Genomic DNA, 112,745 nt, shown 5'->3' on the forward strand with positions numbered 1-112,745 from the left:
GCCGAGGATGGTTCAATCCTCCTGCGCAAGCGGAAAGGTGAGGGCCTGCTCGCCGGGATGACCGAGGTTCCGGGCAGCTACTGGACCGCACGCATCGACGGAGACGCGACTGTCACCGCTGCGCCGTTCCAGTCGCAATGGATTGCGTCCGGTTCGATCACTCATGTTTTCACACATTTCGAACTGCGGCTCTCGGTGTATCACTCGGTAAATGTCAGCAAGGCCTCGGCCAAAGATGGCTGGTGGTCGCAACCGGACGAGCTTGCGGACGAGGCACTGCCGACTGTCATGAAAAAGGCGATCACCGCCGCCATACCAGACGCTTTCAAACCGGGGAGGAGAAACCGTTGAGCAGTCCCGTCAAGCACGTCGTCTTCGATATTGGCAGAGTTCTCATCCATTATGATCCTGAACTTGCCTATCTCGATACCATTCCCGATGCCTCCGAACGTCGTTGGTTTCTGGAGAATATCTGCACCAGCGCATGGAATATCGAACAGGATCGCGGTCGCACCTGGCAGGAGGCAGAAGCGCTTCTGATCGATACTTACCCCGAAAGAAGCAATCACATCCGTGCTTTCCGGCAAAACTGGAACCGCATGGTGCCGCATGCCTACGAGGACAGCGTTGAAGTTCTGCGCAGCCTGATCGGCCACGGCAACGATGTTACCATGCTGACAAATTTCGCTTCAGACACTTTCCGCGAAGCGCAAGCACGCTTTCCATTTCTGACCGAAAGCCGAGGCATCACCGTGTCGGGTGATATTCATATGCTGAAACCCGACCGCGAAATCTACGATCATCACGTTGCATCGTTTGACCTCGATCCTGCGGCAACGCTTTTCATCGATGATACGATGCACAATGTGGATGGCGCCAGACAGGCTGGTTGGCAAGCGGTGCACTTTACGGATGCGGGCAAGCTGAGCGCCGATTTGAAAGCCCTGGGTCTCACCTTCTAGAGCATGTCTTTCTCCCGAAAACAGGAAATGCTCAATGCCTAAAATAGCGAAGGCGCCCGAAGCCGATGCTTCGAGCGCCTCACTATCAGACTATGCTGGAGGCCGTCCGATAACTTGTGGTTTGCGCATCTTATCCGAAAACCGCTTCGCACTTTTCGGGATGCGCTTTAAGCGCCAGCGACTGCCATCTGGTCGCGAATAACCTTACGCAAGGCATCAATTGGCTTCAGCGCGCCGTTTTCCTCGTAGTGCCAGAAAGTCCATCCATTGCAGGCATCAAAGCCCTGGACCTTTGCACCCATACGATGGATCGAACCCGCTTCACCGTTGGCAGCGAGCGTACCATCGGCGCGAACAATGGCAGCAAAACGGCGACGTTCATCACAAAGTACCGTGCCGGGACGCAGAAGGCCCGCTTCGAGGACGCTGGTGAATGCAACACGCGGTTCAGCCCGCTTGCCGGTCATCACCGTCAGTTCGGCCTTGCCGAGCGGCTCGACAGCGTCGATGCGTACCGTTGCCGCATCGATATAGCTCTGTTCGCGCTCAATGCCGACGAAGTGACGCCCTAGGCGCTTTGCAACCGCACCCGTCGTCCCGGAACCGAAGAAGGGGTCGAGGATGACATCGCCGGGCTTGCTGGATGCCATCATGATACGGGCAAGCAGCGCTTCCGGCTTCTGGGTCGGATGAACCTTGTCGCCGTTTTCGTCCTTCAGACGTTCGGAACCGGTGCAGATCGGGAACAGCCAGTCCGAGCGCATCTGTACGTCGTCATTGGCAGCCTTCATCGCTTCATAGTTGAAGGTGTAGCCTTTGCTCTTCTGATCCCGCGAAGCCCATATCAGCGTTTCATGGGCATTCTGGAAGCGACGACCGCGGAAATTCGGCATCGGGTTTGTCTTGCGCCAGATGACGTCGTTCAGGAGCCAGAAACCGAGATCCTGTAGCTGGGAGCCGACCCGGAAAATATTGTGGTAGGAACCGATCACCCAGATGGTACCGTTCGGCTTCAGAACCCGACGGCAGGCCATAAGCCAGGCACGCGTGAACGCATCATAGGCCTGGAAACTCTCGAACTGGTCCCAATGATCGTCAACCGCGCTGACCATTGATTGGTCGGGACGATGCAGATCGCCGCCAAGCTGGAGGTTATAGGGAGGATCGGCAAAAATGACGTCCACGGAATGATCCGGCAGGCGTTCCAGAGCTGCGACGCAATCACCTTTGATGATGGAGTCAAGCCAGGCGGTACGCGGAGCCTCGATGGGCAACTCATGTGCAAGACGTACAAGAGACATGGGATACTCGATTACCTGTGGACGCAAAAAACTTGTCCTTATGGTTACCGGGTAGGGTAAATATGCAGTTAACGCCAAGTGATTGAAATCGTAAATCTTTTCTTAATCGACAGCGAAAGTCCGCAGTTCCGGGCTTTTCGCGGTCAAACGAACCTCGACATTTTGCCGCCTGTCATCTTAACGCCGCGATCGCTATGCAATGCTGGTTTTAACGTTTTGCCATTGATAAGGCTTGGTTATTCCTTTTTGCCTATAATTGGCTCTCAATTTCTGAATTTGCGTGGCAGGCAGGCGAGCCGCACGCTCGGCCGGTGTATTTTATGATGAATATCGCTGAACTGCGGCATAACCGGTATTTGCGGGTTTTCTTCGTACCCTTTCGCATGCGTGCACTGGTTCGAGGCAGTGAAATAGGTCTCGTCATAGCTGGTGTCCTTATCGGCATCATTTCGGGATTGATGGTCGCTGCCGTTGGCGGTATTTCACAATGGATGCATCAGGCAATATTCGCCCTGGAACCCGGCGAAAAATTGAGTTCGGCTGCATCGCTACAGCCGAGCGCTTATATTGCTCCGCTTGCGGGCGGCATCTTGATGGGGATCGTGATCTGGGTTCTCGCGCGCTGGCGCAAACGACCCATCGTCGACCCTATCGAAGCCAATGCACTTCATGGCGGGCGTCTTTCGCTCACGGATAGCTTTATCCTTGTCGGCCAGAACCTGATTTCCAACGGTTTCGGTGCATCGGTCGGACTTGAAGCTGCCTATACACAGCTCGCGAGCGGTTTCGCGTCTCGCATCGGTCGAGCACTTAAACTTCGCCGCGCGGATCTGCGAACACTGGTCGGCTGCGGTGCTGCAGCAGCTATCGCCAGCGCCTTCAATGCGCCCCTCACCGGGGCATTTTACGCATTCGAACTTATCATCGGCGTCTATTCGATTGCCACGCTGGCGCCCGTCGTCGTGGCGGCGATAGTCGGCGCACTGGTGACGCAGGCAATCGGCGGTGCGCCTTTCATCATCGACATCGGCCAGATCAACGACATCACACCACGCGATTATGTCCCCGCACTGGTTCTGGGTTTCTTTTCAGCAGGTATCGCCATTCTCATCATGCGCGGCGTGACCTTTGTTGAAAAAGCCGCCCGCAGCAGCATCGTGCCCAATGTGATGGCACCTGCAATCGGTGGCGCCATCGTTGGAATAATCGCATTCTTTTCACCGCAGGTTCTGGCTTCCGGCCATGGAGCGCTGCATCTCGATCTGAATGCGAACATCACCATTCCGGTACTGCTGCTCTTGATCCTCACCAAATCGCTCGCGTCTGCGGTTTCCATTGGGGCAGGTTTTCGCGGTGGTCTGTTCTTTGCATCGCTTTTTCTCGGTGCCCTGACGGGCAAGCTCTTTGCAGCAGTGGCGGGGGCGGTTCTGCCCGCAGGTCTGGCGCTTGCGCCTGAAGTTTATGCCGTCATCGGCATGAGCTCACTCGCTGTTGCAGTCGTCGGTGGCCCGATGACCATGACGTTCCTCGCACTGGAACTCACCGGCGATTTTCCGATTTCAATGCTCGTGCTGGGCGCAGTGGTTTCATCGTCTTTGATGGTGCGAAAGACCTTCGGTTACTCCTTCGCGACATGGCGCTTCCATCTGCGTGGCGAAGCCATCCGGTCCGCCCACGATATCGGGTGGATACGTAACCTGACCGTCACCCGGATGATGCGTCACGATGTACGGACGGTGGCAATCGATACCGACATCGAAACCTTCCGGCATGATTTTCCGCTCGGATCCACCCAGCGCGTGATTGCGGTGGATGCCGATGGACGTTATGTCGGCATGATCCCGGTGCCAGAGGTTTACGCCGACAGTTTCGATACATCTGACGGCGAACACAGCATCAGCGAGCTTCTCAAGTATCAGGATGAATTTCTGTTGCCCCAGATGAACGCCAAGGAAGCTGTGGCTCGTTTCGACCGGGCGGAAAGCGAAGCTCTGGCCGTGGTGAACAATGCCCAGGAACGCAAAGTGCTTGGCCTCCTGAGTGAAGCGCACACCCTGCGTCGCTACAGCGAAGAACTGGATCGGCGTCGGCGCGAAGTTTCCGGCGAGGTGTGAGATCGGACGCCGCCCAGAGCGGTTCCAGTTAAAAACGGAATCGTGGGGCCGCTCCGGATATTTGTTTCGTCGCATTTTCCGACGCAAAACCGCTTCACACTTTTGCTGGAAATGCTCTAGTTTGACGGCTCTGCCATAAAGGTGTAGCTCAACCTCGGTATTTCCGGCTGCTGCCGGAGACCACTCCTCCCAGCGGAGCGCGGTTCGATCTGAATAAAGCAGATCGGCGCTCTAAGTTCTTCTATTTGAAGCATAATCTTATCGATCCTTGTTTCACTCCGGTCGAATTATGCTCTAAAAGGCTATGATCATGGCGGCACCGTCCCTCATCATTTTCGATTGCGATGGCGTTTTGGTGGATTCCGAAATCATCGCGGCGGAAGTCGAATCCGCTCTTCTCACCGAAGCCGGTTATCAGATCGCCGCTGATGAAATGGCTGAACGTTTCGCCGGTCTGACGTGGCAGAATATTCTTCTCACCGTAGAGCGCGAAGCAGGGATTCCACTTTCGGCATCGCTTCTCGACAAATCCGAAAAGATTCTGGACGAAAAGCTCAAGAACGAAGTTCAGGCGGTTGAAGATATCGTGGAAGTGGTATCGGCGTTGAAGCTGTCGAAGTGCATCTGCTCCAATTCGACTGGCCGTCGTTTGGAAAGCATGCTGAAGCGTGTCGACCTTTACGAGCTGTTTGCACCGAACATCTTTTCGGCCAAGGAAGTTGGCACCAAAAAGACCAAGCCAGCACCGGATGTGTTCCTTTATGCGGCCAAGCATTTCGGGGTTGACCCGAAAGACATCATAGTGATTGAAGATTCCGCGCATGGCATTCAGGGCGCCCGTGCCGCTGGTATGCGGGTGATCGGCTTTACGGGTGGCGCCCACACCTATCCGGGACATGCCGACAAGCTGACCGATGCCGGTGCAGAAACCGTCATCCATCGCCACAAGGATCTGCCGAGCGTTATCGAAGCTCTGTCCATCTGGACTGATGCCTGAATGAAATAATCCGACGCCTGGCTTTTGTCAGGCGGCGGATTGTTTGTTGCGCCCCTTGGGTGGAGCATTGAGAATTGCCAAGAGCTCTTCGGCTTCGTCTTCCGAGAGGCCGATCAGCAAGCGGGTTCCCATGATGACGGGCTCGCCAGTGGACGTATCGAAGATCGCCCAGGTATCCGTCGGTTCAAGAATGCGTTCGTATTTCTGTTTCATGAGAACACACTAGCGTAAATCTGTTGCCATTCATTTCACGCTGGCAGTTGTATTTAATTCGAATTTTATCGATCTGCGTTTTTCCACAGAACCAGTCTATCAGACACTTCCAGAGACCGTTCTAACGCGCTTTTGCCTGGCCTTGGGCGCATTAGTCATCACCAGCGCCGCAGCATCGTCGGCACGCAGAGGCTTACCATAAAACCAGCCCTGCGCGGTCATCGGAGTTTTCATCTTGCGGAAATAATCAGCCTGAGCTTCTGTCTCGATCCCTTCGATGACAATGTCGAGATTGTGCTGTCGAGCCATGGAGACGATCTGCGGCACGATCGATACTGTCTCGCCATCGGTACAGACAGTCCGTGTGAAAGCCTTGTCAATCTTGATGGCATCTATCTGCAACTCGCCCAGATAGGCAAGACTTGAATAGCCTGTACCAAAGTCATCAATATAGACCCTGTGCCCTTGTTCACGAAGTTGTCTGATGCCTTCCGACGCCTTCGAGAAATCCACTGCTGTACGTTCCGTAAGCTCAAGACCGATCTGACGGGGATCAATGCCTGCATCAGCCAGTTTCGCCTGGATATTGTTTTGAAAAGCGGGCGCTTGGACGTCACTTGCAGTTATATTGATATTGATCTGAATGTTCCGGTTGCGGCGCAACACATCTCCCATTTCGTCGATAACTCGATCGACAACATAGGCTGTTACCCGACCTGCCATACCCTTCTCTTCCGCTTCGGCAATAAAGACATCCGGCGGGATCAGGTCGCCGGTTTGCAACTGCCAGCGCAAGAGAGCTTCAAAACCGGTAATATTGGCATCCGCCACGTTGACCACCGGCTGATAGACGACCTCAAGCTGACGGGCGCTCAGCGCTTTGTTGAGCATGGAAGCCAACGGACGTTCGCGATTGCGATAGGCGAACCAGCTCAAACCAAGCGTTGCACCGACGAGCAGACCGAGGCTGATTGCAATAAAGGATTTCCATCGGGCGGAAGCGCTGGAATTGTCCAGTCGTGCCTCGAGAGCAATGCACATGCTGGTATTGTCGTCGCAACGATACTCTCTGATGGCGTTGCTCAACACATCGTATTTCCGTCCGAGCGCGCTGAAATCCGGGTTGGGTGCATTCTCTGACGGATAACCGTAGAGGCGTGCGAAATGCTTCTGGTCTGCATCGCGCATATAGATCGAAAAACCGAACTGCGGCGTGTGGAGCAGATCGAAGGCGACCGAACTCAAAATAACATTAGACCCGTCTTTACCGATGACCGATCCATGACTGCCCGGCGTAATCAGCAATCTGTCACCATAAACATAGGTGCCATCGCTCAGATGAACATCGGCAGGCGAGCGGCTCGGCTGCTCGGGAATATCGCTCAAAAGCGTCGAGCAGATAAGACGATCTCCACGAAACCGGCCTATATCCTTGATATGATATGCGGAGAAAACCAGCTTGCGCAGATAGGTCATTTCTTCCGAGGAACACAGTTCATAGGGCGAACGGTTGGCTGCTTCGATTGTTTCGTGGGCTGAGACGGCCAGACGATTGGCATGAGCAAGCAAAGCGGCCATGTAAATATTCATGTGCCGTTCTTCATCGACAATTCGAAACCTGTTGCCTACCCACTGCCCGAATGCTGCACCAAGAAACAACATAAAAAGCAAAATGAGCGAAACAGGATTCAGAAATTTACTGCGATCAAATCGCATATGAACCTTGCCCTTAAATATATCACAGTATGCGCAGGGATTGATCGCGCCAACTATTGCTGCGGTTCGATTATGACGCGATAAAACCTCAACACAAAAAGATCATAGCACAAAACAAAAAGATGCATGATTACTATTGAAATTTTCATTAATGCCGAATTAAAATAAAAACCCGTAAATAAATTCGCCACATTACGCAACTATTCAAAATATAAGTCTTATATATAATATTATCTATAAATTTATATTATTTTATATTTATTATTCGCTAAATTAAACGATGCGCAGAGGACATTTCCGCGCATCACTCAACAGAACGATTTTATCAACCGACGAATGACGATAAATCTTTACTTTGTTTCATACGGACCTTCGTCGAAACCAACGAAAATCTGCATATTGTTCTTGTCTGTCATCGGCACCGTGATCGCCTTGTCATTGAAGACGAACTGCGTTGCGGTGTCCGCGTTGGCTATCGTAACCGCCTGCTTATGCAGCTTTGAATAGATGACCTGATCGCCCTGACGAACAGCCACACGGATAGGCATGGTTATGGTGCCACTCTTGTACTTTGGACCAGGAACGACCTTACCGGCAGCAGCAACATCGATTGTCATGGTTCCGGCGCCATACTGGCAGGCGCGGGTCGTATCGGTCAGAGCGGCCTGATAGATCACACGCGCCGGGTCCTTGTCGCCACCCTTTTCGTATGTATTGAAAAAGGCGGTGCCTTCGCGGAGCGACACCGAAGGGCAAAAGGCGCGCAGTTCGGATTCCTTGATCCGCTGATCGCCGGAAGCGGCGGGCGTGGTTAGCGAGGAACCGGGGGCTCCGTCGGTGGCCTTATCAGTGCCACTGGTTGTGCAGCCTGCGAGAGCTGCGAGCAAAACCGTTGCAAACACTGGAAACAACGGTGAACGATTCTGTGGTGCTGTTTGCATAAACCGGGCTTCCCTGCACTGATCGACCTGTCTTCTACATCACGCATGTGTGTAGCGCGTTGACGTTTTCCCGTTTTTTGCTCCTGAGAGCAACCCCCATCCACGTCAACATGCTTTAAAACCTTGCGGCTTTTTTAGGGACGCTCTATTGCATTACCCGGCTCAAAACCGCGCCGATCTGAAATGAAGGCCCAAGAAATGAAATATGTAAGCACGCGTGGGGAAGCACCGGTCCTGGGGTTCAGCGATGCATTGCTCGCTGGTCTCGCCCGGGACGGCGGTCTCTATCTGCCGCAGGATTATCCCCAGTTTTCGCCAGAACAGATCCGCGACCTGCGCGGAAAATCCTATGTGGATATCGCGCTGGCCGTGCTCACTCCATTTATCGATGGCGAAATTCCGCATTCGGATTTCCGCCGCATGGTGCATGAAGCCTACGGAACTTTCCGCCATGACGCGGTTTGCCCGCTGGTTCAGACCGGTGCGAATGAATTCGTGCTTGAGCTTTTCCATGGTCCGACGCTGGCCTTCAAAGACGTCGCCATGCAGCTTCTCGCCCGCATGATGGACTATGTTCTGGCACAGCGTGGCGAACGTGCAACCATTGTCGGCGCCACCTCAGGCGATACGGGCGGCGCGGCAATTGAAGCCTTCGGTGGCCGCGACAACACGGACATCTTCATCCTGTTTCCGAACGGTCGCGTGTCGCCGGTGCAGCAGCGCCAGATGACATCGTCCGGCTTCTCCAACGTTCATGCCCTTTCCGTCGAAGGTAACTTCGATGATTGCCAGAACCTTGTAAAAGGCATGTTCAACGACCTTCAATTCCGTGATGCACTGTCGCTTTCGGGAGTGAACTCGATCAACTGGGCACGCATCATGCCGCAGGTCGTCTATTACTTTACGGCGGCATTGAGCCTCGGCGCGCCGGATCGCTCTGTGTCCTTCACCGTACCGACTGGCAATTTCGGCGATATTTTCGCTGGCTTCGTGGCCAAGCGGATGGGACTGCCTATCGATCGGTTGATCATTGCCACCAACGATAACGACATTCTCTCGCGCACGCTCGAAAGCGGTGCGTATGAGATGCGCGGTGTCGCGCAAACTACCTCACCGTCGATGGATATTCAGATTTCCTCGAATTTCGAACGCCTTCTGTTCGAAGCCCATGGACGCGATGCGGCCGCGTTGCGCGGTCTGATGGCAAGCCTGAAGCAGTCGGGTGGCTTCTCGATCGCTGAACAACCCCTTTCGGCGATCCGCAACGAATTCTCTGCTGGCCGTTCAAATGTCGACGAAACCGCGAAAACGATCAAATCCGTGCTTGAAGCGGACGGTTATCTGCTTGATCCGCATTCGGCGATCGGCGTGAAGGTCGCTCGCGAAAATGTGTCCGACGCGTCGCCGATGGTTGTTCTTGCGACAGCACACCCAGCCAAATTTCCCGATGCCGTAAGGGTTGCCAGTGGCGTCGAACCGGAGCTTCCGGCATGGCTTTCGGACTTGATGCAACGAAAAGAAAGCTTCACAGTTCTTCACAACGACCTGAAAATCGTGGAAGAATACGTTCGCCGCCATTCGAGAGCTTAAAAAGACCAGCTCCGAGACGAGAACCAGAGCGGGAATGCAGGGAGCAGTTTGCTTATGGGTGTTGAAGTAACGCGTCTTTCCAACGGATTGACGATAGCCACCGATACGATGCCCCACGTGGAAAGCGTGGCGCTTGGAATATGGGTTAAGGCCGGCGCGCGAAACGAAGCTGCCGACCGGCATGGTATTGCTCATCTTCTTGAGCACATGGCATTCAAGGGAACCGAAAACCGCACTGCGTGGCAAATTGCGTCGGATATCGAAAATGTCGGCGGCGAAATCAACGCCGCCACCAGCGTCGAGACCACATCCTACTATGCGCGTGTCCTGCGCAATGATGTGCCGCTCGCCATCGACATTCTCTCCGATATCCTGACCGCTTCCAAGTTTGACGAAGCTGAACTGGAACGCGAGAAGCAGGTCATCATGCAGGAAATCGGCGCGGCGCACGACACGCCCGACGATATTGTTTTCGACCGTTTCACCGAAACAGCCTATCGCCACCAGCCGATCGGACGCGCTATTCTCGGCGAGCCGGAAACTGTGACGTCCTTCACCTCTGCCGATCTACGCCAATATATGGACGAGCAATACAGCGCCGACCGCATGGTCGTGACCGCTGCGGGCGGCGTGGATCACGAATCCTTCGTCAAGGAAGTGGAAAAACGTCTCGGCGGTTTCCGCGCTCACAATACGGCACCCACACTCGACCTTGCCCACTATGTCGGTGGTGATTTCCGTGAAAATCGCGACCTGATGGATGCGCAAGTTCTGATCGGCTTTGAGGGGCGCGCCTATCATGTGCGGGACTTTTATGCCTCGCAACTCCTGTCCATGGTACTGGGCGGCGGCATGTCCTCACGTCTCTTCCAGGAAGTGCGCGAGAAGCGCGGCCTCTGCTATTCCGTGTATGCCTTCCATTGGGGCTTTTCGGACACCGGTTTGTTCGGCATTCATGCCGCAACGGGTCGCGACGAACTTGTCGAACTCGTCCCTGTTCTGATCGATGAACTGCACAAGGTGGCCGATTCCATCAGTCTGGAAGAGGTGGATCGTGCCCGCGCGCAATATCGCGCAAGCCTTCTTATGTCGCAGGAAAGCGCCGCGAGCCGCGCTGGGCAGATGGCACGTCAGTTCCTGCTTTATGGTCGCACTGTCGAAAACAGCGAGCTGATGGACCGCCTCTCATTGATTACGCCTGAACGGCTGACCGATCTGGCCGGACGCCTTTTCCTTGACAGCAAGCCTACCATTGCCGGCGTCGGCCCGGTCGGGCGCCTGATGAGCTTTGACGGGCTGTCGGATGCCCTTTCGACCAGCGCGCATGCGAGGAAAATCGCTGTTTGATTAAGGCAATAGGGCACTAGGGGAGTAGGGCAGTATGTTTAGCTCGGTGAATACGTCCACCCTTCCCTATTGCCTTACTGACTTACTGCCATATTGCCTTATCTCGTCATGATCGGCCTGCCCTTCCGTAGAAACAACCCGACCGTCCTGCGTGGGCAGCGTATCTATCTGCGCGAGCCGATGATGAGTGATTTTGCAAGCTGGGCCAGCCTGCGGGAACAAAGCCGCGCCTTTCTTGCGCCGTGGGAGCCGACCTGGCCCGAAGACGACCTCACCAAGAGCTCCTTTCGCCATCGGATACGCCGTTTCCAGGACGAAATATCTGCCGGGACCGGCTATCCATTTTTTGTATTCCGCAACAGCGATAACAAACTTGTCGGCGGCATCACGCTCGGCAATATCCGGCGCGGCGTCGGCCAGAACGGTATGATCGGTTATTGGAGTGGCGCGCCTTATGCCGGCAACGGCTATATGACCGAAGCGTTGTCGCTGGTTATCCCCTTCGCATTCGATCAACTGCGGTTGCACCGGATTGAAGCAGCCTGTATCCCTCATAATGTGCGTTCGATACGGCTTCTCGAAAAAGCCGGATTTGAGAGAGAAGGACTGCTGCGTTCCTATCTCAAGATAAACGGTTTCTGGCAGGACCACCTGCTTTTTGCCCTTTTAGAAAGCGACAAACGTATGACGGATAGCCGCATGATCAATGGCAAGGTTGGACGCTCGTGACGGGTTTTGCGGATAAGTGGTTTGTTGCTGGCGCTCGGTTTCTCGCGCTCGTGGTCTTTCTGACCGTTTCGGTCGTCCAGGCATCGGCCATCGAACCGATCAAGATTTCCAAGGAAGATACCGCCCTCGACCTGTCCCGCGCTGTCGAACTTCTGCGCAACAAGGGCGAAAGCGTGCAGGTATCGACCGCACCGGGTCCCGACGGCATTGTGCGCCGCATTGAGGTGCAAGCCGATCAGAACAGCAAGGCTTCCGGCGACTGGGCCGCTTTCTCTATTGCAAACCCTACCGACGAACAGATCGACCGCCTGATTGTGGCTCCGCATTTTCGTCTCGTCGGCTCCGGCGTCATCTGGCCCGACCTTGGATCTCCGCGCATTGCATCGATCACACCGAGCGAGGGCTTTGCGCTCGACCGCCAGCCGAGTGCCGATGCAGACATTTTCCGCATCACGCTCAATCCTGGCAGCGTCGTCACCTTCGTGGCTGAACTATCTTCGCATAACCTGCCTCAGCTTTATCTGTGGGAGCCCGAAGCCTACAAGGATGCGGTCAATTCCTACACGCTCTATCGCGGTATCCTGCTCGGCATCTCCGGCTTGCTGGCGCTGTTTCTGACCATCCTTTTCGTCGTCAAGGGCACTTCCCTGTTTCCCGCCACCGCCGCACTTGCATGGGCCGTTCTGGCCTATATCTGCGTCGATTTCGGCTTCTGGAACAAGCTGATGGAGATAACGCCGGGCAATGAGCAGATTTGGCGAGCAGGTACTGAAGTGGCGCTTGCCGCCTCTCTTGTGATTTTCTTGTTCACCTATCTCAATCTCAACCGCTGGCACGATCATTTCAGCTATGGTGCGGTGACCTGGGTGCTAGGCCTGCTGGCACTTGCAGGGGTTGCCGTTTTCGATCCGCCCGTGGCTTCCGGTATTGCGCGCATTTCGCTCACACTGACTGTTCTGTCCGGTGTTGCCATCATCGGGTATCTGGCGGTCAAGGGATATGATCGCGCCGTCATGCTGATACCGGCCTGGCTCCTGACCCTCATATGGTTGCTGGGTGCCTGGATGACGGTTTCGGGCAGGCTCGATAATGACATTGTGCAGCCCGCACTTGGTGGCGGTCTTGTCCTGATCGTCCTTCTGATCGGCTTTACCGTCATGCAGCATGCCTTCGCCGGCGGGGCGCTGCAACAGGGCCTTCTGTCCGATATGGAGCGACAGGCGCTTGCCGTCATCGGCGCTGGAGACATCGTATGGGATTGGGATGTGCCACGTGATCGCGTGGTGACGACGCCCGACATCGCCAATTATCTCGGCAATACCGCCAACAGCCTGCAAGGTCCGGCACGCAACTGGCTTCCCGTCATGCATGCCGACGACCGCGACCGGTTCCGGTCCACACTTGATGCCATTCTGGAGAACCGGCGCGGACGTATCGGTCAGATTTTCCGGCTGCGTGCCAATGATGGTCACTATCACTGGTATGCGCTTCGGGCACGCCCGGTCATCGGCTCCGATGGCGAAGTGGTGCGCTGCGTCGGCACGCTAGTAAATGTAACGGAGCAGAAAAAGGCCGAAGAGCGCCTGTTGCACGATGCCGTGCACGACAACCTGACCGGTCTTCCAAACCGCGAGCTGTTCCTCGATCGTCTCAGCAATGTCATGAACATGGCGCGCGGCGAAAGCAATCTACACCCGACAGTGTTCATCATCGATATAGATCGCTTCAAACAGGTCAACGACAGCCTCGGCATGTCGGCGGGCGATACGATCCTTCTGACCGTTTCGCGTCGTCTGGCACGCCTCATGAAGCCACAGGATACGCTCTCGCGCCTGTCCTCAGACCAGTTCGGCTTGCTGCTCGCCTCTGAAAGCGATCCGGGCCGCATCGCCTCCTTTGCTGAGGCTCTGCGTCAGGCCGTGCGTGCACCAATTGCCTATGCAAAGCGCGAAATCGTCCTGACCTCATCCGTCGGCCTGATTACATGGACGAAGACGGCAACGTCCGCCGAAGATTTCGTGAAGGACGCGGAACTTGCCATGTATCAGGCAAAGCGCTTCGGCGGTGACCGCATCGAGCCGTTCCGTCCCGCATTCAGAGCCATCGGCAGCGACAAGCTCCAGCTTGAATCCGATCTGCGTCGTGCGCTTGAACGCGACGAGATCAGTCTCGTCTATCAGCCCATCGTCAAGCTTGATGAAGGTACGATTGCCGGTTTCGAAGCCCTTATGCGCTGGGAACATCCTCGACGCGGCGCCATTTCACCGTCGGAATTCATTCCGATTGCCGAAAATTCCGGCCTTATAATCCAGCTTGGCCTGTTTGCGATGCAGCGGGCTGCGGAAGACCTTTTCGCGTGGCAGGAACAATTCCCGAAGCTCGACCTCTTCGTTTCGGTCAATCTTTCATCCACACAGCTTATCCGTCAGGACCTCATCAACGATGTCCGTTCAGTGCTTTCCCGCATCCATCTCAATCCGGGCAGCCTCAAGCTTGAGTTGACAGAGTCCGTCCTCATGGAAAACCCGGAACAGTCCACGCATGTCCTGGCCCGGCTTAAAGCCATGGGCATAGGCCTGTCGCTCGATGATTTCGGGACGGGTTATTCCTCGCTGGCTTATCTCACGCGTTTCCCGTTCGACATCATCAAGATCGATCGCTCCTTCGTGAAAGGCGATCAGCCCCAGAAAGCTACCCTGCTACGCTCGATTATAAGCATGGCACATGATCTCGGCCTCGCCGTCGTAACCGAAGGTGTGGAAAGCGAAAGCGATGCGCTCCAGCTTCGCCAGATGGGGTGCGAGTATGTGCAGAGCTTCATGTTCGGCCAGCCGACGAGCCGTGACGAAGCAACTCGTATGATCCGCGAACAGTTGGACGCGGCGGCGGCTTGATAAGGGCAGTAGGGCAGTAGGGCAGTAGGGCAGTAGGGCAGTAGGGCAGTAGGAGAATATGGTCGTTTCGGCCATACGCAATTCAAACATATTGCCTTATTCCCCTCCTCACGCATGTCCCGCGTCGGAAACAAGCCGGGACATATCGATGCCCATATGAAGCATCAGGCGCGAATACTTGCCCTCTATATCGCTATCGAACAGCATGTCGAGCGGCGCGTCGCAGGTTAGCCAACCGTTCTCGGCAAGTTCTGCCTCGATCTGGCCCGGCGCCCAGCCGGAATAGCCAAGCGCCATCAGGGCTTGTGACGGTCCCCTGCCCCCGTAAATGGCACGCAAGATATCTACGGTTGCCGTTAGACAGACATCTTCAGAAACCGGCATGGTGGAATCGACCATATAGTCATCCGAATGCAAGACGAAGCCACGTGTCCGATCCACCGGTCCTCCATTACGCACCATCATATGCTGCGCGCGATCCGGCAGAATAATCAGCTCATCCTCGTCTATGATCCCAATCTGGCGCAGAAGGTCAGGAAATTCCACGGGCTGAAGCTGATTAATGATGAACCCCATCGCACCTTCATCGGAATGCGCACAGATATAGACCACAGACCGGGCAAAACGCTCGTCGCTCATTCCGGGCATGGCAAGCAGGAACTGCCCGTTCAGAAAACCCTGCTCCTTGTTCGGCGCTTTAAGAATGGTCATCTATATGAAGGTAGCAAGACTGAGCAAAATAACAATGGTCATTTATTTCGACTGCGGACTTTGAAGCGTAATCCGACCTTGAAGATAGATGACGAGGTTGCCGGCTACCACACTAGCCATCAACGCGCAGCAAGCTCGCCACAATTGGACTTGAAGCGAGCATCTTTTCATTCCATCTTTCGTCCATGAACATCCGAACTTTTGTCCTCGCACCATTTCTGCTGGCCTCACTGGTGTTTCCAGCCATGGCTTCCACCTCCGACTGGACCGAGACGCCCGGCGGGCGCGTTCGCGTCATCATTGAAGACAACGGCGCTGACAATGCGGCCAGTCATGAACGGCGCGGTGCATTGCAGATCGAGCTGCAACCAGGCTGGAAGACCTATTGGCGCAATCCGGGCGACGCAGGTGTCCCGCCTCAGATCACGATCGAGGGTGATGCGAAAGCGCGGATTGATTTCCCTACACCTGTGCGGTTTGGTGGAGACGATGAAGGTGGCATTGGATATAAGCAGCCGGTTTCCCTGCCGATAGTCTTTCAACTGACCTCCGCCGATACACGACTGAAGGGTCATGTTTTCCTCGGAGTCTGCGAGAAAATCTGCGTTCCCGTGCAGGCAACATTCGAGTTTCCGCTCAATGACGAAGGACAACAAGCTTCGCCGCAGGCGATTGCCAACCGCACGATTATTGAGACGGCTTTCGACCGACTGCCGATACCCGCGTCTTCGGCATTCGGCATCAGTGATGTGAAGCGGGAAGGAGACAAAGCCGTCTTCGATCTTACCGTCCCCGATCCCGCAGCCCCTGCGGAGCTGTTCATTGCCAGCGACAAAATCGGGCTTTCCGACGCCGTTGCAGTTCAGGACGGGCATTCCGGCCACCGCTTTGCTGCCCAGGTGCGTGGGAAAGCAGATAACGCCATTATCGACTATACCATTGTCCAGAATGGAAAAGCCGTCTCCGGTCAGGTGACACTGGATTAGACTCCCTTCCGGCGCTTGATGCTCTTATCTGGATGTTGAAATTGCTCGGCGACCTGCTATCGGTTTAACTGTGCCGCCCGCACTTTGCGGTGTGGATTGGAGCGCATCCCGAAAAATGTGAAACGGTTTTCGGATAAGATGTGCGTCAAAACAAACAGTTGAGACGCGCCGATCTGATTCAATCAGATCGAAACGCGTTCTAGAATCTGACAACAGGCAGTGGAACAGACGGCCCCTGCCCCGAGGAGAAATTAAATGACGATCAAAGTTGGCGACAAGCTGCCTGCAGCGACTTTCAAGGTAAAGACCGCAGATGGTGTCAAGGAGATGACGACCGACGAAATCTTCAAGGGCAAGAAGGTCGTTCTCTTTGCCGTTCCGGGTGCTTTCACGCCGACCTGCAGCCTCAATCACCTGCCAGGCTATCTCGAGAACCGCGATGCGATCCTCGCCAAGGGCGTCGATCAGATCGCCGTTGTTGCGGTGAACGACGCCTTCGTTATGGGTGCATGGGCGCAGAGCACGGGTGGCGAAGGCAAAATTCTCTATCTGGCCGATGGTTCGGCAACGTTCACGAAAGCTGCGGGCCTTGAGCTCGACGCGACTGCTGGCGGCCTTGGCATTCGTTCCAAGCGTTATTCGGCAATCGTGGAAGATGGGGTCGTCAAGACGCTCAATATCGAAGAACAGGCCGGACAGGCGGTCACGTCAGCCGCATCGGCTATTCTCGAACAGCTTTAATCAAACAAAAAGGGCGGCATTTGCCGCCCTTTTCGCCTATAACTATCATTGCACCTTCAATGATTTACGGCCGCCATATTTGAATGGCTCCATGCCCTCCCGGGCAAGTTCGTCAGCGCGTTCATTTTCCGGATGCCCTGCATGGCCCTTGACCCAGTGCCAGTTGACCTTATGCGGCTTGCGCGCTTCGTCGAGCGCCTGCCACAATTCGGCATTCTTGACCGGTTTCTTCGCAGCCGTCTTCCAGCCATTGCGTTTCCAGCCTTCGATCCAACTGGAGATGCCGTCGCGCACATAGACCGAGTCCGTATAGAGATCGACTTCGCACGGTTCCTTCAATGCTGAAAGTGCCGAGATAGCCGCCATCAACTCCATGCGGTTGTTGGTCGTGTCGGCTTCACCGCCCTTCAGTTCCTTGACATTGCCATTCCAGCGCAAAATTGCGCCCCAGCCGCCAGGACCGGGATTACCCGAGCAGGCACCATCCGTAAAAGCCTCTATCTGCTTCACGCAGCCGCTCCCTGCTGCTCAAGACCATATTCGGCAGCGGTTTCGATCTGGCGATGAAAGCGCATCTTGCGCACATATTCCATGGGATCTTTCTTGACCACGAAACTGCCTTCCGGAACATTCAGCCAGTCGTAAAGCCGGGTCAGCATGAAACGAATGGCGGCCCCCCGCGCCAGAACCGGCAGTGCATCGGCCTCCGCCGTAGAAAGCGGGCGAATGGAGGTGTAGCCGCGCAGAAACGCTGCTCCCTTGGTGCGGTTATAGGAAAAGTCCTTTTCAAAGCACCATGCATTGAGGCAGACGGCAACATCGTAAGCCAGAATGTCCGTGCAGGCGAAGTAGAAATCGATAAAGCCCGAGAGCTTGTCGTTAAGGAAGAAAACATTGTCCGGGAAAAGATCCGCATGGATCACGCCCAGCGGCAGGACGGAGGGCCAGTTCTTTTCCAGAAAAGCGAGATCGGCCTCCGCCTCGCCAACGAGACCGGGTTCCACCGTATTCGCGCGTTCACGCGACAGGTTCCACAAAGGGCGCCAGTCGGAAAGTGTCAAACCGTTGCGACGGCGCAGCGAAAAATCAGCGCCCGCCAGATGCATATGGGCTAACCCTTCGCCAACGGCCTCACAGTGCTCGACAGTCGGGCGGCGCATCCACATACCTTCCAGGAAGGTGACGATTGCCGCAGGGCGTCCCGCAAGTTCGCCGATTGTCGTACCGTCACGACGGACCACTGGCTGCGGGCATTCGAGGTTGCGGCTTGCCAGATGCTGCATCAGGCCAAGAAAGAACGGCAGATCTTCACGATTGGTGCGCTTTTCGTAAAGCGTCAGGATGAACGACCCCGAAGTAGTGTGCAGAAGATAGTTGGAGTTCTCCACCCCTTCCGCAATGCCTTTGTAAGACGTCAGTGTGCCGATATCGTATTGCTGCAGGAAAGCGCCAAGTTCGATTTCATTGATATCCGTATAGACGGCCATGCCGCTTATTTCCCTTGTATGATCTTGGGCATCAGTTTCGGAATGCCTACCACCCGGTGTTCCCCGTTGACGAATGCCATGTCCTGCACCGTCAGTTCCACATCGCGAATCTCGCGATTCACGAGGAAGTTTTCGGTTTCAACCGTGGTTTCAGCCAGTTCGATCAACACATTGAAGCGCGCCTTGAAGGCATCGATGATTTCATCGACGATGATTTCAGGAGCCGAAGCACCCGCCGACAACCCCACAACCGATATACCGCCGATCCGATCCCATTCGATATCGGCAGCGCGTTGAACCAGCATCGACATCCGCGCACCTGCCTTCTCCGCAACTTCAACCAGACGCCTGGAGTTGGAGGAGTTTGGCGCACCGACGATCAGAAACAGATCGCACCCCGGAGCAGCTGAACGCACTGCGTCCTGCCTGTTGGTGGTGGCATAGCAGATCGATTCCGCTGCCGGAGCCGAAAGGTTCGGAAAACGTGCCTCCAGTTCCTCGATAATCCCTGCCGTATCATCCACCGAAAGCGTCGTCTGCGTCACGAAGCCGAGATTGTTCTCATCATCGAAATGGCAGTCGCGCGCATCTTCAACCGTCTCGATCAGCGTCACTGCACCATCCGGCAATTGGCCCATGGTGCCGATCACTTCTGGATGCCCGGAATGGCCGATCAAAATGACATGACGGCCAAGACGCTGATGGCGCATGGCCTGTTTGTGCACTTTGGAAACCAGGGGGCAGGTTGCATCGAGATAAAACAGGTTCTTGGCTTGCGCGTCGGCAGGCACCGACTTCGGCACGCCATGAGCCGAAAATACCACTGGCTGCTCGCGGTGTTCCGCGGGGATCTCGTCCAGTTCCTCGACAAAGATCGCACCACGTGACTGTAAGCCCTCGACCACGTAACGGTTGTGAACGATCTCATGGCGAACATAGACAGGCGCGCCGTATTTCTTCAGCGCCAGCACGACGATCTGGATCGCCCGGTCCACCCCGGCACAAAAGCCGCGCGGACCGCAAAGGCGGATTTCCAGTGGTGGTCGTTGATCAGTCATGAAGCGTGCTCACAAAGTTCGGCGTGGTTTGAAACCTGAAGCAAGTTATCCTTCAGGTGTATTATTTTGCACATGCCTCTATCCATAAACCGGTGCCCTCTTTTGGGAGACATGCTTTAGTCTGGGAGTTGGGCTGCAACGAGGCCGTTGTCAACCCCTCAACCCTCTTCGTCTTTATTCTCGCTGTCTCGGACGGAAAACCGGTCTCCACTTTTCCTGAGACAGCGATAGCGCCACAACCACGTCCCGACAACCCCTATCAAAGCCAGAGCAAGGCCATACCATGTAGCGGCATATTGCAGATGGTTATTGGGAAAGTCGATGATCGTCACGCCACCGATTGGCAGGCCACCCGGATTGGGCTTGCTGCCGGCATCAATGAAGAACGGCACAACCTCATCGAGGTTTGGCAGATCAGCGCTTTCCGCCATCGCCGTCCAGTCCTTCCAGTAAAAAATATTCTTGGCGATATCATTGTCGGGGAGGAAGTAACCGGGCTTTGCCGAAAGCGGATCACGCGCCAGGCCGGTCACGCTGACCGGACCGTCAACCTGGCCTTCGGCTCGCGTTGCAGGGTCTTTCTTTTCGTATGGAACGAAGCCGCGATTAACGAGCACGAAGCGCCCATCCTCCAGCATCAGAGGCGTGTAGACATAATAACCTGCCGCTCCGTTATGCGTGGCCAGAAAATGCCGTTCGCCCTGATGCATGAAAGTGCCCGAGACCGTCACCGGACGATATTCGACGGACCCTTCCTGCTTGTAGATCTGTTCCATTTCGGACAGTGGAAGGGGTGGCTCGTGGATGCGCTGCTCGGTGGACGCAATCAGCGCCTCCTTCCACTGCAGACGTTCCACCTGCCAGGTGCCGAGCGCCAGCAGAATGACAAGCGCAACTGTGGATGCGATCACGACACCCCAGGGAAATCGCCGCGACTGCTGAGCTGTCGTCATTTGCCATCATCCTGTCGGCTGTCTATACGACCGGGCGCTGCCTTGTTGCGATACTGCATATTGATGAGGATACCCTTGGCCCACCGCATGGCCACGAGACTGAGAATGATGGCGAGCGGCACCCACAGGATAAAATGCACCCAAAGCGGCGGTCCGACATTCACTTCCATCCAGAGTGCAAGACCGACGACGATAAAACCGATGATGAGAATGACAAACGCCGCCGGACCGTCGCCGGAATCGGCAAAAGAATAATCCAGTCCGCAAGCAGTGCAGCGCGGAGCCACTTTCAGGAAGCCTTCAAACAGTTTCCCCTCACCGCAACGCGGACAATGTCCGGCAATGCCACTCTTTATGGGATCGACGGGAGGATAATGATTGTGATCCGGCATTGCGCTTCCCTTCTCCTCAAGAGCCGCGCGTCCTCTCGGACGCACAAAGCACGATTCTGTAGTTTCTTCGCAAACAAAAGGCGGCCATGTTGCCAGGGCCGCCTCGGAACTTTTGACCGCTAGAGCATTTCCTGTTTTGGTTGAATCAAGGAAATGCTCTGTCTGTTTGTTTTTACGCATGTCTTTATCCCGAAACCGGTTCCCACTTTCAGGAGACATGCTCTAGCGATCAGCCGGCATGCATAGGCGCACCCCAGCCACCCCATACATAGATGGCGAAGAAGAGGAACAGCCAGACGACGTCAACGAAGTGCCAGTACCAGGCAGCGGCTTCAAAACCGAAATGCTGTTTTGGCGTGAAGTCGCCGCCGATGGCGCGGAAGAGGCAGACCAGAAGGAAGATCGTACCGATGATAACGTGGAAACCGTGGAAACCGGTCGCCATGAAGAAGGTCGCGCCGTAGATCGAGTCCTTGAACGCAAACGGTGCGTGGATGTACTCGTAGGCCTGCACAAATGAGAACAGGACACCCAGAGCCACAGTGATCGCGAGACCCGTGATCATGCCCTTGCGGTCATTGTGCAGCAGCGCATGGTGCGCCCAGGTCAGCGTGGTGCCCGACAGAAGCAGGATCACGGTGTTGTAGAGCGGCAGGTGCAGCGGATCGAGAACCTCGATACCCTTTGGAGGCCAGACGCCGCCTGTGAACGCAGCGCGCGCCACCTGATGCACTTCGTTCGGGAAGAGGCTGGCATCGAAGAACGCCCAGAACCACGCCACGAAGAACATGACTTCCGAGGCAATGAACATGATCATGCCGTAACGAAGATGCAGTGATACGACACGGGTATGGTGGCCCTCATGTCCTTCCTTGATCGTATCGGACCACCAGCCATACATGCAGTAGAGCACGATCGCGAGACCGATGAAGAAAATCCAGGGCGTCACCACATTGAGGCCGAAGAACGGCAGCTCACCGGCATTGATGTAACGCATCCAGGCAATACCGCCGACGGCAAGCACGAATGCACCCATCGAGCTCAGGAACGGCCAAGGGCTCGGCGCGATGATATGATAGTCGTGATTTTTCTGATGAACGTCGGCCATGTCTCTCCCCGTAAATCCCCTTAGGGACTCCTCTCTCGTACTTTCCTGCTTAAACCCCTAATGCGATTCCAAGCAAGTCTGTCTGTAACAAGCGGTATCTCTTATAAGAATAAAACCGCTTCATTGTTTTGTCTTTGCGGCATTATGCGCCGCACTTATCAGCGTCAGCTTCCGTTGGTGGAGGCCGCGACGCCGGCATTTGCCACCGGCTTCGGCTTTTCAATCGGAAAGAATGTATAGGATAGTGTGATCGTCTTGACGTCCTTCAGATCGGGATCGTTGACGATCTCCGGATCAACAAAGAACACCACCGGCATTTCCATATCTTCGCCCGGCTTCAAGGTCGTATCCGTGAAGCAGAAGCATTCGACTTTGTTGAAATAGGCCCCTGCCCGGCCTGGCGCGACGTTGAAGCTTGCGCGACCATAGGTCGGCGCATCAAACAGGTTACGCGCTTCATACTTGATCATCGTCGTCTCGCCGATGCGAACCGTCACCTCACGCTGCACGGGTTGGAAATCCCATGGCAGTCCATTGGCCGTGTTCGCGTCAAAACGTACTTTGATCGTCTTGTCCAGAATCGTATCGGAGTATTGTTCGACGCGCTGTGTCGTGCCGCCATAACCCGTTACCTGGCAGAAAATGCGGTAAAGTGGCACGGAGGCATAGGCCGCGCCGATCATGCAGACAAAGAAAGACAGGCAAGCAACAGCAATCGTTGCGTTGGAACGTTGCTGCTTCCTCAGCTTTTGATCTTTTTCCTGCTGATCCGCCATATTCTCCTCCCAGATGAAGCTCTAAAGCGTGTCGCGTTTTCTCATATTCATATGACGCGCATTAAACTTTTGTTTTCAAGCATGTCTTCATCCCAAAACCGGTCCCACTTTCGGAAAACATGCTTTAGAGCGGTCGTACTAGAATGTTGGTACCCAGTTTCGCAATCGTGCCGACGTAGACAAGCAGCACGAACAGCGCCAGAGCGATTGCCAACCCCCAGGAACGATTGCGCTGGGCTTTCTTTTGCTGTTCCGTCGGAACAATCAGCTCCATTTCGCTGTCCATCGGCTTCTGTTCGGTTTTATTCATTAGAACACTCCAAAGGCGGAGAACGCCTTCATTACCAGCGCTTCGGCAAGCAGCACCGCAAATAGTCCTGACAAGTAGAGCAGCGAGAAGCGAAACAGCTTACGCGCCGCTGCCAGCATTGCCGGCTGCGATCCGGCAGCCCAAAGGCGCCAGGCGTAATAAACGAAAGCCAATCCAAGCAACGTCGAAATCGCGCCATAGACAGGGCCAGCGAAGCCAAGCACCCAGGGCAGAACGCCAACCGGCGCCATAATGATCGAATAGAAGAGCGCCTGACGCCGGGTCGAAAGTTCACCCTTGACGTTGGGCATCATCGGAATACGCGCCGCTTCATAATCATTGGATGAAAAAAGTGACAGTGCCCAGAAATGCGGCGGTGTCCACAAGAAGATAATCATGAACAGGACGACGCTGTCCCAGGTGACCTCACCTGTCGCAGCCGCCCAGCCTATCATTGGAGGGAATGCGCCTGCGGCACCGCCGATGACAATGTTCTGCGGCGTCGAGCGCTTCAGCCACATCGTATAGACCACGGCGTAAAAGAAAATCGTAAAGGCGAGCAGTGCTGCCGACAGCCAATTGACCATCAGGCCGAGTGTAACGACCGAAAAGGCTGACAAGGTCAGGCCGAAAGCCAGAACCTGATTGGGAGCAATCACGCCGGCCGGAATAGGCCGGTTGCGCGTACGCTTCATCACCGCATCGATATCGGCATCGTACCACATATTCAGCGCGCCGGACGCACCCGCGCCGACCGCGATGCACAAAATGCTGATGGCAGCGAGTACCGGATTCATATGTCCCGGGGCGACCACGAGACCGACCAGCCCGGTGAAGACCACAAGGGACATCACCCGAGGCTTCAAAAGAACAAGGTAATCCCGCGCGGTCGCTTCAGAGAGAACGAGCGCATCATCGGTACCTGCGTTTTTTTCCACCAGAGACATTTTAACTTCAAAAACCTCAAATTCACCGGTCCGAACACCGAGCCCCTACAGCACGGATCGGCACCATCACAACCATGTCCTCCCGGAAACCACTCTGTTCCCGCCGGAAAGCGCCGTGCTTAGTGGCCGACTTTTCGTCTACCGGCGACGGGCGGAACAGAATGCCGCCCGCCATAGCACATTTTGTAAGGAAGGGCGAAGTCTTTTCCGGACTCCGCCCATCGCACAATTACTTGATGCGCGGCAACTGTTCCCACTGGTGGAACGGCGGCGGCGATGAGAGCTGCCATTCCAGCGTGGTTGCGCCTTCACCCCATGGGTTTGCGCCTGCTTCACGCTTCTTCGCGAATGCCTCGAAGACATTGTAGAGGAAGATCAGGACGGCGAAGCCCGAAATGTAGGAACCGTAGGACGATACCATATTCCAGCCCGCATAGGCATCCGGATAGTCGATGTAGCGGCGCGGCATGCCAGCAAGACCAAGGAAGTGCTGCGGGAAGAAGACCAGGTTCACGCCAACGAAGGTTACCCAGAAGTGCAGCTTCGCCGTGAACTCATTGTACATGTAGCCGCTCATCTTCGGGAACCAGTAATACCAGCCTGCGAAGATCGCAAACACCGCACCCAGCGACAGAACGTAGTGGAAGTGCGCCACAACGTAATAGGTGTCATGCAGCGCACGGTCGAGACCGGCATTAGCGAGCTGGACGCCCGTCACACCGCCGACCGTGAACAGGAAGATGAAACCGATTGCCCACAGCATCGGCGCACGGAAGGTCAGCGAACCGCCCCACATAGTCGCGATCCACGAGAATATCTTGATACCCGTCGGAACCGCGATGACCATCGTCGCGAAAACAAAGTAACGCTGCGTGTCGAGCGACAAGCCGACCGTGTACATGTGGTGGGCCCAGACGACGAAGCCGACGACGCCAATGGCGACCATGGCGTAAGCCATGCCGAGGTAACCGAAGATCGGCTTGCGCGAGAAGGTCGAAATGATGTGGCTGACGATGCCGAAGCCCGGCAGGATCAGAATGTACACTTCAGGATGACCGAAGAACCAGAACAGGTGCTGGTAAAGGATCGGGTCACCACCGCCGTCCGGTGTGAAGAAGGTCGTTCCGAAGTTGCGATCAGTCAGCAGCATGGTGATGCCGCCTGCCAGAACAGGCAGAGAAAGCAGAAGCAGGAACGCCGTCACTAGCACGGCCCAGGCAAAGAGCGGCATCTTGTGCAGCGTCATGCCCGGTGCGCGCATGTTGAGGATCGTGGTGATGAAGTTGATCGCGCCGAGGATCGACGAGGCACCCGAGATGTGGATTGCAAGGATAGCGAAGTCCACAGCCGGTCCGGGCTGACCGGAGGTCGAAAGCGGCGGATAAAGCGTCCAACCACCACCGGGACCCCAGCCGCCAGGTGCCGAAGGCATGAACAGCGAGATCATTAGCAGCAACAGCGCAGGCGGCAGAAGCCAGAACGAAATGTTGTTCATGCGCGGAAAAGCCATGTCCGGCGCGCCGATCATCAGCGGCACCATCCAGTTGGCGAAGCCGCCGATCAACGCAGGCATGACCATGAAGAAAATCATGACCAGGGCGTGCGCCGAGGTGAACACGTTGAACATCTGCTTGCCAGCATCAAGCGCGGCGTCGCCCTCGACGCCGTAGACCATGGACGCCAGACCATGGAAAATCTGGATACCCGGCTCCTGGAGTTCGGCGCGCATCGCAATGGACAGAGCGCCGCCGATGATACCGGCGATGATTGCAAAAATCAGGTACAGGGTACCGATGTCTTTATGATTAGTCGAGTATACCCAACGAACCCAGCCATGCGGCTTGTGGTCGTCGTGGGCACCATGCTCGTGAGCTGCTGTGCCAGCCATGGAATTCGCTCCCGTTTTTCAACAGTCTTGGCGATCGGGATCAGAGACCCGCCGCAGCCACTTTATCGTTTGCGCCACCTTCAACAGCGGCCTGAAGCGCCTTGTTCGCGCCGTTCAAATCCGATCCCGCAGCAGCGAGCCAGGTCTGATACTGCTCTTTCGAGACAACGCGCACCGCGATCGGCATGAAGCCATGATCCTTGCCGCAAAGCTCCGAGCACTGACCGTAGTAGAGGCCTTCTTTGTCTGCTTTGAACCAGGCTTCGTTGATGCGGCCCGGAACAGCGTCCATCTTCACGCCGAAAGCCGGGATCGTCCACGAATGGATCACGTCGGCAGCGGTGACGAGGAGACGAACCGTTTCGCCGATCGGAACCACGACTTCGTTGTCGACGGCGAGAAGACGCGGATAACGCGCACGATCCTCTTTTCCAGCGGCAGCGCGATCGGCATCCTTCAGCAGAAGGGCATCGAAACTGACTGGATTATCGACCTGATATTCGTAACCCCAGTACCACTGGTATCCCGTCGCCTTGACCGTCAGCGTCGGATCCTCAGGCGAATATTGCGCCGTCAGAAGCTGGAAGGACGGAACCGCCAGGAACAGAAGAATGATCACAGGTCCGATGGTCCAGATCACTTCAATAGCGGTATTGTGGCTGGTCTTGGATGGCTCCGGGTTTGCACTCGCGCGAAAGCGCAGCGCTACCCAGACCAACAAAAACAGAACCAGCAGGGTAATTGGTATAATGAACCAGAGCGTATAACGCTCAAACCAATGAATCTGTTCGGCAATCCCAGTCGCAGCGTCCTGAAATCTCCATTCCCAGGGACGAGGCTGATCCGCAAAAGCGGCACCAGTCGTCCACAGCACTGCAAGAGCGCCGCCGAAGGCGCCCTTCGTTGTGGCAACAATCTTATCCACCAGAACTCTCTCCCTTTTCGCCCTTTCGAGCTGGACGCCGGACGTTAAAGACGGCCGCATCCCCCGTCGGCGTTCAAATCACACCTTAGCGCACACCGCAAGGAAGGCGAATATGTTCCTGTGCGGCATTTTTGCGCGCAGCCCACATGAGAAAGAACGAATGTCTGAGTTTATTCAATGCCGCAGAGCGGTTCATTTTCGCCATGAAAACTTGGGAAAATCGCACGAAACCCATAATGAAGCCATGATTTGACAAGACGTTTCCTTTAACGTGCCGCGTGACAATCGACGCAACAGACGGTATCACCGTTGCTATGATGGCCAGGACTGATAAACGCCTGTCACGGCGCTTTCCATGGCCAATGCAGCGCGTTAACGTCCCGGTGATTCGATCTGGAGATTTCATGACTTTTCGCATGCTCGCCCGCCGCACGATCAGCCAGCGCCTCGCAACCCTTGCAACAGGTGCCGGTATGGCGCTCGCCGTTGCAACGCTTCCTTCGGTTGCTCAGGACACCCCGGCGCAGTTACAAACCCCACAAGAAGCCCCTGCGGCCCAGTCGCAGGCAGCCCCGACCAGCCCGCAGCAGAGCGGCAAGCTCAAGTCGCAGCATGGCGCCTGGTCCGTTCTCTGTGACACGCCTGCTGGCGCCAAGACAGAGCAGTGCGCACTGATCCAGAACGTGGTCGCCGCAAAGCGCCCTGAACTGGGCCTTTCGGTCGTGGTTCTCAAGACGGCGGACAACAAGGCCCGCATTCTTCGTGTTCTGGCACCGCTGGGCGTTCTGTTGCCCAACGGCCTTGGCCTCAACGTCGATGGCAAGGATATCGGTCGCGCCTATTTCGTCCGCTGCTTCGAAGACGGCTGCTATGCCGAGGTGATCCTTGAGGACGATCTCCTCAAGACGCTGCGCTCCGGCAAGGCTGCCACCTTCATCGTCTTCCAGACGCCGGAAGAGGGCGTTGGCATTCCGGTGGATCTTAAAGGGTTTGGTGAAGGCTTCGACGCCCTGCCGTGATTCACGCTATCGTGGCCTGCAATGGCGTTTTTCTGCGCTTCCGGTGCTCACATACCTTTAAGTATGCTGCGCTCCGGTTCTTGAAACCCACCATTTTCGGCTCACTATAGCCTGAATCATCTGCCTCATACTTACACGTGGTTGTTCTCAACCGATTTAAGGCTTACATCCTGCAGCAAACACATGCTGCAGGATTTATTTTTATGAAAAGCCTGATCGACAGTTTCGACGTCAGCCGCGACGATATCGAGCGCCTGGTCGCCCAAAGCCTGAAAGGCAGCGACGACGGCGAGCTCTTTGTGGAATACCGCGAGGCGGAGGCGCTTGTTTTCGACAATGGCCGCCTCAAGACTGGCTCCTTCAATCAGGATCAGGGATTCGGCCTGCGATCGGTTGCGGGTGAAGCCATCGGCTATGCCCATGCTGGCGATCTTTCGCTTGCCGCCCTGAAGCGCGCTTCTGATGCCGTATCGGCTACATTGAAGGGCTACGGCGGAAGTTATTCAGCAGCACCTGCGGGCACCAACCGTCATCTTTACACGGATGAAAACCCCATCGGCTCGCCGACATTCGACACCAAGGTACAGCTTTTGCAGCAGATCGATGCCTATCTGCGCGGCAAAAACCCTAAAGTCCGTCAGGTTTCCGTTTCGCTTGCGGGGTCATGGCAGCAGGTCGAAATTCTGCGCGCCGACGGTCACTTCGTGCGCGATATACGCCCCATGGTGCGGTTGAGCGTTTCGGTGGTAGCTGGCGATGGCGACCGTCAGGAATCGGGTTCGCATACGGTTGGCGGACGCAAGGGCTTTGGCGAATTCATCACCGTCGAAAGCTGGCAGCACGCCGCTGATGAGGCATTGCGGCAGGCACTTGTCAATCTGGAAGCCATCCCTGCCCCGGCAGGCACATTCGACATTGTTCTGGCCAATGGCTGGCCGGGCGTCATGCTGCATGAAGCCGTAGGGCATGGGTTGGAAGGTGACTTCAACCGCAAGAAAACATCGGCCTTTGCGGGCCTGCTCGGCCAGCAGGTTGCCTCAAAGGGCGTAACGGTCGTCGACGACGGCACAATCGCCGAACGGCGTGGTTCTCTCACGATTGACGATGAAGGCACGCCAACCAATCGCACCGTGTTGATCGAAGACGGCAAACTGGTCAATTACATGCAGGATCGCCAGAATGCGCGCCTGATGGGCATGGAAGCGACCGGCAACGGCCGCCGTGAATCCTATGCCCACGCACCGATGCCACGCATGACCAACACCTATATGCTGTCAGGCGATAAGACCCCGGAGGAAATCATCGCCTCTATGAAAAAGGGGATTTACGCTGTCTCTTTCGGTGGCGGCCAGGTGGATATCACATCCGGAAAGTTCGTGTTCGGCTGCACCGAAGCCTACATGATCGAGAATGGCAAGATCGGGGTGCCAATCAAAGGTGCAATGCTGATCGGCAACGGCCCGGATGCCATGCAGCGGGTTTCGATGATCGGCAACGACATGAAGCTCGATACCGGCAGCGGCAATTGCGGCAAGGGCGGCCAGTGGGTTCCCGTCGGGGTTGGCCAGCCGCATCTTCGCATGGACCAGGTAACGGTGGGCGGCACGGCTGTATAACCGCCTGTCATCTTGAACGCGGCTTAGGCAGATGCGAACTTATCAACATCATCCATCTTGCAGATATTGACGGTAAAGTGCAGGCTACGGGGAAAGCGATCCTGCACGGTAATTTTCAATGCCGCGCCGATCTGGAGAGAGGAATGCCTGAATCGCCTTATGACTGGACGGGCAAGCGAACGGAAAAGCGCGACCGGCAAAAGCATATGCTGATCGTGACGGCCATAACAATGGGTGCGCTCATTCTTGTCCTCGGCATGGTGGACGGCCTGCTGATCCTGCTAGACTGACATGCTGCCCATCTACGAAATCGATTGCGCTGGCATTGAGAGTCCCTATGAACTTTGGCGGCGCTATCTTTCAGCCGTCCCGGCCCAAGATCACGAATCCTTCGGTTACACGCTCGACGCATTCTGGGACGCCGTGCAATGGCAAGGCCCCGGTTGGCCCGGTGAATGCGAGTTGGTGTTCAAGAATGTTGAAGCTTTGAACAACCTGCAAACACGCGGCGGCAAACCTTTTCTCGATGCCTTTCGGCAATTGGTAGCCGACACAGATCGCGTGACAATCAGACTGGCGTGAACGGGTTTATTCTGCCGCTCCGGTATTTTTGTCATAGTGAGCAGAAGCTGTCACAAGCGCATCGATATCATCTGTGCAAAGATACGCTCTCATAGCGTCAAATTTCTTTTCGTCCCATCTGTAGATTCTGAGGTCCAGAAGAGTATCGACAGTCGTTGCTGGAAAACGGGACCGAATAGGCGCTGCAGGATTACCGGCCACGATGGTATAAGCTGCAACATCTTTTGTGACGATTGCGCCAGAAGCGACGATTGCGCCTTCTCCAATAGTAATTCCGGGCATGATCATGGCACGCATTCCAAGCCATGCCCCATCCCCTATAATCGTGTCACCCTTTCCCTTGTAGGCATCGAGAATGACATCGGGAAATGGATAGAGACTGAACCAGTCCGTACGATGCGTGTGGTTGCCGCCCATCAAGATGACAGCCTCTGCACCGATACAGACGTAATCACCAATATAGAGCTGATCCACGGCCCATTGGGACTCCCAGGCCTGCAGACTGTATTCGTCGCCATAAAGATAGCGAACGACACTCTCTTCGAACGAGCCTGTCCATGCATTGCTGTAATAGCTGTGCCTGCCGCGCACATGAATGTTCGGGTTCTTGACCGTCTCGTGAAGGAGTTCCACGATGGACCAGTGCTTGGTTTCTGTACCTGCAGACGACACGGCGAAGGGAACTTTCCAGAAATTTAAATGCCCGGTTCTTCTTCCAGCAAACCTGTCACGAAATCGAACAGACCCGGTCGGCGGTCGCGACGAAGACGTTCAGCCTCAATGATCGATTTGATCGCCGTGAAGGAACGGTCGAGATCCTCGTTGATGACGATATAATCGTATTTCACCCATTTTTGGATTTCAAAACGAGCGTTCTGCAAGCGGGTCTCGATGACCTCAGCCGTATCCTCAGCGCGGCGGTTCAGACGCTGTTGCAGTTCGCGCATGGTGGGTGGCAGAATGAAAATCGACACCACATCGGCTGGCATCTTGGCTTGCAATTGGTCTGCGCCCTGCCAGTCGATGTCAAACAGCATGTCCTGACCGTCGGCCAGCGCGATTTCAGCCGTTTCCCGCAGCGTACCATAGAAATTGCCGTGAACCTCGGCCCATTCGATCAACTCGTCATTGTCACGCAGGCGTTCGAATTCACGGATCGTCTTGAAATGGTAGTGGATCCCTTCGATTTCACTGGGACGGCGCGGGCGCGTCGTCACGCTGATCGACAGCGAGAGGTTCATCTTCTTGTCTTCCAGCAAAAGCCGGGCAATCGTGGATTTACCGGCCCCGGATGGCGACGAAATCACCACCATCAAGCCCCTGCGTGCGACGCCATTTTCAACCGAAGAGATGGCCATGATACCTGTTACTCCAGATTTTGTACTTGTTCGCGAAACTGATCCACGACCGCCTTCAATTCCAGACCGATGGCTGTGATCGACGCTGCATTCGATTTAGAACACAGTGTATTAGTCTCCCGATTAAATTCCTGTGAAAGAAAATCGAGCTTGCGTCCGACAGGGCCGCCATCGGCCAGAAGCTTGCGGGCGGATGCCACATGGGTATCCAGCCGGTCAAGCTCCTCCTGAATATCGGCCTTGGTCGCAAGAAATGCCGCTTCCTGATAGAGCCGTGCTTCATCAAGTTCGCGTGCGGAATCCATCAACAGGGCCACTTGTCCGGAAAGACGGGCCTTGATCGCATCGGTGCCGCGCGACGGGTCACGGCGGGCGCTCCCGGTCAAGCGCTCGATGCTGTCGACATGAGCGGAAAGAATGGTGAAAAGGGCTTTGCCCTCCTGCCTGCGCGCATCGGCGATTGCCTTGAGCGTTTCCTCAAAGCCTGAGACGATAGCAGCTTCCAGCCCGCCGCGTTCATCTTCGTCATCAACCATCTGCGCCTGATCAATAATACCGCGCAGCGAAAGGATACCGTCTACGCTGGCAGGTGCCAATCCGTGCTTCGCCTGCAAATCGGCACCTAGCTTCAGGACCTCGGCGAGCATGGCCTGATTGATGCTGAAACCGGCCTGAGCTTCGCTACGTTCAACGCTGAGACTTGCCTGAAAATTACCGCGCGAGAAATGACGCGCGAGCATCGAACGGACCGGATGTTCGGTCGCTTCAAGCCCTTGCGGCAGACGCAGCCGAAGATCGAGCCCCTTGCCATTGACGGAACGCACTTCCCAGACGATGCGCGCTTCTCCGCCTTCCATGGCGTGTTGCACGGCATGGCGTGCAAATCCGGTCATGCTTTGGAGCGCCATGCGTTCCGTCCCCTCAACTCACGCCCGCGAAGGTGCGAACTTACTCTAAAAGCCAAGCCGAAGCCGACGATACCACCGACTTCGGTCACATATTTTCAAGCCTGCCAAAAATCGTAGCGGTGCCGCTACTGGCCAGAATTCTGGCTTGTATTATTGCCGTTATTGTTCTGTTGTTCGATATTCTTCTGCTGTTCCACGGAGCGCCATTTACGGACATTGGCGTTGTGTTCCTGCAGCGTCTTTGAGAACACGTGACCGCCCGTACCGTCGGCAACGAAGTAAAGGTCTTCCGTATCCAGCGGATTGGCGACCGCTTCAAGCGCCGCCTTGCCGGGATTGGCAATCGGCGTCGGCGGAAGACCATTGATCACATAGGTGTTGTAAGGGGTCGGCTTTTCGATGTCCGACTTGAAAATCGGTCGATCGGAAGGTTTGCCGGCACCGCCGAACAGACCATAAATGATGGTCGGATCGGACTGGATACGCATACCCTTCTTCAAGCGGTTGACGAAGACCGAGGCCACATGCGGGCGTTCAGAAGCGATACCGGTTTCTTTTTCCACGATGGAAGCCAGTGTCACGAACTCATTCTTGTCCTTGATCGGCAAGTCTGGACCGCGTTTTGCCCAGGCATCATCGACGAGCTTCTTCTGCGAGGCTACCATACGATCGATGATCTCTGAGCGCGTCGTGCCACGCGTGAAATTCAGCGTATCGGTGAAGAGCGCACCTTCCGGCGGCATATCCTTCGGCATGTCGCCGACCAGTGTCGGATCGGTCGAGATCCGGTCGAAAATCTGCTTGACCGTGAGACCTTCCGGAATGGTCAGCGGATACATGATGGATTTGCCGCTGATGAGAATATTCATCACATCGCGCATCGAGGCGCTGGCTGGAATGGCGTATTCGCCAGCCTTCAGATCATTTTCATGCCCGAGCGTCCGCATACCATAGCGGAAGATGCGCGCATCGCTGACGATCTCGCGATTTTCCAGACTGTTGGAAACTTCGGCGATACCGGCGCCGCGCTTGACGAGAAAAGTCGTTTCGGCAGTGAGCGGGCCCTTGGCGTCAAACTGCATCTTGCCGAAATAGAACAAGGCAGACGCACCGAGCAGAACCAGCACGACCAGCGACAGCATGAAATTCATGAAAACGACGATCTGGCTGCGTGCATGGCGCGAGCGCTTGCGCGGCGGCGGTGTTCCAGGCTCGGGGCGCAAGGCTTCGGACGCGGATTTCGGCACGAACGGCTTGGAAGTCGCGTTCGTTTCCTGCGTCGCGCCGTTGGGCTGCTCGTCTGCAGGGGTCGTTCCGGATTGCGCCTCTGAACTCACTCAATCACCTCGGTCCAGAGCATTTCGTATAGTTAACCAAACTATCAGAAAGACTCTATCTATCTATTTTGGCGAACGTTCCGCCACATTGTGCCTAATGCCCGCCTGGAACGGCTTTTGTACCTGTTTTCCGTCAGAGCGAATAAAACCCTTCGGAGTCGTAACCACACTAACCGCTGTTCACGATTTTAAACATCGCATCCGGTTATATTTTGGCAAAAACGCGGAGAAATCCCCGCGTTTTTTAAATTCGATATTTTATTTTCAGCGAAACAGATCAGGAGTATCGGCGCAGGACCAACGAAGCATTGGTTCCGCCAAATCCGAAGGAGTTCGACAGAGCAATGTCGATCTTGCGCTCACGCGCCTTGTGCGGAACCAGATCGATCTTGGTCGTAACAGCCGGGTTGTCGAGATTAAGCGTCGCAGGCGCAACATTGTCACGGATGGCAAGCGTCGAGAAAATTGCTTCAGCGGCACCGGCAGCACCCAGCAGATGACCAATGGACGACTTGGTCGAGGACATGGAAATCTTCGAAGCCGCATCGCCAACCACGCGCTCGACAGCACCCAGTTCGATGGTGTCGGCCATAGTCGATGTGCCATGGGCGTTGATGTAGTCGATCTGGTCCGGCGTGATTTCAGCGCGCTTGAGAGCCGCAACCATGCAGCGCTCGGCACCTTCGCCGCTCTCGGTCGGAGCCGTGATGTGATAAGCGTCACCCGACAAACCGTATCCGATCACTTCCGCATAGATTTTCGCACCACGCGCCAGGGCGTGTTCCAGTTCTTCCAGAACCACAACGCCAGCGCCTTCACCCATCACGAAGCCGTCGCGGTCTTCATCATACGGACGGGAAGCTGCGGTCGGGTCATCGTTACGTTTGGTGGACAGCGCCTTGCAGGCGGCAAAACCAGCCAGCGAAATCCGGCTGACCGGCGATTCCGTTCCACCGGCAACCATGACATCTGCATCGCCGAACGAGATCAGACGGGCAGCGTCGCCAATGGCGTGTGTGCCGGTCGCGCAAGCTGTCACGACCGAATGGTTCGGGCCGCGTAGCTTGTGCTTGATCGACACATGACCGGAAGCCAGATTGATCAGACGACCAGGAATAAAGAACGGCGAAATACGGCGTGGACCCTTGTCGCGCAGCGTGTAGCCTGCCTCGACAATACCCTCGATACCGCCAATGCCGGAACCGATGAGAACACCGGTGCGGATCTGATCTTCGTCGCTTTCAGGATGCCAATCGGCATCGTCCAGCGCCTGATCGGCAGCGCCGACGGCATAGACGATGAACGGATCGACCTTGCGCTGTTCCTTGGGCTCCATATGGAGGTCGGGATTGAAGGTGCCATTGGTTCCATCACCAAGAGGGATGCGGCAAGCGATCTGGCAAGCCAGATCATCGACTTCAAATTCCGTGACGCGGCGAGCACCGCTTTCACCGGCAATAAGACGCTTCCAGGTCTCTTCGACACCGCTCGCAAGCGGCGACACCAGACCAAGACCGGTGATGACGACACGCCTCATATCCACCCCTTAAAACTCTGTTACGTCACGAACACCGCCCCGCAGGCTTTAACCGGCAGAACATATGTCCGGGCCTGACTTTAGAGGGATGGTGCCCCAATTGTTAAAACCGGAGCCTGCCAGGTCGAACACGATCTCCAATCAGTGTTCTGGCAGATTCACAATCAGGCCGCCGGGCGACCTTCTTGCTTGCTCGCCCCTCTCCGTTGAACGAGAAGAGACGATCAAAGACAAGCAGGGCCGGGATTCGCGAGAACCCCAGCCCAATGCCCAAGTTCAGATTAGGCAGAAGCCTTGTCGATGAACTTCACAGCGTCGCCGACCGTAAGGATCGTTTCGGCAGCGTCGTCAGGAATTTCAACGCCGAATTCTTCTTCGAAAGCCATGACCAGCTCGACCGTGTCGAGGCTGTCTGCGCCGAGGTCATCGATGAAGCTTGCGCCTTCCGTGACCTTGTCGGCATCTACGCCCAGATGTTCAACAACGATTTTCTTGACGCGCTCTGCGGTATCGCTCATGTCGGAACCTCGACCTGTGTGTTTGTTGCTCTGCCTTGGTTAGCGGCATGCAGGATTGTAATCAAGTTATAAGATGTCTGCCAAGTTTCGAGCGAAGCCGCTCGGACAGTCATCCTGTGGATATTCCTTTCGGAACAGGATCGCGGCACTTCTACTCAGAATGCCGCAATTCTCGATGGGCGCATTACCACGCTTCTTGAGCAAGGCAAAGCGCCTTTTCCTTCTCCAAGCCCGGTATTAAGGCATTTTATACCATAATTCAGGGAAGAAGGAGGTTTAGATCATAGCCATACCACCATTCACGTGCAGGGTCTGACCCGTCACGTAGCCTGCCTGATCGCTGGCAAGATAAACCACGGCAGCAGCAATATCGGCACCAATGCCCATACGCTTCATGGGGATATTGCTCATGATCGCTTCCTTCTGCTTTTCATTCAGCTTGTCGGTCATGGCCGATTCGATGAAGCCTGGAGCGATGCAGTTGACCGTCACGTTGCGGCTGGCGATTTCCTGCGCCAGCGACTTGGAAAAGCCAATGAGGCCTGCCTTCGACGCACAGTAATTCGCCTGACCGGGATTGCCGGTCACACCGACGATGGACGTGATGTTGATGATGCGGCCATTGCGGCGACGCATCATCGGATGGGTCAGCTCGCGCGTCAGATTGAAGACCGAGGTCAAATTGACGTTGAGAACGGCATCCCAGTCCTCGTCGCTCATGCGTACGAACAGACCATCACGGGTGATACCGGCATTGTTGACCAGAATGTCGACGCCGCCCATTTCCTCTTCCGCCTTCTGGCCGAGAGCCTTGACAGCCTCACGGTCGGAAAGATTGGCCGGAAAAATGAAGGTGCGGTCGCCAAGTTCTGCAGCAAGCTCTTTAAGTTTTTCTTCGCGCGTACCGTGCAGGCCGACGATTGCGCCCTGTGCATGAAGTGCGCGGGCAATCGCTTCGCCAAGACCACCGGTTGCGCCGGTTACCAGAGCCTTGCGGCCAGTCAGATCAAACATGTCGGATCCTTTTAGCTTCTCAATTTTTATCGCATGATCTTATCCGAAAAGTCTGCAACTTTTCGGAATCAAGCGCCAAGAGCAGCAAGCGCTGCATCGATTTCGTCAGCCGAACCGACAGCAGCACCCGCGACATCCTTGGAGATGCGGCGCGCCAGACCAGTCAGAACCTTGCCCGAACCTACTTCATAAAGCGTGGTGACGCCATTGGCCGCAAACCATTCGACCGTTTCGCGCCAGCGCACCTGACCAGTAACCTGTTCGACGAGAAGATCGGCAATCTCGTTGGCATCCGTGACCGGCGCTGCGCGCACATTTGCGATCAGCGGGACGACCGGATTGTGCTTTTCGACCGAAGCAAGCGCCTCGCGCATGGCGTCAGCAGCGGGGGCCATCAAAGTTGAATGGAAGGGGGCGGATACCGGCAGCATGATGGCGCGCTTTGCCCCTTTTTCAGAGGCAAGCTTCGCGGCCAGTTCAATGGCAGCCTTGGACCCGGAAATGACGAGTTGCCCGCCACCATTGTCATTGGCGATTTGGACAGATCCGGACGCCTTTGCTTCAGCGCAGACGGCTTCTACGTCGCCATGCTCCAGACCGATGATCGCAGCCATCGCGCCTTCACCGACGGGTACAGCTTTCTGCATCGCATTGCCACGGATGCGCAGGAGGCGCGCGGTGTCAGCAAGCGAGAACGTGCCCGCCGCACAGAGCGCCGAATATTCACCCAGCGAATGACCGGCCACGTAGGAAACCTTGTCCTTCAAAGAGAAACCGCGCGTTTCCATGACGCGCAACACGGCCATCGAAACGGCCATCAGCGCAGGCTGGGCATTCGCGGTCAGCGTCAATACGTCTTCCGGTCCTTCGAACATGGTGGCGGAAAGCTTTTCGCCCAATGCCGCATCCACTTCGTCGAAGACGGCGCGTGCTTCCGCGAACTGTTCGGCCAAGGCCTTGCCCATCCCTACCGCCTGACTGCCCTGTCCTGGAAAGGTAAATGCTACCGCCATTGATGCCTCATTCTGGTTTTATGCATATCATCGCGCCGAAACTCGTATGAGTTACCGGCGACTGCCTTGCAATTAAATGCACAATTTGGCGCGATGTGCCTTAGCCTTGAGCGAAAAGTCAAGCATTTGTCGGTTTTTCGGGGATATCACGCTTGCAAACAAGGGGAAAAACACGTAATAGCCGCCCGTTCATTGCTCGGCACCAGCTGGGGGCTGAACGGAGGGCCGTGGTTCTGACTGATTATTTAGTTAGAAATACGTTGGAAGTCACAAGCGCTTCTGCCTCCCGTGTCTCCGCTCTCGACCGTCTCAAATACGCGTCCTTTCTTCACCGGCTTTCCGGCAAAAGAGAAGTCGCAGGGGCTTAGCCGCTGGTGTCGGCGTGATAAAACGAAGAAAGGCAAAGCCAATGGCTCTTTATGAACATGTGCTTCTTGCCCGCCAGGACATTTCCCAGCAGCAGGTCGACGCTCTCGTCGAACAGTACAAGGGTGTCCTCGAAGCTAACGGCGGCAAGGTCGGTAAGGTCGAAAACTGGGGTCTGCGTCCCCTCACCTACCGCATCAAGAAGAATCGCAAGGCGTATTACACGCTCGTAAACATTGACGCTCCGGCTGCAGCCGTTGCTGAAATGGAACGCCAGATGCGCATCAACGAAGACGTTCTTCGCTTCCTCACCGTTCGCGTTGAAGAACACGAAGAAGGCCAGTCGGCCATGCTCACTCGCCGCGACGATCGTCGCGATCGCGATGGTGATGATCGTCCGCGCCGTCGTGAAGGCGGTTTCGACCGTGGCGATCGCGGTGATCGTGGCGATCGCGGCCCACGTCGCCCGCGCGACAACGAAGCTGGTGAAGGAGCATAATCATGGTTGATATCAATCAGATCCCGACCCGTCGTCCTTTCCATCGCCGTCGCAAGACGTGCCCGTTCTCCGGCGCAAACGCACCGAAGATCGACTACAAGGACATCAAGCTTCTGCAGCGTTATATTTCTGAACGCGGCAAGATCGTTCCTTCCCGTATTACGGCTGTCAGCCAGAAGAAGCAGCGCGAACTCGCCAAGGCGATCAAGCGCGCCCGTTTCCTCGGCCTGCTGCCTTACGTTGTGAAATAAGAACAAGATTCTGGGAGGCGTTCTCGCAGAGATTGCCTCCCACCCCTTTCCTTCATTGCGATGGGCGCAATGAAGCGTAATAAAAACCCAAGTTGGGGCAGCGGCCTCTAACTGCACGAACCGGCAAGACCGGAGCAGGACAGCGAAACTGATGAAATTCAACGGAACCATTATCGGTATCGGCATATTGGCGGGGCTTGCCTCGGCCTTGATGTCGTCCGGCGTCATCGCCCAGGGTGGCGCTATGGCGGCCATGGCGATGGTTCTCTATTTCCTGACGCCGCTTCCCATCTTCGTTGTCGCCCTTGGCTGGGGTTCGAGCGCCGGTATCGTTGCCGCCGCCACAGCTACGGTTGCCGTCGGCATTGTCGCGGTTCCGATGGCCGCATTGTTGATGGCATTGACCAGCTTCATTCCTGCCGCGACGGGTGCCTATCTTTGCGGTCTTGCACGGCCAGCCGAAGAACTCGGCGGACCGAAGGACGTTCTGGTCTGGTATCCGCTGTCGGATATCGTGTTCCGGCTTGCCTTGATGGTAGCGCTCAGCTTCATCGTTATCGGCGCAATCCTGGGCTTTGGCCCGGACATGGCACGCGAACTCGCGAATACGCTTATCGACCGGGTTGCCGAAGCTGATCCTCAGTTTACGGCCAGCGATGACATTCGCAACAATGTAACGTCGTTGCTGATGGTCGCCCTGCCTGCGATCCAGCCGGCAACCTGCCTTGCGATTCTCGTTGGCAATCTTTATCTGGCGCAGCGCCTGATCTCCATGTCGGGTCGCCTGCGCCGTCCGCGTGACGACTGGCCCGCAACGCTTCGTATGCCGCGTCCGGCCCTGCTCGTCTTCGCGGTCGCTCTTGCGGTTGCATTTCTTCCCGGCGGCGCCGGATTGATCGCAACCGTCGTAGCCGGTGCGCTCAGCGCCGGTTTCATGATGTCAGGCCTTGCCATCATGCATTTTCGCACACGCGGCAAGGTGTGGCGCCCTGTGGCGCTGTGGCTGGCCTACTTTGCGATCATACTCTTCGCATTCCTGCTTTTCATCTTCATGGTTCTCGGACTTTTCGACACTTCGCGCGGCGCGCCAGTCTCGAAAATGCCGGGCACTGACAGTCAGTAACCGAATCAGAAACTCGAAAGGAAACTCCAATGGACGTTATTCTTCTGGAACGTATCGGCCGCCTCGGCCAGATGGGCGAAACCGTCAAGGTCAAGGACGGCTACGCCCGTAACTTCCTGCTCCCGCAGGGCAAGGCTCTTCGTGCCAACGAAGCCAACAAGAAGAAGTTCGAAGGCCAGCGCGCTCAGCTCGAAGCCCAGAACCTGGAACGCAAGAACGAAGCCGAAGCAATTGCAACCAAGCTCAACGGCGAATCGTTCATCGTTGTGCGTTCGGCTGGTGAAACCGGTCAGCTCTATGGTTCGGTTTCGACCCGTGACATCGCCGACATCATCACGGCGAACGGCTTCACCCTGCACCGCAACCAGGTTGAACTGAACCATCCGATCAAGACGATCGGCCTGCACGAAGTCTCGATTTCGCTGCACCCGGAAGTTCAGGTTCAGGTTTCGGTCAATATCGCTCGTTCGACCGAAGAAGCCGAACGTCAGGCAAAGGGCGAAGACCTGACATCGATCGAAGCCATCTATGGCATCGAAGAAGCACCACTTTCGGAAGAAGTCTTCGACGAAGACGAAGAAGCTGAAGATCAGGCTTAATTAGCCGCCTTTTATCCCTGCGAAAGCCCGCTCTGTCAGCAGGCATTCCCATCGTGGTAAACTTTAAATGATCGTGCCCGGCGGCCTCCGTCGGGCATTTTCTCTTTTCAGATCGGTAAAACTCCTTATTCTGCATATTAGTATTGGATTGCAGAGGGTGCTGACGGAAACGTCTGCGTTGCTTGGGCATTACTCCCGAGGCCGCTTGACCAAGGGGATATTGCCTGAAAATCTGATGACAGAGCGGCTTTGATACTTATGCACTGCCGCCTGCCATGCAAACGCATGGACGTGCGCCTGCTTCGATCCTGAAGAGGAGATGGGGCCGATGTATGGAATGATGCGTACTGTTCTTTCGCATATGATTAAAACTGGCGACCTGACGGTCACCGATTCGAGTGGTGCGCGTTCGCAGTATGGCGACAGGACCGGTGTGCCGGTTCATATACACTTCAAGACAAAGCACGCCGAGCGAGCCGTAGCGCTCGACCCGGAACTGAAACTCGCTGAATGTTTCATGGACGGCGAGATCGACTTTCTGGAAGGCGATATTTACACGCTGCTCCAGATCGTGTTTGAAAATACCGGGCCGACCGTGGCGATAGAGCCATGGATGAAGGCGCTGGCAAAGTTGCGCATTCTGTTCCGCCGCTTCCAGCAGATGAACACGATCGCGCGTTCGTCCGACAATATCAAAAGACATTACGACCTTTCCGGCGAGCTTTACGATCTGTTTCTCGATCCGGACAAGCAATATTCCTGCGCCTATTTCGATCCGCCAAATGCGACGCTAGCCGAAGCGCAACTTGCCAAAAAACGCCATATCGCGGCGAAATTGCTGGTGAAGGAAGGCGACAAGGTGCTCGATATCGGCTGCGGCTGGGGCGGCATGGGCCTTTATCTTGCCCGCCACCTCAAGGCCAATGTGACCGGTGTGACCTTATCGGAAGAACAACACGGCATCGCCAATCAGCGCGCTGCGGATGAAGGACTTTCGGATCGGGCCAAATTCGAGCTGACCGACTATCGCAATATCGATGACAAGTTCGACCGACTGGTTTCGGTCGGCATGTTCGAGCATGTTGGTGTCGGCCATTTTGCGGAATATTTCCAGCATGTGGCGCGGCTGATGAAGCCGGATGGCGTGTTCCTGCTGCATGCCATCGGCAGAGCCGATGGGCCGGGTGCGACCAATCCGTTCATTCGCAAATATATTTTCCCGGGCGGCTATATCCCTGCCTTGTCGGAAGTGCTGCCGCATATCGAAAAGGCGGGGCTTTATGTCACCGACATCGAAATCCTGCGGCTGCATTATGCGGAAACGCTCAAGGCCTGGCGTGAGGCTTTCATGGCCAATCGCGAACAGGCCAAGGCGCTTTATGACGAACGCTTCTGCCGTATGTGGGAATTCTATCTTGCCGCTTCCGAAAGCGCTTTCCGCTGGCAGAACATGATGGTGTTCCACATCCAGATTGCGCACAGGCAGGAATCCGTTCCACTGACCCGCAACTATATCGAGGCTGAGGAAAAGCGTCTCAAGCGGCTCGACAGTGCACCGAAAGGGGCCAATAGCGAAGCCCGCGCTGTCAAGAAAAGTATGAATGCCTGAGGAAGAGCGGGCTGTTCCGATGGAACAGCCCGCTCTTCTTGTCTTATTCCGACTTTGGCACACCAGATTCCCATTTGTCCCAATGGGTGACGATGTCGTTCACGACCGGAGCGCCGACGAGATAAATGTTCTCGACTGTTTCAGCGAACCCGCCCGCTGTTTCGCCCGGTGCCGGATCCAGGTGCTGCAGCGTGGTTTCTTTCGGATTTCCTTGATCAAAATTCACCGAACCCCGCAAGCTGAGGATACGGTCTGTACCGTGCTGCCGCTTGATAACGAGCGCGAGCGCTGCAGCTTCCATCTCGGTGGCAAGATAATCGTCGGCACCATAGAGCTTGGCGATATATTGTGCCTCTTTTGACAGTCCGGGACCATGGAAGAATGTATCTCCGGTCATATGCGTGCCCGTCTTCAAGACTGGTTTCGCCTGCGCGGCCTCGTCGGGATAGCGCATGCGATAAGCCTGTGCCTCGGCTGAATCGCGAAGCTCGACATCGGAGCCCAAGCGAACCGCTGCCGCGACCAGTTCAGGATTGAGCTTGAAAACGCGGTATTCCTCGTAGCCCTTCCGCGGCATGAAAACCGGCTCACCCTGTTTGCCTTCTTCCGGCGCCCAGCGATGACCGAGATCGTAATCGACAAGCCAGGTTGCCCAGCTCACATCGCCGATCGTGCCGCGTGAAGGCGGCGTTCCGGCCACGCCGGACAGGATGTAGTAGGTTTTGGAAAAATCAAAAGCCGGGTCGAGCATGATTGCCTGCATGCTGGCCGAAGAATTCACCTTGCCCATGCCGAGAACGGAGCCGCATACGCCATCATCGTTGCAATAGACCGGCTTCAGCGCGCCTTTCACTTCGATCGGCTTGGCATCTCTCCAGTAATGCTCATACCACCGTTGAAACTCTCCGGCGCGATCACCGCTGTTCTGACCGATCTCGAACATGGCGGCGATAAACACTTTTACCTTGATCGGTTCTGATGCAGCCGATGAAGCCACCGGTGAAGAGAGGAGAGCCAGCGCCGTCAGAAGCCAGGCTGCAATGGTGCGGTGTCGCATGAGTATTCCTCGTGAAAGAGAGCCGGTCTTTGCGTCGAATGCACACATAGATCATCGTACTCCAGATGAATGAGAGAAGATTAATATTACCGGTAGCTCCCCGCAATCTCCGTCAATAGGAGGTGCATAAAGGAGATGCCTGATCTGTGGATCAGTGTGAATCATGGTATAGGTTTTTCCTTCCAGCAGGAATCATCCGAAGCCGCGTTGCGTTTGGCATCGCTTGAGGGCTAGCTGGTTGCATCAGGGACAGGATTGAGAATCATGGCGGAAGCGGCGGTACGCAAACTCGACGATGCACGGGAGCAAAAAGACACGCTCTATCGGGAAGCACCCCATAATATTGAAGCGGAACAGGCGCTGCTCGGCGCGATCCTGATCAACAACGATGCCTTCTATCGGGTATCGGACTTCCTCAAGCCAACCCATTTCTTCGAGCCGCTGCACCGTCGCATCTATGAGATCACGACCGATCTCATCCGGGTGGGCAAGATGGCCAATCCCGTGACGATGAAGACCTTCCTGCCGACGGAAGGCAAGGTGGGCGATCTCACGATCTTTCAATATGTGACCCGTCTCGCGACCGAAGCCGTCACGATCATCAATGCCGAAGATTACGGCCGTGCTATTTACGATCTGGCGACACGCCGCGCCCTGATCGGCATTGGCGAAGACATGGTGAACGTTGCCTATGACGCGCCGGTCGACAATGCGCCACAGGAACAGATCGAAGACGCCGAGCGCCGCCTGTTCGAGCTTGCTGAAACCGGTCGATATGACGGTGGATTTCAGGCTTTCAAGGATGCGGTCACCACCGCAGTGGATATGGCCAACGCCGCTTTTATGCGCGATGGTCATCTATCGGGTGTCTCCACAGGCATTCACACGCTCGATGGCAAGATGGGGGGCTTGCAGCCTTCCGACTTGATCATCCTTGCGGGTCGTCCGGGTATGGGTAAGACCTCGCTCGCAACCAACATCGCTTTCAACATCGCCAATGCCTATGAAGCCGAACAGCAGGCGGATGGCACAATGAAAGCCATCAATGGCGGCGTCGTCGGTTTCTTCTCGCTCGAAATGTCGGCTGAACAGCTAGCGACCCGTATCATTTCCGAGCAGACCGAAGTTTCCTCCTCGAAAATCCGCCGCGGCGACATTACCGAAACCGATTTCGAAAAGCTGGTTGCGTGTTCGCAGGTGATGCAGAAAATCCCGCTTTATATCGACCAGACCGGTGGTATCTCGATTGCCCAGCTTGCAGCACGTGCGCGCCGCCTGAAGCGCCAGCGCGGCCTTGATGTTCTGGTCATCGACTACGTGCAGCTTATGACCGGCTCATCGAAGGCCTCGGCGCAGAACCGTGTGCAGGAAATCACTGAAATCACCACCGGTCTCAAGGCGCTCGGCAAGGAACTGAACATACCGATCATCGCGCTCTCACAGCTCTCGCGTCAGGTGGAAAGCCGCGACGACAAGCGCCCGCAGCTCTCCGATCTTCGTGAATCGGGTTCCATCGAGCAGGACGCCGACGTGGTTCTCTTCGTGTTTCGCGAGGAATATTACGTCAAGAACCTTGAACCGCGCGACGAATTCGATCCGAAATATGAAGAGTGGAAGCAGCACTTTGAAAAAGTGCGTGGCACCGCCGACGTGATCGTCGCCAAGCAGCGTCACGGACCGACCGGAACGGTCAAGCTTGCCTTCCAGGCCGAGTTCACCCGATTTGCAGATCTGGCCGAGGGTTCCTATGTGCCGGAGCAGTATGAATAATCAGATTACGATCAAGACGGAGCGCGTCTGATGGCCAAGGCGCGCATTCAGTTCATCTGCCAGAATTGCGGCACAGTGCATACGCGCTGGGCGGGCAAGTGCGATTCCTGCGGCGAGTGGAACACGCTCGTCGAGGAAGGCACCAATAGCGGTATCGGGTCCGGTCCCGGCGCCATGCTGTCCAAGCGCAAGGGCCGTGCCGTGGCACTGACCTCGCTTTCGGGCGACATTGAAGACGCGCCGCGTATCATTTCCGGCATCAGCGAGCTTGACCGCGTGACCGGCGGCGGTTTCGTGCGCGGTTCAGCCCTTCTGATCGGCGGCGATCCCGGCATCGGCAAATCCACGCTGCTGACACAGGCGGCAGCAGCCCTTGCCAATCGCGGCCATCGCATCGTTTATGTTTCAGGCGAAGAAGCGGTCGCGCAGATACGTCTGCGTGCGCAGCGTCTTGGTGTGGCGTCGTCGGCAGTGGAACTCGCTGCCGAAACCAATGTCGAAGACATCATCGCCACTATTTCGGACGCCAAACGGCCCGACCTCGTTATCATCGATTCGATCCAGACGCTTTGGACCGATATGGCGGATTCGGCGCCCGGAACGGTGACGCAGGTGCGCTCCTCGGCGCAAGCCATGATCCGCTATGCCAAGCAGACAGGTGCTGCGGTGGTGCTTGTCGGCCATGTTACCAAGGACGGCCAGATTGCCGGTCCCCGCGTGGTTGAGCACATGGTGGACGGCGTTCTCTATTTCGAAGGTGAAGGTGGACATCACTATCGCATCCTGCGCACGGTGAAGAACCGCTTCGGCCCAACCGACGAAATTGGCGTCTTCGAGATGTCCGATGGCGGGCTGCGCGAGGTTTCCAACCCGTCCGAGCTTTTCCTGGGTGAGCGCAATGCCAAAGCTCCGGGTGCGGCGGTCTTCGCCGGCATGGAAGGTACGCGCCCGGTTCTGGTGGAAATTCAGGCGCTCGTCGCCCCCTCCTCGCTCGGCACGCCGCGCCGCGCCGTTGTGGGTTGGGACGGCGGCCGTCTCGCCATGATTCTCGCCGTGCTGGAATCGCATTGCGGTGTCCGTTTCGGCCAGCACGACGTCTATCTGAATGTCGCGGGCGGCTATCGGATCAGCGAACCGGCAGCCGATATTGCCGTTGCCTCGGCACTCGTTTCCTCCATGGCCGGTATTGCCCTTCCGCCAGATTGTGTTTATTTCGGCGAAATCAGCCTTTCCGGTGCTGTTCGTGCGGTAACGCATGCAGTACAGAGGCTCAAGGAAGCCGAAAAGCTCGGTTTCCGGCAGGCAGAGGTGCCCGGTGGCAGCGGCGAACTGTGGAAAGATCGCAACTTCCGTCTCATGGAAACTTCGGCTTTGCCCGACCTTGTGGCACGCATCGCGGCTTCAGGCACCGGAAAGAAGCAATAAATCTGGAAACTTGCGACTGGAAGGTTCTGTCAACCTTCCGGTGATAAGCTCCAGCATCTTTGACTGCCCTGCGCACTGAAACGATTGCGCAAATAACTGAGGACAGGCCAGAATGCCGATAACCATACTTGATGGAATTCTACTCGGGATAACGCTGGTTTCAGCCGTTCTGGCGATGGTGCGCGGTTTTTCCCGCGAGGTGTTGTCTCTGGTATCCTGGGCGGCAGCGGCCGCTGCAGCTTATCTTTTCTACCAGCCGGTTCTGCCTTTCGTGCAGCCCTATATCAACAACGAAACCATCGCGAAGATTGCCGCCGCTGGCGCGGTCTTCCTCGTGGTGCTGATCGTCGTTTCGCTGATCACCATGAAGATCGCCGACTTCATCATCGATAGTCGTATCGGCGCGCTCGATCGCACGCTCGGCTTTCTGTTCGGCGGCGTGCGTGGTGTGCTTCTCGTGGTCGTTGCCATGCTGTTCTTCAACTGGCTCGTTCCGACGAACCAGCCAGCCTGGGTGACCAACGCGAAATCAAAGCCAATGCTCGATTCTTTCGGCCAGCAACTGATCGATCTTCTGCCGGCCAACCCCGACCAGATGATCGATAAGTTCAAGCCGCAGCACAATGCTCCGGCTTCTGGTGAGCAGGAAGAAGCACCGGTTCCAGACGACGCGCCTGCGCAGCAGTAACCGGTTGTGAAATGTCGAAAAGCCGTCAGCCCCGCTGGCGGCTTTTTCAATTTTGGAAGCAAAAGCCCGCTGATATGAAATAGCCAAAATGACACTCAGACATTGTCATTTCGGTCCCGCGACCATATTTCAGGCGGGAATTTGCGAGATTATTCGTGGACATCGTGCGATACTAGAGCGCGTTTCGATCTGATTAAATCAGATCGGCGCTCTAACTGTTTGTTTTAACGCGCATCTTGTTCCGAAAAACGTTTCACACTTTTCGGGATGCGCTCTAATGTTCGTGAGACTATATCGACGCAGCGGTGAACTCTTCGCTTTTAACAAAAAGCCATCTTGTGATAGAGAGGCGCTTTAGTTGCCTCTGCAATCGAAAGGCCTTGCGGCAATGACCAGCCATTCTTCTGAAAATGCCTCCTTCATGCTGGACGAAGACACCTTGCATGAAGAGTGCGGCGTATTTGGCATACTTGGCCATGAAGACGCAGCCGCACTGACAGCATTGGGCCTGCATGCCCTCCAGCATCGCGGGCAGGAAGCCGCCGGTATCGTTTCCTATCACAATCGCCGTTTTCATTCCGAGCGCCATATGGGCCTCGTCGGCGATCATTTCACCGATGCAGCGACGCTGAACCGCCTGCCGGGCGACCGCGCCATCGGCCATGTGCGCTATTCCACCACCGGCGAGACGATCCTGCGCAATGTGCAGCCATTGTTTGCGGAACTGGAAGTCGGCGGCATTGCCATTGCCCATAACGGCAACTTCACCAATGGCATTACACTGCGCAAGCAACTAATTGCTTCCGGGGCGATTTTCCAGGCGACATCCGATACGGAAGTCGTGCTGCATATGATTGCCCGGTCACGCCATTCTTCCTCATCCGACCGTTTCGTCGATGCCATCCGGCAGGTCGAGGGCGGCTACGCCATGCTGGCGCTGACCCGCACCAAGCTGATTGCCGCGCGTGATCCCATCGGCATCCGACCGCTCGTTATGGGCGAACTCGACGGCAAGCCTATCTTCTGCTCGGAAACCTGCGCCCTCGACATTATCGGTGCGAAGTACATTCGTGATGTCGAGAACGGCGAAGTGGTCATTTGCGAGATCCAGAAGGACGGCTCCATCACCACCGAATCCATCAAGGCTGAAAACCCGCAGCCGGAACGCCTCTGCCTGTTCGAGTATGTCTATTTCGCCCGTCCCGACTCCGTCGTCGGCGGTCGCAGCGTTTATGTCGCGCGCAAGAATATGGGCATGGAGCTTGCCAAGGAAGCTGGCATCGAAGCTGATGTGGTCGTGCCGGTGCCAGATGGCGGCACGCCTGCCGCTCTCGGTTTTGCGCAGGCAAGCGGCATTCCGTTCGAATATGGCATCATCCGCAATCATTATGTGGGCCGCACCTTCATCGAGCCGACGCAGCAAATTCGCGCGCTTGGCGTCAAGCTGAAACATTCGGCCAATCGCGCCATGATCGAAGGCAAGCGCGTCGTGCTGGTGGATGATTCCATCGTGCGCGGCACCACCTCCGTCAAGATCGTCCAGATGATCCGCGACGCAGGTGCAAAGGAAGTGCATATCCGCGTGGCAAGTCCAATGATTTACCATCCGGATTTCTACGGTATCGACACCCCCCATGCCGATAAGCTGCTGGCCAACCAGCACAAAGACCTGGAATCCATGTGTCGTTATATCGGTGCGGATTCCCTGGCGTTTCTGTCCATCGACGGGCTCTACACGGCCGTTGGTGGAAAGCCACGTGATCCTAAAGCACCCGCTTTCACCGATCACTATTTCACGGGCGAATATCCGACCCGCCTACTCGATCAGGAAGGCGAGAGCAACGTGCACACGCTGTCGCTGCTCGCCAGCAACGGCTGATCGCCCAATTCTTCACGCAGGCGGCCCAAAAGGCCGCCTGTTTCTTGTATTTGCACGAAATATGGGGACTAGATGAGCATCGACCTTACGGGCCGCATCGCACTGGTAACAGGCGCATCGCGCGGTATTGGCTATTTTCTTTCACTCGAACTGGCAAAACGTGGCGCGCATGTCATCGCGGTTGCTCGCACAGTCGGCGGGCTTGAAGAGCTGGACGACGAGATTCGCAAGCTTGGAGGCAGCGCAACACTGGTGCCTCTCGATATTACCGATATGGAGGCGATTGATCGCCTCGGCGGCACCATTCATGAGCGCTGGGGCAAGCTCGATATCATGGTTGCGAATGCCGGTGTCCTCGGCACGATCTCGCCGATTGGCCATGTCGAGGCCAAGACCTTCGAGAAGGTCATGAACATCAATGTCACCAGCGTCTGGCGCCTCATCCGGTCCACCGATCCGCTGCTGCGCGCTTCCGACGCCGGACGCGCCATTCTGCTTTCCTCCGGCGTGGTGCATACCTGCCGCGCCTTCTGGGGGCCTTACGCTGCTTCTAAAGCTGCTGTCGAAGTCATGGCACGTAGCTGGGCTGAAGAAACAAAGCAGATGAAGCTTAAGATCAACTCCGTCAATCCGGGTGCCACCCGTACGGCAATGCGTGCGCAGGCGATGCCCGGTGAAGACCCTGAAACGCTGCCAACACCGCAGTCGGTCGCTGAAAAGATCGTCAAGCTCGCCGATCCGAATCTTGAAGTTAGCGGCAAGCTTTTCGACGTGCGACAGGATCGGTTCCTCGACTATCACCTGCCGAGCTGATTTCTTTCTTCCGGCCTTGCCTATATGCAAGGCCGGTTCTATTTGCTTGTTTATTGACGTTTCCCGCCTAGCCGCCTGATGGCTCCTTTTTCAGCGGGCATTTCCCCCACTCTCAGATCCCTTCGTCGTGCACCGACCGTTTTGGCGCGCGTTCCCTTTGCTATTGGAGGACCTATGACCAAAGATCACCAGTGTTTCATCATCATCAGCGGCGGGCCTGGATCAGGCAAAAGCACACTGATTGATGCACTCGAAAGGCAGGGCTTTTCCCGCACTGTGGAAGCCGGACGCGCTATTATTCAGGACCAGGTCGCTATCGGCGGCAAAGCGCTGCCCTGGAGTGATCGCGCACTTTTTGCAGAGCTAATGCTTTCATGGGAAATGCGCTCGCACGCAATGGCAGAACAACAGCGCGGTACGGTCTTTTTTGACCGCGGTGTTCCCGACGTGATCGGCTATCTGACACTGTGCAACCTGCCCATTCCACAGCATATGGAAGAGGCCGCACGACAGAACCGATATAACCGGACAGTTTTCCTGACGCCGCCATGGGCGGAAATCTTCGGTCAGGATGCCGAGCGGAAGCAGGACTTCGAGGAAGCTGTGCGCACCTTCGAAGCGATGGACAAAACCTATAGGCGGTTCGGATATGAAATCGCGCTCCTGCCGAAATCATCGGTCGAGGAGCGCGTCAGTTTCATCAAGCAGGCGTTGCCTTCAGTTTTCCTCTGACGGCGTATCCTCTTCGGAGCCGGTATCTTTCTCTGCTTTTCGGTCGGCGGCTTCACGCCGGTTCCAGGCCGCCAGGCTGAATGGAAGAAAAGCAAGATAGGCAAGCGCCGTGAGGCTAAGGGTTTGCCATGTGAAGCTCATCAGGAACGCGACGTAAACGACCACGAACAGGATGAGCGGCATGACGATATCGCGCCGGACAAGACTTCCGGCAGATTTGCCGTTATAGACCGGCAGACGGCTTACGAGCAGGAATGCTATTGCTACGGTATAGACCGCCACGCCGAAAGCGAGCCCACGCGTTGGGGTCAATCCGAGAAAACCGAGATAGACCGGCAGCAGGACAAGCATGGCACCTGCCGGTGCCGGCACGCCGATGAAGTAGTTGCTTTGCCATGCCGGGCGGTTCGGATCTTCCAGCATGACATTGAAACGTGCAAGTCGCAGGCAGCAGGCAATGGCATAAAGGAGTGCGGCGATCCAGCCGAATGAGCGCGCCTGATCGAGCATGAAGGCATAAAGCACCAAGGCCGGCGCCACACCGAAATTGACGATATCGGCAAGCGAATCCATCTGGGCGCCGAATTTCGACGATCCCTTCATCATGCGGGCCACGCGCCCATCAATGCCGTCCAGAAAGGCAGCCACGAGCACCATGACGACGGCAAGCTCGAAGCGGTTCTCGAAGGCAAGACGAATGCCGGTAAGACCGGCACAAATGGCAAGAACCGTTATGACGTTGGGAACGACAATACGCAGAGGTATCTGCGACAGCTTCGGGCCGCGCGATGAATCCACGCGGCCATTGGGCTCAAAAGGCGGAAAAGGTGTTTCCATCGGCTCAGCCGATCCGCACCACAGGCTCGCCGCGCACGCTGCCATAATCGGCCAGCACGGTTTCACCGGCGATTGCCGTTTGGCCAATAGCGACACGAACGGTCGCATCTGCCGGAAGATAGACATCGACGCGCGATCCGAAGCGAATCAGGCCAAACCGCTCGCCCACAGACAGATCATCATCCTCGTTTGACCAGCAGACGATACGACGGGCAACCAGACCAGCAATCTGAACAACGCCGATCTTGCCGTGCGGGCTTTCAATCAGGACGCTGTTGCGTTCGTTCTCCGTGCTGGCCTTGTCCAGTTCTGCATTAAGGAACTTGCCCGGGCGATGCACGACCTTCTCGATCTTGCCACGCACCGGAGAACGGTTGATGTGAACCGAGAACACATTCATGAAAACTGATACGCGCATGCGTGGCTCGGCACCGAGATCGAGCTCGGCTGGCGGCACTGCCGGACCGACGAAGGAAATTTTGCCGTCAGCGGGGCTGATGACCAGATCGTCGTCCATTGGCGTGACGCGTTCGGGATCGCGATAGAAATAGATGCACCAGACGGTCAGCACCATCCCGATCCAGAACAGCGGGTTCCACAGCCAGCCCAGAATGAGCGAAACTACGAAAAAGCCCGCGATAAACGGATAGCCTTCCCGATGGATCGGCACGAAAGTATTGCGGATGGTGTCAGTAAGGCTCATCGCTCTTCCTTTGAGTTTGGCCGTTATTTACCTCATCCTGTTCAGAATCGAAATCCATTTCGCAAATTATTCACGGCTGTTAGGGCACGTGATCGCGCCCTAATATAAGTAACTGCCGACAAACGAGCTATTCCGCCGCCGGAACGCCGCGTTTGACGACACCCAGCTCGTCGCTTTCCCGAACCTGGCGCAGACGCTCTTCTGCCTCGTCGGCCTCGCGCTGGCGAGCCCACATGGACGCATAAAGCCCCTTATGCTTGAGAAGCATGCGATGCGTGCCGCGCTCGGCGATCAGACCGTCCTTCAGGACGATGATCTCATCGGCGCCGATCACGGTCGACAGGCGGTGCGCGATGACAAGCGTGGTCCGGCCTCGGCTGACAATGTCGAGCGCAGACTGGATTTCCTGCTCCGTTGCCGTATCGAGCGCGGAAGTCGCCTCATCGAGTATCAGGATTGGGGGGGCCTTCAGGATCGTACGCGCAATGGCTACACGCTGCTTCTCACCGCCCGAAAGCTTGAGGCCGCGTTCGCCGACCATGGCTTGATAGCCTTCCGGCAGGTGCTTGATGAAGCCGGAAATCTGCGCGAGTTCTGCCGCCTTTTCCACCTCTTCAACTGTGGCATCAGGACGGCCATAGCGAATGTTGTAAGCAATCGTATCGTTGAACAGAACAGTGTCCTGCGGCACCATGCCGATGACCTTGCGCAGGCTTTCCTGCGTAACGTCGCGGACGTCCTGCCCGTCGACGGAAACCGATCCGGACTGCACATCATAGAAGCGAAACAGCAGTCGCGAGATCGTGGATTTACCCGCGCCCGAAGGTCCGACAATCGCTACTGTCTTTCCTGCCGGAACTTCAAAACTGATGCCCTTGAGGATCGGGCGGTTCGCATCATAAGCGAAATGCACATCATCAAAACGGATCGCACCGTGATCGATTTTCAATGCTGGTGCATTGGGCTTATCGACAACTTCCTGCTTCACATCGAGGAGATCGAACATCTGCTCGATATCGGTCAAACCCTGACGGATTTCGCGATAGATGAAACCGATGAAATTGAGCGGAATGGAAAGCTGCATCAGCATGGCATTGATGAAAACGAAATCGCCGATGGATTGCGTCCCGGCCCGAACTTCCAGCGCCGACATTACCATGACCACCGCCATGCCAACGCCAAAGATGACGGCCTGACCGAAGTTCAGCCAGCCGAGCGACGTCCAGGTCTGGGTTGCGGCCTTTTCATAGCGCGCCATCGAGGCATCGAAACGCTTGGCTTCCATGTTCTCGTTGCCGAAATATTTGACAGTTTCAAAATTGAGCAGCGAGTCGATTGCCTTGGTGTTGGCGTCCGTATCGGAGTCGTTCATTTCGCGGCGAATATTGATGCGCCAGTCGCTCGCCTTGATCGTAAACCAGGTATAGAGCCAGACCGTTGCAGCGACGACGAGAAGATAGGAGATGCCGTAGGCGAAGGCGAAGATCACCGCCGTCAGCGCAAATTCAAGAATGGTGGGCAGCGTGTTGAGGATCGTGAAACGGACAATCGTTTCGATGCCCTTGGTGCCACGCTCAATGACCCGCGAAAGCCCGCCCGTACGCCGTTCCAGATGGAACCGCAGCGAAAGCTGGTGTATGTGCACGAAGGTCCTGTAGGCCAACTGACGCACCGCATATTGGCCAACGCTCGCAAACAATGCATCGCGAAGCTGGTTGAGACCGGCCTGCACGATCTTGGCACCGTTATAAGCGAGCACCAGCATCACCGCGCCGACCAGAAACAACGGGATGTAATCCGGTGGGTTCAACTGACCGGTTAAGGCATTCGTCACCCATTTGAAGAAATAGGGTACGAGGATGAGTACGATCTTGGAAATCACCAGATAGAACGTGGCCCAGACCACGCGCATACGCAGGTCAGGCCTGTCAGACGGCCACATATAGGGCCAGAGATTTCGCAGTGTCTTGAACGTCTCGCCGGAGTCGGCGGAAACCGTTTTGGGGGAACTCATGGTGCGTTCTTTCAAGTCGGTGGGCTCAAGCGATTTCGTACGAGATGAAACTCCGTTACCGCTTTATTTGTTTGTATTGACGCATCGTTTCCGAAAGCCACTTCAGGTTTTTCGGGCTGCGCCATCTTTTGTTTTACGCGCATCTCTATCCGAAAACCGGTTCCCACTTTCGGGAGACATACTCTAGCCGCAGCATCTGCTTTTGAAGGAAGCAAAATGCGTGCGGACAGCGTTGAGTTGTGGCCAGTTGACGCTGTAACGCGAGGACTGGCGATCAGGCCGATAATCGATAAGGCCAGCCTGCACGAGGACCTTGAGGTGTTGGGAAACCGTCGATTGAGCGAGGTCAAGCTTGCCGACAATATCCTTGCAGCAGCAGGCTTCTTCCATCATCAACTGACGGATGATGTTGATGCGGACAGGATGACCCAGCGCTGCGCAAATGCGCGCCGCCGCTTCATCGTCAATGCCGAGCTGCGCCAGATCGGGGGCTGCTTCAGTTGAATTTTTGTCGAGAATTATTTTCATCGTATATCGACGATATACGATTATGCTCCAAAGTTCAAGATTTGGGGACATTTATTCCAGAAATAACCGCCAAAACGGAAGCACACTATCGTGACTGACACTCATTACTGAAACACGCCATCCATTACCGGAAAGCGCGGTTCTGTTTTGAAATGCGCTCCGTCAGTTATTGCGATCTTCCAACTGGCGCTTGACCTCATCCTCACCCAAAGGTTCCTTTGGCATATTGAATACCTGACCCGGCCAGATCAGGTCGGGATTACGGATCTGTTCGCGATTGGCGAGATAGATCGTCGTATATCGCGTGCCTTTGCCATAGGTGCGCTTGGATATCGTCCAGAGATTGTCCCCGCGCCGAATGATGACGGAACCTTCGACTTTCTGCAGCGGGGTCGCCGACGAAGCAGCTTCACCACCATTGGCTTCCGACGGAGCTGTCGTCTGACCGTCCGTGTCGGAAGCAACAGCCGAGAGATTCTCGCCAGCTTCACGACGGAACGGAACGCGGGCTGTCGCCAAGACCTGATTGGCATTGTCGAGCAAATCGGCGCGAATGATATAATCGCCGACGCTCAGCGGCTGCTTGCTCTGCACGAGGAAACGGCCATCTGGCGAAATGAGACTTGCACCGAGCAATGTATCATTGGCGTGGACGATCACACGATTACCGCCCTTGGCTTTACCCGCCACGAAGACTGACTGGCCTTCAATTTCCACCGCTTCAATTGCAATCGGCAAATCCTGAGCAGGCTTGGTTTCCGGCTTGTCAGTCTTGGCCGCAACTTCGGAGGTAGTTTCCGTACTTTCCGGCAGTGCAGGAGCCGTCTCCGGCTTGGTGATCAGGCGGCTCGCCTGTCCCGGCTCCTCAACGAGTGCCAGCACTTGTCCCGACTTGGTTTCAGGCACCGATACGATGGCCGTCTGCGCGGAAGTGGCAACATTGTTATCCGCACCAGTTGAACGCAAGACGAGCTGATGATCTCCGGCTTTCAAAGGTTCATCCAGAACAATGGCGAAATCGCCATTGGCTCCAGCCTTGGCCTTGCCCACAACCGTTGCACCTGCAACAACCTCGACATCTGCATTGGGAAGCGCCTTGCCTGCGATCACGACCGAACCGTCAGGCTCAACGCGAAGGAGATCGAAAACCGGCGTCTTGCTGGCCTGCTCTGCGGGCGCAGCATCAGCCTGCTTGGCCGGTTCTTCGGATTGAGTGCCCTGTGGCTTCGCATCGTTTACAGCAGTTTCGTCCGCAGGCGTGGTCGTCTCCGGCGCTTTGGTCTCGGACGGCGTTTTTGCATTGTTCGACGCTGGCGCGGCGACATCGGATTGCGGTGCCTCAACGCGGGATCGTGTTGCATTCCAATAAAGACCGAGCCCGGCAACGATTGCGACGAGCCCGATACCGAGCAATCCTAAACTGTTCTTTTGCATTTCGTTTCGAAATCCACGCCAGAGACTATAATAGCGGGTTTATAGCTTTTGGCTTCCCCCCACAAGAAATCTGCACCGAAACAGCAAAAGGTACGAGGCTTTTTATTAGCAAGGTTACTGTTCTACACAGTTTGTCGGCTTTGATTGGTCCGGATCGTCCATAAGGTTATAAAGATCGGCCGTATCGCCCTTGGTCCACCAGATATAGACACCGCCAGCATATTTGGCGCCAGACCCTGAAATGACATTGGAAGCAACGACAGTTTCGTCTTCGAGCTCCAGTTCGGCAAGCGAAATATCACCGGCATTGTAGTAGGTTACCGAGACATTTTTTTCACCGCACTTATACAGAACGGCGTTGGTCGTAACTTCAGTGTCGTCCGGCAGCTTGATGTTTATTTCGCCAGCCGATGCGGATGATGCGGCAAAGGTGAGCCCGAGAAACACAACCCAATTCTTCATATCCAATCCACTTCTCAATCTGGAGTACATATCGATTGAGATATAACAATCGCTGCGAATGTCCACCCGGAACCTGGCTTGCACGTCGCCCTGGCGGCGATCTTCACCGCAAAATGAAAGCACAGACGCTTGACGCTGAAAGGTCAAAAGCGCACAAGAAATCATGTCTGAGATTCGATCCATCTGTGTTTATTGCGGCTCGTCTACGGGCCTGAATCCCATCTATCGTGAAGCGGGCGTTACGCTTGGCCGGTCCATTGCCGAACACGGCCTACGCCTTGTCTATGGTGGCGGCACGCGCGGCATCATGGGCGCGGTTGCGCAAGGCGTCATGGAAGTTGGCGGCGAAGTCACCGGCATCATCCCGACCTTCCTGCTCGACAAGGAAGCAAGCCTTGAAAAAGCCGAGCAGCTAACCGAACTCATCGTCGTCGGCGACATGCATGAGCGAAAGCATCTCATGTTCCAGAAGTCGGATGCGTTCGTCACGCTCCCCGGCGGTATTGGCACGGTTGAGGAAATCGTGGAAATGATGACCTGGGCGCAGCTCGGCAAGCATCGCAAGCCGATGGTGTTCGCTAACATCAATAATTTCTGGCAGCCGATGCTCTCGCTTCTTGAGCACATGACGGCGGAAGGTTTTATCCACACCGCGCATCAGGTAAAGCCACTGGTCATAGACAAGGCGGAGGACATCGTTCCCGCCATTATCGCTGCCAACGGCAAGGCGCATGAAGGCGACCGGAAAATCATCGAAAAGATGTGAGTTTAGGGCAGTAGGGCAGCAGGGCAGCAGGGCAGCAGGGCAGCAGGAAGTTACAGCCGTCGCGGCCATCTACAACCCAAACATACTGCCTTATTTCCTTACTGCCCTACTGCCTTACCTCTTTACAAGCATCGCCACCGCTTCCACATGCGGCGACCAGAGGAACTGGTCGATGGGCGTAACGCGCGTGACGCGATAACCACCCTTCACCAGAATGGCGAGGTCGCGGGCGAGCGTCACCGGATTGCACGAAACCGCGACAACCTTCTCCACCTTGGATTTTGCCAGTTCAAGCGCTTGTTCTTCGGCACCCGCACGCGGCGGATCGAAAACAACGGCGTTATAAGGCAGCAACTCCTTCGGCATTAGCGGACGGCGGAACAGATCGCGCCGTTCGACCGAGACAGGCTTCAAGCCCTGTACATGGCGCACGCCGCGATCGAGAGCCGCCAAGGCCAGCGCGTCGTTTTCAACGGCATGGACCGCGCTCTTTTCCGCAATACGCAGCGCAAATGTGCCGACACCGCAGAACAGGTCCGCGACACGCTTGGCCTTGCCGACATGATCCAGCACCAGCCGCACCATTGCCTCCTCGGCATCAACCGTTGCCTGCAAGAAGCAACCGGGCGGAACCGGAACCGGAACCTTGCCGAAATGAATGAGCGGCTTCTTCGGCTCGACAATGATTTCGCCTTCATGTGAAAGGCGCGCAAAGCCCTTCTTCATGACAAGCGCCGTCAGTGCGCGCCGTTGCTCATCGCTCAGCTTGCCGCAACCGCTTGCCGCGAGATCGAGACCGGATTCCGTTTGTGTTGCTGCCAGCTTGAACGGCTTTGAACCAGGCGCAATCAAGGCCCCGACTTCACGCAGATCATCAAGTCGCGCAATGATCTCCGGAACGGTTACCGCACATTCGACGATATCAATGATTTCATGGCTGAGGTGACGGTTGAAGCCGAGCAACACGCCCTTCTCCGTCTTGCGTGCCGCAAAAACAGCACGGCGGCGCGTGCGCGGCTGGCAAGCAACCAGAGGTGCAACCTCCACCTCAATCCCCCTGCCCTTGAGCGCGGAGACAACCAGTTCGCGCTTCCACAGACGGTAGGGTTCATCCTGCCAGTGCTGAAGCGCGCAGCCACCGCAATCCTCGAAATGCTGGCAGGCAGGCGCCTGCCGCTCGGGCGATGTTTCGAGGAGCGCCATGACCGTCGCGCGGTTCTTGTCGCGCGCAACATTGGCCACTTCGCCCGGCAGCGTGAAAGGCACATAAATCTGGCCATCAGGAAGGTTGGCGACGCCATCGCCGCCCGCACCAATCGAGCGGATTGTAATCTGGGTCGTCATCGATCTTTCTTTCCTGCCAGGAGATATTCGCGATTGCCATCGCCGCCTTCAATGGGCGACGGGCAAAGACCGAGCGCGCGCCAGCCAGCTTGCGTCTCCAGCCATGATCTCAGTTCTTCTGCTATGCGTTCGCCATCTTTCGGGTCGCGCAGAATGCCACCCTTGCCGATAGCCTCGCGACCCGCTTCAAATTGCGGTTTTACGAGAAGCGCGCAGATAGCACCTTTTTGCGCAAAGGCCAATGCCGGCGGCAAGGCGAGTTTCAGCGAAATGAAACTCACATCCGAAACCACGCAATCGATTTCGCGTCCATCCAGATGGTTAAGCTCCAACGCTCGAGCGTTGATCCCTTCCTTATTCGTGACGCGAGGATCAGGACGCAGGGTCTCGTGCAACTGGCCGTGGCCGACATCAATGGCAAGAACGTGGTTCGCGCCACGCTCCAGCAGAACTTGCGTAAAACCGCCAGTCGAAGCGCCAATGTCGAGCGCCGTACGCCCTTTCACATCAAGGTCGAAATGGTCAAGCGCCGCGATAAGCTTCAGGGCAGCACGGGAAACATAGGCGCTTGCCGGATCATCCACGGCGATCTTAGCGGTGCGCAGAACCGTCTGGCCGGGCTTGGTGACAGGCTTGCCATCCACATTGACCGTACCACGCTGGATCGCATCGCGCGCCCGCGAGCGCGTTGCAAACAGTCCAAGCTCCACCAGTAGCTGATCGAGCCGCAGGCCCTTGTCGCTCGTTTCCTCACCCATCGGTCAGGCGCTGAATGGCGCTGCAACCGCCTCGCGGCCAAGAGCGGCAAATACTGCATGCACGATACCTGTCCGGTCAAGACCGGCCTCGGCATACATGGCGTCCGGCTTGCCGTGATCCTGATAGCTATCGGGCAAGGTCAAGGCCCGCACCTTGAGCCCACGATCAAGAAGGCCGTCAGTGGCGAGGAATTGCAGCACATGGGAAGCAAAACCGCCGACAGCGCCCTCTTCAACCATCACCAGCACTTCATGCTCGCGCGCCAGACGGCGGATCAGGTCATGATCCAAAGGCTTGGCAAAGCGCGCATCGGCAACTGTGGTCGAAAGACCGGCAGCACCCAGCTCATCGGCTGCCGCAAGGCATTCCTGCAAACGCGTTCCGAAGGATAGCAGCGCGACCTTCGCACCTTCGCGCACGATGCGGCCCTTGCCGATTTCGAGCAATTGCCCGCGTTCCGGCAGGTCCACACCCACACCGTCGCCACGCGGATAGCGGAAAGAGATCGGGCCGTCATCATATTCAGCAGCCGTGCGTACCATATGGCGCAGTTCGGCTTCATCCGATGCAGCCATCACCACGAAACCAGGGAGAGCTGCGAGGAAACCCGTGTCGAAGGATCCTGCATGGGTCGGGCCGTCGGCACCAACCAGTCCGGCGCGATCGATGGGGAAGCGCACCGGCAGATTCTGGATCGATACATCATGCACGACCTGATCGTATCCACGCTGCAGGAAGGTCGAATAAATGGCGCAGAACGGCTTGAAACCCTCACTGGCAAGACCGGCGGCGAAGGTTACCGCATGTTGCTCGGCAATACCAACATCGAATGTGCGGTGCGGAAACACTTCACCAAAAAGATCAAGCCCCGTTCCCGATGGCATGGCGGCGGTGATCGCCACGATCTTGTCGTCATGGCGTGCTTCCTCGATCAGGCTTGTGCCGAAAATCTTAGTGTAGCTTGGCGCATTTGCAGGCGGCTTCGACTGTTTGCCCGTAATGACGTCGAATTTGTTGACGCCGTGATATTTGTCGGCAGCGGCTTCGGCAGGCGCATAGCCCTTGCCCTTCTGCGTCACCACATGAATGAGCACAGGGCCTTCCTGCGTATCACGCACATTTTTCAGGATCGGCAGCAGATGATCCAGATTATGTCCGTCGATGGGACCGACATAATAGAAGCCCAGCTCCTCGAACAGGGTGCCACCGGTGAAGAAGGCGCGCGCATATTCTTCCGATTTGCGGGCTTTGTCCTGCAGGAACTTTGGCAGTTTCTTGGCGACCTGTTTGGCGGCCTCGCGAACGCTGCGATAGGTCTTGCCGGAGACGAGACGCGCCAGATAGGCACTCATAGCGCCGGTCGGCGGCGCAATCGACATGTCGTTATCGTTCAGGATGACGACAAGGCGCGCGTCGAGCGCACCGGCATTGTTCATCGCCTCATAGGCCATGCCTGCCGACATCGACCCATCGCCGATGACGGCAATCACATTGCGCTTTTCGCCCGAAAGATCGGAAGCGACCGCCATGCCGAGACCGGCGGAAATCGATGTCGATGAATGCGCCGCGCCGAAAGGATCATATTCACTTTCATTGCGTTTGGTGAAACCCGACAGGCCACCGGTCTGGCGCAATGTGCGGATACGGTCGCGGCGCCCGGTCAGTATCTTGTGCGGATAGGCCTGATGGCCAACGTCCCAGATGATGCGGTCATGCGGCGTGTCGAAGACGTGGTGCAATGCCACTGTCAGTTCCACCACACCCAGTCCCGCGCCCAGATGCCCGCCGGTGGTCGAAACCACGTCAATCAACTCTGCACGCAATTCCTGCGCAAGTTGTGGCAAGTCGGATTCCGGCAATGCACGCAGGGCTTCCGGGGTCGGCGCCTTGTCAAGCAATGGGGTCATAGGTCGGGACATTAAAACAACCTGTTTCTGGTTAGGCTTTGTTGTCGGTATAACAGCAACGCGACGGGATCAAGCAGGGCGGGACATCGTGTCCTATGGCCCAGCTTGTTATCTTCATTCAGGCAAAGGTATGAAATCCTTCTCGTCACCGGGCACGATATCAAAACGCCCGGTGCGCCATTCTTCCTTGGCCTGCTCTATCCTCTCTCGCGAAGAGGATACGAAATTCCACCATACATAGCGCTTCGAACCAAGCGCCGCACCGCCAAAAAGCATGATATGTGCCCCTTCCGGCCCGGCCTGCACGATAATATCGTCACCGGGGCGAAACGCCAGCAAGCGATCCGGTGGAAACACTTCGCCGCCAATGCCGACATTTCCCTGCAGCGTATAGATAGCGCGTTCTTCAGCCACGGGCGGGATCGGAAAGCGCCCGTTCGGCGCTATGCGAATATCCGCATAAAGCGTATCGGCGTGCTGAATCACGGGAGACTTCACACCAAGCATGGAACCCATGATCAGCCGACCGGAGAATTCACGGTCCTCCATCACCGGCAGATCCGGCGCATTGGTGTGAAAAAACTCAGGGCTGATTTCTTCCAGCGCATCGGGGAGTGCGAGCCAGGTCTGGATACCGGAAATTGATAATGGTCCGTTGCGTTCCTCTTCCGGAGACCGCTCGGAATGCACAATGCCTCGGCCTGCGGTCATCAGGTTCACGTCACCGGGACGGATAACCATTTCAGTGCCAAGGCTGTCTCTGTGACGAATATGCCCGTCAAACAGATAGGTCACCGTCGAAAGACCGATATGCGGATGCGGGCGCACATCCAGTGCATCACCATCCCGCAGAACAGCCGGCCCCATGCGATCGAAGAAGATGAACGGCCCCACCAGTCTGCGGCGCACGGTCGGCAAGGCTCGCCGCACTTCCAGCCCGCCAATGTCGCTTGTGCGCGGAATGACCAGCGTTTCAATGCTGTCTACCGAAGTCTTGTCGCCAAGAACCGGATCAGGACACGGAAAGAAACTCATGAAACGCAACTCCAGCCGTTGATCTACGGTGCTTATATAAGCGGTGGTTTCACTTTATCGAAATTATCCCCAAAACAAAACCGCACCGACGAGCGGTGCGGTTCAATCATGATGTAAATCTCGTCAGCGTCCCTGCAACAGCTTCGAAAGCGTGCTGGCATCGGGAACTTGCCCGTTTGCGGTCAGCTTGTCTACCAGTCCCGGCAGAACCTGCGAAAGCTGGTTGAGAAGTTCCTGCTGGTCGATACCGGCATGCTGGGCGATTTCGCTCAGCGTTTTCTGGCCAAGCGCATCGCCGAGCTGACCCGGCTCGATCTGGTGATTATCGCCCTGACCGACCCAGGAATCCACCTTGTCGCCAAGGCCAGCCTGTTTCAGTTGATCAAGGAGACCACCAAGTCCTCCGCCAAGAGAGCCCGGAGCGGAGGGAGCCGCAGAGGCATTGCCAGCAGCCGCGCCGCCAAGCAGACCACCGAGCCCGCCAAGGATACCGCCGAGCAGGCCACCGCCTGCCTGTGACTGATCCGGCACTGGCACGGGCTGTGCCTGTGTGGCCGCCGTATCATCACTGCCACCCTTCAGCATCTTGCCGATCAGCAGGGCGCCGAGCGCAATCAGAACCGGTTTCGCGAGGCTTCCGCCGGGAATCGGCGAATTGCCCGAGTTGTCGTCATAGCTTCCCATCACACGATACTCCCTGTTACCCGATGCCAACTGTGCATTCGGTAAGTTAAAGTTAAATGGGTTTCCCAATTTGACAAGCATTATACCTTGCAAATTTTGTAGCAGTGTGAAAATTTCCTAAGTGCGTGATGCAAAAGTGTATTTACGCATCGGGAGATATTAGATGTCTGTTATAAGCTGGATAATACTAGGCTTGATTGCCGGCTTCATCGGCAGCAAGATTGTCAATAAAAGTGGCCAGGGCATGTTTCTGGATATTGCTCTCGGCATTGTCGGCGCCATCATCGGCGGCGTCATTTTTACTTTCTTCGGCGCACAGGGCGTCACCGGCCTCAACATATACAGCCTGATCGTTTCCGTCATCGGCGCTGTCGTCGTATTGTGGATCTACCATGCCATCTCAGGCAAACGTTCCATCGGCTGATATCATATCATGAAATTCAGGCTCCGGCTGGTCCGGAGCCTTTTTAATTCTGTTGTCGAAAGACCGCTAATGAGAGCGCATCCTGAAAAGTGTGAACGGTTTTCGGATAAGATGCGCGTGAAAACAAATAGATAGAGTATTTCCAATGATTCATGAAAAACAGGAAATGCTCTAATGAGTTTTCTGGAACCCTATATCGCCGCCTATGGCGCGCTGGCGCTTTTCTTCATCGTGTATTTTGAGTCTTTCGGCGCACCGCTACCGGGTGAAAGCGCCCTGATAGCAAGCTCGTTGCTTGCCCTGCATGGAACACTGAACATCGAAGCCGTGCTTCTGGCGGTCTTTGTTGGCGCGGTGCTTGGCGATTGTACGGGATATCTGATCGGCCGTTTTGGCGGGCGTCGCCTGATTCTCAGATATGGGCATCTCGTGAAGCTCACGCCGGAACGGCTGGAGCAGTTCGAGAATCTCTTCGACAGCAAGGGAATTTACGTCGTGGCGACTGCGCGTTTCGTCGTGCTTTTGCGGCAGCTCAATGGCATCGTCGCGGGTTCAATGAAAATGAACCCGCTGCATTTTCTGGCAGCCAATATGATCGGCGCCGCAGGGTGGACGCTGGTCTGGGGCCTTGGCCCCTACATGCTGAGCGGCGTTCTGGCGCCTTATGTCACGCAGCTCAAATCATTAATTTAATTGATTTTATTCGGGATCAAGCGGTTCGGTTCCGACCGGCTGGCCGTCGCGGCCAATGCGAATCTTCTCCACCTTGTCCTCGGCCGATTTCAAAAGCGTATCGCAATGCTTCTTCAGGGCTTCGCCGCGTTCATAGATGCGGATGGATTCTTCCAGCGGCACATCGCCCCGCTCCAGATCGTCGACGATCTTCTCGAGCTGCTTCAACGCATCCTCGAAGCTCATCACTGCAATATCGGGGTTGGACGGTTCGGTCACCATGATTCATCCTTTCAACAGCCGCGTAATATGCGTAGACGCGGACTGCGACAAGCCCTCTAGATCATATCCACCTTCAAGCACACTCACTAGCCGGTGATCGCAGAACCTTTCCGCCCGTTCCATGAGTTTGCCTGTCGCCCAGTCAAAATCCGCTTCGTCGAGATTGAGCTCGGCCAGCGGGTCGCGAAAATGAGCATCGAAGCCCGCCGAAATAAGGATCAAATCTGGCCGGAAATTGTCCAAAGCGGGCAATACACGACTATTAAATGCCTCGCGGAATTCACGGCTCCCCGTATCGGGGGAAAGCGGCGCATTGAAAATGTTGCCGACGCCGGTTTCATCCTTCGCCCCTGTGCCGGGATAAAGGGGAAATTGATGCGTCGAACAGAACAGGACGCTTGGATCGTCCTTGAAAATATCCTGCGTCCCGTTGCCGTGATGGACATCCCAATCCACGATTGCAACGCGTTCAGCGCCATGATGGCGCTGCGCATGGCGGGCTGCAATCGCAATATTGTTGAACAGGCAAAAGCCCATCGCGGTGGAACGCTCGGCATGATGTCCAGGCGGACGGGCAGCAACGAACACATTGTTCGCAGCGCCGGAAAATACATCGTCAACCGCCGCCGTCGCAGCACCGATGGCCGTCAGTGCGGCATCCATGCTTTTCGGACTGACATAGGTGTCGCCGTCGAGCTTCACCACGAGCGGCGGAGCTTCCTCGTCCGAAGCAGGCTCCGGTATGCCGGCGCGTATGGCTTCAAGATGTTTTTCAGGATGCGCAAGAAGCACGGCTGCCTCGTCGGCGCGCGGGGCCTCTACCCGGTCGAGCCGATAGAAATCGGGCCCCTCCAGTTCACTCATCAACGCCCGGATACGATCCGGGCGCTCGGGATGGCCGGGCGGGGTCAGGTGTTCAAGATAGATCGGATGCCAGTAAAGCCGTGTCGTCATAGATTCACTATAGCATCTCACCGGCACATGGCCATGACGACCATGCGCCAGCTCCGTCTGAATTGAGATTAGATGATTTCCGTTCGCGCGATGTGGATGCCGAAGCCTTCAAGGCCGACATAGTGACGCTCGCGCGACGCCAGAAGCACAATCGACGTAATGCCGAGATCCTTCAATATCTGTGCTCCGAGGCCGATCTGACGCCACTCTTCCTCGCGGGCAACCGCTTCGGCATGACTTTCATGGTCGCTCTGGATCACATCGCGCGCGCGAGTGTCGTGGTGATCCGCGCGTACGCCGACAGAGCCTTCGCGTAGATAAACCAGCACGCCCCGGCCTTCCTTGCCCATCTTATCCATGATGGCATCAAGATTGCTGCCACCCTTGCCGAAAACATCGTTCAGCACGTCTTCGCGATGCAGACGGACCGGCACTTCCTCGCCGTCACGGATATCGCCGAACACGACTGCCACGTGCTGCATGGGTTCCCATGGCAGTTCGTAGGTGTAGGCATGGGCCGCACCTGCACAGGTCTTGACCGGCGCGTCGCCAACGCGCTTGACCAAAGTTTCCTTACGCTGGCGATAGGCGATGAGGTCGGCAACCGTGACCCGATGCAGCGTGTGCTTTTCGGCAAAGGCCTTCACGTCCGGGCCACGCATGACGGAACCGTCATCATTGACCAGCTCGCAGATGACGCCGATGGGCGGCAGGTTTGCGAGCTTGCAGAGATCGACAGCAGCTTCCGTATGGCCGGAACGCATCAAGACGCCACCCTCGCGGGCAACCAGCGGGAAAATATGGCCGGGACGCACAAAGTCCGAAGCGCCAGCATTGGGGTTCGCCAGATTGCGCACGGTCAATGTGCGATCTTCCGCCGAAATGCCGGTCGTCGTGCCATGACGGTAATCGACCGTTACAGTGAACGCTGTCGTGTGGGCAGATTCATTTTCGGCAACCATCGGTGCGAGGTTGAGGCGCTTGGCTTCATCGCGGGTCATCGGGGTGCAGACGATGCCGGATGTGTGGCGTACGATGAAGGCCATCTTTTCCGGCGTACAATGCACGGCGGCAACGATCAGGTCGCCTTCATTCTCGCGCCCGTCATCATCCATGACCACAACGATTTCGCCGCGTTCAAAAGCGCGAAGCGCATCAACGACCTGTTTCTGATTATAGCTCATTTCGACCTCTATATGTCAGGCAACCAACGGCCCTATCGTCGGTCAGATATGGCCAATCCGGCCTAATTCAATCAAACGCGGCCAGTTTGGCCCCAAGTTAGTCAGACGCGGCCGGTCTGGCCGCGGTGACGCAGATAATGATCGGCAATCGCGCAAGCCACCATCGCCTCACCGATCGGAACGGCGCGAATACCCACACATGGATCGTGACGGCCCTTGGTCATCACATCCACTTCCTTGCCGTCCTTGTCGATGGAGCGACGCGGGGTCAGGATCGATGAGGTCGGCTTGACCGCAAAGCGCGCCACCACCGGCGCGCCGGTCGCAATGCCTCCGAGAATGCCGCCGGCATGATTGGACAGGAACAACGGCTTGCCATCATTACCCATGCGCATTTCGTCGGCGTTCTCCTCGCCGGTGAGACGGGCAGCCCCGAAACCGTTGCCGATTTCCACACCTTTCACGGCATTGATCGACATCAGCAGGCTGGCAATATCCTGATCGAGCTTGCCGTAGATCGGCGCTCCGATACCAGCAGGCACGCCTTCGGCAACGATCTCGATGACCGCGCCAACCGACGATCCGCTCTTGCGAATGCCATCGAGATAATCCGCAAACAGCTCGACCGACCCTGCATCCGGCGAGAAGAAAGGATTGTTGTCCACTTCGGACCAGTTCCAGCGGCGGCGGTCGATACCGTGCACGCCCATGGCGACCAGCGCGCCCTTGACTTCCAGCCCCGGCACGACCTTGCGCGCGATGGCACCGGCTGCAACACGGGCCGCCGTTTCGCGCGCCGACGAACGCCCGCCGCCGCGATAGTCGCGAATGCCGTATTTGACGTCATAAGTATAGTCGGCATGGCCTGGACGATACTGGCGGGCAATCTCGCCATAATCCTTCGAGCGCTGATCGGTGTTCTCGATCATCATCGAGATCGGCGTACCGGTCGTCGTCATGGTGACGCCGTCGTCGCCCAGAAGAACACCGGAAAGCACGCGTACCTGATCGGGTTCGCGGCGCTGCGTCGTATATTTGGACTGGCCGGGCTTGCGCTTGTCGAGATAAGCCTGAATTTCAGCTTCCGTGAACGTGATACCGGGCGGGCAGCCGTCAACAACGCAACCGAGCGCCAGACCGTGGCTTTCGCCCCAGGTGGTTACGCGGAACAGATGACCGAAACTATTGTGAGACATGCGCGACGCCTGAATAAATTGTCCTTGTCCGGAGCAGGTCAAGGAGAGAGCAGCTACTTTACGGCCCGGTTTTATTGAGCTTTTTGACGCCGGTCAAATCAAGCTCCCCCGTGACGTAAAATTTCCTTCTGAAGATCGATATCCGGCATTTTTTTTGACACATTCCGCACGCTACATTGTGGGATATAGGGCACAAGGCACTGAAACACCTAGTAGCGACAATCGTGTCGAATCGGTCAGGCGACAACCCAACCCGAGGCACAACCAAAGGAACGGAAAGTCATGCATTATCTGGTCGGATTAATTCTCATCGTAGCGTCGCTCTTCTCGACAGTGGCGATGGCAGACGATGCCGAAGGCAAGATCACCGGCATCAACAAGGACAGCGAAACCATAACGCTGGATGATGGCCAGACATACAAGCTGCCCGGCGAGTTCGATTACAGCGCGATCAACAAGGGCATGAAAGTCCTCATCATCTACGATATGGTCGACAGCACGCGCTTCATTACCGACATTCAGGAAGCGCCGTAAGCTCAGAGCCTTATCCCGGAAGAAGAAAGAGCGGCACTTGAGCCGCTCAGTTCATGTCCGCATTCAAACCCACTCAAGCTTGCCGTTTTCGAACTTCAGAATCTTGTCCTGCGGAATGGAAAGATTGGCAGCGGCATGGCCATCCATATCGCCATAAAGGTAAAACAGCGTGCGGATGCAGCCGCCATGCGTTACGCAGACGGTCGGCCATTCCACGGCTTCCACCCAGCGCCCGATACGGCGCGAAAGGCCCATATAGCTTTCGGCGGTTGTACCCGGCGGCACGAAATTCCACTTGTCGCGGGCGCGTGCTTCCAGAAGGTCTTCGCGCTCCTTGGCAATGTCTTCCATCATGAAACCCTGCCAGTCACCGAAATTGACTTCCATGAGCTGCGGGTCGGTGCGGTATTCGTACGGGTCGAGCCCCATGCGCAGACGAATGCGCTCCATCGTCTCGCGGGTGCGGCGTAGCGGACTTGCAACGAAGTCAAAGCCTGCGCCGTCACCGATCAGCGATTTCAGCATGTCGCCGTTGCGATCGGCCTGGCTGCGCCCATTATCGTTGATATCGATATCGAGCTGTCCCTGAATGCGCTGCGAAACATTCCAGTCCGTCTCACCGTGACGCGAAAAGTAGATGATCTCCCGAGCCACAGCCCTACCTCTATCTGTCGTCAATGAATAATCTGGATAACTTTCCCGCATCGGAAAAGACAAAGAAAAATCCCGAAAAGCCGGTCAACTTTTCGGGATTTTGTATTCGCTGCTTCAGTCTTTCACGACCGAAATATCCGGAGCGTCAACCGCCTTCATGCCGATGACATGATAGCCGCTATCCGCGTGATGGACTTCGCCGGTCACCGAGCGAGACAGATCGGAAAGGAAATAAAGGCCGACATCGCCCACTTCCTCGATGGTGACGGTACGGCGCAACGGCGCATTGTATTCGTTCCACTTCAGGATGTAGCGGAAGTCGCCGATGCCCGAAGCGGCAAGCGTCTTGATCGGGCCAGCCGAGATTGCGTTGACACGAATGTTCTGCGGGCCAAGATCGACAGCCAGATATTTCACGCTTGCTTCGAGAGCGGCCTTAGCCACGCCCATGACGTTGTAATTCGGCATGACCTTCTCGGCGCCGTAATAGGTCAGCGTCAGGATCGATCCGCCATCCGCCATCAGCTTTTCCGCCCGGCGAGAAATCGCTGTCAGCGAATAGACCGAGATCAGCATCGTATTGGTGAAATTGGCTTCCGACGTATCGACATAACGGCCTGTCAGCTCATCCTTGTCGGAAAAGCCGATGGCGTGCACGACGAAGTCAAGCTTGCCCCACTTCTTTTCAAGCGTTTCGAAAACAGCATCAATGCTGGCAGCATCAGCCACATCGCAATGTCCGGCAACGAATGCGCCAAGTTCTTCAGCCAGCGGTTCGACCCGCTTCTTCAATGCATCGCCCTGATAGGTGAATGCGAGCTCTGCGCCTGCATCGCGAGCGGCCTTGGCAATACCCCATGCAATGGAGCGGTTGTTGGCGACGCCCAGAATCAATCCACGCTTGCCCTGCAACAAACCTGACTGTGCGGTCATTAGGGGTCCTCATTGAAACAATTAACTTCTTGCCCTATCGCACAGGCTCGGCTCTCCTTCAAGCAATTGCAGTGAAAAAGCCGGGCATTGTCACTTTACTGCCGCAAAGAGACAACACCCGGCTTGAACCGATTGAATATGAAGTTAAGCAACTTTGCGCTTTTGCAGGAATTCCTCCAGTTCCTTGTCGCCGCCTTCCGGCAGCATGATCCGCACATGCACGTACAGGTCACCGCGTCCGCCAGCTTTCAGCGGAAGGCCTTTTTCTTTCAGGCGCAGCACACGATCAGAACTCGACCAGGCCGGTATTTTCACTGCAATCCGTCCATCGAGTGTTTCGACTTCCTGCTTGCCACCAAGAACGGCGTCGGCAAGTTCAACCGGCAGATCTATATGAACGTCGCGTCCTTCCAGTCGAAACCGCGGATGCGCCTTGAAGTGAATCGTAACGAGCGCATCACCCGCTGTCCCGCCCATCGACGGTTCGCCCTGCCCTTTCAGGCGGATGGTCTGCCCGTCTTCGATGAATTTCGGCAGTTTGATCTTCAGATGCTTGCCGTTCGGAAAGATCGCCTCGACCTTTTCCGCACCGACCGCCTGTTCCAGCGTAATATCGATTGATGCCGAAAGGTCGGCTCCCTTGGCCGGGCCACGCTGACGCGCACCGCCAGCGCGGGCGCCTCCACCAAAAGCGCCGCCGAAAAGATCGTTCAGAATATCTTCCGCGCCGCCAAAGCCGCCTTGCTGAGAGCCACCGGGCCCTGAACGAAATTCGAAATGGCCATTGCCGCCGCCACCTTGCCTGAAACCGGCAAACGGGTCGCCGTGACTGCCGCCGAAACCTTGCCCGCCGGTGAAACCCTGAAACGCGGGCTTGCCTTCGGCATCGATTTCGCCACGGTCGAATTGTCCACGCTTGTCCTTGTCACCCAGAATTTCATAGGCCTGGTTCAGTTCTGCAAAGTGCTCCTGCGCCTTCGGATCGTCCTTGTTCTGATCCGGATGGTGCTTTTTGGCCAGTTTGCGAAAAGCCGATTTTATTTCTTCGGGCTTCGCCGTTTTGGCGACGCCCAGCACGGTATAGGGATCGCGCATATAGTTCCTCTTTCAGGAAAATACTGTGAGATACATAGGATTCGTTGCCCATAATATGCGCATCCGGCCGGAAAAGTTCCAGTCAGACCGAGCTTTTCTTTTCCGTGCCCAGATCAAAAAGCGGCAGGAGGACAGGCGGTTTTGGATCTGACACTCAGATCGGAGCGAAAGAAGTCACCGTCCATTGACCGCCACGCTGCATGCAAGTCTCGCCGCGATAAATGGAAACACCGTCAAAAGCTTCACGCGAGGTTTCGAACTCGCGGCAAAGCTGATTGTTCTTGCTGTTCTCGGCAATCGTCGTGATCGTGCCCTGGCTGCCCGTTTCGGGGTTGGCCCATGGTACAGGCTTTTTGCCCCATTCCATGAAATTGAGTGCGGAAACAACGTTCTTTATAGCGGATTGATCGGAAAGCTTGCCGGTATCGGTTTCCACCGGTTGCGGCTGCGTTACTGATCCGGTGATCGTGGAAGAATCGGGAGCAGCTTTTTCGATGCTCACACCACCCATGGCGCAACCGGCAAGCGAGAGCACGCATATGCCAATCGCCACCTTGCGCAGCGCATTGGTGCCACAACTCAGGTTCCAGTGATTGTCTTTGTGGCGAAGCGTCTCGACAGCCAACGCTATTCCCTTATTTCTACACGCTAAAGATGCAGGGATTATGGATGAACTTGAGTTAACAAGCAGTGTGCCGGGAAGGTAAACAAATCGGAATCAGAGCACAACGCCCAACTCCCTACTTTATTCAGCCGTCAAACGATGTTCCCGGTTTTCTGTGGCCACCGGCTGTCTTCCGCGAGAAAGAGAAAGGGGCGCATTCACTGTTGTTGTGCGGGTGGCGTAGCCGTTTCGGCCCGCCTGCTTGACCTTGTAAAGCGCAAGATCGGCCCGGGCGAAAACGTCGAGGTCACTCGTCTCGTTGCCAGCTTCCTCGCCTGCTATGCCGATGCTGACGGTCATGGCGAGCTTCTGACCGTTGAATACAAGCGGTGCGTCGTTGATTGCGGCAACGATTTCGCGCGCGATCCCGGTCGCTTCCCGCTCGAGCATCTTGGGAAGCAGAACCGAAAATTCGTCGCCCCCAATGCGCGCCAGTACGCCACGTCGATCCAGTATGTCGGCTGCAACATCGGCAAAATGTGCAAGTGCCTGATCGCCCAGCGCATGGCCGTATGTGTCGTTCCATTGCTTGAAATTATCGATATCGATCAGCAGGACGCTATAGGCTGTGCCATCTTCGCTGAAGGCCAGTTCGGCCCTCGTCAGCCTTTTCATGAAATGACGGCGGTTCGGAAGTCCGGTCAGTTCGTCGGTTTCGGCGACCTTGGCCATATCGCCATGCAGACGGTTCATTGCCATGACGATGAAGCCAAAGTTCCATATCACGCCGCTATAGATCACACAGACAAGCGCATAGCTTTCGATGGTAAAGTAGAGCGACTGATCGAACTCCCCCAGCCATGCGGCAATGTTCAGAGAGGTTTCGATGGCGTGCCCGATAATGCCGAGCAAGAACGCCATGATCGCAATCTGGCCGCCCAGACCGATGCTCTTCTGCCGCGCCAAGTAAACAACAGTCATCACCATAGGCACTGACTGTCCGACCGCATAGGCGATATTGCGTCCCTGCCAGCTCGAATGAAATGCAGCCATCACGGCGAAACTTGCCAGCGATATGCCCAGCGCCATCCGCCAGCCGCCTTTTTCGCCGTAAAAATAACGCGTTCCGACAAAGGCAAGGCAGAAGCCGTAGATGATGATCGTATTGCCGATGACCGCAGGCCAGAACGCGCCTTCATTTCCTTGCAGTGACAGAACGAAGCCTCCGACCAGCATTAGCGCGGTTGAGAGAAGCCAGATCCTTGCAGGCCGGAATTTACGATAAGATAAAGCGATGGCGGTCCAGATTATGCAAACCGTCAGCGAATTTAAGAAGATTACAATATAAAGCGTCAGGAAATCGAGTTCTGGCATGGCCCCTACCTTGATCGGCGCCCTACAAGAAGTTGCCCTCTAAGTAAAGCTGGATTGGCTCCTGCGACGACGCATCCCGGTAAAGTCATGGACAAAATGCCGGTTATCGAAGAAGCTCCGTCCCGACACGCCCCATTGGGGTTTCTTTGGCGGGGATTCCTTTGCGGGATGAGCCGCGATTTTCCGACAGGCTGTTGAATTACCCAAAATGACAAACGCAAGCGACGACTTCACCGAATCCTCCCAACCATTCAAACTCTTTGCCGATTGGCTGGTCGACGCCAAAGAAAGCGAACCGAACGATCCCAACGCGGTCGCACTGGCAACCGTCGATCCCGATGGCTTGCCCAATGTGCGCATGGTGCTGCTGAAGGATTTCGACGAACAGGGGTTCGTTTTCTACACCAATTATGAAAGCACCAAAGGCAAGGAAATTCTGTCGGCGGAAAAAGCCGCGATGTGCTTCCATTGGAAGACGCTGCGCCGTCAGGTGCGCGTGCGCGGCGCGGTGGAGAAAGTCAGCGATGCCGAGGCCGATGCCTATTACGCTTCCCGCCCGCGTGGCAGCCGCATCGGTGCCTGGGCGTCCAAGCAATCACGCCCGCTGGAAAGCCGCTTCGCACTGGAAAAGGCCGTTGCGGAATATACTGCGAAATATGCCATCGGCGACATTCCACGCCCGTCCTACTGGTCGGGCTTCCGCATTCGCCCCGTTTCGATTGAATTCTGGCATGACAGAGCCTTCCGCCTGCATGACCGGGTGCTGTTTACACGCCCGACACCGGAGGGCGACTGGAACAAGGAACGGCTCTATCCGTAACCCACCAACAAAAAGGCCACCGGAAACGGTGGCCTTCTTCTTTATACCAGCGGCTTGACCGCCACCCAGGGGCTTCCGAGAACAAGCCCGAGGAAAATCAGCCAGCCCACAATGTTGTTGGATTTGAACAGTTTCAGGCACTGATCGGGATTGTCTATATCGAGCACAATGATCTGGCGGTAGAGATGCACGCCTGCCGCAAGCAATCCGGCAAGTGCTGGCATCGGCACCTGCGCCACGGCGAAAGCCGCTGCGAAGAAGCCGATAGCACCACCATAAAGGATCATCAGCGCCGTCTTGGTGTGCTTGCCGAACAGGCGCGCCGTGGAACGCACGCCCACCAGCGCATCGTCTTCCTTGTCCTGATGCGCATAGATCGTATCATAGCCGATCGTCCAGAGGATCGCGCCGATATAGAGCAGCACCGGTGCGAGGCTGAGCGAGCCTTCCACCGCAGCCCAGCCCATGAGTGCGCCCCATGAGAAAGCAAGGCCAAGCACGAATTGCGGCCAGTTGGTAATGCGCTTCATGAAAGGATAGGCAGCAACGATCAGAAGCGAGAAAATGCCAAGCCCGATGGAAAACCAGTTGAACTGCAGCACCACTACGAGACCGACCAGCGCCTGCAAGACCAGAAAAAGCTTGGCCTGACCGCGCGTCACCTGCCCCGAAGGCAGCGGTCTTGAGCGCGTGCGGTCCACCTTGTCGTCAATATCCTGATCGACAAGATCGTTATAGGTGCAGCCGGAGCCGCGCATGGCAATGGCGCCGACCAGAAACAAAACGAGATGCCAAATCGAAGGCATGACGGCCCAGGCCCCATCGCCCGGCTTGGCGCCTGCACCTGCCACGAGAGCAGCCGACCACCAGCACGGCCACAACAGAAGCTGCCAGCCAATCGGACGATCCCAGCGCGCGAGCTGCGCATAGGGCCACAGCCAATGCGGCAAGACACGATAAACCCAATGGCCGGATGGAGCGTCCTTCACCCGCCCGCGCGCATCGCGGGACTGGATGCCAGAGTTGACCTGCGGGTTGGCCTCTGGATTGACCTGTGGTTGCTGCATCATCGTCTGCTTTCTCGAAACTGAACGACTCTGCCCGCTTTTTCTGCAAAAAACGCGAGCCTGCCCTTGCCCGCGTGTGCGATGGGCAATAGAGAGCCGATGTAAGTAAGTGTTTACTTATCTCAAGAGCAGGGAGCAAGGCATGAAAGTTCTGTTGATCGGTTCCGGTGGACGCGAGCACGCCTTGGCATGGAAACTTGCCGCGTCTCCCCTGCTCGAAAAGCTCTATTGCGCGCCCGGCAATCCGGGCATTGCGACGATCGCGGAACTGGTGGACATCAGCGTCGATGATCATCAGGCTTTGATCGCCTTCGCCAAGGACAAGAAGATCGATCTCGTGGTGGTTGGGCCCGAAGCGCCGCTCGTGGCTGGCCTCTCAGACGAAATGCGCGCCGAAGGTATCCGTGTGTTCGGCCCCTCCAAGGCTGCGGCACAGCTTGAGGGATCGAAGGGCTTTACGAAAGATCTTTGCGCACGCTTCGATATTCCAACCGGTGCATATGGCCGTTTCAACAATGCGCCCAAGGCCAAGGCCTATATCCGTCAGCAGGGTGCGCCCATCGTCGTCAAGGCCGACGGGCTTGCCGCAGGCAAGGGCGTGGTTGTTGCAATGACGCTCGATGAAGCGCTCGACGCCGTGGATGCCTGTTTCGAAGGCGCGTTCGGTTCCGCCGGTGCCGAAGTGGTGGTCGAAGAGTTTCTGGACGGCGAAGAAGCAAGCTTCTTCTGCATCTGCGACGGCAAGACCGCCTTGCCGCTCGGCTCGGCGCAGGACCACAAGCGTGTCGGCGACGGCGACACCGGTCCGAATACCGGCGGCATGGGTGCTTATGCCCCGGCTCCGGTCATGACGCCTGAAATCGTCGAACGCACCATGCGCAAACTGATCGAACCCACAATGCGCGGCATGGCCGAAATCGGCGCACCGTTCTCTGGCATCCTGTTCCTCGGCCTGATGATCGGCAAGGACGGCCCGAAGCTCATCGAATACAACACCCGTTTCGGTGACCCGGAATGCCAGGTACTGATGATGCGCCTCAACAGCGACCTGCTCGCGCTCATCAATGCCGCCGTGGATGGCAAGCTGGATCAGGTTTCGCTCGATTGGAAAGACCAGCCTGTGCTGACGGTGGTGATGGCTGCGGAAGGCTATCCGTCCAATGTGAAGAAGGGCAGCGTCATCCGCGATCTCGACAAGCTTGAAGGCATTGATGGCGTCAAGCTCTTCCACGCGGGAACGGCGGAGAAGGACGGCAGCATCGTTGCCAACGGAGGCCGCGTGCTCAACATCACCGCCATTGCCGACACGGTCGCCGAAGCACAGGCGCGCGCTTATGAAGCCGTGAAGCTCATCGACTGGCCGGAAGGTTTTTACCGCTCCGATATCGGTTGGCGTGCCGTGGAACGGGAAAACCAAGCCGACAAAAAATAGCCTCGACAGCAATCTGCAACGGCCAAGTTTCGGTCCTCACAGGCGGATAATGCCTAGTTTGTCCATCTCCATACAAATGGCTGTGAAGCCGCTGCATAATATTGACGTTTACGTAATAAGCCGATAGCTCTTGTATTGAACAGCCAAATTGGCTCCAGCCGGATTGCATGAAGCACCGGCGCAGGGCGGGCTTCCGAGGAGAAGTCCGCGAAACATATTCGGAGGAAAGATGTATCGCGCGCCGGTTTCTGAAATTTCCCATACGCTGATGAAGGTTGCGGGGCTGGAGAAAGCCCTCGACGACAACCGCTTCCCTGAATTTTCCGCCGATCTTGCCGCCGCCATTCTGGAAGAAGCCGGCAAGTTTGCCTCAGAGCGCGTCGAGCCTCTGCGCATCACCGGCGACAAGCACGGCGCGACCGTCAAGGACGGCGTTGTCACCACCGCGCCGGGCTGGAAAGAGCTATATCGCGACTGGATCGAAGGCGGCTGGAACTCGCTGACCGGCACGCCGGAATATGGCGGTCAGGGCCTGCCCACGATGATGTCGGTGGCAGTAAGCGAAATGTGGAATTCCGGCACGCTGGCTTTCGCCATCGCTCCGACGCTGACCATGGGTGCCGTCGAAGCAGTCGAGAAACACGCCTCCAAGGAATTGAAGGACATCTATCTCGAAAAGCTCATCAGCGGCGAGTGGATGGGCACCATGAACCTGACCGAACCACACGCCGGCTCCGATCTTGGTGTCCTTCGCACCCGTGCGGAACGCGCCGATGACGGCAGCTACCGCATCTTCGGAAGCAAGATTTTCATCACCTATGGCGAGCATGACCTGACCGACAATATCGTGCATCTGGTACTGGCCCGCCTGCCCGATGCACCTGCCGGGACAAAGGGTATTTCGCTTTTCCTTGTACCGAAGTTCCTCGTGAACGATGACGGTTCGCTCGGTCGCCGCAACGATCTCTTCTGCTCGGGCCTTGAGCACAAGATGGGCATCCACGCCTCGCCGACTTGCACCATGATCTATGGCGATGGTTTCGTGAAAGGTGAGGAACAGGGGGCAGTCGGCTACCTGATCGGCGAGGAAAACCGTGGGTTAGCCTGCATGTTCACGATGATGAACAATGCCCGCCTGCTCGTCGGCATTCAGGGTGTCGGCGTTGCCGAAGCTGCCTATCAGCAGGCCCTTGCCTATGCCAAGGAACGCAAGCAGGGCCGCGCCATTGGTGCAAACCCGAAAGACGGCATGAGCCCGATCATCGAACACCCCGACGTGCAACGCATGTTGCTGACGATGAAGGCGCTGACGCAGGTTGCCCGTTCGATCACCTATTCCTGCGCTCATGCCATCGACATGAGCCATGCGACGGACGGTGCGGACCAGCAGTTCTGGTCGGATCGTGCCGGTTTGCTGACACCGCTTGCCAAGAGCTTCGCGACCGATGCAGGTGTGGACGTCGCTTCGCTGGGCATCCAGATTCATGGTGGCATGGGCTTCATCGAAGAGACGGGCGCTGCACAATTGCTGCGCGATGCCCGCATCACCCCGATCTACGAAGGCACCAACGGCATTCAGGCCATCGACCTCGTGGCGCGCAAGCTGCCGCTTGGGAACGGTGAACATATCAAGGGTTTCCTTGCAGAATTGCAGGAAGACGCCGACAAAGCCACCGCTTCCAATCGTCCGGAACTCGGCGAAACCGGCGTACGCCTTTCCAAGACTATCAGCGAAGCTCGCGAAGCCACGGACTGGCTGCAAAGGGCGATTGCGGAAGGACAGATCGAGGCAGCCCTTGCCGGAGCCACGCCTTATCAGCGGCTTTTGTCGCTCGTTTCCGGCGGCGCCTATCTCGCGCGCGCAGCGCTTGCAGGCGACGATAGCGGGCGCGCAGTGCTGAGCCGCTTCTTCGCTGAAAACATGCTCGCCGAAGTATCGTCCCTGAAGGACACCGTCATCACCGGCGCGGCAAGCCTTGCCGCCGCCAAATCCGCGCTGGAGGCGTGAGCATGAGCGAACATATCCTGATCGAACGCAAAGGCGCGATCCAGATCATCCGCTTCAACCGTGCCGACAAGAAGAACGCCATCACCCGCGCCATGTATGCGACCATGGCAAAGGCGCTCGCGGACGGCGATGCCGATGACGCGGTGCGTGTGCATGTGTTTCTTGGGAGTCCGGGTGCATTCTCATCCGGCAATGACATGCAGGATTTCATGGCTGCTGCGTCGGGCGGCGATCTCGGCAACGACATTCTGGATTTTCTGGGCGCTCTTTCCAGCGCGAAGAAACCTATCGTTTCCGGCGTCGACGGCCTTGCCATCGGCATCGGCACGACCATCCACCTGCATTGCGATCTGACATTTGCAACGTCGCGCGCCTTGTTCCGCACGCCGTTCGTCGATCTCGGCCTCGTGCCGGAAGCAGCTTCCAGCCTGCTGGCACCACCGTTGATGGGACACCAGAAGGCATTTGCGCTCTTGGCGCTCGGTCATGGATTTACCGCGGAAGCCGCAAAGGAAGCCGGGATCGTCTATCAGATTGTTGCTGACGATGCGCTGGAAACTGAAGTGTTGAAGGCAGCGGAGGAAATCGCTGCCAAGCCGCCGCAGGCCATGCAGATCGCCCGCGCCCTGATGCGCATGCCGGCTGAAAAAGTTTCCGAACGTATTGCACGTGAGGCCAAACATTTCGCTGAACGGCTTACCTCGGATGAAGCCCGCGAGGCCGTCATGGCATTTCTCAGCCGAAAAAAATAAACCCGAACGTCTTCTTTTCCGGGCGCACCTTTTCCGAAAACCGGTTTCCACTTTTCGGGATGCGCCCCAAGACGTTCGGGGGCTTTTTGGAGGTCAGCCAAGGTCTTTTTGAAGGGATCGCCTTTTATCGGGCGAGCCTTTCTGATTCAATTACGAGCGATGATTTCCTTGCCGGAGATCACCAGACGGACGCCAAGCGTGCCGGTCTTGCGGCGAGCGAGAAAACGCGGACGGCGACGACGCGGCTCTTGTCCCTGACGACGAGCCTGCGGCTGGCTGGTGCGGACCGCACCTGTGCTTTCGTAAAGCGGTCGAGCGACACCGTCTTCCTCGACCAGCATCATCGGCAGATTGAAGCTTGCAGCCCAGGCGCGCCAGTCGGCGGCAACGTCGGTCAGATCATGTGCGACAAGCAGAGGAACGGAAAGCTGCGGGTCTTCATGCATCAGCTCCAGCGTCACCGTGATTTCGCCGAACTCATCTTCCACCGCACGAGCGGCAACGCCGACAAATGCGTTGGCCGGGAGAGCGATCGACATGGGCAGGCCGCTTGAAGGCAGAACCTGCCGGATCACCGCGCCGCGCTCGTTGATGGTGAAGGTAACGTCGCTGCTCCCGTCGTGGGTCGCATAGCTCACAACCTGCGGAAAGTGAAACGGATCAAGCCGCAATTCCCGTCCTGCCCAATCGGGCTTCAGTCCCTTGCTCATCATTTTCGACGCCTCTGTCTCTCTGTCTTTTTATTTTTGAGAGCCGGTTATTCCGACTTCCCTTTGTCGAGCTTTTTGCTCTTCGTTGAGATGGAGAATAGGCGCGGTTTATTACCGATGGGCTTAATGAGTTGGGTTAACTTTTTCCTGCCTTTTCCTTTGGTTAGCAGATTGCAACCAGGTGTAAGAATTCGGAAATTCTTCTGAAGAAGTGTTTACTAAAACAAACGGGCGGTTAATACCGCCCCGCCTTGCTCGATTAAATAGCGATACTTCTACAGAACCTTGCCGGGGTTCATGATGCCTGCCGGATCGAAGGCGGACTTGATGCGGCGCATCAGGTCGAGCGCGACATCCTGCTTGAAGAAAGCCAGTTCTTCCCGCTTCAATTGACCAATGCCATGTTCAGCCGAAATCGAACCCGTATAGCTCGCGACGATCGTGTGAATACGGTGGTTCAGTTCGTGCCAGCGCGCAAGGAATGCTTCCTTGTCGGCACCGACCGGCTGCGAAACGTTGTAGTGCAGGTTGCCGTCGCCGATATGGCCGAAGCAGACGATGCGCGCACCGGGAATTATTTCCAGCGTCGCTGCATTGGCTTCGTGAATGAAGGCGGGGATGGAAGCAACCGGCACGGAAATATCGTGCTTGATCGAGCCGCCCTCCGGCTTCTGTGCCCAGGACATTTCTTCACGCATTTTCCAGAAGGACTGTGCCTGTGCCACGCTTTCGGCGATGGCCGCATCCTGAATAATATCGCTCTCGAAGGCTTCGGTCAGGATCGTTTCCAGCGTCGTGCGCGCATCTTCTTCCGAACGGGTAGAGGAAATATCGACCAACACATACCAGTCATGCGGGCTTTCGAGCGGATCGCGCACGCCATCGACGTGACGCACGGTGAATTCCACTCCGACGCGCGGCATCAACTCGAAGCCGGTCAGCGATGGGCCTGCATGTTCCGTTGCAAGCTGAAACAGGCGCAGCACGTCTTCCGGATTGCGCAGGCCCGCATAGGCCACGCCTTTGCCCTTCGGCTGCGGGAAGATTTTCAGTACTGCAGCCGTGATGACGCCGAGCGTGCCTTCCGAGCCAACAAAAAGGTCTTTCAGGTCGTAGCCGGTATTGTCCTTCTTCACATAGCGCAGATCGTTGAGAATCTCGCCCGTTGGCAGCACGACTTCGAGGCCAAGGCAAAGCTCGCGCATATTGCCATAGGCAAGCACTGCCGTACCACCAGCGTTGGAACCAAGATTGCCGCCGATCTGGCACGAGCCTTCGGCACCCAGTGACAACGGAAACAGGCGACCAGCTTTTTCAGCAGCTTCCTGAAGGTTCTTCAGGATCACACCGGCTTCAAGCGTTACCAGATTGCCGACTGTGTCGAGATTGCGGATGCGGTTCATGCGGCCCAGCGAAAGAATGATGGCCGCGCCGCTTTCATCGGGCTGCTGCCCGCCGACAAGCCCCGTATTGCCACCCTGCGGCACCACAGGCGTTTTCGTCTCGCTGGCAAGTTTCATGATGGCCGCGACTTCTTCCGTCGAACCCGGACGAAGAACAAGCGGCGTGCGACCGTGATAGAGATCGCGCTGCTCGACGAGATAAGCGGCGAGATCTTCCGGCGCGGTGAGCGCATTCTTTTCGCCCACGATGGCGGAGAAACGTTCGATCAGAGCGGTGTCCAGCATAGTCTGTCTCTTACATAGGAGGATGTTAACGCGGGGCCGCCGCGCGTTTCAAACGGTCGTTGATGGCTTCGCCAAGACCTTCAAAGGGAATCGGTTCGACGGCGATGGTGGTGGCACCTGTCGCGTCCAGCCTTCGCATGAAATCGAATAGATTGGCCGCTGCTTCGCGCAAATTGCCACCGACACTCAGGTTCATGATCGTTGCGGCGCTTTCTGCACCAGCCACGCGCTGCGGGCCAAAGGCAAGCAGGGCTTCACCCGGCAGCACCGAGCCGGCATCGAGCCGCATCGTCGCATCGGGCGCATAATGCGACGCCATCATGCCCGGTGCCTGAATTGCCGACGTGTGGTCCGTTCGCACAAGCTTCTCGCCGATGACGGCTTCGATTTCTTCCGCAGCCAATCCACCCGGACGAAGCAGATGCACTTTATCGCCCTCAACCTTGACGATTGTGGATTCAACCCCGACGCCGCAAGGTCCGGCATCGAGGATCAGGTCAAGCTTGTTGCCAAGATCGTCAGCAACCGCATGAGCGCTTGTTGGGCTGATGCGTCCCGACGTGTTGGCGCTCGGTGCTGCCACCGGACTATCAAGCCCAATGATGATATCGCGCACACGGCCAAGCGGCATACGAATAGCAAGGGTCGAAAGTCCAGCGGTCACAAGAGGATGAATTGGACGATCCGTATCCTGCTGCGCCTTGAGTGGCAGAACGATGGTCAGCGGGCCGGGCCAGAACATTTCCGCCAGCTTACGCGACAAAGCGTCGAAGGTGACATAGCGCTCGGCCATGGCGATGCCACTCACATGCGCAATCAGCGGGTTGAACTGAGGGCGCCCCTTGGCCGCAAAGATACCCGCCACGCCCTCGCCGTTGGAAGCGTCGGCGGCAAGGCCATAAACGGTTTCGGTCGGAATGGCGACGAGGCCACCGCGCCGCAGCACTTCTACTGCGTGCTGCACTGCCTCATCATCGAATTTGATACTATCGGACACTGGTTTTCCGCCTCTCGGGCGTCCCAAGTTAAGCCCGTTCTGCCTACACAAGCTCAGGCTCCGGTGCAAGCAAGCTTGGACCATATCCGGGCACAATCGCGGCAAGTCGATCATGATTGCGCATGAAAAATTGCGTTTTGTTAGGTTTTTCAGGGCAAGATGATATTATTCATGCGTGAGGTGAATAATGTTATCGCGATTTATCGCTATTTCGCTGACGGCCATCGGACTGCCCGCAATTGCTTCCGCAAACGGAGGTGAGCGCGCGCCATCAACCTATCAGGTCGGCTCCATCGATTATATCGGCTATGACAAGATCGGCGCCAACGGCCTGCCGGTCTGCGGTCCTTGCGCGCAAAAGCAGGCAGCCGAACTAGACGTCCAGAAGGAAATTGAGGCCCGCCGCAAGCGCGCCCGTGCCTATATGGCGCGCATGCAGGGCCAGCCCGTTCCGGACGATCTGCTTGAGCCAGCCGCCGCGCCAGCAGAAGACTTTGACCCCACAAAGCCGGTGCGCGTCGTTGGCGATGCCTGGGCCGGAGCATCCGACGAAATCGACCTCAGTTCGCTCGAACTCAGACCCAGTTTGAAATAAACAAAAATGGCGCCCGAAGGCGCCATTTTCTTATCATACCGCGAATAGTCAGCCTGCGATTTTCGAGAAATCCGCCACCTTGCCGGTTGCCCCACGAATCTGGTCGAGCAATGCCAGACGATTGGCGCGGACATTCTCGTCCTCGTCGTTGACCAGCACTTTTTCGAAGAACGTATCGACGGGACCGCGCAGCTTGGCGAGTGCCAGCATCGCGCCGTTGAAATCTTCACGGGCAATGGCAGCCTCGGCATCTTGCGAAGCCAGAGTGACGGCTTCGAACAGCGCCTTTTCTTCCGCTTCGCGAAGAAGAGACGCGCTCACGCTGTCTGCAACCTTGGTGCCCTTCTTTTCCTCGGCAGCGAGAATGTTGGCGGCGCGCTTGGTGCCAGCCAGAAGGTTCTTGCCGTCTTCCTCATTGATGAAAACGATCAGCGCTTCCAGACGACGCGCGACCAAAAGCAGATTGTCGGCTTCCGGCGACAGCACGGCGTCGATAGCGTCGTAGCGTGCGCCTTCTTCCTTCAGATGCACCTTGAAACGGTCATGAAGGAAGGACAGGAGATCAGAAACGATGAGCTTACGGGGCTTCCAGTCCAGACGATTACGTCCGAAGGTATCCTCTCTATCAATAATTGCAAACTCACCTTTCGCCAATGCTTCTTTGATCATCGCACGATCAAAGCGGAACGCTGAGTGTTCTTCCGCGAGATGTCTATCCCTAGACCTCGAAATAGTTATGCTCCCATCCGCACTTTTCTTCGCAATTGCGGCAGCACCATTATCCGCCAACTGATTAGCAAGGTGTTCGACATGACTATCAATCACCCGCTGTAGCTCAACACGAATATCGTTTTCCATCAGGAGACGGATCATTCCAAGCGCTGCGCGACGCAGTGCAAACGGGTCTTTCGAACCTGTCGGCTTTTCGTCGATCGCCCAAAATCCGACCAGCGTGTCGAGCTTGTCGGCAAGCGCAACAGCAACCGAAACCGGGTTCCTCGGCACCACATCGGATGGACCTTGCGGCTTATAATGTTCTTCAATTGCTGCGGCGACGGCCTCATCTTCACCCTGAAGTAATGCATATTTGCGGCCCATCGCACCCTGAAGCTCAGGGAACTCGCCTACAACTTCCGTGGTCAGATCAGCCTTTGCCAGAACTGCCGCGCGCGCAGCAAGCTTCGGATCGGCACCGACCAGAGGCGCAATCTGCGCAGCCAGTTCGCGAATGCGTTCAACGCGTGCCCCTTGCGTGCCAAGTTTCGCATGGAAGGTCACATTCAGTGCATCCAGACGCGCCATGCGCTGATCGAGCGGCTTTTTCAGATCGAGGCCGAATTTTTCCGCCGAGCCAGCCAGCTTGTCGAGGTCGGGCAGATCGTGCTGATCAGTATGCCAGAAATAGAGCGCATCCGACAGGCGGGCGCGCACCACCTTGCCATTGCCATAGGCGATTTCTGAGCCGCCATCGCGTGCTGCAATATTAGACACCAGAATAAACTTGTTCGACAGCGCTTCCGTTTCGCCCTGCTTGCGGGTGACGAAACACTTCTGGTTGGCGCGGATGGTGAGGCGGATGACTTCCGGCGGAATGGCCAGGAATTCTTCCTCGAACTCGCCCATCAGCACAACCGGCCATTCGACCAGACCGGACACCTCTTCCAGAAGCCCATCGTCTTCGACCAGCTCAAGGCCGGAAGCGAAAGCAAGATTATGCGCGTCTTGCGAAATCATTTCCTTGCGGCGCTCGGCGTCGAGAACCACGAAAGCCTTTTCGAGTTTTTCGACATAATCCTCGAAGCGGCGCACCTTGATTGCCTGACCATCGCTCAGGAAACGATGGCCATAGGTGACATTGCCCGACTTGATGCCATCGACATCGAAATCGATAACCACGGTTTCCTCGGTTTCAGGACCGAAGGTGCAAAGGATCGACTGCAGCGGGCGCACCCAGCGAAGCGAGCCCGGCTTGGCCGAAGCCGCGCCCCAGCGCATGGATTTCGGCCACGGGAAATTGCGGATCGTCTGCGGCACCAGTTCGGCGACGATCTCTTCGGCAGCGCGGCCCGGCCTCGTCAGATGGGCGACATAGAAATCGCCCTTCTTCGGATCGGAATGCACATGAGCCTGCGCCACATCCGTCAGACCGGCCTTGCGCAAAAAGCCCTGAATGGCCTGTTCCGGAGCGGTGACCGACGGGCCCTTGATGTCTTCGTGCACGTCCTTGGAACGTACGGTCAGGCCGCGAATATCGAGCGTCAGGCGACGTGGCGTCCAATAGGCGGTCGCAGCTTCATAGGTAAGACCGGCTTCCACCAGACCATCGGTAATCATCTTCTTCAGATCACCGGCAGCCTTGCGCTGCATGCGGGCTGGAATTTCCTCGGAAAAGAGTTCGAGCAACAAATCAGGCATGTTCTTTACTCGCCCTCACGCTTGAAATTGAAACCACCGGCATCCGTCAAAAGGAATGCCTCGCCGCACTGGCGCGCAAGATTGCGCACGCGCAGAATATAGCTCTGGCGCTCGGTGACCGAGATCACGCCGCGCGCATCCATCAAATTGAACACGTGGGATGCCTTGATGCACTGGTCATAGGCCGGGAAAACGCTCTTATGCATTTTATGATTGGCGTCAGGAGCAGGCGCACCAGCCTTCAGAATGGCCTCGCATTCGCGCTCGGCATCGATGAAATGCTGATGCAAAGCCTCGGTATTGGCCATTTCAAAGTTGTAGCGGGAATATTCCTGCTCAGCCTGCAGGAACACCTCGCCATAGGTGACCTTTTCATCGCCTTCGAGGCCGTTGAAGTTGAGGTCGTAAACATTGTCCACACCCTGCACATACATGGCGAGGCGTTCGAGACCATAGGTCAGCTCACCGGAAACCGGCGAGCATTCGATGCCGCAGACCTGCTGGAAATAGGTGAACTGCGACACTTCCATACCGTCGCACCAGCATTCCCAGCCCAGCCCCCATGCGCCAAGTGTCGGGCTTTCCCAGTCGTCTTCCACGAAGCGCACGTCATGCAGCGTCGGATCGAGACCGATGGCGCGCAGGGAACCGAGATAGAGGTCCTGAAGGTTCGGTGGCGACGGCTTGATGATGACCTGATACTGGTAATAGTGCTGGAGACGGTTCGGGTTTTCACCGTAACGGCCGTCCTTCGGACGGCGCGACGGCTGCACGTAAGCCGCTTTCCACGGCTTCGGCCCCAGCGAACGCAGCGTCGTTGCCGGGTGGAACGTACCAGCACCCACTTCCATGTCGTAGGGCTGCAGAATGGCGCAACCGTGTTCCGCCCAATAGTTATGGAGCGTCAGGATCAAACCCTGAAAGGAACGGGTGGGATGCATATGTGCTGGCAACGTACTGGACACGGGGTCGGGCCTTGTAATTGAAATGATGGCCCGGTCTAATTTGTCAGCACGGCAGGGTCAAGCGTGATGTGTGATGACCCAAATGGCACTCATGTCAACTGACACATATAAATGCGAATTTACTTGGAAAAATGCCAGCTTTTGAAAATTTAACTTCACGCCATAATATGAGTTCAGATTAACATTAGAAATAAAAGGCAAAACAGGCATGATAGGACGCGCATTTCAGCAGGGAGATCTTGTTTACGGACTTAGCGGCGCAAGACAGCGCTATAATGATGATGGAATATTCAATAGTATCTTTGATAATTTCGGCACTATCGACCAGTACCCATTTAATGAATCAGATGCCGATCATATGGGAGCCATAAGCAAACTTTTTCCAGATGATTCCAAGGAATTTATAGCAAATTTTGAAAATATAGAAAAGTATCCAGATATAAAGGACATAGAAATAGATCCGTTAACGGGGAAATGGATTAATATAACTGATAAGGAAGCGGCTCATACCATTGCAAGAAAATGCAAACGTGGCTTAGAGTGGGCCGCAGAAAAAGGAAAGCCAGCTCACTTCATATTAGACGATATTAATATAAAAAATGTACTCGATAAAGATACTACTCCAGGACAAAGCGTTACGTCGCGAGAACTCCGCTATGTCTATCGAAACAGAGATAACGAAATTGGTAAAAATGTTCATTTCTGGAAAGAAGGAAAGGAAGTTGAGGCACCTTGGGATAGCGAGCGGGAACCGTGGAAAGATTATAAGCCCAAGAGAGAACGCACCGGGGAGGGCGAAACGTCATCCGAAGTCAATACTGCAGCAAGAGGTGTAAAGAGAGGTGCAGAGGACGATGCGGAGCACGGCATGTTGAAAATTATAAAGAAAAGTACGCGAGACACCTTGGAAGAAGCTGCTCTTTAATCACATAACTCCAGTTTTACTAATCAACAAGCTAAACTGTAATAATATTTTTCACTAAGTCACTTAGAGCGCGTTTCAATCTGATTGAATCAGATCGACGCTCTAAGGCTTTTAAAGCACGATCTTATCGATCCGCGTTTCATTCCGATCGAATTGTGCTCTGGTGTTTCTTGCCGGAACTTGTTGTTAATTATATTCTTTGTCTTGGGTTCGGGCATCTGAATGGCTGGAATCAGATGCCAGCCCCTTCTTCAGCTTCTCCTCGATCTTGACCAGATCTTCCGGCTCGGGCTTGCCTGCAATGGCATGGTTCCACTGGAACGTTGCTTCCAGAAGGCGCCCGACACGCCAATAGGCATCGCCCATATGGTCGTTGATCGTCGGATCTTCCGGACGAAGCTTGACCGCCTTTTCCAGTTCAACCACCGCTTCATCATAACGGCCCAGCATGTAATAGGCCCAGCCCAGCGAGTCGACAATATAGCCGTCCTGCGGGCGCAGCTCGACCGCTTTCTTGATCATGCCCAGCGCTTCATCGAGATTTTCACCCCGGTCGACCCAGGAATAGCCAAGATAGTTCAGCACCTGCGGCTGGTCGGGATAAAGCTCCAGCGCCTTGCGGAAATTTGGCTCCGCCTTGTCCCATTGCTTCAGGCGTTCATAGGCAATGCCGCGCTGATAAAAGACCGGCCAATCCTTGCGTTCCGGCATCTTGATCTCACCCACCGCAGCATCATAAATCTTTGCCGCATCGGCAAAATTCTTGTCCTGCGCGTAAACGCCACCGAGCGCCAGATAGGTGCGCATGTCGGTCCTGTCACGATCGAGCAGAATTTTTAGCTGCTTGATGGCTTCCGCCGACTGATCGTTTTCAGCCAGATTGAGCGCGCGCTGCATTTCCGCATCGCGGCGATAAGGCGATTTCTCCGGCACGCGGCCATAATAGTCGATGGCCTTTCCCGGCTGGCGCAATTTGGCGGAAATATCGCCAAGCTGATAGAGCGTTGCATCATTGTCCGGACGCAGCGGCAGTGACATCTGCAGATAAAGCTTCGCAAAAGCTTCCGCGCCGCTGCGGTTGATCGCCGTGCCCAGCGTATAGAGTGCTTCGGCAGTGCCTTCCTGAGCGGTTTTGATGAGGCGGCCATATTTCTCGCCCGCCTCGATCTTTTCGCGCATTTCGGTGATCGTCATGCGGCCGTTCAGAAGCTCGGCTGCATCGTTCAACGTCTTGATCGCGCCTTCCTTGTCGCCCTGACGGAGCTTGAAGGAGGCATAGGCCATCACGATGCGCTCATAGGTGTCGGGCGCAGCACTTCCGCCCGGTCGATCATCGATAGCCTGCTGATAGAAATCACGTGCTTCCTGCTTCTGGCCGGCAAGATCGGCTATCAGCGCGGAATTATAGGTGCGGAACAAACCGTACCATTCCGGTCCCTGCATTTTCTGTATGTCGGCGAGCGCCTGTTTGGGATTGCCCTGCCCGACCTTCACCCATGCATTCATGAAGCCGGTTGCAAGGCGATCCATATCGGATTGCAGCGACAGCATCAGAAGCGGCCCGACCTTGCGATATTGTTTGCGATTGATGGCGTCTATAGCCAGAGCCACGCGCGAAAAACGCTCGATATCCGGGATGTTCTTCAGTTCTTCCGCCAGAGGCAGCGCATCCTTGAACCGGCCTTCCGTGAGCAAAACCAGCAGCAAATCCTGCTTGATCTGCGCATTGCCCGGATCGAACGCCATGGCCTGACGATAAAAATCAACGGCGGTGGCGAGATTATTGTCGGATTCGGCGGTACGTCCGGCAAGATAGGCCCCGGCAAACGAACCGGCGCGGACAGGAGGCGATGCAGGATCGGTTGTCGCTTTGGCGAAAGCACCGCTTGCGGGGATCGCAATTCCCGCCAGAAGCGAGAGCAGCAAACCATAAAGCGGGCGGTATTTCGATCCTTGCCGCATAAAGCCCTATCCTCTTCTCAAATCCCTGTGGCAGATACCGGCAAGCAAACCCCAAGTGGCTTGAAAAGCCGGGCACGCTGTCTCTTTGCCGGAAAAGGCACCCCAAGCATGGCCTTTTTGGGATGGCGGGGCAAGAAAAGCATCCGTGATGGGATGCATTTCCTGCGTATTGTCGGCCCGCAAGAAATGCTGGCCAGCGTTTGCGGCTATTGCCGGTCAGTTCACGCGGCTGATGCAGAAATCGATGACTTCGATCAGTGCGTCCTTCTGAGGCGTTGCTTTCAAGGGTGCCAAAGCATCGCGGGCAATTTCGCCGAAATGCCGCGCACGCTGCACCGTGTCGGCAATCGCGCCGTGCTTCGTCATCAGGCCGATGGCCTTTTCAAGCGAGGCGTCATCGCTCGCACCGTCTTCGATCGCGTGCTTCCAGAAAGCGCGTTCATCATCAGTGCCGCGACGATAGCTCAGAATCACCGGAAGCGTGATCTTGCCTTCGCGGAAATCGTCGCCGGTATTCTTGCCGAGATCGGCTGCCGAGCCGCCATAATCAAGCGCATCATCGACAAGCTGGAAAGCAAGGCCGAGGTTGAGGCCATAGTCGCGCAACGCCGCACGATCCGAACGCTGTGCGCCGGCAATGATCGGGCCGACTTCACCGGCAGCCGAGAACAGCGCCGCAGTCTTGGCCTTAATGACCGCAAGATATTCGTCTTCGGTGGTTTCCATGTTCTTGGCGGCGGCAAGCTGCATCACTTCGCCTTCGGCGATCACCGAAGCGGAGGTGGCCAGAACGTCGAGCGCATCGAGCGAACCGACATCGACCATCATCTTGAAAGCCTGTCCCAGAAGGAAATCGCCGACGAGAACGCTGGCCTGATTGCCCCAGATCATGCGCGCCGTGCTTTTTCCGCGCCGCAGATCGCTTTCATCGACCACATCGTCATGCAAGAGCGTGGCCGTGTGCATGAACTCGACGGCAGTCGCAAGACGCACATGGCCGTCGCCTTCGTAGCCGAACATACGAGCTGCCGCGAGCGTCATCATGGGACGCAGGCGTTTGCCGCCGGAGGAGATCAGATGATTGGCGACTTCCGGTATCATTTCGACATCGGACCCGGCCCGGGAAAGGATCATCTCGTTCACCCGCGCCATGTCGGCCTTTGTCAGATCGACAAGCGGCTGAACCGATCCTTCCTGCTTCTTTTTACCGTCCAGATTCAGAACCACACCCAATGCCATTTCTCCTAGCTGTCCGGCCACATTATTGAAACGGACCGGATTGCTCAAGTCGCAACTGCCCCCAAAGCGCCCCCAAAGTGCTCTTGAAGCGTAAACGTTCGACGCCTGTTCACCATTGAAGGAAGCTGTTGTCAATGCGGTGCATTCGCTACAAACTGTTCAAATGATCGAACTTATCCGTACGAATGATTCCGTTCTGCTGTCCTTTGCCGAGGCCTTGATGAAAGACGCCGGGATCGCCTATTTCATTGCCGACACCAATATGAGCATCATCGAAGGCTCTTTGGGCGTGCTGCCGCGTCGCCTTCTGGTCAGCGAAGAGCAGCTTGAAGAAGCACGGCAGATTCTGGTCGATGCCGAGATAGAACACGAACTGCGCGATCAATGAATTCGGAAGCGAGCTTTGAAACCGGAGAGGAAGCGGGAGAAACACTGGATGTGTTTCATCGTGGTGCGTTTCACCTCGTCCAGCCCGCATTGAAAGGTCATCGTTCCGGTGTGGATGCAATGATTCTGGCAAGTGCCGTTCCAAACGGTTTTTCCGGACGCGTCGCCGATCTTGGCAGCGGAGCAGGCGCTGCGGGGTTTGCCGTCGCCTCTCGCTGCCCTGACGCCAGCATCACACTGTTCGAACGTTCCGGTTTCATGGCCGATTTTGCCCGCAGAAGCATAGCGCATCCACTCAATTCAGCTCTGGCAGGCCGCATCAGCGTGATCGAGGCCGACGTCGCTTTGAGAGGCAAGGCACGCATCGCAGCAGGGCTTGTCGACAACAGCTTCGATTTCGCCATCATGAATCCGCCCTTCAACGAAGCGCGCGACCGCAGCACTCCCGATCCGTTGAAGGCGGAAGCGCATGTCATGCCCGAAGGCATGTTCGAGCATTGGGTGCGCACTGCGGCAGCCATTGTGAAACCCAGCGGCGGCATTGCCATTATTGCCCGGCCAGGCTCCATTTCTTCCATCCTCGAAGCACTGTCAGGACGATTTGGCGGCCTGAAGATCATTCCCGTCCAGCCGCGCCCCGATGCGGCGGCGATCCGCATCGTCGTGACAGGGACATCCGGGAGCCGTGCGGGCCTGTCCCTGATGCCGGCGCTCGTACTTCATGGCAGCGAGGGACATGGTTTCACGCCCCGTGCCGACGGCATCAATAATGGAATGGATGCCCTCTAACTATTTGTTTTGTCGTATTATCCTACGCAAAACCGCTTCGCACTTTTGCCGGAAATGCTTTAATATTTAGGCTGTGCCAGCACGACGAGATTGCGGTCCGGGTCGTGTAATCTCAGAATCGTCGTATAGTCGGCTGTCTCGACGTTTCCAGGACGAATGCCATCGAACGATAGACGTGCATGTTCGGCCCGCACATCGCGGACGATGAGTGTCAGCGTGCCATGCCCCGCGTCAACGGGGTTCTGGTAAAGCTGAAAGCCTGCACTTGACCCGTGATGCCATTCCGCCAGCCCTTGCATCGGTCGCGCATCGGGATTGCGATCGAAAATCGTGGCGAACCACTCTGTGCTGCGTTCAAGGTCGGAACAATTGAGCTGGGCGAAAATAGCTGTGAGCACCATCGCGGTGTCCTCCCGGATCGGATAACACGGCAGCAATTCAGAAGTTCCAATGGTCCAGACCTGCTGATTTCAGTCCAAGCGGGTGATTTTGATTGAAACCCTATATTCGAGCCAATATTCCTAGAGCTGCAATTTTCGTTCTGCGGCTCCCCGCCGCCCTTTTCCGAAAAAGCGCAAACAACAAAACGACAAGAACAGGCAACGGGAACCAATGAACCACAGCCCAAATACAAGCCGCCCGGTATCGATCATGCGGCGCTTTCTGGATAGCGAATCTGCCGGTGGCATCAGCCTCATGGCGGCGGCAGCGCTTGCGCTGATCGTGGCGAATTCTCCGTTCTCGCAGGCCTATTTCGATATACTGCACACACATATCGGTCCGTTGAGCCTGACAGACTGGATCAACGATGCCTTGATGGCCGTGTTCTTTCTTCTCGTGGGTCTGGAAATCAAGCGCGAATTTCTAGACGGACAGTTGGCGAGCTGGCCAAACCGCATGCTGCCCGGCATTGCCGCTGCTGGCGGCGTCATCCTGCCAGCTCTCATCTTCACTGCGTTCAACTGGCACGACCCCGCCAAGGTACGTGGCTGGGCAGTGCCATCTGCCACCGACATCGCCTTTGCGCTCGGTGTGCTGTCGCTTCTGGGTTCGCGGGTTCCCTCCAGCCTCAAGGTGTTTCTGGCAACGCTCGCTATCCTGGACGATCTCGCAGCCGTCGTCATCATCGCCATTTTCTATACGGCTGAAATCTCCATGCCCTATCTCGGCGGAGCTTTCGCCGCCGCTATCGTGCTGTTCGTCATGAACCGGATCGGCGTGATGAAGCTTCTGCCCTACCTGATCGGCGGAGCAGCGCTCTGGTTCTTCGTATTGAATTCCGGCGTTCATGCAACGGTTGCAGGCGTGGTGACGGCGCTGATGATTCCGCTGAAGGCCGCTCCCGGCAAGCCTGATGACATGACCTCGCCGCTGCATATGCTGGAACATGCGCTGGCCAAGCCCGTCGCGTTCATCATCGTGCCTATTTTCGGCTTTGCCAATGCGGGCATATCGTTTGCCGGTCTCGATGCCTCGGTGATGCGGGACACCCTCACGCTTGGCATCATGCTTGGCCTTTTCATCGGTAAGCAGCTTGGCGTTTTCGGCGCGGCCTGGCTCGCGATCAAGACGGGGCTGGCGCAAAAGCCTCTTGGCGCGACATGGATACAGCTTTACGGCGTGGCGATCCTGTGCGGAATCGGCTTTACGATGAGCATCTTCATCGGCCTCCTGTCCTTCCCGTCCGAACTCATGCAGGCGGAAACCAAGATCGGCGTGCTGGCCGGTTCGGGCCTCTCGGCCATTTGCGGCTATATTCTACTGCGCCTGGTCACGAAGCCGAAAAACGCCTGACGGGGTGGATACCACCGCCCGGAAAACAAAATTTCCGGGCGGTTTTCTTTGTGTTTCCCATATTGCTTCCTACATTTGGCTGGAATTATTTCTATACTCAGGAGTTTGCCTTGCCCGGTTTATTGACGCGCCTTGTTCCACGCCGCTTCCGCCCGGTTTCCATCGAGATACCTGTCGTGCGACTGCATGGCGCCATCATGTCTGGAGGATCAGCATTCCGTCCAATGCTTTCACTGGCGTCCACAGCGACGGTCCTTGAAAAGGCATTCACCGACAAGGAAGCACCTGCCGTCGCCATTTCTCTCAACTCGCCCGGTGGTTCGCCTGTACAGTCCCGACTGATCTACCGGCGTATCCGCGATCTTGCCGCCGAACATCAGAAGAAGGTTTTCATCTTCGTCGAAGATGTCGCGGCCTCGGGCGGCTATATGATTGCGCTTGCCGGTGACGAAATCATCGCCGATCCGTCATCCATCGTCGGTTCTATCGGCGTGGTATCGGCGTCATTCGGTTTCCCCGAGCTTCTGAAGAAGATCGGTGTCGAGCGCCGTGTCTATACGGCGGGTTCCAACAAGGTGACACTCGATCCGTTCCAGCCGGAAAAGAAGGCCGATATCGAGCGGCTGAAATCATTGCAGCTCGAAATCCACGAAACCTTCATCGACATGGTGAAAGAACGGCGCGGCAGCAAGCTCGCAGAGGATAAAGACCTGTTTACAGGATTGTTCTGGACCGGCATCAAGGCGCAACAGCTTGGCTTGATTGACGGGCTTGGCGACATGCGCAGCGTCCTGCGCAAGACCTATGGCGACAAGGTCAAGCTCAAGCTGGTCGAACAAAAGCGCGGCCTTCTGGGACGCAAGATGCCCGGTGTCGATATGGCCATGAATATGGCAGTGGGCAATCTTGAACCGGCTTCCATTGCCGCACATCTCGGCGACGGGCTGCTTTCGGTAGCCGAAGAGAAGGCGCTTTGGGGCCGTTATGGTCTCTGAAAAGACAATGCCAACGAAAATCAGCGGCGATTTTCGAACCAATGCTTTGAATTCCTTCGTTTCACCGTGATATGCTATCAGAAAGTGGGGCGGACCGCTTCCCGCCCCTTCATGAACATCCGGCATTTCGGCCTTTGCGATCCGGCAAACCGAGATGCAACCCTTAAGGACTTGAGGCCATGCCCCAGCTCATTTTTCTGCTGCTGATCATCGCCGCCGCCTGGTACGGCTACCGCTCGTTCAAGCGTGAAGCCGCGCGCGTGTCCCAGCGCGTGCGTCAGGCGGAAAAGGAAACTCAGAACCGGGCTCACGGTACACTCGTACAGGATCCGAAAACCGGCGAATACTACGTCAAGAAGGACTGACCTTTCTTTCAAGAGAGGTTGCCGACGAAGCGGCGCGGTCGCTCGCCGCAGCACGAACGCCATGTTTTCTCTCAAGCGGTGTCGATTTTACAGAATTGTCGTAACCGCTCTAACTATTTGTTTCACCGCATTATCCTACGCAAAACCGCTTCGCACTTTTGCTGGAAATGCTCAAGTCCCAGTCCGTAACCAGAAATGACCATTTTCCCCAAAACCGAAATACCCGTGAATACCGGGTTTGCAAGTGCGGTGACGCGTCTGGCTCCAGCCAAGATCAATCTCGCGCTGCATGTGACGGGGCGTCGCGACGATGGCTACCATCTGCTCGACATGTTGGTGGTCTTTGCGCGCTATGGCGACGTCATTCGTATAGAACTTGCCGATAAGGACAGCTTCACGGTCGACGGCCCTTTCGCAGCCGGTATCCCGCTCGATGGCAGCAATCTGGTTCTCAAGGCGCGCAACGCATTGCGCGATCATGTGCAAAGGGCTCTACCGCCCGTCGCCATCCATCTGGAAAAGAACCTTCCCATCGCATCCGGCATAGGCGGTGGATCGAGCGATGCCGCCGCAACGCTGCTGGCGCTTGATGCTTTGTGGCGACTTGATCTCGGTTTCGAGCAACTCGCCATGATGGGTCTTGGCCTTGGCGCTGACCTGCCAATGTGTCTGCACGGCGCATCGAAGGGCACGCCGCTTGTAGCGCGCGGCATCGGTGAAGACCTGATCCCCGTTACCGGATTTCCGGCCTTGCCCATGCTGCTCGTCAATGACGGAACAGCTATGGCGACACCGGATGTTTTTCGCGCGCTCGAAAAACGCGATCATCCGGCCTTGAGACTTACTTCCCACGCAGATATAGGCCACCTATGTGCTTATCTGCAGACAACACGCAACGACCTTCTGCCTCCCGCGCTGAAACTCGTTCCCCAGATCGGCGATAAACTCGATCTGCTTCGTGCATGCGGTTCGCTTTACGCACAGATGTCGGGCTCAGGCGCAACCTGTTATGCGATCTTCGAAGACATGGCCGCTACAGAGCGGGCAGCGGCGCGTCTTTCCGCCGAAAGACCGGACTGGTTCATAATCGCGACCCAAAGCGCCCCTTCCCGAAAATAATTCCTTAACGGCTTCCCATCCGAAAGCCCGCAAATCGCCCTATTGTTCACTCACATTGGACAATATATTGGGACAGACTGTTCGCGCTTTTTGAACAAAAGGTCTTTTACAACTGTTTCGTGAAGGCTGATATATAACACAAATTATTGATTATATTTAGTTATTTCTTATAAATTATCGAAACTCTCCAAAATTGGCCGCACGAATGTGTGATTAAGAAAACATTTTCGTGACTGGAACTTTTACCCACTGTCACCCATTTCAGCAGCATCGGAACGACGAACAAAACGCCGCTCCACTTTCCAAGGAGATAGGAAAATGAAAAAGATTGTTCTTGCTGCCGCTGCCCTCGCTCTTAGCGCCGGTGCTGCCTTTGCTGAAAACCCACGCGTTGGCGAACCCGCCGATCTTTATGCAAACGACCGCACCCCGGTTGCTTCCCAGAAGGTCGACTACACCGCTCCCGCTTCGATCGGCCAGTCGTCATTCCAGGACGGTTCGGCTCATCGCTTCGGTGACGCATCGCCTTCGAGCTACCAGAACTAAGCATTGCCAGAACTAAGCATTGAATGAGTACAGGGCGTCGTCAAAAGCCTCCCAGCCGATGACGCCCGATGAATTCCCAAGCTGGATATTCCTCCCGATCATCCAGCTTCCCCCAGTTATCTCCCCGATGGATGGCATGGTGCCACCCGGGAGCCCCGGAAAGGCTTCTATGCCATCCGAAGGGGCGATTTGTTCACTGCGTTTATGCGACGCCAAATGTTTCCATTTGGCTGCAAAACGCTCCAGAAGGATTACGAAAATGAAAAAGTTTGCTCTTGCTGCCGTTGCCGTTGCCCTTAGCGCCGGTGCTGCTTTCGCTGAAAACCCACATGTCGGCGAACCTGCCGATCTCTATGCAAACGACCGTACGCCGGTTGCAACGCAGAGCCAGAAGCTCGACTACACGGCGCCTGCCTCGATCAAGGCTCCGGTCTATCAGGATGGTTCGGCTCACCGCTTCGGCGATGCTTCGCCTTCCTCTTATCAGAACTAATCCAGTCGGCATGTCTGACGAAAAAGGCGAAGCTTCCAGCTTCGCCTTTTTGTTTTGGTCAGTCTTCGTCGGGCGGCAAAATGAGATGTTTGAGACGAGTTGGCCGCAAGCGCTGTGGAAGCTGGTCAAATGCCACGCCGTCGAGCAGCAGCGGCCTGAGAATGTCCAACCGAACCAGAAGCCCCGCATCCAGTGTCGCCTTGTGTCCGAAGATTTTACGCACGGCACCAAAGCCGCCGTCTTCCGGCAGTGAAAAGCGCGCGGCACCGCCATCATTCTCGATGTGGCGGCGGAGAATTTCCTCCCAACCCTCCTGCGGTATAGCTCCGGGATTCAAAAGTAGGACCCACGGCGTGCGGATTTCATCCAACGCTGTCTCAATATCCATTTCGGCGTAAAAGGAGCAGCCCGCGCCCAGCGCAACGAGAGCGGTTTCATCCGACGATCCTCTGTCGATAACCGTGACACGGCGCAGCAAACCCTCCACGACAGCCGGTACCAATGCCGAAAGCGTGTGGGCCAGCGCTCGTTCTGAATTCAGGGTTTCGATGACGACGGACAACATGCGCGCTTCATATATCAAGAACGCATGAACGGAAAGCTGTCACGCATATGTTCTTGATTTGTTCTTATTCTTGCGATAGGAATAGATTCATCAGAACAGAGTCGCATGGCAGCACGGCACACACAACAGAACGGTTTTGATGCTGTTCTCCGGTTTGTTTTCGTCGTGATTGCACAACGCCCGATGTTTCCATTCAGGGAGACGAAGATGGAAGTGATCCAGCAGGCAGATATCATCAAGCAGGCCGACATGGCTGCCTTCGGTAGCGGACGCGCGGATCACGCCAATGCGATGATCGGCGAGGCTGGCCTGCGCATCGATCATGCCCGGCGACGCGGACGTGGCGCAGGCATCAACCCGACCGGGCGCTTCGAGCCAACGACGCGCCATGACTTCGATGACGGCTGGACCACGCTTGAGGAACTGCCTCCCTTCAAGACCGATGTGCAGATCGAAAAGCCGCGGACGATCATCACCCGCAATGACTCGCCCGACATCAATTTCGATCGCTCGATCAATCCTTATCGCGGTTGCGAGCATGGCTGCATCTATTGCTTTGCCCGACCGACCCATAGTTACATGGGACTTTCAGCCGGTCTCGATTTCGAATCCCGCCTGTTTGCAAAGCCGGATGCCGCGCGCCTTCTGGAGCGCGAGCTGGCCAAGGCCAATTATCAGCCGAAAACCATCGCCATCGGGACCAATACCGACCCCTATCAGCCGGTCGAGAAGAAATGGCGCATCATGCGCGAAATTCTCGAAGTGCTGGAGGCTGCCAATCATCCGGTCGGCATCGTGACGAAATCTGCCCTTGTGGTGCGTGACATCGATATTTTGAGCCGCATGGCGGAGAAGGGGCTGGCCAAGGTCGCCCTGTCGGTCACGACGCTCGATGCCAATCTGTCCCGCACCATGGAACCGCGCGCCTCGACGCCGACACTACGGCTTCAGGCCATTCGCAAGCTGGCCGATGCGGGCATTCCCGCTTCCGTCATGATGGGCCCGGTCATTCCGGGTATCAATGATCACGAGATCGAGCGCATTCTGGATGCCGCCTATGCGCAAGGTGCGCGCGAGGCGGGTTATGTTCTGCTGCGCCTGCCGCTTGAAGTCGCGCCCTTGTTCAAGGATTGGCTGCTGCGCAATTATCCGGATCGCTATCGCCATGTCATGTCGCTTGTGCGCTCCATGCGCGACGGCAAGGATTATGATGCCGAATGGGGCAAGCGCATGCGCGGCACAGGCCCCTACGCATGGCAGATCGGGCGTCGTTTCGAGATTACGGCGCGCAAGCTCGGCTTCAATGCACGCCGACTTCAGTTGCGCACCGACCTGTTCGAACCGGTCGAAAAGGGAGGCAAGCAGCTTTCTCTGTTCTAGAGCACACTTCCGCATAAAGGGAATAACTCAGAACCGCCCACCAATGACCGGCGGCACGTCTGCCAGCCCATATATTGCAATGGTTGATTAAGTTTCCGTCTGACTTTTGATCAGACGGTAGGGCTACCTGCTTTCACGCCACCGTCCTCGAGCAGGGCCCTTGCGGAGAATCGGAAGCAATGCGAGCATCGCCGCCAAATGAAACGCTCGGCTTCTGATTCTCCGCTCCTCTTTGATATCCCACTAGCGCCTGACTTTTCTGAAGAAAAAAGGCTGCTTTCGCGTGGACTGAAACATATTGTCGGCATCGATGAAGCCGGACGCGGACCCTTGGCCGGTCCCGTGGTTGCCGCTGCAGTCGTCCTGGACATCGATGACCTTCCGGACGGACTGGACGATTCCAAGCGGCTAACGGCGGCAAAACGCGAAGCGCTCTACGAAATAATTCTGGCGAAAGCCGTCACCGTTTCAGTTGCAAGCCTCAGCGCACGCAGCATTGATGGGAGCGATATCAGGAAGGCTGCACTGGAAGCGATGCGTCGTGCTTCTGACGGTCTGATCTTGCAGCCATGCCACGCACTGATCGACGGGCGCGATATTCCGCCGGGACTTCTCTGCCCCGGCTCGGCTCTCGTCAAAGGCGATCAGCGGTCCATTTCTATTGCCGCAGCCTCCATAATCGCCAAGGTAACACGCGACCGTATGATGATCCGAGCTGGTGCTGCTCATCCACCCTACGGGTTGGAGGTTCATGCGGGATACGCGACCGTGAAGCATCGCGCCGCCATCGAAACGAATGGCCCCGTTCCCGGCATCCACCGCTACACCTTCGCGCCCATCAAAGGCCGCTACAGCGCTTAGAGCGCATTTCGATCTGATTTTGAATCAGATCAGCGCTCTAACGATCTGTTTGACGCGCATCTTATCGATCGAAGCAGGAACAGAAATCAGTCCAGTGGACTGATTTCCCTGCGTAGGCGTTTCACACTTTTTGGGATGCGCTCCAGACTTCAAACCGTTGCCAGTTTGGCGGCAAAGCCGAAAAGCAGCGCCGCAAAACCCCAGCGCTGGATCGTCTGTATTGCGGGATACCGTTTGAACAGGTTGCCAAGCGACGATCCCGTAAAAGCGTAAATCGCATCGAACGACAATCCTACTACCGTCATGACTGTCCCCAGCAACGCGAACTGAAGCGTAATGCTGCCATTCTCTGGATGGACGAACTGCGGCAGCAAGACCGAACAGAAAAGCAGCGCTTTCGGGTTAAGCAGATTGGTGAGGAGGCCCTTGCGCGCCGAAGTCAGATAGGAACGGCGTTCGCGCACGCCGCTAACCGCATCCATTGTCGGCAAGGGGTGGCGCAGAATGCCAATAGCAAGCCAGACCAGATAGCAGGCGCTTACGATCCGGACGAAATGGAACGCCATGGGAAAGGCGTGCAGAAGCGCTGCCAGACCAAGAGCGGCAAGAGCCACATGACACGCGCGCGCGATTGCGAGCCCGGCAGCAGCCGCAAGCGCATGGGCCCTGCCCTGTGCCGCACCGGTCTGGAGCAACAGGATCATATCAGGTCCCGGAACAAGAAATGCGGCAGCCAGTGCGCCTGCATATAACCACATCTCACTCATTGATATCGCCCAACAGAGCATTTCCGGCAAAAGTGCGAAGCGGTTTTGCGTAGGATAATGCGAATAAAGAGAGTGCCAGCCTGACCGCCACCCGAAACGTCCGACGAATGAACGCCTGATCGCGAAGCAGCAGAATGTCCGAAACTATCCGGTGTTGGATGCGCATGTCCTTGCGATTTGTGGCGTAGGGTCAGGAATTTATGATACAATCTGCCAGAATCTTAATGTCAAATGTCGGATCATGCCAAAACTTAAGCTTGATGTAATTGATCGCAAAATACTTGTGGCGCTTCAGGAAGATGCCCGGCTCTCCAATGTCCAGCTAGCGGAGAAAATCAGCTTGTCGCCCTCTCCGTGCCTGCGGCGCGTCAAGATGCTTGAGAAGGCAGGCGTCATTCAAGGCTATCACGCAGCACTGGATCGTAATGCGGTCGGGCTTGGATTGACTGTTTTCGTCGGCATCCGGGTGGAGCGCCATCACGAGGAAATTGCAACGGCGTTTCGCACCTCCGTGCAAAATCTGCCGGAGGTCTTCTCCTGCCATCTTGTATCGGGGGAATCCGATTTCCTGTTGCAGGTGGTGGTTGCTGATCTCGCAGCCTATGAACGCTTTCTATCCGGCACGCTGTTGCGGCTTCCCGGCGTGATCGACATTCGGAGCAATTTCGCCATCCAGACGGTCAAATCACAAGGAGAGCTGCCGCTTACACATCTGGCAGACCTCAAGGACTGACCTCACTTTGCCACCGTCGGAGGGCCATCATGCCGGATATTGTCAATGCGGTTTTCATCGGCCCCAAGGGCATTCTCCTTGGGCGCCGCAGCCCGGATCGTCGTGCTTACCCAAACCGTTGGAGTTTTCCGGGTGGGCATGTTGAAGCGGGTGAGACCTTTGAAAGCGCGCTTCAAAGGGAAGTCAACGAGGAACTTGGATTAACGCTTCGCTCGTTTTCGTTCCTTACCTCTATCAAGGTTGCGAATCCGGCGGCGTCATTTCACCTCTATACCGTCACCGCTTGGGACGGCCACCCCACCATTCGCGACCGGGAGCACACGGAACTCAGATGGTTCACGCCACAGGAAGCCTGTTCATTGGAAGACCTTGCTTTAGAGGAATATCGTCCGCTGTTTCGCAAGCTGGGCGGACTAGAAACCAGCCTCTGATCGGACCAGCATTGAAATCAGTGGCTGTAAGCCCAAAAACAAAAACGCCGCCTCGAAAGGGCGGCGTTTTCGTCAAAACTTCTGTGAGTCGAGATTAGTTCAGGTTCGACTTGACCTGCGAAAGAGCATCCTTGAACAGGTTGCCTGCGACCTTCGTGTCTACCTTGTCCGCAACGATCTTGCCGGCTGCGGCGACTGCGAGGTCAACTGCCGAAGCACGAACTGCGTTGATGGCATCGACTTCAGCCGTTGCGATCTTCTGTTCGGCCAGCTTGTTGCGGCGTGCAACATATTCTTCCGTCGCGCGCTTGGCATCTTCGAGAAGTGCCTTGGCTTCACGTTCGGCGGAAGCAACAATGTCGCTTGCTTCCTTTTCGGCTTCCTTGCGCTTGCGGTGGTATTCGGCCAGCAACTGCTGGGCCTCTTCGCGAAGCGTGCGGGCTTCTTCCAGTTCGTTCTTGATGCGGTCAGCACGCTCGTCGAGCGACCGACCGACCATGGCCGGAACCTTCAGATAGGCCAGGATTGCCAGAAAGATAATGAGGCCAACCAGTGCCCAGAATGTAGCGTCCATTGTCCTCTCCTCAGGCGTTAGCGGCCTTGACGGCTGCTGATACCGAAGCCTTGTCGGCCTTGGTGCCCAGAAGCTGTTCGACGATCTCTGCCGTGGTTTCCTCGGCAATGTTGCCGACGTCGTTCATGGCCTTGGCCTTGATCGCGGCGATGCGTTCTTCGGCTTCCTTGAGCTTGCCTTCCAGCACAGCTTCGGCGGAAGCGCGTTCTGCATCGGCTTCGCCCTTGCCCTTTTCACGCGCAGCTTCGGCGATCGAAGCAGCCTTGGTGCGGGCCTGGGTCAGTTCCTGTTCATAGGCAGCGATAGCGTTGTCGGCATCCTGCTTGAGGCGGGCTGCCTGCTCGAGATCCTGAGCAATGCGGTCACGACGGGTTTCGATCACGCCGCCGATGCGCGGCAGAACCACGCGCGACATGAACAGATAGAAAAGCCCGAAGGTGATCGCGAGCCAGAGAACCTGCGATGCATAATGGGTGGAATCAAACGGCGGAAATACGCCGCTGCCGTGTCCGGCATCGTGAGCGACCCCGGTTTCGGTGTGCACAGCATCGGCTGCGCCATGCTCACCAGCAGCAGGTGCTGGTTGCGATTCTGTGGCGGTTTGGGCAAACGCCGTGGACACGAACATCCAGATTTCCCCTTTAATCCAGCACGATCTGATCCTGATGGAGAAGGATCATGCCTTACTCAGACGACATATGCAAAGGCCAGCCGCGTCTGCATTTCTTTATGGAACAAGACCTTGCGGTGATGTTCCCAAAGCTGCTTCGCGGCCAGCCCGTTTCTTGCGACCGTTGATTAGACGGCGAAGAGGAGCAGAAGCGCGATGAGCAGCGAGAAGATGCCCAGAGCTTCCGTAACGGCGAAACCGAACACCAGACGGCCGAACTGGCTGTCAGCAGCGGACGGGTTGCGCAGAGCGCCGGAGAGGTATTGGCCGAAGATGTTGCCGAGGCCGAGAGCCGTACCGGCCATACCGAAACAGGCGAGACCGGCGCCGATGTACTTTGCTGCTTCCGCTTCCATGTTAAGCTCCTTCTGGATTGAATATAAGCGCGGATTTCAGTTCTGGCGGTCGCCCGCCGGCTTGAACTCAGTGTCCCGGATGTACTGCGTCGTTGATGTACATGCAGGTGAGAACGGTAAACACGTAGGCCTGCAGGAAGGCTACGAGGAATTCGAGTGCGGTGATCGCGACCGTCATGATCAGCGGCAGAACAGCACCGCCGATGCCGATGGGCCCGAGTGCGGCCAGCGAAACGACGAAGCCCGCAAAAACCTTGAGCGTGATGTGACCAGCGAGCATGTTCGCGAAAAGACGAACCGAAAGGCTGATCGGGCGCGACAGGAACGAGATGATTTCGATGGCGACAACCAGCGGCACGATGATGCCGGGAACGCCGCTCGGCACGAAGAGCTTGAGGAAGCCGAAACCGTGCTTGAAGAAACCGTAGACGATGACCGTGCCGATGACCAGGATGGCAAGCGCAAAGGTCACGATGATCTGGCTGGTGACCGTATAGAAATACGGAAAGAGACCGAGGAAGTTAGCAACCAGCACGAACATGAAGAGCGAGAAGACGAAGGGGAAGAACTTCATGCCCTTCGACCCTGCTGAATCTCTCAGGCTGGTGGCCACGAACTCGTAAGCCATTTCCGATACCGACTGAAGACGGGTCGGAATCAGGCCACGGCCCGAAGACGTCAGGTAGAGAAAGCCCGAAGCGACCACGACGGTTGCAACCATGAAGGCCGAAACATTCGTGAACGACAGGTCAACGCCGCCTACATCGATGGGAATCCACCGGGAAACCTGGAACTGATGGATCGGATCGTTCGCCACCTTAACCTCGTCTGTCTTCCCTGCCCGAAGGCAATTTGGCCTGCCCGAAGGCGATTTGGTCTGCCCGAAGGCGTTTCAGTCTCGGGCGCAAGGCCCGCTTATTCACTTACACTTGAACGAACTTTACCGTGAAGCCCGTCAAGCCCTATTTCTTGTCGTTCTTTTCCGCGCTAGATTTAATGTTACCCTGTTCAGCAACATATCCAGCGGAACGAAGCACGTTGAGGACGCCGGCACCGAAGCCCAGGAGGAGAAATACGATCAATCCCCAGGGCGATGTACCGGCGACACGATCGATGAACCAGCCAATCAGCGCACCGACCAGAACCCCCGCGATAAACTCGCTGGAAATCTTCATGGCCTGCGCGACCGAGCTTGCAGTCGCCGATCGCTCCTCTTCGGAAGCCGGTTGCTTGAGCACACCCTTCTTGGCCAGTTCGGCCTCCAGGCGGTTCAAACGCTGATCCAGCTCCCCGGAAGCGGGTTCGTTCTTCGCATTCTTGATGGTACCGGATGGCTTTCCGGGTTCAGTCCCGCGCGCCATTGGCAGCTCCTTTTTTCAAGAAATACGAGGATTTCAATCCCATTTCCAAGTTGCGCGCAACATATTGACACGCCGCCCGCTAGTCAAGGCGGTGCAGGCATTGCTCCAAAAGGTTTTTTATCAATAAATATCAATATGTTAGATATTCGTGCGACTCATTTTCCAACCAAAGGATCAGATTGGTCACATTATTGGCTAAAAAAACGGAATCGATTTTGGATGGTCGCGCCATATTCGCCTCAAGACGAAAGTCGGTCTTATGCGCCTGTTCGACCTTTTAGTCCGCTAACAAAAACGTGACTTGAAATCGACCTGATCCCGCCATGCCGAACGACCGGAAGGATCAGCTCCATCCGCCGCCATAGGTGCGGTAGAAAATGTGGAGACCGATCTTCGCGACCTTCTTCATGGTCGGCGCCCAGAACGGGCGAACATAGGTCGCGTGATAATGCGTGGCGGAGCCCACTTCCGGAAGCCAGATCTGACCAGCGGAAACCGTCTTCGCGACCTGCTGGGCCATACGCCATTGCGGCATTTCGGTCACGCGGTGCTTCTGGCCGTCACAGGCAAAGGAGAACTGGCAGGCATTGAGCCAGTCACGATTCTGGTAGACCACGCCGCAGATCGAACCCGGATAGGCGGGGTTGCGCACGCGGTTGAGGACGACCTGAGCGACGGCAACCTGCCCCTTCACTGTTTCGCCGCGCGCTTCATAATAGACGGCTTCGGCAAGGCACTTCTGCTCGCTCTTGCTGAAAGCGGAAGGCGGCAGAGGGGTTGCTGCCCATTCATGGTCCTTCTCGCCGATCGGCGGCACGAAGCGGCCTTCATCCGGCTGGGGCTTCAAAATACTCTCGAAAGGCGATGTCTTGCCATAGTCCGGCGTCGCAGGCGCATAACCAAGGGCCAGCGCATCCGGCTGGTCATTGGTAATGAGCTTGGCAAGCTGGGTCGGCATTTCAGAGCGTATTCTCGGCGGCTTGACCGCGTGGAATGCCATTGTGATGGCGACTTCCTTGCCTTCGAGCTTGCTGGAGAAGGCCATTTTCGCGTCCGTCTTTTCCGGCGGACGCGTGATCATGCTGATCTTGTCGAACATGCTGCCGGCGGTAAAAGCCTTGGCAGGTGCCTTGGGCTTGACTGAGACGAGACGGCCCGTCTTGTCGGCACGATTGATGCGGTTTTCATCCGGGTTCGGATCGTCCGCGCCAAGCTTTGCCGTCTTGCGCCCGCCAGAGAGTGCAACCCGGCCGATACCTGGCACTTCGATGCCGTTGGTGGCGATGCTGCCGGTTACCGTCGTTGCATCCACGAACGGCATTTCAGCCTGATGCACCGAGCCGACCGGTGCCTTGGCGACAAAGGCAGTCCAGCGATGCGATCCCATATCTGCCGACGGCACCAGGCTCGCCATGTCCTGAAAGGCAATCGCATTGGGGTTGAAAAGATATGTCACCGCCGCCAGAACCAGCGGCACCAGACGGTGCGGTTTATGAACTGTCTGGCGTGGCTTTGCCCGCACCGCGTAATAGCGCCCCTCTTCCGGACAATAGCCCGTGACAGGGTAATGCCACACCGGCTCGACAATGGCCTTCCTTCGACCAAACAGCGCTCGTAAAGATACAAGACGCACCGCACACTCCACTCACACTGACTTAACTGACGCCAGTGATAACGGAGTATTAACCTTGTCCAACGGGGAGGACACGCTTGCAGCTTTGGCTAATACAGTCATTATCAGCAGCGCGTTAACCATGAACGAATATGGTTAATGCAGGGTTTAAGCTCATTCGGCTTCACGAATGCCGGATAGCTATGGAGAGGGAGGTGCGTCATGGGTAAGGTCACGGGCGGTTGCCTGTGCGGCAATGTCCGCTTTGAAGCGTCGGGACAACCCTATCGGGTTGGCATCTGCCATTGCCTTGACTGTCGCAAGCACCACGGAGCCCTGTTTCACGCTTCGGCGATATTCCCTGAAGCTGCGGTTACGGTCGAGGGGGAAACCCGCGACTATGCGGGACGTCATTTCTGTCCTCGTTGTGGTTCTCCGGTTTTCGGGCGCAGCGCGGATGAAGTCGAGGTCAATCTCGGCTCGCTCGATGTGCCCGATCAATTCAAGCCGACCTATGAACTCTGGACGATCCGTCGCGAATCCTGGTTGCCGCCTTTCCCTGACATGAAAGGCTACGAGCGTGACCGCGATGGGTCGAGCCGCTTTGAGGATTAGCTGCCATCTTTTCTTTCATGACAACCGTTCTATTTGCGATAATGATATTGTTCTTCAAAGCTTCGGGGAGGAAGTTTATGCGGGGATTGAAGCTCGGGATTATTGGAGTGGTTTTCAGTTCTTTTGCGGCTGTTGCCACGGCGCAGGCCGATGACTGCCAGAACGCCAGTTCGCAGGCCGCACTCAATGAGTGTTATGGCAAAGCCTACAAGAAATCGGATGCCGAGCTGAACAAGGTCTTCAAGACCTTGCAGCGTCGCGCCGACGATGCCGACCTGAAGAAAAAGCTGGTTCAGTCGCAACGGACATGGATCGCCTTCCGCGATGCCGAATGCGACATGCAGACAGTTGGCGGCGGCAGTATCTCCGGTATGGCCTATTCGATCTGCCTGTCCGACCTGACGACGGAGCGCGTCAACGATCTGAAAAAATACCTGAAATGCGAGGAAGGTGACAGCAACTGCCCCTTCCCCTCCGCCAGCAACTGATCAGCACCATAATTATCAGTTCCGGCCCTCATAGGCGGCATCGAAGAATGCCTTTTCCAGTTCGACCGCACGCCGGAAGAACTGCTGGCATTGTTTTGCCGCTGCCGGGCCAACCCGGTCGAGCTCCGAGCGCAGGAAACCCACGAACTCCACGAAATATGGATTGTCGTGCAGCACGATCCATTCTGCGAAAATGAAATCGTCGGGCAGAGGCTTTGGCGCTTTTTCCGCCCAGTCGAGATAAAGCCATTCGGCAACCGTCAACACTGACAGGCAGGCCGCATAGGAGCCGGATCGTGCAGCCTCCAGCATCAGCTCCTTGAATGCTGCAGTTGGCGTTGCATCGGGCATATCGAAACGCTCGGTGTCAGCGACTGCAAGCTTTGCAAAAGCGCGCTCGAAATAGGAATTCTCGTCGCTGCTGATCATGCCGATGAAACGGCCCAATGTCAGCTTGGCCTCCATCCGGTCGCAATTGACGAGCGTTCCGCCCAGCAATGACAGAAAGCAGTCGATAAAGCGATGGTCTTGCACCAGATAGCGCGTCATGACACCGGGCGCGACTGAGCCCGCATGGATTTCGCCGACAAGGCGATGGCTGACAGCCTGCGACCAGAATGGTTCGGTGCTTTGCCGCAGGCGTTCAGAGAAGGCTTCGACGGTATTGTCTGACACGATGATCTCCATTTCCTTGAACGGAAACCTACTCAGCCAATGCTTACTATTTTACTGCCCAGCGTTCGATATCAGCGCTCTGTCCGATCAATGCGAGGCCGTTGGCGATGGAATCGAACTGGTTGGAGCTGGTCACCGCGGCGTCGGGGAAGCGGTTCTCAAACACGGTGCGGATGACCGGCACGAAAGACGTGCCGCCGGTCAGGAAAACGCGGTCGATAGCCGAAGTTTCAAGGCCCGCTCTGTCCACAGCCTGCTGGACCGATTGTTCGATCTGGCGCACATCGTCAAAGATCCAGTTTTCGAAATCATTGCGTGTGACGTCAGAGCGGATTTCAAAATCGTCCGCCTTGAAGTGTAATTCGCATATGCGTTGCGAAGAAAGACGCACTTTCAGGTCCGATACAGCGCGATAGATTTCATAGCCGTAATCGTTCTCAATCAGATTGATGAAATGTTCGAGCGGCTTCGGATCAACCGCTTGCCGGGCCAGTTCATCCAGATCGCGAATAGTCGCCGGAGAGTTCATCAGGAACAGCGTGTTCCAGCGCGCAAAATTTGCATAATAATGGTTCGGTATCGTCAGCCGCTTGCCAAACGACTGGTACTCCGTACCCTTCCCGAGCAGCGGCGACACGGCATTGTCGATGATGCGATAGTCGAATGTATCCCCCGCAATGCCAAGACCCGTCTGGCTGAGAGGCATGAAGCTGAGACCATCCTTACCCACTTCGAACCGCACGATTGAAAAGTCGCTCGTACCGCCGCCGAAGTCGGCGACCAGAACGGTCGATGCGGCTTTCAGCTCCTGTGCATAGAAATAAGCCGCAGCAACAGGCTCATAGACATAGTGGATATCGGTGAAGCCGAACGCCCGGAACGCTTTTTCATAGCGCTGCATGGCCAGCGCCTCGTCCGGTGAAGCGCCTGCAAAAATCACCGGCCTGCCGATGACCACGCGGTTACCTTTCGGTGGCAGGCGGTCGCCCAGCCGTGCGGCGACCGTTTCGAGGAAGGTCGTCAGAATATCCTCGAACTTGAACCGCTTGCCGAAAACCGGCGTATCGGTGAAGGATTTTGATGCCGCAAATGTCTTGAACGATTGCAGCATGCGCGTGGAATGCGGCGCGTTGACGAATACATCCATCGCCCACGGCCCGCTTTCAACGGTGCGTTCGCCGGTTTCACGATCCTGCCAGAAACAAAGGATCGAACGGTAGCCCGTAACGTCGACCCCATCTTTCGGTACGCTCAGAACCGCTGTCGTGCCGTCAGGCGATGCGACGGAAATAACTGTATTGGTCGTGCCAAAATCGATGCCCAATGTCACGCCGTCAAAACGGCTCTGAACAGCCTTCGTCATCACTGCACCTTTTTGGAGAAAAACGGAGAGCGGGCGAATTAGCAGTCGCCGAAGGCAAGCTCAACCCGAAAGTACCAAATTAAGTGCTGGTTGTGATCACGATCGCGATCATCGGCGTCCAGATGATAAAAATTTTCGGTCGCGTAAATGTTAATGAAGGTCTTTAAAGTTTACATGAATTTTGTTTTCGGCCTGTTAGGTTTCTGCGCCGCATCTGGAGTGGTTCGTCTTTCACTCACATCCCCTGAACTGCTCCGCTTATTTGTTTTCACCGTCTTCGCAATACCGGATGTTTTGCATTCGGTTTCGCTATGTTCAAGTTCACCCAACAGATGAAAGCGATACTCATGGCGTTTCTCTCACGTACGGTTCTTGCCACGCTCCTCCTTTCGGCCAGTGCGCTTCCCCACGTTGCAAATGCACAGGAAACAACCGGCCAGCCAATAGCAACCGGCTATCACAGCAGCGGTCAGGCGACTGCGGAGGTAAGCGGTGTCGTGGCCGACGGCGACAAGCTGACGGTCAAGGTTCGTTTCATCAACGCAAGGGAAGGCGGAAGTGTTTCCACGACGCTTTACACCGCGCTGTCGGACGAAGATTACGAGAATGACTACTATCTCCTCGCGGGCGACAAGAAATACCTTCTGCTGAAAGATTCCGAAGGCAAGCCGCTCGCTCCGGCATCGGTTTCCCTGTTTGGCACCGGTCACGTCGTCGGTGTTTGGCACGGCGTCTTTCCCGCTCCACCGAAAGGCCAGAAGATAACGCTCTATATCAAGGGGGTCGAGCCGCTCGGGCCTTTCGCCGTTCCCGCCGAATAGGGGCTGACCATGACCAATAAGATCATAGGCAGCATCGCTTTAGGGCTTGCCGTGCTCTGCCTGCCGTCCATTGCGGCAGCGCAGAATACAAGCACCGACAACAGCGCTTATATTCGCGACCTCGTGCCCGAAATCCGTGATCTGGTTTCGGCATCGGGCAGCACCGATGGCAAGGCGCGTGGCCTGTCCGGTGCGGCACAGGAGATTGTCGAGAAGAGTGGCAATATCACCATGCGGGAAACCGATGACAGCATCGTCCTTTCCGTGACCAGCGATATTCTGTTCGATTTCGACAGTGCCAAACTGACCGGCAAAGCCAAGGCAACGCTGACCGACATTGCGAAGATACTGAACACCACGGATTCTGCCGTTCGCGTTGTCGGCCATACGGACTCCAAGGGGTCCGACAGCTACAACGACAAACTGTCGAAAAATCGTGCCAATGCGGTCGCGAAGTTTCTCATGAACAATGGTGTTCAATCGGCACGGCTGAAACCGGAAGGGCATGGCGAAAGCGAGCCTGTCGCGCCCAACGAAATCAAGGGCAAGGACAATCCCGACGGTCGAGCACAGAACCGGCGTGTCGAATTTGTGCTGCCGAAGGCGTGATGCCGTCTCATCCCTTCAAACAAAAAAGCCCGGAGCAATCCGGGCTTTTTCCCTGTGTGACGTTTATTTCTTTTTCTTCGCGCGGCCTGCGAACGGATTGTCCGAGGTGCGCAATGAAAGCCGGATCGGCACGCCCGGCATGTCGAAGGTTTCGCGCAGACCGTTGATGAGGTAGCGCACATAGGATTGCGGCATCGCATCGGGGCGCGAGCAGGAAACGACGAAGCCCGGCGGGCGGGTCTTCACCTGCGTCATATATTTCACCTTCAAGCGGCGACCCGAGACTGCCGGCGGCGGCTGATGCGTGATAACGCCTCCCAGCCAGCGGTTGAGACGTCCGGTGGAAACGCGACGGTTCCAGATTTCGTGGGTTTTGACGACATTCTCCATGAGCTTGTCGATACCCTGTCCGCGCTCGCCGGAAATCGGCACGGCGCGAAGCCCGCGCACCTGCGGCAGCAGGCGGGCCGTCTTTTCGTAAAGATCGGCCAGAACCATCTGGCGGTCCTCGATCAGATCCCATTTGTTGAAGGCGATGATCGGTGCACGGCCTTCACGGATGATGAGATCGGCGATCTGCAGATCCTGCTTTTCAAACGGGATCGTCGCATCGAGCACGATGATCACGACTTCCGCAAAACGGATTGCGCGCAGGCCGTCAGCAACCGAAAGCTTTTCGAGCTTTTCCTGCACGCGCGACTTGCGGCGCAGGCCAGCCGTGTCGAACAGCTTGATCTTGCGACCTTGCCACTCCCAATCAACCGAAATCGAGTCACGCGTGATGCCCGCTTCCGGCCCGGTCAGCAGGCGGTCTTCACCGAGCATCGTATTGATGAGCGTCGACTTGCCAGCATTGGGCCGGCCGACAATGGCGATGCGCAGCGGCTTGGTCGCATCATAGGCCGGAATGATTTCCTCATCCGGGTCTTCGATGTCGTCGCCGATCAGTTCGCCGACAGCCTTCGGCGTGAAAACCTCATCTGCGACTTCCTCTTCCTTCTCGTCGGCAAAGGCGCGCTCTTCGCCCAGAAGCTCGACAATCGCGTCACGCAGGTCGGGCATGCCCTGACCGTGTTCGGCAGAGATTGGGCATGGTTCGCCGAGGCCAAGCTGGAAAGCGTCATACATGCCGGATTGCGCGCCGCGCGCTTCCGCCTTGTTGGCGACCAGCACCACCGGCTTGCCGGAACGGCGCACCACTTCAGCAAAAGTGCTGTCGGTCGGCGTCAGGCCGTTCTTGGCATCGACGACGAACAAAATCACGTCGGCTTCCTGAATGGCAGCCTCGGTCTGGGCGCGCATGCGCGCTTCCAGGCTGTCATTGGCAGCTTCTTCAAGACCTGCCGTGTCGATGACCTGAAACTTCAGATCGTAGAGCTTGGCATCGTGGATGCGCCGGTCGCGCGTGACGCCCGGCAGGTCATCGACCAGCGCCAGCTTGCGGCCGACGAGGCGATTGAACAGCGTGGACTTGCCGACATTGGGACGCCCGACGATGGCGACTGTGAAACCCATGGGAGAAGATAACTCCAGAAATTATGATTATGTGCTTTGCGCGTCAGGCACCTTGATGCCTGCGCTACGCATCAGATCGAGCATCGTATTGGCACGCTGGCGGATATT

117 protein-coding genes (2 of these 117 cut by a window edge) are annotated in these 112,745 nt (G+C 56.3%); 51 read left to right on the forward strand and 66 right to left on the reverse strand.

The genetic code is table 11. From position 1 onward, the window contains the following. Window positions 1–351, forward strand: partial view of an A/G-specific adenine glycosylase gene (mutY, locus tag ACYSN1_RS04230; RefSeq protein WP_461724534.1) — the 3' end only. It extends 744 nt beyond the left edge of the window; only the last 351 of its 1,095 coding nucleotides appear in the window; its start codon lies off the left edge, out of view; it ends in the stop codon at window positions 349–351. Continuing rightward, complete coding sequence (locus ACYSN1_RS04235) at window positions 348–962, forward strand: HAD family hydrolase (protein WP_461724535.1); 615 nt, start codon at window positions 348–350, stop codon at window positions 960–962. Before mutY ends, ACYSN1_RS04235 begins: the two co-directional genes overlap by 4 nt. Window positions 963–1,129: 167 nt before the next feature. On the opposite strand, the gene ACYSN1_RS04240 is transcribed toward ACYSN1_RS04235, so the two are convergent. Beyond that, a complete protein-coding gene (locus tag ACYSN1_RS04240) occupies window positions 1,130–2,263 on the reverse strand; it encodes a DNA methyltransferase (protein ID WP_461724536.1) in 1,134 nt (377 codons plus the stop codon). 323 nt (window positions 2,264–2,586) lie between these two features. On the opposite strand from ACYSN1_RS04240, the gene ACYSN1_RS04245 reads away from it, so the two are divergent. Together ACYSN1_RS04245 and ACYSN1_RS04250 are read left to right on the forward strand one after the other, a co-directional pair. After that, complete coding sequence (locus tag ACYSN1_RS04245; protein ID WP_461725274.1) at window positions 2,587–4,377, forward strand: chloride channel protein; 1,791 nt, start codon at window positions 2,587–2,589, stop codon at window positions 4,375–4,377. Window positions 4,378–4,687: 310 nt separating this feature from the next. Further along, window positions 4,688–5,374 carry an HAD family hydrolase gene (locus tag ACYSN1_RS04250; RefSeq protein ID WP_461724537.1) on the forward strand — a complete coding sequence of 229 codons (687 nt, stop codon included), beginning with the start codon at window positions 4,688–4,690 and terminating at the stop codon, window positions 5,372–5,374. Between the two features lie 27 nt (window positions 5,375–5,401). Here ACYSN1_RS04250 and ACYSN1_RS04255 read toward each other — a convergent pair whose 3' ends face one another. From ACYSN1_RS04255 to ACYSN1_RS04265, 3 genes are all read right to left on the reverse strand, one after another. After that, the gene (locus ACYSN1_RS04255) at window positions 5,402–5,587 is read right to left on the reverse strand and encodes a hypothetical protein (protein ID WP_461724538.1); all 186 of its coding nucleotides are present in this window, start codon (window positions 5,585–5,587) and stop codon (window positions 5,402–5,404) included. A gap of 99 nt (window positions 5,588–5,686) precedes the next feature. After that, window positions 5,687–7,303, reverse strand: a complete 1,617-nt coding sequence (locus ACYSN1_RS04260) for an EAL domain-containing protein (RefSeq protein WP_461724539.1) — start codon at window positions 7,301–7,303, stop codon at window positions 5,687–5,689. A 350-nt stretch (window positions 7,304–7,653) separates the two neighbouring features. Continuing rightward, window positions 7,654–8,244: a hypothetical protein gene (locus ACYSN1_RS04265; RefSeq protein ID WP_461724540.1), complete on the reverse strand. Its 591-nt coding sequence runs from the start codon at window positions 8,242–8,244 to the stop codon at window positions 7,654–7,656. 198 nt (window positions 8,245–8,442) lie between these two features. On the opposite strand from ACYSN1_RS04265, the gene thrC reads away from it, so the two are divergent. The 4 genes from thrC (at window position 8,443) to pdeA (ending at window position 14,804) form a co-directional block, all read left to right on the forward strand. Next, window positions 8,443–9,834, forward strand: a complete 1,392-nt coding sequence (gene thrC / locus ACYSN1_RS04270; RefSeq protein WP_461724541.1) for a threonine synthase — start codon at window positions 8,443–8,445, stop codon at window positions 9,832–9,834. Between the two features lie 54 nt (window positions 9,835–9,888). Further along, window positions 9,889–11,181: a M16 family metallopeptidase gene (locus tag ACYSN1_RS04275; RefSeq protein WP_461724542.1), complete on the forward strand. Its 1,293-nt coding sequence runs from the start codon at window positions 9,889–9,891 to the stop codon at window positions 11,179–11,181. A 108-nt stretch (window positions 11,182–11,289) separates the two neighbouring features. Further along, complete coding sequence (locus tag ACYSN1_RS04280; RefSeq protein ID WP_461725275.1) at window positions 11,290–11,910, forward strand: GNAT family N-acetyltransferase; 621 nt, start codon at window positions 11,290–11,292, stop codon at window positions 11,908–11,910. Further along, complete coding sequence (gene pdeA / locus ACYSN1_RS04285; protein ID WP_461724543.1) at window positions 11,907–14,804, forward strand: phosphodiesterase PdeA; 2,898 nt, start codon at window positions 11,907–11,909, stop codon at window positions 14,802–14,804. Before ACYSN1_RS04280 ends, pdeA begins: the two co-directional genes overlap by 4 nt. Window positions 14,805–14,912: 108 nt before the next feature. Here the strand turns inward: pdeA and ACYSN1_RS04290 are convergent, their stop codons facing one another. Further along, complete coding sequence (locus tag ACYSN1_RS04290; protein ID WP_461724544.1) at window positions 14,913–15,515, reverse strand: YqgE/AlgH family protein; 603 nt, start codon at window positions 15,513–15,515, stop codon at window positions 14,913–14,915. Window positions 15,516–15,700: 185 nt separating this feature from the next. On the opposite strand from ACYSN1_RS04290, the gene ACYSN1_RS04295 reads away from it, so the two are divergent. Both ACYSN1_RS04295 and ACYSN1_RS04300 read left to right on the forward strand, forming a co-directional pair. Next, window positions 15,701–16,501 (forward strand): protein-disulfide reductase DsbD domain-containing protein, encoded by an 801-nt coding sequence (locus tag ACYSN1_RS04295; protein ID WP_461724545.1) that lies wholly within the window; start codon window positions 15,701–15,703, stop codon window positions 16,499–16,501. A gap of 255 nt (window positions 16,502–16,756) precedes the next feature. Beyond that, the gene (locus ACYSN1_RS04300) at window positions 16,757–17,242 is read left to right on the forward strand and encodes a redoxin family protein (RefSeq protein ID WP_461724546.1); all 486 of its coding nucleotides are present in this window, start codon (window positions 16,757–16,759) and stop codon (window positions 17,240–17,242) included. Between the two features lie 45 nt (window positions 17,243–17,287). On the opposite strand, the gene rnhA is transcribed toward ACYSN1_RS04300, so the two are convergent. From rnhA to coxB, 11 genes are all read right to left on the reverse strand, one after another. Continuing rightward, the gene (gene rnhA / locus ACYSN1_RS04305; protein ID WP_140020003.1) at window positions 17,288–17,752 is read right to left on the reverse strand and encodes a ribonuclease HI; all 465 of its coding nucleotides are present in this window, start codon (window positions 17,750–17,752) and stop codon (window positions 17,288–17,290) included. Further along, window positions 17,749–18,729 (reverse strand): homoserine kinase, encoded by a 981-nt coding sequence (locus ACYSN1_RS04310; protein WP_461724547.1) that lies wholly within the window; start codon window positions 18,727–18,729, stop codon window positions 17,749–17,751. The genes rnhA and ACYSN1_RS04310 overlap by 4 nt, the downstream gene beginning before the upstream one ends. A 5-nt stretch (window positions 18,730–18,734) precedes the next feature. Continuing rightward, window positions 18,735–19,787, reverse strand: coding sequence for a 4-hydroxy-3-methylbut-2-enyl diphosphate reductase (ispH, locus tag ACYSN1_RS04315; protein ID WP_461724548.1), 1,053 nt, complete (start codon window positions 19,785–19,787; stop codon window positions 18,735–18,737). Window positions 19,788–19,945: 158 nt separating this feature from the next. Beyond that, on the reverse strand, window positions 19,946–20,740 hold the full coding sequence (locus tag ACYSN1_RS04320; protein ID WP_461724549.1) for an SURF1 family protein: 795 nt from the start codon (window positions 20,738–20,740) through the stop codon (window positions 19,946–19,948). Further along, window positions 20,737–21,132 (reverse strand): DUF983 domain-containing protein, encoded by a 396-nt coding sequence (locus ACYSN1_RS04325; protein ID WP_140020007.1) that lies wholly within the window; start codon window positions 21,130–21,132, stop codon window positions 20,737–20,739. The genes ACYSN1_RS04320 and ACYSN1_RS04325 overlap by 4 nt, the downstream gene beginning before the upstream one ends. A 229-nt stretch (window positions 21,133–21,361) precedes the next feature. After that, the gene (locus tag ACYSN1_RS04330; protein ID WP_461724550.1) at window positions 21,362–22,240 is read right to left on the reverse strand and encodes a cytochrome c oxidase subunit 3; all 879 of its coding nucleotides are present in this window, start codon (window positions 22,238–22,240) and stop codon (window positions 21,362–21,364) included. 164 nt (window positions 22,241–22,404) lie between these two features. After that, window positions 22,405–23,016, reverse strand: coding sequence for a cytochrome c oxidase assembly protein (locus tag ACYSN1_RS04335; protein WP_140020009.1), 612 nt, complete (start codon window positions 23,014–23,016; stop codon window positions 22,405–22,407). 124 nt (window positions 23,017–23,140) lie between these two features. Further along, window positions 23,141–23,326 carry a hypothetical protein gene (locus ACYSN1_RS04340; protein WP_461724551.1) on the reverse strand — a complete coding sequence of 62 codons (186 nt, stop codon included), beginning with the start codon at window positions 23,324–23,326 and terminating at the stop codon, window positions 23,141–23,143. Continuing rightward, window positions 23,326–24,273 (reverse strand): heme o synthase, encoded by a 948-nt coding sequence (locus tag ACYSN1_RS04345; protein WP_461724552.1) that lies wholly within the window; start codon window positions 24,271–24,273, stop codon window positions 23,326–23,328. Before ACYSN1_RS04345 ends, ACYSN1_RS04340 begins: the two co-directional genes overlap by 1 nt. Window positions 24,274–24,502: 229 nt before the next feature. Continuing rightward, window positions 24,503–26,161 (reverse strand): cytochrome c oxidase subunit I, encoded by a 1,659-nt coding sequence (ctaD, locus tag ACYSN1_RS04350; protein ID WP_140020012.1) that lies wholly within the window; start codon window positions 26,159–26,161, stop codon window positions 24,503–24,505. Between the two features lie 40 nt (window positions 26,162–26,201). Further along, entirely contained in the window at window positions 26,202–27,086 is an 885-nt protein-coding gene (gene coxB, locus ACYSN1_RS04355; RefSeq protein ID WP_461724553.1) for a cytochrome c oxidase subunit II, read from the reverse strand. A 404-nt stretch (window positions 27,087–27,490) separates the two neighbouring features. Between coxB and ACYSN1_RS04360 the strand changes: the two genes are divergently transcribed. The 4 genes from ACYSN1_RS04360 to ACYSN1_RS04375 all read left to right on the forward strand — a co-directional run bounded on the left by ACYSN1_RS04360 (window position 27,491) and on the right by ACYSN1_RS04375 (window position 30,303). Continuing rightward, complete coding sequence (locus ACYSN1_RS04360) at window positions 27,491–28,105, forward strand: invasion associated locus B family protein (protein ID WP_105541206.1); 615 nt, start codon at window positions 27,491–27,493, stop codon at window positions 28,103–28,105. Window positions 28,106–28,308: 203 nt separating this feature from the next. Then, entirely contained in the window at window positions 28,309–29,721 is a 1,413-nt protein-coding gene (tldD, locus tag ACYSN1_RS04365; RefSeq protein WP_461724554.1) for a metalloprotease TldD, read from the forward strand. A 143-nt stretch (window positions 29,722–29,864) separates the two neighbouring features. Beyond that, window positions 29,865–30,011, forward strand: coding sequence for a hypothetical protein (locus tag ACYSN1_RS04370; protein ID WP_461724555.1), 147 nt, complete (start codon window positions 29,865–29,867; stop codon window positions 30,009–30,011). A gap of 1 nt (window position 30,012) precedes the next feature. Further along, entirely contained in the window at window positions 30,013–30,303 is a 291-nt protein-coding gene (locus ACYSN1_RS04375; RefSeq protein ID WP_461724556.1) for a barstar family protein, read from the forward strand. Between the two features lie 6 nt (window positions 30,304–30,309). On the opposite strand, the gene ACYSN1_RS04380 is transcribed toward ACYSN1_RS04375, so the two are convergent. From ACYSN1_RS04380 to fabD, 8 genes are all read right to left on the reverse strand, one after another. After that, window positions 30,310–30,975 carry a CatB-related O-acetyltransferase gene (locus ACYSN1_RS04380; protein ID WP_461724557.1) on the reverse strand — a complete coding sequence of 222 codons (666 nt, stop codon included), beginning with the start codon at window positions 30,973–30,975 and terminating at the stop codon, window positions 30,310–30,312. A 23-nt stretch (window positions 30,976–30,998) separates the two neighbouring features. Further along, window positions 30,999–31,661, reverse strand: a complete 663-nt coding sequence (gene gmk, locus ACYSN1_RS04385; protein WP_461724558.1) for a guanylate kinase — start codon at window positions 31,659–31,661, stop codon at window positions 30,999–31,001. Window positions 31,662–31,669: 8 nt separating this feature from the next. Further along, window positions 31,670–32,569, reverse strand: coding sequence for a YicC/YloC family endoribonuclease (locus tag ACYSN1_RS04390; RefSeq protein ID WP_461724559.1), 900 nt, complete (start codon window positions 32,567–32,569; stop codon window positions 31,670–31,672). Between the two features lie 125 nt (window positions 32,570–32,694). After that, a complete protein-coding gene (mltG, locus tag ACYSN1_RS04395) occupies window positions 32,695–33,906 on the reverse strand; it encodes an endolytic transglycosylase MltG (protein WP_461724560.1) in 1,212 nt (403 codons plus the stop codon). Between the two features lie 277 nt (window positions 33,907–34,183). Then, window positions 34,184–35,443, reverse strand: coding sequence for a beta-ketoacyl-ACP synthase II (gene fabF, locus ACYSN1_RS04400; protein ID WP_461724561.1), 1,260 nt, complete (start codon window positions 35,441–35,443; stop codon window positions 34,184–34,186). A gap of 281 nt (window positions 35,444–35,724) precedes the next feature. Beyond that, window positions 35,725–35,961 carry an acyl carrier protein gene (locus ACYSN1_RS04405; protein ID WP_002963616.1) on the reverse strand — a complete coding sequence of 79 codons (237 nt, stop codon included), beginning with the start codon at window positions 35,959–35,961 and terminating at the stop codon, window positions 35,725–35,727. Window positions 35,962–36,237: 276 nt separating this feature from the next. Next, window positions 36,238–36,975: a 3-oxoacyl-[acyl-carrier-protein] reductase gene (gene fabG, locus ACYSN1_RS04410; protein ID WP_461724562.1), complete on the reverse strand. Its 738-nt coding sequence runs from the start codon at window positions 36,973–36,975 to the stop codon at window positions 36,238–36,240. Between the two features lie 68 nt (window positions 36,976–37,043). Beyond that, entirely contained in the window at window positions 37,044–37,988 is a 945-nt protein-coding gene (fabD, locus tag ACYSN1_RS04415) for an ACP S-malonyltransferase (RefSeq protein WP_461724563.1), read from the reverse strand. Window positions 37,989–38,397: 409 nt separating this feature from the next. On the opposite strand from fabD, the gene rpsF reads away from it, so the two are divergent. The 5 genes from rpsF (at window position 38,398) to ACYSN1_RS04440 (ending at window position 42,435) form a co-directional block, all read left to right on the forward strand. Beyond that, window positions 38,398–38,853, forward strand: a complete 456-nt coding sequence (gene rpsF / locus ACYSN1_RS04420; RefSeq protein ID WP_105541197.1) for a 30S ribosomal protein S6 — start codon at window positions 38,398–38,400, stop codon at window positions 38,851–38,853. A 2-nt stretch (window positions 38,854–38,855) separates the two neighbouring features. Continuing rightward, entirely contained in the window at window positions 38,856–39,104 is a 249-nt protein-coding gene (gene rpsR / locus ACYSN1_RS04425) for a 30S ribosomal protein S18 (RefSeq protein WP_006466219.1), read from the forward strand. A 151-nt stretch (window positions 39,105–39,255) separates the two neighbouring features. Next, a complete protein-coding gene (locus tag ACYSN1_RS04430; protein ID WP_461724564.1) occupies window positions 39,256–40,227 on the forward strand; it encodes a DUF2232 domain-containing protein in 972 nt (323 codons plus the stop codon). A 29-nt stretch (window positions 40,228–40,256) separates the two neighbouring features. After that, window positions 40,257–40,826, forward strand: coding sequence for a 50S ribosomal protein L9 (rplI, locus tag ACYSN1_RS04435; RefSeq protein ID WP_461724565.1), 570 nt, complete (start codon window positions 40,257–40,259; stop codon window positions 40,824–40,826). 328 nt (window positions 40,827–41,154) lie between these two features. Then, the gene (locus tag ACYSN1_RS04440) at window positions 41,155–42,435 is read left to right on the forward strand and encodes a class I SAM-dependent methyltransferase (RefSeq protein ID WP_461724566.1); all 1,281 of its coding nucleotides are present in this window, start codon (window positions 41,155–41,157) and stop codon (window positions 42,433–42,435) included. 43 nt (window positions 42,436–42,478) lie between these two features. On the opposite strand, the gene ACYSN1_RS04445 is transcribed toward ACYSN1_RS04440, so the two are convergent. Then, a complete protein-coding gene (locus ACYSN1_RS04445; RefSeq protein WP_461724567.1) occupies window positions 42,479–43,492 on the reverse strand; it encodes a purine-nucleoside phosphorylase in 1,014 nt (337 codons plus the stop codon). A 264-nt stretch (window positions 43,493–43,756) separates the two neighbouring features. Between ACYSN1_RS04445 and ACYSN1_RS04450 the strand changes: the two genes are divergently transcribed. The 6 genes from ACYSN1_RS04450 (at window position 43,757) to ACYSN1_RS04475 (ending at window position 50,799) form a co-directional block, all read left to right on the forward strand. Then, the gene (locus ACYSN1_RS04450) at window positions 43,757–45,262 is read left to right on the forward strand and encodes a replicative DNA helicase (protein WP_461724568.1); all 1,506 of its coding nucleotides are present in this window, start codon (window positions 43,757–43,759) and stop codon (window positions 45,260–45,262) included. A 30-nt stretch (window positions 45,263–45,292) separates the two neighbouring features. Beyond that, window positions 45,293–46,687, forward strand: coding sequence for a DNA repair protein RadA (radA, locus tag ACYSN1_RS04455; protein WP_461724569.1), 1,395 nt, complete (start codon window positions 45,293–45,295; stop codon window positions 46,685–46,687). A 112-nt stretch (window positions 46,688–46,799) separates the two neighbouring features. Beyond that, window positions 46,800–47,375, forward strand: coding sequence for a CvpA family protein (locus ACYSN1_RS04460; RefSeq protein WP_461724570.1), 576 nt, complete (start codon window positions 46,800–46,802; stop codon window positions 47,373–47,375). Window positions 47,376–47,763: 388 nt separating this feature from the next. Continuing rightward, entirely contained in the window at window positions 47,764–49,254 is a 1,491-nt protein-coding gene (purF, locus tag ACYSN1_RS04465; RefSeq protein WP_461724571.1) for an amidophosphoribosyltransferase, read from the forward strand. Between the two features lie 72 nt (window positions 49,255–49,326). Then, complete coding sequence (locus ACYSN1_RS04470; protein ID WP_461724572.1) at window positions 49,327–50,067, forward strand: SDR family NAD(P)-dependent oxidoreductase; 741 nt, start codon at window positions 49,327–49,329, stop codon at window positions 50,065–50,067. 174 nt (window positions 50,068–50,241) lie between these two features. Further along, the gene (locus tag ACYSN1_RS04475; protein ID WP_461724573.1) at window positions 50,242–50,799 is read left to right on the forward strand and encodes an AAA family ATPase; all 558 of its coding nucleotides are present in this window, start codon (window positions 50,242–50,244) and stop codon (window positions 50,797–50,799) included. Here the strand turns inward: ACYSN1_RS04475 and pssA are convergent. From pssA to ACYSN1_RS04505, 6 genes are all read right to left on the reverse strand, one after another. Next, window positions 50,785–51,636, reverse strand: a complete 852-nt coding sequence (gene pssA / locus ACYSN1_RS04480; RefSeq protein WP_461724574.1) for a CDP-diacylglycerol--serine O-phosphatidyltransferase — start codon at window positions 51,634–51,636, stop codon at window positions 50,785–50,787. The two genes, ACYSN1_RS04475 and pssA, sit on opposite strands and share 15 nt — an antisense overlap. Window positions 51,637–51,640: 4 nt before the next feature. Further along, window positions 51,641–52,339, reverse strand: a complete 699-nt coding sequence (locus tag ACYSN1_RS04485) for a phosphatidylserine decarboxylase (RefSeq protein ID WP_461724575.1) — start codon at window positions 52,337–52,339, stop codon at window positions 51,641–51,643. Between the two features lie 127 nt (window positions 52,340–52,466). Continuing rightward, window positions 52,467–54,353, reverse strand: a complete 1,887-nt coding sequence (locus ACYSN1_RS04490; RefSeq protein WP_461724576.1) for an ABCB family ABC transporter ATP-binding protein/permease — start codon at window positions 54,351–54,353, stop codon at window positions 52,467–52,469. Between the two features lie 183 nt (window positions 54,354–54,536). Then, complete coding sequence (locus ACYSN1_RS04495) at window positions 54,537–54,881, reverse strand: ArsR/SmtB family transcription factor (RefSeq protein ID WP_461724577.1); 345 nt, start codon at window positions 54,879–54,881, stop codon at window positions 54,537–54,539. Window positions 54,882–55,043: 162 nt separating this feature from the next. Continuing rightward, complete coding sequence (locus ACYSN1_RS04500; protein ID WP_461724578.1) at window positions 55,044–56,315, reverse strand: Ig-like domain-containing protein; 1,272 nt, start codon at window positions 56,313–56,315, stop codon at window positions 55,044–55,046. Between the two features lie 114 nt (window positions 56,316–56,429). Further along, on the reverse strand, window positions 56,430–56,777 hold the full coding sequence (locus ACYSN1_RS04505; protein ID WP_140020039.1) for an MliC family protein: 348 nt from the start codon (window positions 56,775–56,777) through the stop codon (window positions 56,430–56,432). Between the two features lie 163 nt (window positions 56,778–56,940). Here ACYSN1_RS04505 and ACYSN1_RS04510 point away from each other — a divergent pair, with 163 nt between their 5' ends. Further along, window positions 56,941–57,543 carry an LOG family protein gene (locus tag ACYSN1_RS04510; protein ID WP_461724579.1) on the forward strand — a complete coding sequence of 201 codons (603 nt, stop codon included), beginning with the start codon at window positions 56,941–56,943 and terminating at the stop codon, window positions 57,541–57,543. A 114-nt stretch (window positions 57,544–57,657) separates the two neighbouring features. On the opposite strand, the gene ACYSN1_RS04515 is transcribed toward ACYSN1_RS04510, so the two are convergent. The 5 genes from ACYSN1_RS04515 to ACYSN1_RS04535 form a co-directional block, all read right to left on the reverse strand. Beyond that, window positions 57,658–58,887 (reverse strand): class I SAM-dependent RNA methyltransferase, encoded by a 1,230-nt coding sequence (locus ACYSN1_RS04515; protein ID WP_461724580.1) that lies wholly within the window; start codon window positions 58,885–58,887, stop codon window positions 57,658–57,660. Continuing rightward, window positions 58,884–59,645, reverse strand: a complete 762-nt coding sequence (locus ACYSN1_RS04520; RefSeq protein WP_461724581.1) for a TlyA family RNA methyltransferase — start codon at window positions 59,643–59,645, stop codon at window positions 58,884–58,886. Before ACYSN1_RS04520 ends, ACYSN1_RS04515 begins: the two co-directional genes overlap by 4 nt. A gap of 3 nt (window positions 59,646–59,648) precedes the next feature. Next, complete coding sequence (gene dxs, locus ACYSN1_RS04525; RefSeq protein ID WP_461724582.1) at window positions 59,649–61,565, reverse strand: 1-deoxy-D-xylulose-5-phosphate synthase; 1,917 nt, start codon at window positions 61,563–61,565, stop codon at window positions 59,649–59,651. 102 nt (window positions 61,566–61,667) lie between these two features. After that, entirely contained in the window at window positions 61,668–62,588 is a 921-nt protein-coding gene (locus ACYSN1_RS04530) for a pirin family protein (protein WP_461724583.1), read from the reverse strand. Window positions 62,589–62,711: 123 nt separating this feature from the next. After that, window positions 62,712–63,272 (reverse strand): YidB family protein, encoded by a 561-nt coding sequence (locus ACYSN1_RS04535; protein ID WP_140020045.1) that lies wholly within the window; start codon window positions 63,270–63,272, stop codon window positions 62,712–62,714. Window positions 63,273–63,435: 163 nt separating this feature from the next. Here ACYSN1_RS04535 and ACYSN1_RS04540 point away from each other — a divergent pair, with 163 nt between their 5' ends. Together ACYSN1_RS04540 and ACYSN1_RS04545 are read left to right on the forward strand one after the other, a co-directional pair. Then, the gene (locus ACYSN1_RS04540; RefSeq protein ID WP_140020046.1) at window positions 63,436–63,696 is read left to right on the forward strand and encodes a GlsB/YeaQ/YmgE family stress response membrane protein; all 261 of its coding nucleotides are present in this window, start codon (window positions 63,436–63,438) and stop codon (window positions 63,694–63,696) included. A 174-nt stretch (window positions 63,697–63,870) separates the two neighbouring features. After that, window positions 63,871–64,389 (forward strand): DedA family protein, encoded by a 519-nt coding sequence (locus ACYSN1_RS04545; protein ID WP_461724584.1) that lies wholly within the window; start codon window positions 63,871–63,873, stop codon window positions 64,387–64,389. 6 nt (window positions 64,390–64,395) lie between these two features. Here ACYSN1_RS04545 and ACYSN1_RS04550 read toward each other — a convergent pair whose 3' ends face one another. From ACYSN1_RS04550 to aroC, 4 genes are all read right to left on the reverse strand, one after another. Further along, window positions 64,396–64,650, reverse strand: coding sequence for an exodeoxyribonuclease VII small subunit (locus ACYSN1_RS04550; RefSeq protein WP_105541172.1), 255 nt, complete (start codon window positions 64,648–64,650; stop codon window positions 64,396–64,398). 3 nt (window positions 64,651–64,653) lie between these two features. After that, window positions 64,654–65,604, reverse strand: coding sequence for a histone deacetylase family protein (locus tag ACYSN1_RS04555; RefSeq protein WP_461724585.1), 951 nt, complete (start codon window positions 65,602–65,604; stop codon window positions 64,654–64,656). A gap of 68 nt (window positions 65,605–65,672) precedes the next feature. Beyond that, window positions 65,673–66,788, reverse strand: a complete 1,116-nt coding sequence (gene ribB / locus ACYSN1_RS04560) for a 3,4-dihydroxy-2-butanone-4-phosphate synthase (protein ID WP_461724586.1) — start codon at window positions 66,786–66,788, stop codon at window positions 65,673–65,675. Between the two features lie 101 nt (window positions 66,789–66,889). Further along, entirely contained in the window at window positions 66,890–67,984 is a 1,095-nt protein-coding gene (gene aroC / locus ACYSN1_RS04565; protein ID WP_461724587.1) for a chorismate synthase, read from the reverse strand. Window positions 67,985–68,266: 282 nt separating this feature from the next. Here aroC and ACYSN1_RS04570 point away from each other — a divergent pair, with 282 nt between their 5' ends. Next, complete coding sequence (locus ACYSN1_RS04570) at window positions 68,267–68,518, forward strand: DUF1344 domain-containing protein (RefSeq protein ID WP_010658359.1); 252 nt, start codon at window positions 68,267–68,269, stop codon at window positions 68,516–68,518. Between the two features lie 63 nt (window positions 68,519–68,581). Here the strand turns inward: ACYSN1_RS04570 and ACYSN1_RS04575 are convergent, their stop codons facing one another. The 5 genes from ACYSN1_RS04575 to ACYSN1_RS04595 form a co-directional block, all read right to left on the reverse strand. After that, window positions 68,582–69,172 carry a histidine phosphatase family protein gene (locus tag ACYSN1_RS04575; RefSeq protein ID WP_461724588.1) on the reverse strand — a complete coding sequence of 197 codons (591 nt, stop codon included), beginning with the start codon at window positions 69,170–69,172 and terminating at the stop codon, window positions 68,582–68,584. A gap of 114 nt (window positions 69,173–69,286) precedes the next feature. Continuing rightward, window positions 69,287–70,105 carry an enoyl-ACP reductase FabI gene (gene fabI, locus ACYSN1_RS04580; protein WP_006466187.1) on the reverse strand — a complete coding sequence of 273 codons (819 nt, stop codon included), beginning with the start codon at window positions 70,103–70,105 and terminating at the stop codon, window positions 69,287–69,289. A 144-nt stretch (window positions 70,106–70,249) separates the two neighbouring features. Next, window positions 70,250–71,200: a DnaJ C-terminal domain-containing protein gene (locus ACYSN1_RS04585; RefSeq protein ID WP_140020052.1), complete on the reverse strand. Its 951-nt coding sequence runs from the start codon at window positions 71,198–71,200 to the stop codon at window positions 70,250–70,252. A gap of 154 nt (window positions 71,201–71,354) precedes the next feature. Further along, complete coding sequence (locus tag ACYSN1_RS04590) at window positions 71,355–71,783, reverse strand: RT0821/Lpp0805 family surface protein (RefSeq protein WP_461725276.1); 429 nt, start codon at window positions 71,781–71,783, stop codon at window positions 71,355–71,357. Between the two features lie 162 nt (window positions 71,784–71,945). After that, complete coding sequence (locus ACYSN1_RS04595) at window positions 71,946–73,178, reverse strand: GGDEF domain-containing protein (protein ID WP_461724589.1); 1,233 nt, start codon at window positions 73,176–73,178, stop codon at window positions 71,946–71,948. A 208-nt stretch (window positions 73,179–73,386) separates the two neighbouring features. On the opposite strand from ACYSN1_RS04595, the gene pdxH reads away from it, so the two are divergent. Further along, entirely contained in the window at window positions 73,387–73,998 is a 612-nt protein-coding gene (pdxH, locus tag ACYSN1_RS04600) for a pyridoxamine 5'-phosphate oxidase (RefSeq protein ID WP_140020054.1), read from the forward strand. 41 nt (window positions 73,999–74,039) lie between these two features. Here the strand turns inward: pdxH and ubiA are convergent, their stop codons facing one another. After that, window positions 74,040–75,065, reverse strand: coding sequence for a 4-hydroxybenzoate octaprenyltransferase (gene ubiA / locus ACYSN1_RS04605; protein WP_461725277.1), 1,026 nt, complete (start codon window positions 75,063–75,065; stop codon window positions 74,040–74,042). Between the two features lie 142 nt (window positions 75,066–75,207). Between ubiA and purD the strand changes: the two genes are divergently transcribed. From purD to ACYSN1_RS04620, 3 genes are all read left to right on the forward strand, one after another. Beyond that, window positions 75,208–76,497 carry a phosphoribosylamine--glycine ligase gene (purD, locus tag ACYSN1_RS04610; RefSeq protein ID WP_461724590.1) on the forward strand — a complete coding sequence of 430 codons (1,290 nt, stop codon included), beginning with the start codon at window positions 75,208–75,210 and terminating at the stop codon, window positions 76,495–76,497. Window positions 76,498–76,726: 229 nt separating this feature from the next. Continuing rightward, complete coding sequence (locus ACYSN1_RS04615) at window positions 76,727–78,505, forward strand: acyl-CoA dehydrogenase (protein WP_461724591.1); 1,779 nt, start codon at window positions 76,727–76,729, stop codon at window positions 78,503–78,505. 2 nt (window positions 78,506–78,507) lie between these two features. Beyond that, window positions 78,508–79,257, forward strand: a complete 750-nt coding sequence (locus tag ACYSN1_RS04620) for a crotonase/enoyl-CoA hydratase family protein (protein WP_461724592.1) — start codon at window positions 78,508–78,510, stop codon at window positions 79,255–79,257. A gap of 146 nt (window positions 79,258–79,403) precedes the next feature. Here the strand turns inward: ACYSN1_RS04620 and ACYSN1_RS04625 are convergent, their stop codons facing one another. The 3 genes from ACYSN1_RS04625 to ACYSN1_RS04635 all read right to left on the reverse strand — a co-directional run bounded on the left by ACYSN1_RS04625 (window position 79,404) and on the right by ACYSN1_RS04635 (window position 82,652). Next, entirely contained in the window at window positions 79,404–79,970 is a 567-nt protein-coding gene (locus ACYSN1_RS04625; RefSeq protein ID WP_010658347.1) for a DUF6101 family protein, read from the reverse strand. A 272-nt stretch (window positions 79,971–80,242) separates the two neighbouring features. Then, a complete protein-coding gene (locus ACYSN1_RS04630; protein WP_461724593.1) occupies window positions 80,243–81,655 on the reverse strand; it encodes an FAD-binding oxidoreductase in 1,413 nt (470 codons plus the stop codon). 25 nt (window positions 81,656–81,680) lie between these two features. After that, window positions 81,681–82,652, reverse strand: coding sequence for an L-threonylcarbamoyladenylate synthase (locus tag ACYSN1_RS04635; RefSeq protein WP_461724594.1), 972 nt, complete (start codon window positions 82,650–82,652; stop codon window positions 81,681–81,683). A gap of 187 nt (window positions 82,653–82,839) precedes the next feature. Here ACYSN1_RS04635 and ACYSN1_RS04640 point away from each other — a divergent pair, with 187 nt between their 5' ends. After that, window positions 82,840–83,247 (forward strand): hypothetical protein, encoded by a 408-nt coding sequence (locus tag ACYSN1_RS04640; protein WP_461724595.1) that lies wholly within the window; start codon window positions 82,840–82,842, stop codon window positions 83,245–83,247. A 48-nt stretch (window positions 83,248–83,295) separates the two neighbouring features. On the opposite strand, the gene glyS is transcribed toward ACYSN1_RS04640, so the two are convergent. Together glyS and ACYSN1_RS04650 are read right to left on the reverse strand one after the other, a co-directional pair. Continuing rightward, on the reverse strand, window positions 83,296–85,662 hold the full coding sequence (gene glyS, locus ACYSN1_RS04645; protein ID WP_461724596.1) for a glycine--tRNA ligase subunit beta: 2,367 nt from the start codon (window positions 85,660–85,662) through the stop codon (window positions 83,296–83,298). Window positions 85,663–85,667: 5 nt separating this feature from the next. Further along, window positions 85,668–86,603: a glycine--tRNA ligase subunit alpha gene (locus ACYSN1_RS04650; protein WP_061345098.1), complete on the reverse strand. Its 936-nt coding sequence runs from the start codon at window positions 86,601–86,603 to the stop codon at window positions 85,668–85,670. Between the two features lie 232 nt (window positions 86,604–86,835). Between ACYSN1_RS04650 and ACYSN1_RS04655 the strand changes: the two genes are divergently transcribed. Next, window positions 86,836–87,552: a hypothetical protein gene (locus ACYSN1_RS04655; RefSeq protein WP_461724597.1), complete on the forward strand. Its 717-nt coding sequence runs from the start codon at window positions 86,836–86,838 to the stop codon at window positions 87,550–87,552. A gap of 186 nt (window positions 87,553–87,738) precedes the next feature. Here the strand turns inward: ACYSN1_RS04655 and ACYSN1_RS04660 are convergent, their stop codons facing one another. Further along, window positions 87,739–89,514, reverse strand: a complete 1,776-nt coding sequence (locus tag ACYSN1_RS04660) for a tetratricopeptide repeat protein (protein WP_461724598.1) — start codon at window positions 89,512–89,514, stop codon at window positions 87,739–87,741. Between the two features lie 216 nt (window positions 89,515–89,730). Then, window positions 89,731–90,747 (reverse strand): polyprenyl synthetase family protein, encoded by a 1,017-nt coding sequence (locus ACYSN1_RS04665; RefSeq protein WP_010658340.1) that lies wholly within the window; start codon window positions 90,745–90,747, stop codon window positions 89,731–89,733. A gap of 169 nt (window positions 90,748–90,916) precedes the next feature. Between ACYSN1_RS04665 and ACYSN1_RS04670 the strand changes: the two genes are divergently transcribed. Continuing rightward, window positions 90,917–91,141: a putative signal transducing protein gene (locus ACYSN1_RS04670; RefSeq protein WP_461724599.1), complete on the forward strand. Its 225-nt coding sequence runs from the start codon at window positions 90,917–90,919 to the stop codon at window positions 91,139–91,141. Further along, window positions 91,138–91,929 (forward strand): tRNA1(Val) (adenine(37)-N6)-methyltransferase, encoded by a 792-nt coding sequence (locus ACYSN1_RS04675; RefSeq protein WP_461724600.1) that lies wholly within the window; start codon window positions 91,138–91,140, stop codon window positions 91,927–91,929. Before ACYSN1_RS04670 ends, ACYSN1_RS04675 begins: the two co-directional genes overlap by 4 nt. A gap of 59 nt (window positions 91,930–91,988) precedes the next feature. On the opposite strand, the gene ACYSN1_RS04680 is transcribed toward ACYSN1_RS04675, so the two are convergent. Then, window positions 91,989–92,330: a VOC family protein gene (locus tag ACYSN1_RS04680; protein ID WP_461724601.1), complete on the reverse strand. Its 342-nt coding sequence runs from the start codon at window positions 92,328–92,330 to the stop codon at window positions 91,989–91,991. 211 nt (window positions 92,331–92,541) lie between these two features. On the opposite strand from ACYSN1_RS04680, the gene nhaA reads away from it, so the two are divergent. From nhaA to ACYSN1_RS04710, 6 genes are all read left to right on the forward strand, one after another. Next, window positions 92,542–93,723, forward strand: coding sequence for a Na+/H+ antiporter NhaA (nhaA, locus tag ACYSN1_RS04685; RefSeq protein WP_461724602.1), 1,182 nt, complete (start codon window positions 92,542–92,544; stop codon window positions 93,721–93,723). A gap of 110 nt (window positions 93,724–93,833) precedes the next feature. After that, on the forward strand, window positions 93,834–94,718 hold the full coding sequence (locus ACYSN1_RS04690) for a S49 family peptidase (protein ID WP_461724603.1): 885 nt from the start codon (window positions 93,834–93,836) through the stop codon (window positions 94,716–94,718). A gap of 179 nt (window positions 94,719–94,897) precedes the next feature. Then, on the forward strand, window positions 94,898–95,083 hold the full coding sequence (locus ACYSN1_RS04695; protein WP_140020068.1) for a hypothetical protein: 186 nt from the start codon (window positions 94,898–94,900) through the stop codon (window positions 95,081–95,083). 195 nt (window positions 95,084–95,278) lie between these two features. Next, window positions 95,279–96,202: a 4-(cytidine 5'-diphospho)-2-C-methyl-D-erythritol kinase gene (locus tag ACYSN1_RS04700; protein ID WP_461724604.1), complete on the forward strand. Its 924-nt coding sequence runs from the start codon at window positions 95,279–95,281 to the stop codon at window positions 96,200–96,202. Window positions 96,203–96,520: 318 nt separating this feature from the next. Next, entirely contained in the window at window positions 96,521–96,748 is a 228-nt protein-coding gene (locus tag ACYSN1_RS04705; RefSeq protein WP_105541146.1) for a hypothetical protein, read from the forward strand. A gap of 259 nt (window positions 96,749–97,007) precedes the next feature. After that, window positions 97,008–97,241 carry a hypothetical protein gene (locus tag ACYSN1_RS04710; RefSeq protein WP_010658330.1) on the forward strand — a complete coding sequence of 78 codons (234 nt, stop codon included), beginning with the start codon at window positions 97,008–97,010 and terminating at the stop codon, window positions 97,239–97,241. A 58-nt stretch (window positions 97,242–97,299) separates the two neighbouring features. On the opposite strand, the gene ACYSN1_RS04715 is transcribed toward ACYSN1_RS04710, so the two are convergent. Further along, window positions 97,300–97,806: a glycosyl transferase gene (locus ACYSN1_RS04715; protein ID WP_461724605.1), complete on the reverse strand. Its 507-nt coding sequence runs from the start codon at window positions 97,804–97,806 to the stop codon at window positions 97,300–97,302. A 207-nt stretch (window positions 97,807–98,013) separates the two neighbouring features. Here ACYSN1_RS04715 and ACYSN1_RS04720 point away from each other — a divergent pair, with 207 nt between their 5' ends. Together ACYSN1_RS04720 and ACYSN1_RS04725 are read left to right on the forward strand one after the other, a co-directional pair. Continuing rightward, entirely contained in the window at window positions 98,014–99,186 is a 1,173-nt protein-coding gene (locus tag ACYSN1_RS04720; RefSeq protein ID WP_461725278.1) for a PA0069 family radical SAM protein, read from the forward strand. A 198-nt stretch (window positions 99,187–99,384) separates the two neighbouring features. Further along, window positions 99,385–100,047 carry a ribonuclease HII gene (locus tag ACYSN1_RS04725; protein ID WP_461724606.1) on the forward strand — a complete coding sequence of 221 codons (663 nt, stop codon included), beginning with the start codon at window positions 99,385–99,387 and terminating at the stop codon, window positions 100,045–100,047. A gap of 149 nt (window positions 100,048–100,196) precedes the next feature. Here the strand turns inward: ACYSN1_RS04725 and ACYSN1_RS04730 are convergent, their stop codons facing one another. After that, window positions 100,197–100,814, reverse strand: a complete 618-nt coding sequence (locus tag ACYSN1_RS04730) for a LysE family translocator (RefSeq protein WP_461724607.1) — start codon at window positions 100,812–100,814, stop codon at window positions 100,197–100,199. Window positions 100,815–101,055: 241 nt separating this feature from the next. On the opposite strand from ACYSN1_RS04730, the gene ACYSN1_RS04735 reads away from it, so the two are divergent. Beyond that, complete coding sequence (locus tag ACYSN1_RS04735) at window positions 101,056–101,547, forward strand: Lrp/AsnC family transcriptional regulator (protein WP_461724608.1); 492 nt, start codon at window positions 101,056–101,058, stop codon at window positions 101,545–101,547. Between the two features lie 29 nt (window positions 101,548–101,576). Then, window positions 101,577–101,978 (forward strand): NUDIX domain-containing protein, encoded by a 402-nt coding sequence (locus ACYSN1_RS04740; RefSeq protein WP_461724609.1) that lies wholly within the window; start codon window positions 101,577–101,579, stop codon window positions 101,976–101,978. A 94-nt stretch (window positions 101,979–102,072) separates the two neighbouring features. On the opposite strand, the gene ACYSN1_RS04745 is transcribed toward ACYSN1_RS04740, so the two are convergent. The 6 genes from ACYSN1_RS04745 to ACYSN1_RS04770 all read right to left on the reverse strand — a co-directional run bounded on the left by ACYSN1_RS04745 (window position 102,073) and on the right by ACYSN1_RS04770 (window position 106,572). Continuing rightward, the gene (locus ACYSN1_RS04745; RefSeq protein ID WP_461724610.1) at window positions 102,073–102,552 is read right to left on the reverse strand and encodes a F0F1 ATP synthase subunit B; all 480 of its coding nucleotides are present in this window, start codon (window positions 102,550–102,552) and stop codon (window positions 102,073–102,075) included. A gap of 10 nt (window positions 102,553–102,562) precedes the next feature. Further along, the gene (locus ACYSN1_RS04750; protein WP_140020078.1) at window positions 102,563–103,180 is read right to left on the reverse strand and encodes a F0F1 ATP synthase subunit B; all 618 of its coding nucleotides are present in this window, start codon (window positions 103,178–103,180) and stop codon (window positions 102,563–102,565) included. Between the two features lie 170 nt (window positions 103,181–103,350). Next, the gene (locus tag ACYSN1_RS04755; protein WP_002963544.1) at window positions 103,351–103,578 is read right to left on the reverse strand and encodes a F0F1 ATP synthase subunit C; all 228 of its coding nucleotides are present in this window, start codon (window positions 103,576–103,578) and stop codon (window positions 103,351–103,353) included. Between the two features lie 67 nt (window positions 103,579–103,645). Next, entirely contained in the window at window positions 103,646–104,395 is a 750-nt protein-coding gene (locus ACYSN1_RS04760) for a F0F1 ATP synthase subunit A (protein ID WP_061345083.1), read from the reverse strand. A 145-nt stretch (window positions 104,396–104,540) separates the two neighbouring features. Next, window positions 104,541–104,939, reverse strand: coding sequence for an AtpZ/AtpI family protein (locus ACYSN1_RS04765; protein ID WP_140020080.1), 399 nt, complete (start codon window positions 104,937–104,939; stop codon window positions 104,541–104,543). 343 nt (window positions 104,940–105,282) lie between these two features. Beyond that, window positions 105,283–106,572: a cell wall hydrolase gene (locus ACYSN1_RS04770; RefSeq protein ID WP_461724611.1), complete on the reverse strand. Its 1,290-nt coding sequence runs from the start codon at window positions 106,570–106,572 to the stop codon at window positions 105,283–105,285. A gap of 201 nt (window positions 106,573–106,773) precedes the next feature. Here ACYSN1_RS04770 and ACYSN1_RS04775 point away from each other — a divergent pair, with 201 nt between their 5' ends. Together ACYSN1_RS04775 and ACYSN1_RS04780 are read left to right on the forward strand one after the other, a co-directional pair. After that, a complete protein-coding gene (locus ACYSN1_RS04775) occupies window positions 106,774–107,166 on the forward strand; it encodes a GFA family protein (protein WP_461724612.1) in 393 nt (130 codons plus the stop codon). A 77-nt stretch (window positions 107,167–107,243) separates the two neighbouring features. After that, window positions 107,244–107,654 (forward strand): lysozyme inhibitor LprI family protein, encoded by a 411-nt coding sequence (locus tag ACYSN1_RS04780; RefSeq protein ID WP_461724613.1) that lies wholly within the window; start codon window positions 107,244–107,246, stop codon window positions 107,652–107,654. A gap of 15 nt (window positions 107,655–107,669) precedes the next feature. Here ACYSN1_RS04780 and ACYSN1_RS04785 read toward each other — a convergent pair whose 3' ends face one another. Both ACYSN1_RS04785 and ACYSN1_RS04790 read right to left on the reverse strand, forming a co-directional pair. Beyond that, window positions 107,670–108,341, reverse strand: a complete 672-nt coding sequence (locus ACYSN1_RS04785; RefSeq protein ID WP_461724614.1) for a TenA family protein — start codon at window positions 108,339–108,341, stop codon at window positions 107,670–107,672. Between the two features lie 34 nt (window positions 108,342–108,375). Then, window positions 108,376–109,692: an Hsp70 family protein gene (locus ACYSN1_RS04790; protein WP_461724615.1), complete on the reverse strand. Its 1,317-nt coding sequence runs from the start codon at window positions 109,690–109,692 to the stop codon at window positions 108,376–108,378. 347 nt (window positions 109,693–110,039) lie between these two features. Here ACYSN1_RS04790 and ACYSN1_RS04795 point away from each other — a divergent pair, with 347 nt between their 5' ends. Then, entirely contained in the window at window positions 110,040–110,513 is a 474-nt protein-coding gene (locus ACYSN1_RS04795; protein WP_461724616.1) for a hypothetical protein, read from the forward strand. A 9-nt stretch (window positions 110,514–110,522) separates the two neighbouring features. After that, complete coding sequence (locus ACYSN1_RS04800; protein WP_461724617.1) at window positions 110,523–111,122, forward strand: OmpA family protein; 600 nt, start codon at window positions 110,523–110,525, stop codon at window positions 111,120–111,122. A 63-nt stretch (window positions 111,123–111,185) separates the two neighbouring features. On the opposite strand, the gene der is transcribed toward ACYSN1_RS04800, so the two are convergent. Beyond that, window positions 111,186–112,637 carry a ribosome biogenesis GTPase Der gene (gene der, locus ACYSN1_RS04805; RefSeq protein WP_461724618.1) on the reverse strand — a complete coding sequence of 484 codons (1,452 nt, stop codon included), beginning with the start codon at window positions 112,635–112,637 and terminating at the stop codon, window positions 111,186–111,188. Between the two features lie 27 nt (window positions 112,638–112,664). After that, a protein-coding gene (locus ACYSN1_RS04810) for a tetratricopeptide repeat protein (RefSeq protein WP_461724619.1) crosses the window boundary here: on the reverse strand, window positions 112,665–112,745 show its 3' portion. 603 nt of this gene lie beyond the right edge of the window; only the last 81 of its 684 coding nucleotides appear in the window; the start codon falls outside the window, past its right edge; it ends in the stop codon at window positions 112,665–112,667.

The organism is Brucella sp. LJL56 (genome assembly GCF_054871705.1).

Coding starts and splice junctions, on each gene's coding strand:
- ACYSN1_RS04535 (WP_140020045.1), bottom strand. CDS start 63,272: ATGGGAAGCTATGACGACAACTCGGGCAATTCGCCGATTCCCGGCGGA.
- ACYSN1_RS04345 (WP_461724552.1), bottom strand. CDS start 24,273: ATGTCTCTGGTGGAAAAAAACGCAGGTACCGATGATGCGCTCGTTCTC.
- ACYSN1_RS04505 (WP_140020039.1), bottom strand. CDS start 56,777: ATGAAGAATTGGGTTGTGTTTCTCGGGCTCACCTTTGCCGCATCATCC.
- ACYSN1_RS04800 (WP_461724617.1), top strand. CDS start 110,523: ATGACCAATAAGATCATAGGCAGCATCGCTTTAGGGCTTGCCGTGCTC.
- ACYSN1_RS04570 (WP_010658359.1), top strand. CDS start 68,267: ATGCATTATCTGGTCGGATTAATTCTCATCGTAGCGTCGCTCTTCTCG.
- ACYSN1_RS04705 (WP_105541146.1), top strand. CDS start 96,521: ATGAAAAAGATTGTTCTTGCTGCCGCTGCCCTCGCTCTTAGCGCCGGT.
- ACYSN1_RS04280 (WP_461725275.1), top strand. CDS start 11,290: ATGATCGGCCTGCCCTTCCGTAGAAACAACCCGACCGTCCTGCGTGGG.
- ACYSN1_RS04245 (WP_461725274.1), top strand. CDS start 2,587: ATGAATATCGCTGAACTGCGGCATAACCGGTATTTGCGGGTTTTCTTC.
- ACYSN1_RS04675 (WP_461724600.1), top strand. CDS start 91,138: ATGAATTCGGAAGCGAGCTTTGAAACCGGAGAGGAAGCGGGAGAAACA.
- ribB (WP_461724586.1), bottom strand. CDS start 66,788: ATGAGCTATAATCAGAAACAGGTCGTTGATGCGCTTCGCGCTTTTGAA.
- ACYSN1_RS04710 (WP_010658330.1), top strand. CDS start 97,008: ATGAAAAAGTTTGCTCTTGCTGCCGTTGCCGTTGCCCTTAGCGCCGGT.
- ACYSN1_RS04325 (WP_140020007.1), bottom strand. CDS start 21,132: ATGCCGGATCACAATCATTATCCTCCCGTCGATCCCATAAAGAGTGGC.
- ACYSN1_RS04660 (WP_461724598.1), bottom strand. CDS start 89,514: ATGCGGCAAGGATCGAAATACCGCCCGCTTTATGGTTTGCTGCTCTCG.
- ACYSN1_RS04555 (WP_461724585.1), bottom strand. CDS start 65,604: ATGACGACACGGCTTTACTGGCATCCGATCTATCTTGAACACCTGACC.
- radA (WP_461724569.1), top strand. CDS start 45,293: ATGGCCAAGGCGCGCATTCAGTTCATCTGCCAGAATTGCGGCACAGTG.
- ispH (WP_461724548.1), bottom strand. CDS start 19,787: ATGACTGATCAACGACCACCACTGGAAATCCGCCTTTGCGGTCCGCGC.
- ACYSN1_RS04735 (WP_461724608.1), top strand. CDS start 101,056: ATGCCAAAACTTAAGCTTGATGTAATTGATCGCAAAATACTTGTGGCG.
- ACYSN1_RS04790 (WP_461724615.1), bottom strand. CDS start 109,692: ATGACGAAGGCTGTTCAGAGCCGTTTTGACGGCGTGACATTGGGCATC.
- ACYSN1_RS04510 (WP_461724579.1), top strand. CDS start 56,941: ATGTCTGAGATTCGATCCATCTGTGTTTATTGCGGCTCGTCTACGGGC.
- ACYSN1_RS04530 (WP_461724583.1), bottom strand. CDS start 62,588: ATGAGTTTCTTTCCGTGTCCTGATCCGGTTCTTGGCGACAAGACTTCG.
- ACYSN1_RS04335 (WP_140020009.1), bottom strand. CDS start 23,016: ATGGCGGATCAGCAGGAAAAAGATCAAAAGCTGAGGAAGCAGCAACGT.
- ACYSN1_RS04725 (WP_461724606.1), top strand. CDS start 99,385: ATGAAACGCTCGGCTTCTGATTCTCCGCTCCTCTTTGATATCCCACTA.
- ACYSN1_RS04265 (WP_461724540.1), bottom strand. CDS start 8,244: ATGCAAACAGCACCACAGAATCGTTCACCGTTGTTTCCAGTGTTTGCA.
- ACYSN1_RS04320 (WP_461724549.1), bottom strand. CDS start 20,740: ATGACGACAGCTCAGCAGTCGCGGCGATTTCCCTGGGGTGTCGTGATC.
- dxs (WP_461724582.1), bottom strand. CDS start 61,565: ATGTCCCGACCTATGACCCCATTGCTTGACAAGGCGCCGACCCCGGAA.
- ACYSN1_RS04310 (WP_461724547.1), bottom strand. CDS start 18,729: ATGGCCGTCTATACGGATATCAATGAAATCGAACTTGGCGCTTTCCTG.
- fabD (WP_461724563.1), bottom strand. CDS start 37,988: ATGGCGGTAGCATTTACCTTTCCAGGACAGGGCAGTCAGGCGGTAGGG.
- ACYSN1_RS04520 (WP_461724581.1), bottom strand. CDS start 59,645: ATGGGTGAGGAAACGAGCGACAAGGGCCTGCGGCTCGATCAGCTACTG.
- ACYSN1_RS04550 (WP_105541172.1), bottom strand. CDS start 64,650: ATGGTGACCGAACCGTCCAACCCCGATATTGCAGTGATGAGCTTCGAG.
- gmk (WP_461724558.1), bottom strand. CDS start 31,661: ATGGCCATCTCTTCGGTTGAAAATGGCGTCGCACGCAGGGGCTTGATG.
- tldD (WP_461724554.1), top strand. CDS start 28,309: ATGAAAAGCCTGATCGACAGTTTCGACGTCAGCCGCGACGATATCGAG.
- ACYSN1_RS04430 (WP_461724564.1), top strand. CDS start 39,256: ATGAAATTCAACGGAACCATTATCGGTATCGGCATATTGGCGGGGCTT.
- ACYSN1_RS04650 (WP_061345098.1), bottom strand. CDS start 86,603: ATGCATCCCACCCGTTCCTTTCAGGGTTTGATCCTGACGCTCCATAAC.
- ACYSN1_RS04495 (WP_461724577.1), bottom strand. CDS start 54,881: ATGAAAATAATTCTCGACAAAAATTCAACTGAAGCAGCCCCCGATCTG.
- ACYSN1_RS04680 (WP_461724601.1), bottom strand. CDS start 92,330: ATGGTGCTCACAGCTATTTTCGCCCAGCTCAATTGTTCCGACCTTGAA.
- ACYSN1_RS04460 (WP_461724570.1), top strand. CDS start 46,800: ATGCCGATAACCATACTTGATGGAATTCTACTCGGGATAACGCTGGTT.
- ACYSN1_RS04720 (WP_461725278.1), top strand. CDS start 98,014: ATGGAAGTGATCCAGCAGGCAGATATCATCAAGCAGGCCGACATGGCT.
- ACYSN1_RS04695 (WP_140020068.1), top strand. CDS start 94,898: ATGCCCCAGCTCATTTTTCTGCTGCTGATCATCGCCGCCGCCTGGTAC.
- ACYSN1_RS04500 (WP_461724578.1), bottom strand. CDS start 56,315: ATGCAAAAGAACAGTTTAGGATTGCTCGGTATCGGGCTCGTCGCAATC.
- ACYSN1_RS04490 (WP_461724576.1), bottom strand. CDS start 54,353: ATGAGTTCCCCCAAAACGGTTTCCGCCGACTCCGGCGAGACGTTCAAG.
- ACYSN1_RS04250 (WP_461724537.1), top strand. CDS start 4,688: ATGGCGGCACCGTCCCTCATCATTTTCGATTGCGATGGCGTTTTGGTG.
- nhaA (WP_461724602.1), top strand. CDS start 92,542: ATGAACCACAGCCCAAATACAAGCCGCCCGGTATCGATCATGCGGCGC.
- ACYSN1_RS04540 (WP_140020046.1), top strand. CDS start 63,436: ATGTCTGTTATAAGCTGGATAATACTAGGCTTGATTGCCGGCTTCATC.
- ACYSN1_RS04375 (WP_461724556.1), top strand. CDS start 30,013: ATGCTGCCCATCTACGAAATCGATTGCGCTGGCATTGAGAGTCCCTAT.
- ACYSN1_RS04615 (WP_461724591.1), top strand. CDS start 76,727: ATGTATCGCGCGCCGGTTTCTGAAATTTCCCATACGCTGATGAAGGTT.
- ACYSN1_RS04730 (WP_461724607.1), bottom strand. CDS start 100,814: ATGAGTGAGATGTGGTTATATGCAGGCGCACTGGCTGCCGCATTTCTT.
- ACYSN1_RS04775 (WP_461724612.1), top strand. CDS start 106,774: ATGGGTAAGGTCACGGGCGGTTGCCTGTGCGGCAATGTCCGCTTTGAA.
- ACYSN1_RS04715 (WP_461724605.1), bottom strand. CDS start 97,806: ATGTTGTCCGTCGTCATCGAAACCCTGAATTCAGAACGAGCGCTGGCC.
- purF (WP_461724571.1), top strand. CDS start 47,764: ATGACCAGCCATTCTTCTGAAAATGCCTCCTTCATGCTGGACGAAGAC.
- ACYSN1_RS04670 (WP_461724599.1), top strand. CDS start 90,917: ATGATCGAACTTATCCGTACGAATGATTCCGTTCTGCTGTCCTTTGCC.
- ACYSN1_RS04470 (WP_461724572.1), top strand. CDS start 49,327: ATGAGCATCGACCTTACGGGCCGCATCGCACTGGTAACAGGCGCATCG.
- ACYSN1_RS04750 (WP_140020078.1), bottom strand. CDS start 103,180: ATGTTCGTGTCCACGGCGTTTGCCCAAACCGCCACAGAATCGCAACCA.
- ACYSN1_RS04290 (WP_461724544.1), bottom strand. CDS start 15,515: ATGACCATTCTTAAAGCGCCGAACAAGGAGCAGGGTTTTCTGAACGGG.
- ACYSN1_RS04740 (WP_461724609.1), top strand. CDS start 101,577: ATGCCGGATATTGTCAATGCGGTTTTCATCGGCCCCAAGGGCATTCTC.
- glyS (WP_461724596.1), bottom strand. CDS start 85,662: ATGCCTGATTTGTTGCTCGAACTCTTTTCCGAGGAAATTCCAGCCCGC.
- ACYSN1_RS04515 (WP_461724580.1), bottom strand. CDS start 58,887: ATGACGACCCAGATTACAATCCGCTCGATTGGTGCGGGCGGCGATGGC.
- ACYSN1_RS04640 (WP_461724595.1), top strand. CDS start 82,840: ATGTTATCGCGATTTATCGCTATTTCGCTGACGGCCATCGGACTGCCC.
- rplI (WP_461724565.1), top strand. CDS start 40,257: ATGGACGTTATTCTTCTGGAACGTATCGGCCGCCTCGGCCAGATGGGC.
- ACYSN1_RS04295 (WP_461724545.1), top strand. CDS start 15,701: ATGAACATCCGAACTTTTGTCCTCGCACCATTTCTGCTGGCCTCACTG.
- ACYSN1_RS04780 (WP_461724613.1), top strand. CDS start 107,244: ATGCGGGGATTGAAGCTCGGGATTATTGGAGTGGTTTTCAGTTCTTTT.
- ACYSN1_RS04450 (WP_461724568.1), top strand. CDS start 43,757: ATGGCGGAAGCGGCGGTACGCAAACTCGACGATGCACGGGAGCAAAAA.
- ubiA (WP_461725277.1), bottom strand. CDS start 75,065: ATGCAGCAACCACAGGTCAATCCAGAGGCCAACCCGCAGGTCAACTCT.
- ACYSN1_RS04360 (WP_105541206.1), top strand. CDS start 27,491: ATGACTTTTCGCATGCTCGCCCGCCGCACGATCAGCCAGCGCCTCGCA.
- ACYSN1_RS04620 (WP_461724592.1), top strand. CDS start 78,508: ATGAGCGAACATATCCTGATCGAACGCAAAGGCGCGATCCAGATCATC.
- ACYSN1_RS04545 (WP_461724584.1), top strand. CDS start 63,871: ATGAGTTTTCTGGAACCCTATATCGCCGCCTATGGCGCGCTGGCGCTT.
- ctaD (WP_140020012.1), bottom strand. CDS start 26,161: ATGGCTGGCACAGCAGCTCACGAGCATGGTGCCCACGACGACCACAAG.
- ACYSN1_RS04475 (WP_461724573.1), top strand. CDS start 50,242: ATGACCAAAGATCACCAGTGTTTCATCATCATCAGCGGCGGGCCTGGA.
- ACYSN1_RS04340 (WP_461724551.1), bottom strand. CDS start 23,326: ATGAATAAAACCGAACAGAAGCCGATGGACAGCGAAATGGAGCTGATT.
- fabG (WP_461724562.1), bottom strand. CDS start 36,975: ATGTTTGATCTGACTGGCCGCAAGGCTCTGGTAACCGGCGCAACCGGT.
- ACYSN1_RS04745 (WP_461724610.1), bottom strand. CDS start 102,552: ATGGACGCTACATTCTGGGCACTGGTTGGCCTCATTATCTTTCTGGCA.
- ACYSN1_RS04585 (WP_140020052.1), bottom strand. CDS start 71,200: ATGCGCGATCCCTATACCGTGCTGGGCGTCGCCAAAACGGCGAAGCCC.
- ACYSN1_RS04630 (WP_461724593.1), bottom strand. CDS start 81,655: ATGCTGGACACCGCTCTGATCGAACGTTTCTCCGCCATCGTGGGCGAA.
- ACYSN1_RS04700 (WP_461724604.1), top strand. CDS start 95,279: ATGACCATTTTCCCCAAAACCGAAATACCCGTGAATACCGGGTTTGCA.
- rpsR (WP_006466219.1), top strand. CDS start 38,856: ATGGTTGATATCAATCAGATCCCGACCCGTCGTCCTTTCCATCGCCGT.
- fabF (WP_461724561.1), bottom strand. CDS start 35,443: ATGAGGCGTGTCGTCATCACCGGTCTTGGTCTGGTGTCGCCGCTTGCG.
- fabI (WP_006466187.1), bottom strand. CDS start 70,105: ATGACCGCACAGTCAGGTTTGTTGCAGGGCAAGCGTGGATTGATTCTG.
- ACYSN1_RS04440 (WP_461724566.1), top strand. CDS start 41,155: ATGTATGGAATGATGCGTACTGTTCTTTCGCATATGATTAAAACTGGC.
- ACYSN1_RS04330 (WP_461724550.1), bottom strand. CDS start 22,240: ATGGCCGACGTTCATCAGAAAAATCACGACTATCATATCATCGCGCCG.
- ACYSN1_RS04625 (WP_010658347.1), bottom strand. CDS start 79,970: ATGATGAGCAAGGGACTGAAGCCCGATTGGGCAGGACGGGAATTGCGG.
- ACYSN1_RS04795 (WP_461724616.1), top strand. CDS start 110,040: ATGGCGTTTCTCTCACGTACGGTTCTTGCCACGCTCCTCCTTTCGGCC.
- ACYSN1_RS04405 (WP_002963616.1), bottom strand. CDS start 35,961: ATGAGCGATACCGCAGAGCGCGTCAAGAAAATCGTTGTTGAACATCTG.
- aroC (WP_461724587.1), bottom strand. CDS start 67,984: ATGTCTCACAATAGTTTCGGTCATCTGTTCCGCGTAACCACCTGGGGC.
- ACYSN1_RS04765 (WP_140020080.1), bottom strand. CDS start 104,939: ATGGCGCGCGGGACTGAACCCGGAAAGCCATCCGGTACCATCAAGAAT.
- ACYSN1_RS04275 (WP_461724542.1), top strand. CDS start 9,889: ATGGGTGTTGAAGTAACGCGTCTTTCCAACGGATTGACGATAGCCACC.
- rpsF (WP_105541197.1), top strand. CDS start 38,398: ATGGCTCTTTATGAACATGTGCTTCTTGCCCGCCAGGACATTTCCCAG.
- der (WP_461724618.1), bottom strand. CDS start 112,637: ATGGGTTTCACAGTCGCCATCGTCGGGCGTCCCAATGTCGGCAAGTCC.
- ACYSN1_RS04370 (WP_461724555.1), top strand. CDS start 29,865: ATGCCTGAATCGCCTTATGACTGGACGGGCAAGCGAACGGAAAAGCGC.
- pssA (WP_461724574.1), bottom strand. CDS start 51,636: ATGGAAACACCTTTTCCGCCTTTTGAGCCCAATGGCCGCGTGGATTCA.
- ACYSN1_RS04655 (WP_461724597.1), top strand. CDS start 86,836: ATGATAGGACGCGCATTTCAGCAGGGAGATCTTGTTTACGGACTTAGC.
- ACYSN1_RS04595 (WP_461724589.1), bottom strand. CDS start 73,178: ATGCCAGAACTCGATTTCCTGACGCTTTATATTGTAATCTTCTTAAAT.
- ACYSN1_RS04255 (WP_461724538.1), bottom strand. CDS start 5,587: ATGAAACAGAAATACGAACGCATTCTTGAACCGACGGATACCTGGGCG.
- thrC (WP_461724541.1), top strand. CDS start 8,443: ATGAAATATGTAAGCACGCGTGGGGAAGCACCGGTCCTGGGGTTCAGC.
- ACYSN1_RS04300 (WP_461724546.1), top strand. CDS start 16,757: ATGACGATCAAAGTTGGCGACAAGCTGCCTGCAGCGACTTTCAAGGTA.
- purD (WP_461724590.1), top strand. CDS start 75,208: ATGAAAGTTCTGTTGATCGGTTCCGGTGGACGCGAGCACGCCTTGGCA.
- ACYSN1_RS04445 (WP_461724567.1), bottom strand. CDS start 43,492: ATGCGACACCGCACCATTGCAGCCTGGCTTCTGACGGCGCTGGCTCTC.
- ACYSN1_RS04260 (WP_461724539.1), bottom strand. CDS start 7,303: ATGCGATTTGATCGCAGTAAATTTCTGAATCCTGTTTCGCTCATTTTG.
- pdxH (WP_140020054.1), top strand. CDS start 73,387: ATGACAAACGCAAGCGACGACTTCACCGAATCCTCCCAACCATTCAAA.
- ACYSN1_RS04485 (WP_461724575.1), bottom strand. CDS start 52,339: ATGAGCCTTACTGACACCATCCGCAATACTTTCGTGCCGATCCATCGG.
- ACYSN1_RS04240 (WP_461724536.1), bottom strand. CDS start 2,263: ATGTCTCTTGTACGTCTTGCACATGAGTTGCCCATCGAGGCTCCGCGT.
- ACYSN1_RS04390 (WP_461724559.1), bottom strand. CDS start 32,569: ATGGCGCTCCAAAGCATGACCGGATTTGCACGCCATGCCGTGCAACAC.
- ACYSN1_RS04755 (WP_002963544.1), bottom strand. CDS start 103,578: ATGGAAGCGGAAGCAGCAAAGTACATCGGCGCCGGTCTCGCCTGTTTC.
- ACYSN1_RS04785 (WP_461724614.1), bottom strand. CDS start 108,341: ATGGAGATCATCGTGTCAGACAATACCGTCGAAGCCTTCTCTGAACGC.